This window comes from Burkholderia sp. Leaf177 (genome assembly GCF_001424345.1).
Taxonomy (GTDB): domain Bacteria; phylum Pseudomonadota; class Gammaproteobacteria; order Burkholderiales; family Burkholderiaceae; genus Caballeronia.
The window spans coordinates 113,910-229,252 of sequence record NZ_LMPF01000002.1; the positions used below are offsets into that span (position 1 = coordinate 113,910).

Annotated in this window: 95 protein-coding genes, 2 tRNA genes and 2 pseudogenes (2 of these 99 cut by a window edge); 63 read left to right on the top strand and 36 right to left on the bottom strand. The window is 60.1% G+C overall.

The features are described from left to right. Positions 1 to 1,137: the 5' portion of a glycerate kinase gene (locus ASG35_RS04315; RefSeq protein WP_056353177.1), read on the bottom strand. 21 nt of this gene lie to the left of the window's left edge; only the first 1,137 of its 1,158 coding nucleotides appear in the window; its start codon is at positions 1,135 to 1,137; the stop codon falls past the left edge of the window. A 496-nt stretch (positions 1,138 to 1,633) separates the two neighbouring features. Here ASG35_RS04315 and tig point away from each other — a divergent pair, with 496 nt between their 5' ends. The 6 genes from tig (at position 1,634) to ASG35_RS04350 (ending at position 8,632) form a co-directional block, all read left to right on the top strand. Then, on the top strand, positions 1,634 to 2,986 hold the full coding sequence (gene tig, locus ASG35_RS04325; protein ID WP_056353180.1) for a trigger factor: 1,353 nt from the start codon (positions 1,634 to 1,636) through the stop codon (positions 2,984 to 2,986). 177 nt (positions 2,987 to 3,163) lie between these two features. After that, positions 3,164 to 3,817, top strand: coding sequence for an ATP-dependent Clp endopeptidase proteolytic subunit ClpP (clpP, locus tag ASG35_RS04330; RefSeq protein ID WP_056353750.1), 654 nt, complete (start codon positions 3,164 to 3,166; stop codon positions 3,815 to 3,817). 255 nt (positions 3,818 to 4,072) lie between these two features. Continuing rightward, on the top strand, positions 4,073 to 5,344 hold the full coding sequence (gene clpX / locus ASG35_RS04335; RefSeq protein ID WP_056353183.1) for an ATP-dependent Clp protease ATP-binding subunit ClpX: 1,272 nt from the start codon (positions 4,073 to 4,075) through the stop codon (positions 5,342 to 5,344). Positions 5,345 to 5,549: 205 nt separating this feature from the next. Next, the gene (gene lon, locus ASG35_RS04340; protein ID WP_056353753.1) at positions 5,550 to 7,973 is read left to right on the top strand and encodes an endopeptidase La; all 2,424 of its coding nucleotides are present in this window, start codon (positions 5,550 to 5,552) and stop codon (positions 7,971 to 7,973) included. A 232-nt stretch (positions 7,974 to 8,205) separates the two neighbouring features. Beyond that, a complete protein-coding gene (locus tag ASG35_RS04345; protein WP_056353185.1) occupies positions 8,206 to 8,478 on the top strand; it encodes an HU family DNA-binding protein in 273 nt (90 codons plus the stop codon). A gap of 78 nt (positions 8,479 to 8,556) precedes the next feature. Next, a tRNA-Val gene (locus ASG35_RS04350) sits at positions 8,557 to 8,632 on the top strand. 115 nt (positions 8,633 to 8,747) lie between these two features. On the opposite strand, the gene ASG35_RS04355 is transcribed toward ASG35_RS04350, so the two are convergent. After that, on the bottom strand, positions 8,748 to 9,533 hold the full coding sequence (locus tag ASG35_RS04355; RefSeq protein WP_056353187.1) for an alpha/beta fold hydrolase: 786 nt from the start codon (positions 9,531 to 9,533) through the stop codon (positions 8,748 to 8,750). A gap of 124 nt (positions 9,534 to 9,657) precedes the next feature. Here ASG35_RS04355 and ASG35_RS04360 point away from each other — a divergent pair, with 124 nt between their 5' ends. Beyond that, positions 9,658 to 10,575, top strand: coding sequence for a LysR family transcriptional regulator (locus ASG35_RS04360; RefSeq protein ID WP_056353189.1), 918 nt, complete (start codon positions 9,658 to 9,660; stop codon positions 10,573 to 10,575). A gap of 39 nt (positions 10,576 to 10,614) precedes the next feature. Here the strand turns inward: ASG35_RS04360 and ASG35_RS04365 are convergent, their stop codons facing one another. Together ASG35_RS04365 and ASG35_RS04370 are read right to left on the bottom strand one after the other, a co-directional pair. Further along, complete coding sequence (locus tag ASG35_RS04365) at positions 10,615 to 11,577, bottom strand: hypothetical protein (RefSeq protein ID WP_056353192.1); 963 nt, start codon at positions 11,575 to 11,577, stop codon at positions 10,615 to 10,617. Positions 11,578 to 11,792: 215 nt separating this feature from the next. After that, positions 11,793 to 12,731 carry a glycosyltransferase family 9 protein gene (locus ASG35_RS04370; RefSeq protein WP_235527441.1) on the bottom strand — a complete coding sequence of 313 codons (939 nt, stop codon included), beginning with the start codon at positions 12,729 to 12,731 and terminating at the stop codon, positions 11,793 to 11,795. Between the two features lie 386 nt (positions 12,732 to 13,117). Between ASG35_RS04370 and ASG35_RS04375 the strand changes: the two genes are divergently transcribed. The 3 genes from ASG35_RS04375 to ASG35_RS04385 all read left to right on the top strand — a co-directional run bounded on the left by ASG35_RS04375 (position 13,118) and on the right by ASG35_RS04385 (position 15,944). Continuing rightward, positions 13,118 to 14,410, top strand: coding sequence for an MFS transporter (locus tag ASG35_RS04375; RefSeq protein ID WP_056353194.1), 1,293 nt, complete (start codon positions 13,118 to 13,120; stop codon positions 14,408 to 14,410). A 170-nt stretch (positions 14,411 to 14,580) separates the two neighbouring features. Further along, positions 14,581 to 14,657, top strand: a tRNA-Asp gene (locus ASG35_RS04380). Positions 14,658 to 14,843: 186 nt separating this feature from the next. Further along, a complete protein-coding gene (locus ASG35_RS04385; protein WP_442854805.1) occupies positions 14,844 to 15,944 on the top strand; it encodes a LacI family DNA-binding transcriptional regulator in 1,101 nt (366 codons plus the stop codon). A gap of 32 nt (positions 15,945 to 15,976) precedes the next feature. Here ASG35_RS04385 and ASG35_RS04390 read toward each other — a convergent pair whose 3' ends face one another. Both ASG35_RS04390 and ASG35_RS04395 read right to left on the bottom strand, forming a co-directional pair. Next, positions 15,977 to 17,770: an IlvD/Edd family dehydratase gene (locus ASG35_RS04390; RefSeq protein WP_056353197.1), complete on the bottom strand. Its 1,794-nt coding sequence runs from the start codon at positions 17,768 to 17,770 to the stop codon at positions 15,977 to 15,979. 50 nt (positions 17,771 to 17,820) lie between these two features. Continuing rightward, on the bottom strand, positions 17,821 to 18,768 hold the full coding sequence (locus ASG35_RS04395) for a 2-hydroxyacid dehydrogenase (RefSeq protein ID WP_056353199.1): 948 nt from the start codon (positions 18,766 to 18,768) through the stop codon (positions 17,821 to 17,823). Between the two features lie 98 nt (positions 18,769 to 18,866). Between ASG35_RS04395 and ASG35_RS04400 the strand changes: the two genes are divergently transcribed. The 3 genes from ASG35_RS04400 to ASG35_RS04410 all read left to right on the top strand — a co-directional run bounded on the left by ASG35_RS04400 (position 18,867) and on the right by ASG35_RS04410 (position 23,516). Beyond that, on the top strand, positions 18,867 to 19,751 hold the full coding sequence (locus ASG35_RS04400) for an NAD(P)-dependent oxidoreductase (protein WP_056353201.1): 885 nt from the start codon (positions 18,867 to 18,869) through the stop codon (positions 19,749 to 19,751). Positions 19,752 to 19,884: 133 nt separating this feature from the next. Beyond that, a complete protein-coding gene (locus ASG35_RS04405; RefSeq protein ID WP_082508229.1) occupies positions 19,885 to 21,258 on the top strand; it encodes an MFS transporter in 1,374 nt (457 codons plus the stop codon). A gap of 323 nt (positions 21,259 to 21,581) precedes the next feature. After that, positions 21,582 to 23,516 carry a SurA N-terminal domain-containing protein gene (locus tag ASG35_RS04410; RefSeq protein ID WP_056353202.1) on the top strand — a complete coding sequence of 645 codons (1,935 nt, stop codon included), beginning with the start codon at positions 21,582 to 21,584 and terminating at the stop codon, positions 23,514 to 23,516. 91 nt (positions 23,517 to 23,607) lie between these two features. On the opposite strand, the gene ASG35_RS04415 is transcribed toward ASG35_RS04410, so the two are convergent. Together ASG35_RS04415 and ASG35_RS04420 are read right to left on the bottom strand one after the other, a co-directional pair. Then, positions 23,608 to 23,949 (bottom strand): hypothetical protein, encoded by a 342-nt coding sequence (locus ASG35_RS04415; RefSeq protein ID WP_056353759.1) that lies wholly within the window; start codon positions 23,947 to 23,949, stop codon positions 23,608 to 23,610. A gap of 162 nt (positions 23,950 to 24,111) precedes the next feature. Next, complete coding sequence (locus ASG35_RS04420) at positions 24,112 to 24,834, bottom strand: arylesterase (protein ID WP_082508230.1); 723 nt, start codon at positions 24,832 to 24,834, stop codon at positions 24,112 to 24,114. Between ASG35_RS04420 and ASG35_RS04425 the strand changes: the two genes are divergently transcribed. After that, entirely contained in the window at positions 24,809 to 25,510 is a 702-nt protein-coding gene (locus ASG35_RS04425) for an ABC transporter ATP-binding protein (protein WP_056353204.1), read from the top strand. The genes ASG35_RS04420 and ASG35_RS04425 overlap by 26 nt on opposite strands. Positions 25,511 to 25,558: 48 nt before the next feature. Here ASG35_RS04425 and pgi read toward each other — a convergent pair whose 3' ends face one another. From pgi to ASG35_RS04440, 3 genes are all read right to left on the bottom strand, one after another. Further along, positions 25,559 to 27,184 (bottom strand): glucose-6-phosphate isomerase, encoded by a 1,626-nt coding sequence (gene pgi, locus ASG35_RS04430; protein ID WP_056353205.1) that lies wholly within the window; start codon positions 27,182 to 27,184, stop codon positions 25,559 to 25,561. A gap of 182 nt (positions 27,185 to 27,366) precedes the next feature. Beyond that, positions 27,367 to 28,929, bottom strand: a complete 1,563-nt coding sequence (locus ASG35_RS04435) for a bifunctional ADP-dependent NAD(P)H-hydrate dehydratase/NAD(P)H-hydrate epimerase (RefSeq protein WP_056353207.1) — start codon at positions 28,927 to 28,929, stop codon at positions 27,367 to 27,369. A 96-nt stretch (positions 28,930 to 29,025) separates the two neighbouring features. Beyond that, positions 29,026 to 30,327, bottom strand: a complete 1,302-nt coding sequence (locus ASG35_RS04440) for an FAD-dependent oxidoreductase (protein ID WP_056353761.1) — start codon at positions 30,325 to 30,327, stop codon at positions 29,026 to 29,028. A 512-nt stretch (positions 30,328 to 30,839) separates the two neighbouring features. Here ASG35_RS04440 and purL point away from each other — a divergent pair. Next, on the top strand, positions 30,840 to 34,898 hold the full coding sequence (gene purL / locus ASG35_RS04445; RefSeq protein ID WP_056353208.1) for a phosphoribosylformylglycinamidine synthase: 4,059 nt from the start codon (positions 30,840 to 30,842) through the stop codon (positions 34,896 to 34,898). An 81-nt stretch (positions 34,899 to 34,979) separates the two neighbouring features. Here the strand turns inward: purL and ASG35_RS04450 are convergent, their stop codons facing one another. The 5 genes from ASG35_RS04450 to ASG35_RS04470 form a co-directional block, all read right to left on the bottom strand. Then, positions 34,980 to 35,762, bottom strand: a complete 783-nt coding sequence (locus ASG35_RS04450) for a peptidylprolyl isomerase (protein WP_056353209.1) — start codon at positions 35,760 to 35,762, stop codon at positions 34,980 to 34,982. A gap of 86 nt (positions 35,763 to 35,848) precedes the next feature. Further along, entirely contained in the window at positions 35,849 to 36,184 is a 336-nt protein-coding gene (locus tag ASG35_RS04455; RefSeq protein ID WP_056353211.1) for a BolA family protein, read from the bottom strand. Next, positions 36,181 to 36,720: a septation protein A gene (locus ASG35_RS04460; RefSeq protein ID WP_056353215.1), complete on the bottom strand. Its 540-nt coding sequence runs from the start codon at positions 36,718 to 36,720 to the stop codon at positions 36,181 to 36,183. The genes ASG35_RS04455 and ASG35_RS04460 overlap by 4 nt, the downstream gene beginning before the upstream one ends. 199 nt (positions 36,721 to 36,919) lie before the next feature. Continuing rightward, positions 36,920 to 37,342 carry a peptide-methionine (R)-S-oxide reductase MsrB gene (gene msrB, locus ASG35_RS04465; protein ID WP_056353217.1) on the bottom strand — a complete coding sequence of 141 codons (423 nt, stop codon included), beginning with the start codon at positions 37,340 to 37,342 and terminating at the stop codon, positions 36,920 to 36,922. A gap of 59 nt (positions 37,343 to 37,401) precedes the next feature. Beyond that, a complete protein-coding gene (locus ASG35_RS04470; protein WP_056353218.1) occupies positions 37,402 to 38,988 on the bottom strand; it encodes a protein adenylyltransferase SelO in 1,587 nt (528 codons plus the stop codon). 155 nt (positions 38,989 to 39,143) lie between these two features. Here ASG35_RS04470 and ASG35_RS04475 point away from each other — a divergent pair, with 155 nt between their 5' ends. The 11 genes from ASG35_RS04475 to ASG35_RS04525 all read left to right on the top strand — a co-directional run bounded on the left by ASG35_RS04475 (position 39,144) and on the right by ASG35_RS04525 (position 50,011). Further along, positions 39,144 to 40,802: a 3-(methylthio)propionyl-CoA ligase gene (locus ASG35_RS04475; protein WP_056353220.1), complete on the top strand. Its 1,659-nt coding sequence runs from the start codon at positions 39,144 to 39,146 to the stop codon at positions 40,800 to 40,802. A gap of 244 nt (positions 40,803 to 41,046) precedes the next feature. Continuing rightward, entirely contained in the window at positions 41,047 to 43,131 is a 2,085-nt protein-coding gene (locus tag ASG35_RS04480) for a 3-hydroxyacyl-CoA dehydrogenase NAD-binding domain-containing protein (RefSeq protein WP_056353765.1), read from the top strand. Positions 43,132 to 43,152: 21 nt separating this feature from the next. Next, positions 43,153 to 43,779 (top strand): bifunctional nicotinamidase/pyrazinamidase, encoded by a 627-nt coding sequence (gene pncA / locus ASG35_RS04485; RefSeq protein WP_056353222.1) that lies wholly within the window; start codon positions 43,153 to 43,155, stop codon positions 43,777 to 43,779. A gap of 45 nt (positions 43,780 to 43,824) precedes the next feature. Further along, positions 43,825 to 45,003, top strand: coding sequence for an acetyl-CoA C-acyltransferase (locus ASG35_RS04490; protein WP_056353223.1), 1,179 nt, complete (start codon positions 43,825 to 43,827; stop codon positions 45,001 to 45,003). Positions 45,004 to 45,262: 259 nt separating this feature from the next. After that, on the top strand, positions 45,263 to 45,874 hold the full coding sequence (locus tag ASG35_RS04495) for a hypothetical protein (protein ID WP_056353224.1): 612 nt from the start codon (positions 45,263 to 45,265) through the stop codon (positions 45,872 to 45,874). An 8-nt stretch (positions 45,875 to 45,882) separates the two neighbouring features. Then, complete coding sequence (locus tag ASG35_RS04500) at positions 45,883 to 46,125, top strand: hypothetical protein (RefSeq protein ID WP_056353227.1); 243 nt, start codon at positions 45,883 to 45,885, stop codon at positions 46,123 to 46,125. A 160-nt stretch (positions 46,126 to 46,285) separates the two neighbouring features. Continuing rightward, entirely contained in the window at positions 46,286 to 46,588 is a 303-nt protein-coding gene (locus ASG35_RS04505) for a Dabb family protein (RefSeq protein WP_056353768.1), read from the top strand. Positions 46,589 to 46,592: 4 nt separating this feature from the next. After that, the gene (locus ASG35_RS04510; protein WP_056353232.1) at positions 46,593 to 47,057 is read left to right on the top strand and encodes a PaaI family thioesterase; all 465 of its coding nucleotides are present in this window, start codon (positions 46,593 to 46,595) and stop codon (positions 47,055 to 47,057) included. Between the two features lie 40 nt (positions 47,058 to 47,097). Continuing rightward, positions 47,098 to 48,105: an NADP-dependent oxidoreductase gene (locus ASG35_RS04515; RefSeq protein WP_056353233.1), complete on the top strand. Its 1,008-nt coding sequence runs from the start codon at positions 47,098 to 47,100 to the stop codon at positions 48,103 to 48,105. Between the two features lie 27 nt (positions 48,106 to 48,132). Then, the gene (locus ASG35_RS04520) at positions 48,133 to 49,002 is read left to right on the top strand and encodes an SDR family oxidoreductase (protein WP_056353235.1); all 870 of its coding nucleotides are present in this window, start codon (positions 48,133 to 48,135) and stop codon (positions 49,000 to 49,002) included. Between the two features lie 46 nt (positions 49,003 to 49,048). Continuing rightward, positions 49,049 to 50,011 carry an alpha/beta hydrolase gene (locus ASG35_RS04525; RefSeq protein WP_056353236.1) on the top strand — a complete coding sequence of 321 codons (963 nt, stop codon included), beginning with the start codon at positions 49,049 to 49,051 and terminating at the stop codon, positions 50,009 to 50,011. On the opposite strand, the gene ASG35_RS04530 is transcribed toward ASG35_RS04525, so the two are convergent. Then, positions 50,008 to 50,838 carry an NRDE family protein gene (locus tag ASG35_RS04530; RefSeq protein ID WP_056353237.1) on the bottom strand — a complete coding sequence of 277 codons (831 nt, stop codon included), beginning with the start codon at positions 50,836 to 50,838 and terminating at the stop codon, positions 50,008 to 50,010. The genes ASG35_RS04525 and ASG35_RS04530 overlap by 4 nt on opposite strands. Before the next feature lie 9 nt (positions 50,839 to 50,847). Continuing rightward, positions 50,848 to 51,822: a CAF17-like 4Fe-4S cluster assembly/insertion protein YgfZ gene (ygfZ, locus tag ASG35_RS04535; RefSeq protein ID WP_056353240.1), complete on the bottom strand. Its 975-nt coding sequence runs from the start codon at positions 51,820 to 51,822 to the stop codon at positions 50,848 to 50,850. 61 nt (positions 51,823 to 51,883) lie between these two features. On the opposite strand from ygfZ, the gene mltG reads away from it, so the two are divergent. The 10 genes from mltG (at position 51,884) to ASG35_RS04585 (ending at position 61,607) form a co-directional block, all read left to right on the top strand. After that, complete coding sequence (mltG, locus tag ASG35_RS04540) at positions 51,884 to 52,900, top strand: endolytic transglycosylase MltG (RefSeq protein ID WP_056353242.1); 1,017 nt, start codon at positions 51,884 to 51,886, stop codon at positions 52,898 to 52,900. Continuing rightward, entirely contained in the window at positions 52,900 to 53,520 is a 621-nt protein-coding gene (gene tmk, locus ASG35_RS04545) for a dTMP kinase (protein ID WP_056353771.1), read from the top strand. Before mltG ends, tmk begins: the two co-directional genes overlap by 1 nt. Positions 53,521 to 53,601: 81 nt before the next feature. After that, the gene (locus tag ASG35_RS04550; RefSeq protein ID WP_056353243.1) at positions 53,602 to 54,621 is read left to right on the top strand and encodes a DNA polymerase III subunit delta'; all 1,020 of its coding nucleotides are present in this window, start codon (positions 53,602 to 53,604) and stop codon (positions 54,619 to 54,621) included. 31 nt (positions 54,622 to 54,652) lie between these two features. Next, on the top strand, positions 54,653 to 55,165 hold the full coding sequence (locus tag ASG35_RS04555) for a GNAT family N-acetyltransferase (RefSeq protein ID WP_056353244.1): 513 nt from the start codon (positions 54,653 to 54,655) through the stop codon (positions 55,163 to 55,165). A gap of 34 nt (positions 55,166 to 55,199) precedes the next feature. Further along, entirely contained in the window at positions 55,200 to 55,991 is a 792-nt protein-coding gene (locus ASG35_RS04560; RefSeq protein WP_056353247.1) for a TatD family hydrolase, read from the top strand. Positions 55,992 to 56,054: 63 nt separating this feature from the next. After that, on the top strand, positions 56,055 to 56,816 hold the full coding sequence (locus ASG35_RS04565) for an ankyrin repeat domain-containing protein (protein ID WP_442854808.1): 762 nt from the start codon (positions 56,055 to 56,057) through the stop codon (positions 56,814 to 56,816). A 148-nt stretch (positions 56,817 to 56,964) separates the two neighbouring features. After that, a complete protein-coding gene (locus ASG35_RS04570) occupies positions 56,965 to 57,321 on the top strand; it encodes a Rap1a/Tai family immunity protein (protein WP_056353253.1) in 357 nt (118 codons plus the stop codon). A 143-nt stretch (positions 57,322 to 57,464) separates the two neighbouring features. Further along, positions 57,465 to 58,742, top strand: a complete 1,278-nt coding sequence (locus ASG35_RS04575) for a mechanosensitive ion channel family protein (protein WP_056353261.1) — start codon at positions 57,465 to 57,467, stop codon at positions 58,740 to 58,742. A gap of 145 nt (positions 58,743 to 58,887) precedes the next feature. Then, on the top strand, positions 58,888 to 60,294 hold the full coding sequence (gene otsA, locus ASG35_RS04580) for an alpha,alpha-trehalose-phosphate synthase (UDP-forming) (protein WP_056353267.1): 1,407 nt from the start codon (positions 58,888 to 58,890) through the stop codon (positions 60,292 to 60,294). Between the two features lie 245 nt (positions 60,295 to 60,539). Beyond that, a complete protein-coding gene (locus ASG35_RS04585) occupies positions 60,540 to 61,607 on the top strand; it encodes a glycosyltransferase family 4 protein (RefSeq protein ID WP_056353270.1) in 1,068 nt (355 codons plus the stop codon). A gap of 94 nt (positions 61,608 to 61,701) precedes the next feature. On the opposite strand, the gene ASG35_RS04590 is transcribed toward ASG35_RS04585, so the two are convergent. The 3 genes from ASG35_RS04590 to ASG35_RS04600 all read right to left on the bottom strand — a co-directional run bounded on the left by ASG35_RS04590 (position 61,702) and on the right by ASG35_RS04600 (position 63,766). Further along, the gene (locus tag ASG35_RS04590; RefSeq protein ID WP_056353774.1) at positions 61,702 to 62,292 is read right to left on the bottom strand and encodes a BPSL1445 family SYLF domain-containing lipoprotein; all 591 of its coding nucleotides are present in this window, start codon (positions 62,290 to 62,292) and stop codon (positions 61,702 to 61,704) included. Positions 62,293 to 62,668: 376 nt separating this feature from the next. Continuing rightward, positions 62,669 to 63,166, bottom strand: a complete 498-nt coding sequence (locus ASG35_RS04595) for a hypothetical protein (protein ID WP_056353271.1) — start codon at positions 63,164 to 63,166, stop codon at positions 62,669 to 62,671. 291 nt (positions 63,167 to 63,457) lie between these two features. Then, complete coding sequence (locus ASG35_RS04600) at positions 63,458 to 63,766, bottom strand: PsiF family protein (protein ID WP_056353272.1); 309 nt, start codon at positions 63,764 to 63,766, stop codon at positions 63,458 to 63,460. 449 nt (positions 63,767 to 64,215) lie between these two features. Here ASG35_RS04600 and ASG35_RS04610 point away from each other — a divergent pair, with 449 nt between their 5' ends. The 10 genes and pseudogenes from ASG35_RS04610 (at position 64,216) to ASG35_RS04655 (ending at position 78,008) form a co-directional block, all read left to right on the top strand. Next, positions 64,216 to 64,497 (top strand): hypothetical protein, encoded by a 282-nt coding sequence (locus ASG35_RS04610; RefSeq protein ID WP_056353277.1) that lies wholly within the window; start codon positions 64,216 to 64,218, stop codon positions 64,495 to 64,497. 213 nt (positions 64,498 to 64,710) lie between these two features. Next, positions 64,711 to 65,232: substrate-binding domain-containing protein (locus tag ASG35_RS32055; protein ID WP_442854806.1), on the top strand; the 522-nt coding region annotated here is incomplete at its 3' end. 1 nt (position 65,233) lies between these two features. Then, positions 65,234 to 65,808: pseudogene (locus tag ASG35_RS32060) on the top strand (substrate-binding domain-containing protein); the annotation flags it as partial. A 244-nt stretch (positions 65,809 to 66,052) separates the two neighbouring features. Further along, positions 66,053 to 67,663 carry a sugar ABC transporter ATP-binding protein gene (locus ASG35_RS04620; protein ID WP_056353777.1) on the top strand — a complete coding sequence of 537 codons (1,611 nt, stop codon included), beginning with the start codon at positions 66,053 to 66,055 and terminating at the stop codon, positions 67,661 to 67,663. A gap of 365 nt (positions 67,664 to 68,028) precedes the next feature. After that, on the top strand, positions 68,029 to 69,063 hold the full coding sequence (locus tag ASG35_RS04625) for a LacI family DNA-binding transcriptional regulator (RefSeq protein WP_056353287.1): 1,035 nt from the start codon (positions 68,029 to 68,031) through the stop codon (positions 69,061 to 69,063). Positions 69,064 to 69,402: 339 nt separating this feature from the next. Continuing rightward, positions 69,403 to 71,124, top strand: a complete 1,722-nt coding sequence (locus ASG35_RS04630; RefSeq protein WP_156393001.1) for a methyl-accepting chemotaxis protein — start codon at positions 69,403 to 69,405, stop codon at positions 71,122 to 71,124. 242 nt (positions 71,125 to 71,366) lie between these two features. Then, positions 71,367 to 72,128, top strand: coding sequence for a 2-keto-4-pentenoate hydratase (locus ASG35_RS04640; protein WP_056353291.1), 762 nt, complete (start codon positions 71,367 to 71,369; stop codon positions 72,126 to 72,128). 821 nt (positions 72,129 to 72,949) lie between these two features. Then, positions 72,950 to 74,872 (top strand): PrkA family serine protein kinase, encoded by a 1,923-nt coding sequence (locus tag ASG35_RS04645; protein WP_056353292.1) that lies wholly within the window; start codon positions 72,950 to 72,952, stop codon positions 74,870 to 74,872. Between the two features lie 221 nt (positions 74,873 to 75,093). Continuing rightward, the gene (locus tag ASG35_RS04650; RefSeq protein WP_056353293.1) at positions 75,094 to 76,359 is read left to right on the top strand and encodes a YeaH/YhbH family protein; all 1,266 of its coding nucleotides are present in this window, start codon (positions 75,094 to 75,096) and stop codon (positions 76,357 to 76,359) included. Next, positions 76,356 to 78,008 (top strand): SpoVR family protein, encoded by a 1,653-nt coding sequence (locus ASG35_RS04655; protein WP_056353296.1) that lies wholly within the window; start codon positions 76,356 to 76,358, stop codon positions 78,006 to 78,008. Before ASG35_RS04650 ends, ASG35_RS04655 begins: the two co-directional genes overlap by 4 nt. A gap of 71 nt (positions 78,009 to 78,079) precedes the next feature. Here ASG35_RS04655 and ASG35_RS04660 read toward each other — a convergent pair whose 3' ends face one another. Together ASG35_RS04660 and ASG35_RS04665 are read right to left on the bottom strand one after the other, a co-directional pair. Further along, entirely contained in the window at positions 78,080 to 79,162 is a 1,083-nt protein-coding gene (locus ASG35_RS04660; RefSeq protein WP_056353298.1) for an AI-2E family transporter, read from the bottom strand. Between the two features lie 193 nt (positions 79,163 to 79,355). Continuing rightward, entirely contained in the window at positions 79,356 to 80,978 is a 1,623-nt protein-coding gene (locus ASG35_RS04665; RefSeq protein WP_056353301.1) for a tetratricopeptide repeat protein, read from the bottom strand. Positions 80,979 to 81,190: 212 nt separating this feature from the next. Here ASG35_RS04665 and ASG35_RS04670 point away from each other — a divergent pair, with 212 nt between their 5' ends. The 3 genes from ASG35_RS04670 (at position 81,191) to ASG35_RS04680 (ending at position 83,490) form a co-directional block, all read left to right on the top strand. Then, positions 81,191 to 81,775, top strand: coding sequence for a TetR/AcrR family transcriptional regulator (locus ASG35_RS04670; RefSeq protein ID WP_056353302.1), 585 nt, complete (start codon positions 81,191 to 81,193; stop codon positions 81,773 to 81,775). Between the two features lie 81 nt (positions 81,776 to 81,856). Next, entirely contained in the window at positions 81,857 to 82,834 is a 978-nt protein-coding gene (locus tag ASG35_RS04675) for an SDR family oxidoreductase (protein WP_056353782.1), read from the top strand. Further along, the gene (locus tag ASG35_RS04680) at positions 82,831 to 83,490 is read left to right on the top strand and encodes an NAD-dependent epimerase/dehydratase family protein (RefSeq protein ID WP_056353303.1); all 660 of its coding nucleotides are present in this window, start codon (positions 82,831 to 82,833) and stop codon (positions 83,488 to 83,490) included. The genes ASG35_RS04675 and ASG35_RS04680 overlap by 4 nt, the downstream gene beginning before the upstream one ends. Before the next feature lie 36 nt (positions 83,491 to 83,526). On the opposite strand, the gene ASG35_RS04685 is transcribed toward ASG35_RS04680, so the two are convergent. Then, positions 83,527 to 84,531 carry an aldo/keto reductase gene (locus ASG35_RS04685; RefSeq protein WP_056353786.1) on the bottom strand — a complete coding sequence of 335 codons (1,005 nt, stop codon included), beginning with the start codon at positions 84,529 to 84,531 and terminating at the stop codon, positions 83,527 to 83,529. A gap of 78 nt (positions 84,532 to 84,609) precedes the next feature. After that, positions 84,610 to 86,034, bottom strand: coding sequence for a DHA2 family efflux MFS transporter permease subunit (locus ASG35_RS04690; RefSeq protein WP_268761111.1), 1,425 nt, complete (start codon positions 86,032 to 86,034; stop codon positions 84,610 to 84,612). Positions 86,035 to 86,118: 84 nt separating this feature from the next. Here ASG35_RS04690 and ASG35_RS04695 point away from each other — a divergent pair, with 84 nt between their 5' ends. Then, the gene (locus ASG35_RS04695; RefSeq protein WP_056353308.1) at positions 86,119 to 86,979 is read left to right on the top strand and encodes a LysR family transcriptional regulator; all 861 of its coding nucleotides are present in this window, start codon (positions 86,119 to 86,121) and stop codon (positions 86,977 to 86,979) included. A 250-nt stretch (positions 86,980 to 87,229) separates the two neighbouring features. Continuing rightward, positions 87,230 to 88,870 carry a tannase/feruloyl esterase family alpha/beta hydrolase gene (locus tag ASG35_RS04700; RefSeq protein ID WP_056353310.1) on the top strand — a complete coding sequence of 547 codons (1,641 nt, stop codon included), beginning with the start codon at positions 87,230 to 87,232 and terminating at the stop codon, positions 88,868 to 88,870. Between the two features lie 47 nt (positions 88,871 to 88,917). On the opposite strand, the gene ASG35_RS04705 is transcribed toward ASG35_RS04700, so the two are convergent. Continuing rightward, entirely contained in the window at positions 88,918 to 89,340 is a 423-nt protein-coding gene (locus ASG35_RS04705; protein WP_056353789.1) for a CHRD domain-containing protein, read from the bottom strand. Positions 89,341 to 89,573: 233 nt separating this feature from the next. Continuing rightward, complete coding sequence (locus ASG35_RS04710) at positions 89,574 to 90,089, bottom strand: Dps family protein (protein WP_056353314.1); 516 nt, start codon at positions 90,087 to 90,089, stop codon at positions 89,574 to 89,576. A 339-nt stretch (positions 90,090 to 90,428) separates the two neighbouring features. Between ASG35_RS04710 and ASG35_RS04715 the strand changes: the two genes are divergently transcribed. The 10 genes from ASG35_RS04715 to ASG35_RS04760 all read left to right on the top strand — a co-directional run bounded on the left by ASG35_RS04715 (position 90,429) and on the right by ASG35_RS04760 (position 101,777). Continuing rightward, positions 90,429 to 91,073: a GntR family transcriptional regulator gene (locus ASG35_RS04715; RefSeq protein WP_082508239.1), complete on the top strand. Its 645-nt coding sequence runs from the start codon at positions 90,429 to 90,431 to the stop codon at positions 91,071 to 91,073. 78 nt (positions 91,074 to 91,151) lie between these two features. Continuing rightward, a complete protein-coding gene (locus tag ASG35_RS04720; protein ID WP_056353319.1) occupies positions 91,152 to 91,958 on the top strand; it encodes an SDR family oxidoreductase in 807 nt (268 codons plus the stop codon). A gap of 34 nt (positions 91,959 to 91,992) precedes the next feature. Continuing rightward, positions 91,993 to 92,925: a 3-keto-5-aminohexanoate cleavage protein gene (locus ASG35_RS04725; protein ID WP_056353321.1), complete on the top strand. Its 933-nt coding sequence runs from the start codon at positions 91,993 to 91,995 to the stop codon at positions 92,923 to 92,925. 64 nt (positions 92,926 to 92,989) lie between these two features. Further along, the gene (locus ASG35_RS04730) at positions 92,990 to 93,736 is read left to right on the top strand and encodes an N-acyl homoserine lactonase family protein (protein WP_056353792.1); all 747 of its coding nucleotides are present in this window, start codon (positions 92,990 to 92,992) and stop codon (positions 93,734 to 93,736) included. Between the two features lie 42 nt (positions 93,737 to 93,778). Then, on the top strand, positions 93,779 to 94,906 hold the full coding sequence (locus ASG35_RS04735) for a sugar ABC transporter substrate-binding protein (protein ID WP_056353323.1): 1,128 nt from the start codon (positions 93,779 to 93,781) through the stop codon (positions 94,904 to 94,906). 10 nt (positions 94,907 to 94,916) lie between these two features. Further along, on the top strand, positions 94,917 to 96,446 hold the full coding sequence (locus tag ASG35_RS04740; RefSeq protein ID WP_056353326.1) for a sugar ABC transporter ATP-binding protein: 1,530 nt from the start codon (positions 94,917 to 94,919) through the stop codon (positions 96,444 to 96,446). 37 nt (positions 96,447 to 96,483) lie between these two features. Further along, positions 96,484 to 98,583 carry an ABC transporter permease gene (locus ASG35_RS04745; RefSeq protein ID WP_056353329.1) on the top strand — a complete coding sequence of 700 codons (2,100 nt, stop codon included), beginning with the start codon at positions 96,484 to 96,486 and terminating at the stop codon, positions 98,581 to 98,583. Between the two features lie 18 nt (positions 98,584 to 98,601). Next, the gene (locus tag ASG35_RS04750; RefSeq protein ID WP_056353796.1) at positions 98,602 to 99,546 is read left to right on the top strand and encodes a 3-hydroxyacyl-CoA dehydrogenase; all 945 of its coding nucleotides are present in this window, start codon (positions 98,602 to 98,604) and stop codon (positions 99,544 to 99,546) included. A 23-nt stretch (positions 99,547 to 99,569) separates the two neighbouring features. Next, positions 99,570 to 100,472 carry an SMP-30/gluconolactonase/LRE family protein gene (locus ASG35_RS04755; protein ID WP_056353333.1) on the top strand — a complete coding sequence of 301 codons (903 nt, stop codon included), beginning with the start codon at positions 99,570 to 99,572 and terminating at the stop codon, positions 100,470 to 100,472. Between the two features lie 165 nt (positions 100,473 to 100,637). Next, on the top strand, positions 100,638 to 101,777 hold the full coding sequence (locus tag ASG35_RS04760) for an iron-containing alcohol dehydrogenase (protein ID WP_056353335.1): 1,140 nt from the start codon (positions 100,638 to 100,640) through the stop codon (positions 101,775 to 101,777). 199 nt (positions 101,778 to 101,976) lie between these two features. Here ASG35_RS04760 and ASG35_RS31195 read toward each other — a convergent pair whose 3' ends face one another. Next, a complete protein-coding gene (locus tag ASG35_RS31195; RefSeq protein ID WP_156393002.1) occupies positions 101,977 to 102,270 on the bottom strand; it encodes a hypothetical protein in 294 nt (97 codons plus the stop codon). Between the two features lie 86 nt (positions 102,271 to 102,356). On the opposite strand from ASG35_RS31195, the pseudogene ASG35_RS04765 reads away from it, so the two are divergent. Beyond that, positions 102,357 to 103,325: pseudogene (locus ASG35_RS04765) on the top strand (thioredoxin family protein); the annotation flags it as partial. A 38-nt stretch (positions 103,326 to 103,363) separates the two neighbouring features. Here ASG35_RS04765 and ASG35_RS04770 read toward each other — a convergent pair. The 7 genes from ASG35_RS04770 to ASG35_RS04800 all read right to left on the bottom strand — a co-directional run bounded on the left by ASG35_RS04770 (position 103,364) and on the right by ASG35_RS04800 (position 113,270). Next, positions 103,364 to 104,530 (bottom strand): YbfB/YjiJ family MFS transporter, encoded by a 1,167-nt coding sequence (locus ASG35_RS04770; protein ID WP_056353341.1) that lies wholly within the window; start codon positions 104,528 to 104,530, stop codon positions 103,364 to 103,366. Next, entirely contained in the window at positions 104,527 to 105,435 is a 909-nt protein-coding gene (locus tag ASG35_RS04775; RefSeq protein WP_056353344.1) for a LysR family transcriptional regulator, read from the bottom strand. Before ASG35_RS04775 ends, ASG35_RS04770 begins: the two co-directional genes overlap by 4 nt. 257 nt (positions 105,436 to 105,692) lie before the next feature. Continuing rightward, the gene (locus ASG35_RS04780; RefSeq protein ID WP_056353346.1) at positions 105,693 to 106,511 is read right to left on the bottom strand and encodes an isocitrate lyase/PEP mutase family protein; all 819 of its coding nucleotides are present in this window, start codon (positions 106,509 to 106,511) and stop codon (positions 105,693 to 105,695) included. A 90-nt stretch (positions 106,512 to 106,601) separates the two neighbouring features. Then, positions 106,602 to 108,281, bottom strand: coding sequence for a ShlB/FhaC/HecB family hemolysin secretion/activation protein (locus tag ASG35_RS04785; protein WP_235527444.1), 1,680 nt, complete (start codon positions 108,279 to 108,281; stop codon positions 106,602 to 106,604). A gap of 70 nt (positions 108,282 to 108,351) precedes the next feature. Further along, complete coding sequence (locus tag ASG35_RS04790; RefSeq protein ID WP_082508231.1) at positions 108,352 to 110,853, bottom strand: two-partner secretion domain-containing protein; 2,502 nt, start codon at positions 110,851 to 110,853, stop codon at positions 108,352 to 108,354. A gap of 232 nt (positions 110,854 to 111,085) precedes the next feature. Next, positions 111,086 to 112,324, bottom strand: coding sequence for a dienelactone hydrolase family protein (locus tag ASG35_RS04795; RefSeq protein WP_056353806.1), 1,239 nt, complete (start codon positions 112,322 to 112,324; stop codon positions 111,086 to 111,088). A gap of 49 nt (positions 112,325 to 112,373) precedes the next feature. Beyond that, positions 112,374 to 113,270 (bottom strand): LysR substrate-binding domain-containing protein, encoded by an 897-nt coding sequence (locus tag ASG35_RS04800; protein WP_056353348.1) that lies wholly within the window; start codon positions 113,268 to 113,270, stop codon positions 112,374 to 112,376. A gap of 109 nt (positions 113,271 to 113,379) precedes the next feature. Here ASG35_RS04800 and ASG35_RS04805 point away from each other — a divergent pair, with 109 nt between their 5' ends. Further along, positions 113,380 to 114,648, top strand: a complete 1,269-nt coding sequence (locus ASG35_RS04805; protein WP_056353351.1) for an MFS transporter — start codon at positions 113,380 to 113,382, stop codon at positions 114,646 to 114,648. A 12-nt stretch (positions 114,649 to 114,660) separates the two neighbouring features. Here the strand turns inward: ASG35_RS04805 and ASG35_RS04810 are convergent, their stop codons facing one another. Further along, positions 114,661 to 115,343: the end of a UxaA family hydrolase gene (locus tag ASG35_RS04810; protein ID WP_056353354.1), read on the bottom strand. Its footprint extends 871 nt past the window's final position; 683 of the gene's 1,554 nt are visible here — the last part of the coding sequence; its start codon lies beyond the right edge, outside the window — the gene reads right to left on this strand; the stop codon is at positions 114,661 to 114,663.

Sequence of the window (115,343 nt, forward strand, 5' to 3'; positions counted from 1 at the left end):
TTTCAAGCGCGCGAGTTGCTCGGCTTCGTTGGCGAGCAACGTCGCGGCATCGCGGATGGCGACCTCGAGCGTGATCGGACCGGGCGCGGGCGAAAAGCAGCCGCTGAAGTGCTCCGATAAACGCGGCAAGGCCGCCGGATCGATTGCGCCCGACAGCAACGACGCCTCCACGCCATGCGCCCGCGCGTGCTGGCACGCGATGAACGGCGCCTTGCCGTGCAGCGTTTGCACGTCCGAGCGACCTTCGCCGGTGATCAGCCAATGGGCGCCGTCGAGCGCGGCATCTAGACCCACTTCGCGCGCGACCACTTCGGCGCCCGCCTCGAAACCCGCGCCCAGCATGTGCAGCGCGAAGCCGAGACCGCCAGCCGCGCCCGCGCCGGGTTTATTGCGTGCATCGATTTGAAGCGCGGGTTCCAGCACGTCGGCGAAGTGGGCGAGGGCGGCGTCGATAACCGGAATCTGATCGGGCGTCACGCCTTTTTGCGGGCCGAAAATCGCCGTGGCGCCGTGCTCGCCGGTGAGTGGATTGTTCACATCGGACATGCCTGTGAATTCGGCTTCACGCACACGCGGATCGAGCCCGGATACGTCGATGCGCGCAACTCGCGCAAGCTGCGACGGCACGGGATCGAGCGTGTTGCCGTCTGCATCGAAGAGCTTGAGACCAAGGCCCACGAGCAGCCCGGCGCCGCCGTCGTTCGTGCTGCTGCCGCCCAGCGCCACGTAGAACTTGCGCACGCCGAGATCCAGCAAGGCGCGGATTGCTTCGCCCATGCCGAGCGTGCTGCGTTCGGCAACCGGCACGGCCATGCCATCCGGGTCCGTGATGCCCACGACCTCCGCCGTTTCCACGATCGCGCTGCCGTCGGCAAGGAGTCCGGTCGCGGCATCGCGCCGTTTCGACGACGCTCCGCGCACGTTGATCATGCGGCGCTCGCCGCCAGCGGCCAGCATGGCGTCGAGCGTGCCTTCGCCGCCATCGGCCATGGGCACGATGCGAATGACAGCGTCAGCGCGGGCGCGGCGGATGCCGCTCGCGATTGCTTCGGCGACTTGTTCCGCGCTAAGCGATCCCTTAAATGAATCGGGCGCGATGACAATGACAGGGGACGTGGAGGAAAAGGAGAAGGGCATGTTGTCTCGTGTTATTGAATTTGCTTGAAATCTATCGGCATGGCCCGGATTAATCAAACCTTATGCCTCTGGCGCATGCTTTCGATGCGCGATGGAAATGGAACCATGGGGAAACTTAGGGAAGCGTCATTGCGCCGTTTCGATTCAAAACCTGCCCACCACGCCGCAACACAGCCGAAAAACACACTGAAAAAGCCCAAAAACGAGACCGATTCGACGGTATTTGTACGCGTCTACCCTCAACCGGCGTGGCGCTTGCAAATAGTTTGGTAAAATGTTTGGCTCTGTTGACTCAAACCGGCATAAGCGGATCCAAGCAAGCGGATGCATGCGCGGTTTCCTGTCCGGCTCGCTGAACGCTTCTGCGAGCCGCTGGCATTTAGGGAACCGTGCGGGAACCGCCAGTTGCCGAGCGCCTTGCGCGGCGCGAGATCGAACAAGAACTGACCGTATACACGAACCCGAATACTCGAATTACTCTAGGACGATAGAAGCCATGGCTAACGTTGTTGAAAACCTCGGCAAGCTCGAACGCCGTGTGACGATTTCCCTGCCGAAAGATACGGTGCAAAAGGAAGTGGATTCGCGTATCCGTCAGATGGCGAAGAACGTGCGCATGCCGGGCTTCCGGCCGGGCAAGGTTCCGCTCAAGATGGTCACGCAGCAGTACCAGGGCCAGGTCGAAGCCGAAGTGCTGAGCGACAAGGTCGGCAAGGAATTCTTCGACGTCACGCGCACTGAAAACCTGCGCGTTGCCGGCCAGCCCAGCTTCGCGCCGAAGGTCGCGGAAGGCGAAGTCGCTCAGGACTATGCGTTCGACGCAACGTTCGAGGTGTATCCGGAAGTGAAGATCGGCGACGTGGCAACGGCTGAAATCGAGCGCACGGTCACGAGCATCTCGGAAGCCGAGATCGACCGCACGCTGGAAATCCTGCGCAAGCAACGCGTCCATTTCCACGCACGCGGCGAAGGCGGCGAGCATGGCGACGGCGGCGCGGACACGGCAGCCAAGGACGGCGACCGCGTGACCATGGACTTCGTCGGCAAGCTCGACGGCGCGTTGTTCGAAGGCGGCAGCGCGGAAGACTTCACGTTCGTGCTGGGCGAAGGCCGCATGTTGCCGGAATTCGAAACCGCCGCGCTCGGCCTGAAAGTGGGCGAGTCGAAGGAATTCGATCTCAAGTTCCCGGACGACTATCACGGCAAGGACGTGGCCGGCAAGACGGCTCAGTTCACGATCACCATGAAGAAGATCGAATGGCCGCATCTGCCGGAAATCGACGCTGATTTCGCGAAGTCGCTCGGCGTGGAAGACGGCGACATCGGCAAGATGCGCGGCGAGATCAAGGACAACCTGGAGCGCGAAGCCAAGCGCCGCACGCAACAAATCGTGAAGAACCAGGTCATGGACGCGTTGCTCAAGATTTCCGAACTCGACGTGCCGAAGGCGCTGGTCGAGCAGGATCAGGAACGTCTGGTGGAAATGGCGCGCCAGGATCTGCAACAACGCGGCGTGCCGAACGCAGCCGACGCTCCCATTCCCGCAGAAATGTTCGCTGAACAAGCTGAACGCCGCGTCAAGCTGGGCCTGGTTCTGGCTGAACTGGTCAAGGCAAACGACCTGCAGGCGAAGCCGGAACAGATTCGCGCGGAAGTCGACGAATTTGCGAAAAGCTACGAGGACCCGAAGGAAGTCGTCCGCTGGTATTATTCGAACCAGCAGCGCCTCGCCGAGATGGAAGCGTACGTCGTGGAAAGCAACGTCGTCGAATTCGTGCTCGGCAAGGCACGAGTGAACGACAAGGAAGTAAGCTTCGAAGAATTGGCCAGCGCGACGGCGCAAGCGTAAGCAGCGTCGGAAAGGCGTGCAGGGCCGTCGGGGTGACGGGCCGGCACGCCTTTTTTGCGTTTATGCAGAATTGACGTTTTCGGCGCGGCTATTGCGAGTCATTGCAGTCACCGTGTTTGGCCCTATCTAAGGATGTTGCTTGTTGTTCAGTATCCCTATTCCGAACAAGGAAATTGCATGACCTATCGCGCTCAACTACTGGACTCGCTCGCGTCGAACGCGCCGCATGATTTTGAAACCAAGGCGCTGGGTCTGGTGCCGATGGTTGTTGAAACGAGCGGCCGCGGCGAACGTGCCTATGACATCTATTCGCGCCTGCTGAAAGAACGTGTCGTGTTTCTGGTCGGCGAAGTGAACGACCAGACGGCAAATCTGGTGGTTGCACAGTTGTTGTTCCTCGAAAGCGAAAATCCGGACAAGGACATCAGCCTGTATATCAACAGCCCGGGCGGTTCGGTATCGGCTGGCATGGCGATCTACGACACCATGCAATTCGTGAAGCCCGACGTCGCCACCCTGTGCATGGGGCTCGCTGCAAGCATGGGCGCGTTCCTGCTGGCGGCCGGCGCGAAGGGCAAGCGCGTAGCGCTCCCGAATGCACGTGTGATGATTCACCAGCCGCTGGGCGGCGCGCGCGGGCAGGCATCGGATATCGAGATCCAGGCACGCGAAATCCTGTACTTGAAGGAACGTCTCAATCAACTGTTGTCGCACCACACAGGTCAACCGGTCGAGCGTCTTGCACGCGATACCGACCGCGACAACTTCATGTCGGGCGACGACGCGCAGGCATATGGCCTCGTCGACCAGGTTCTTCACAAGCGTCCTTGAGCTGTGCCGCGCCGGGCTCGGGAATAACCGGTCCGGCCGTTTTGTTTTGATAAGGTAGGCGTCGCGGATCGGGACTGAAGCAGCCTGGTTCGCGACAAGGACGCAGCAAGGTAGCCCGGCACTATGCTGGAGCCGACGCGCGAAATGGCGTTAAAGCACACGCCACACACGCTTTCACCTAACGTACGTGCCGTTTCTGCGTAGGTGAATTGAGCGGCGTATTATGTAATCGAGTGTCCGGAGGCTCACACATCCATGGCGGACAAAAAAGGTTCAAACAGCGAAAAGCTGTTGTATTGCTCGTTCTGCGGCAAGAGCCAGCACGAGGTCAAGAAGCTGATTGCCGGTCCTTCTGTGTTCATCTGCGATGAATGCATCGACTTGTGCAACGAAATCATACGCGACGAAGCGGCGGGCGCGGCGGAAGAGGCTGGCCTGACGAAATCGGACCTGCCGAGTCCGCAGGAGATCAGCGAGATCCTGAACCAGTACGTGATTGGTCAGGACCGCGCGAAGCGCATTCTCGCCGTGGCGGTTTATAACCACTACAAGCGACTCAAGCATCTCGAGAAGAAAGACGACATCGAGTTGTCGAAGAGCAACATCTTGCTGATTGGACCCACGGGTTCGGGCAAGACCTTGCTCGCGCAAACCCTCGCACGCATGCTGAACGTTCCGTTCGTTATTGCAGACGCAACCACGCTTACTGAAGCAGGTTATGTTGGCGAAGACGTCGAAAACATTATTCAGAAGCTGCTGCAAAACTGTAACTACGAAGTCGACAAGGCGCAGCGCGGCATTGTTTATATCGATGAAATCGACAAGATCAGCCGCAAGTCGGATAACCCGTCCATCACGCGCGACGTGTCGGGCGAGGGCGTTCAACAAGCGCTGCTGAAGCTGGTGGAAGGCACGATGGCTTCAGTGCCGCCACAGGGCGGACGCAAGCATCCGAACCAGGATTTTATCCAAGTCGACACCACCAATATCCTGTTCATTTGCGGCGGCGCTTTTGATGGCCTCGAAAAAGTCATTATCGACCGGACGGAAAAGACAGGAATCGGCTTCGGTGCTAGCGTCAAGAGCAAGGTCGATCGCGACGCGGGCGAAGTGCTGCGCGAAGTGGAACCGGAAGACTTGATCAAGTTCGGTTTGATTCCTGAACTGATCGGCCGTCTGCCGGTGGTCGCTACGCTCGGCAAGCTGGACGAAGACGCACTGATCAAGATTCTGACCGAACCGAAGAACGCGCTGGTAAAGCAGTATCACAAGCTGTTCAACATGGAACGCGTGGATCTGGAGATTCGTCCTGCCGCGTTGCAGGCAATCGCTCTTAAGGCGATTCGCCGCAAGACGGGCGCGCGCGGTTTGCGCTCCATTCTGGAACAGGCGTTGCTGGACGTGATGTACGAGCTGCCGACCATGAAGGGCGTCAGCAAGGTCATCGTGGATGACAATACAATCGACGGTGACGGCAAGCCACTGTTGATTTATGAAGATACACCGAAGGTAGCAGGTTCTAACTGAGGTTGGGCTGTGTGTCGGCGAAAAGCCGTTCATGGCAACGTGAACGGCTTTTTGTTTATTTTTCGGATATCTTGTGGACGTTACTGACACGTTACTGAGGCGAATTTTTTCGATTCACTGATCTTTTCCCACACGCTTAAGGCTTGCAATCCATTTTCACGGCCTTATTTACGACTGAACTGATTCCACTACTGGGGAAATGAAAATGTCAGGAACCCAACTCCTCCCGCAGGAACGCATTACTCTCCCGCTGCTCCCGCTGCGTGACGTAGTCGTTTTCCCGCACATGGTGATTCCGCTCTTTGTTGGACGACCCAAATCGATCAAGGCCCTCGAAGCTGCGATGGAAGGCGGCAAGCACATCATGCTTGTTGCACAGAAAACCGCCGCGAAAGACGAGCCGACCGAAAAAGACATGTACGAAGTAGGATGTATCGCAAACATCCTGCAAATGCTGAAGCTTCCCGACGGTACCGTTAAGGTGCTCGTGGAAGGCTTGCAGCGCGCCAAGACGCTCACGATCGAAGAACAGGAAACGCAATTTTCCTGCGACGTGATGCCGCTCGAACCCGACCATGCCGACAGCGCCGAAACCGAAGCGTTGCGCCGCGCAATCGTGTCGCAGTTCGATCAGTACGTGAAGCTCAACAAGAAGATCCCTCCTGAGATCCTGACGTCGCTGTCGGGTATCGACGAAGCGGGTCGTCTGGCCGATACCATCGCGGCGCATCTGCCGTTGAAGCTCGACCAGAAGCAGCACATTCTGGAGATGCTTCCGGTTGTCGAGCGCCTCGAACATCTGCTTGCACAACTCGAAGCCGAGATCGACATTCTCCAGGTCGAAAAGCGCATCCGTGGACGCGTGAAGCGCCAGATGGAGAAGAGCCAGCGCGAGTACTACCTGAACGAACAGGTCAAGGCGATCCAGAAGGAATTGGGCGAAGGTGAGGAAGGCGCGGATCTCGAGGAACTCGAGAAGCGCATCACCAACGCGCGCATGCCGAAGGAAGCCAAGAAGAAGGCCGACGCCGAACTCAAGAAGCTCAAGCTGATGTCGCCGATGTCGGCTGAAGCGACTGTCGTGCGCAACTACATCGACACGTTGATTGGTCTGCCGTGGCGCAAGAAGAGCAAGGTCAACAATGACCTCTCGAACGCGGAACGCGTGCTCGACGAAGATCACTTTGGCCTCGAGAAGGTCAAGGAACGGATCCTCGAGTATCTTGCGGTCCAGCAGCGCGTAGAGAAGGTCAAGGCGCCTATCCTGTGTCTCGTCGGGCCTCCGGGCGTTGGCAAGACCTCGCTGGGTCAGTCGATCGCTCGTGCAACGAACCGCAAGTTCGTGCGCATGGCGCTTGGCGGCGTGCACGATGAGTCCGAGATTCGCGGCCACCGTCGCACGTACATTGGATCGATGCCTGGCAAGATCCTGCAAAGCCTCGCGAAAGTCGGCGTGCGCAATCCGCTTTTCCTGCTCGACGAAGTCGACAAGATGGGCATGGATTTCCGCGGCGATCCTGCTTCCGCGTTGCTCGAAGTGCTCGATCCGGAACAGAACCATACGTTCGCCGATCACTACATCGAGGTGGACTTCGACTTGTCGGACGTGATGTTCGTGGCGACGTCGAACTCGCTGAACATTCCGCCGCCGTTGCTCGACCGCATGGAAGTGATTCGCCTCTCGGGTTACACCGAAGACGAGAAGGTCAACATTGCGCAGAAATATCTGTTGCCGAAGCAAACGCGCAATAACGGCCTGAAGCCGGGCGAGATGGATCTCACGGAAGAAGCGATCCGCGACATCATTCGTTATTACACGCGTGAAGCCGGCGTTCGTTCGCTCGAACGCGAAATGTCGAAGATCTGCCGCAAGGTCGTGAAGATGCTTCTGCTGAAGAAGGCAGAAGGCGCGGTCAAGGTCGACGGCAGCAACCTCGACACGTTCCTCGGCGTGCGCAAGACCGATTTCGGTCTCGCCGCGAAGGAGAACCAGGTTGGTCAGGTCACGGGCCTCGCGTGGACGGAAGTGGGCGGCGATTTGCTGACCATTGAAGCTGCGGTCATGCCGGGTAAGGGCAACATCATCCGCACGGGTTCGCTCGGCGACGTGATGAAGGAATCGGTCGAAGCAGCACGCTCGGTGGTGCGTTCGCGTTCGCGTCGTCTGGGTGTATCGGATGAAGCGTTCGAGAAGAAGGACATACACATTCACGTGCCTGAAGGCGCGACGCCCAAGGACGGTCCGTCCGCCGGTATCGCGATGACGACGGCGCTCGTGTCCGTGCTGACCGGCATCCCGGTTCGCGCTGATGTTGCGATGACTGGTGAAATCACGCTGCGTGGCGAAGTGTTGCCGATTGGCGGATTGAAGGAGAAGTTGCTGGCGGCGCATCGCGGCGGCATCAAGCTCGTGTTGATCCCTGAGGAAAACACGAAGGATCTCGCCGAGATTCCGGACAACGTGAAGAACGCGATCGAAATCGTTCCGGTTCGCTGGATCGACAAGGTGCTCGAGCTTGCGCTCGAACGTGTTCCGGCCGCATTGCCCGAAGAAGAAGCAAAGCCCGCAACGCCTGCAGTTGCTGAAAAGAAGGAAGGCCCTGCAACGGGCGACTTCGTGAAGCATTGATGCATTGATGGTGGTTGTTGGTCGAAAGTAAAAACCCGCGGGTGCTCCCCGCGGGTTTTTTATTGCGCGCTCTATATGCAAATAATGCGGCGCGGATCAGGCTCAACCCCGGTTGACACGCATGTTTCGGCTACTTCTAATGACCGCCGCCTACAGGGCTCAAGCCCTGTGTCGAAAGCAAATAGCTTCTTGAAGCATCGCCCAACCAACAAACCATCATCGGGGGATCACAATGAACAAGACAGAATTGATCGACCATATTGCGCAGCAGGCGGATATATCGAAAGCGGCGGCCGGGCGAGCGCTCGAAGCCGTGATCGGCGGCGTGAAGACGACACTGGAGAAGGGCGGATCGGTGACGCTCGTGGGCTTCGGGACGTTTGCGGTCGGAAAGCGCACAGCGCGCACGGGGCGCAATCCTCGCACGGGCGATGCGATCAAGATCAAGGCGGCAAAGGTACCCAAATTTCGAGCTGGCAAAGCGCTAAAAGATGCGCTAAACTAGCGGACTCGCTGGATACGGAACGGTCTGAAAAGTTTCGAGTCCGGCAGGAACGCACAAGGTTCGGAAGTTTGCGAAGCGGGGTGCTTAGCTCAGTTGGTAGAGCGGCGCCCTTACAAGGCGTAGGTCGGGAGTTCGAGCCTCTCAGCACCCACCACCGTTTTGCAGACATCGAGTGCATTAAAAAACCCCCATGGCTGTTGGCTCTGTGGGTTTTTTGTTTTTCCAGGATCGTTTTTGGGTCAGCTAAAGCTGCTTCGAGTTACGCAGTCTCAAGCTACGTCTATCGCATTGGCGAATTGCCCAATGATCCGGGCCACTTCAACCGGCGCTTCCAGCGGCGAAAGATGTCCGACTCCGGGCAGGACATGCAGTGTCGCGTGCGGAATGCGAGGCAGGAGTTCCGTCTGCAGCGTGGCGACAGGATCCACCTTATCAAGCGCACCCGAGATGACGATCGTCGGCGCATTGATCGACGTAACCCGCGCGGTAATGTCCTCGCGCATCGTCACGTTCGGCCAGGCTGCCTTGGCTTGCGGCGCACCCTTCAGGCTGTCCTCGATGACTTGCTCACGCAGAGCGGCATCAAGCGTTCTTGCAGTCAGGACATGATCGATCACGAATTCGACCGATTCACGCGATTGATACGCGCCGGTTAGCACGGCGCGTTGCTCACCGGGAAGGATCGTTGGAGACGGAGGCGAAGGCGCCACGAGCACGAGTCCTTCAAGGCCACTTGGCCGGCGCGATGAAATCAGTTGAGCGACCTTTCCGCCCATCGAATGGCCGACCAGAACATAGCGCTGCAAACCCAGCGCATGGATGACACCTTCGGCATCGGCGGCAAGATCGGCAATGCGATAGCCATCGGATGGGGCATCGGAAGCACCCCAACCCCGAAAATCCATGGCGACGATTCTGTACTGGTCGCCTAACTCGCTCGCCACCTGGTCCCACGTACGCGACGAACCTCCGTAGTAATGCAGGAACACCAGCGCCAACTCGCCGTTTCCTTGCTGCGTGACGTGAATCTGCGTTCCGTTCGATTCGATTTTCATTTGCGTGCACCTTTTCCGTTAGCGGGTATTTGCATGTTAGATTCAAGTCTCCAGCTTGATAACTGCCGGATTAGTAGCCTCAGTCGATAATGCTGTTATCGAATGACCACGGGAATAAACGGATATGGATCGATTGACGAGCCTCGGCGTATTTGTCGCGGCGGTCGAAGATGGCAGTCTCGCGGCGGCGGCGCGCCGCTTCGGGTTATCGGCGGCAATGGCCGGCAAGCATGTGAGCGCAATCGAGGCTGAAATAAACGCGCGGTTGCTACAGCGCACGACCCGGCGCCTGAGCCTGACCGACGCCGGACAGACCTACTACGACCGCTGCAAGCGGATCCTCGTAGCGTTCGATGAAGCGAATCGCGAAGCGGGAGACACGCAAGCAACTGCGCGCGGGGTATTGCGCATTGCGGCGCCGGTCACGTTCGGCGCCATGCACCTGGGCGGAATCGTTGCGCGCTTTCTGGAGGACCATCCGCAAGTGAACGTGGAGGTGACGCTCGGCGATCGCTACGTCGATCTCATCGATGCCGGCGTGGACGTCGCCATTCGGATCGGACGGCTGGAGAACCCAGGACTCGTGACGCGCCGGCTTGCGCCGTGCCGGATGGTCATGTGTGCGTCACCTGCGTATCTCGAGCGTCATGGAACGCCTCATACGCCCTGCGACTTGCAAAACGCGCAGCGGCTTGCATTCAGCGAGGCCGTCTCGGCTGACGACTGGACCTTGCTCGATGCAGACAACCACGCGCACATCATCAACGGACCATGCCGGATGGCGGCCAACAGCACACAAATGCTGCTGGCGGCCGCGCTTGAAGGAGCGGGCATTGCGTATGGCCCGACGTTCGTGTTCGGCGAACATATCAGGCGAGGCGAGCTCGTGGCGCTGCTGCCGACCTATCGCGCGGCCGATCTCGCGATTCAGGCGGTCTATCCCAGCGCGCGACGCATACCGTTGAAAGTACGTCGGTTCGTCGATTATCTTGCAGAGACTTTCGGCGATGAACCTCCTTGGGATCGCAAGGAGGAACTCTAGGGAAATTAGCGTTGGTAAGCAGAAAAGCTAAGCCGTCCGCTAAGGTTTCGCGTAAATATCGTCGATATTCGCAAACGACTGGGTTTCACGGCGGAACGCGAGCCGCTCAGTGGCACGCCGATGCGCAATGTATCTCTGGGTTTCCGCACGCCTGCTTGCCGTAACGGTGACCCCTGCCGCAGGGACAATCGTCGCCGGTCCGTTGGTGGCAGGCGTGCCGGTTTGCGCGACCGCGCGCAGCAGCATGTCGCGCGCCTCGGAATCCGAGACATCGCTTGCCAAGGCGTCGCCGGCGGCTCGAAGTACGCAGGGTGTATCGCCGGCTTTCTCACATGCGCGCGCCAATCCAATTGCCGCGTCCCGGGCAAGTTCGCGCTGAATCAACTCGTTCGTGATCTGCCGGACATCGCCGCGTTTGCTTTCGCTCGCCGGCAACATGGAAAGGCGCGTGCGGGCGTCGCGCAGCTCGCCGCGTAACATCGCGAGCCGGGCGGCATCGATTGTCCCTGTCAGATCGAGCGATGCCGTTTTCGGGCCGAAAGGCACATCGATCAGCGGATCGGGCGCAAGCCGCGGAATGCTGTTTTGCGCGACAGGCTCAGCCGTCAAATCCGAGTCTGCGCGTCCGGATGTCGAGCCGAAGGCAAGGTACAGGCCGCCCGCAAGTAACGCGACGAGCGCCGCGCCGATTCCCGCGCGCCAGAGCTTGCGGCCGGATTCATCAGCGGTCGCACCGGCAGCGACTTCCTCATAGGGTTTGGATTCTTCCACGCTCGGATAAGCCGAGTCTATCGATGCGCGCTTTTGCGCGATGCGGTCACGCAGGGCGCCGTCGTCCGTCGCGGGTAACACGGCTATTCCCGTGGCGCCCGGAACAGAGGAATGCGGCTCCAGCGCGTCGCCGCTCGCGGACAAGGCGTCGCAGCGCGTACAGGCGGTATCGGGCGAGTGCAGCGCATTACCGCACGTCGGGCAGTAATCAGTCGGGTCGAGATTGGGCACGGTCGGGTCACATCAAGAGACAAAAGCAAATCGCTGGGACAGATATTAACGGTTTGCGGGAGACGGCGAACGTTCGCATGAAGCATGATCGATGCCGACTTGCGTTTGGCCGCGTACCCCTTTTGCACAAAGGTTCTCAGCCGAAGATCCGGCAAGCCGTAAGGGAACGACCTGTACAAAACGACCGCGCTTTTGAAATTATGTCGCGGCGCGAATTATCGAAGGGACTCGATTTCCAGCTGCGAAACGCTCCGAGGTTCATGCTTTGCAGAGTGATCCGCCTGATGAACCGCCAGCGTTTGCCGGCGCACGATCCTGTCGAATCCCGCAAGCACGCGTGCGCAAGTCAGTGTCTCGCGCCACCATTTATTCTTGAGGAACGCGCTCGGCACCCATTGCCACGGCAACACCACTTCGACATTGCCCCACGCAGGCCGCCATTTCTCCGATACATTCCTGCGCCGAAACACACTCACCGAAGGAATGCCGAGATTCGACGCAAGATGCCCGATGCCCGAATCGTTGCCGATAAACCAGCCCGATTCATACACGTATCCCGCAAGTTCGCTCAAGTCATGAATCCTCGGCGCAACGATGCCACGCTGGCGCAGGTCTCGCCAACGCTCCCGCTCGTGGGGCGCCAGAATGAAAACGACTTCAAGGCCGCGCGCTTTCAACTGCGTTGCAACCTTCATGAAACGGGCGGGTAACCAGCGCTTGTCGCCGGTGCTGGCTTCCGGATGAATGATGACGCGATTGGCATGGCGTCGATGCACGAGCCCCGCAAGCGCCGTCATGCCGTTGTGCGATGTTGCTTCGCGGATGCCGAGCTCGTCGCGGCAGTAATGCATGAAGCGCTCGGCCATCGATCCTTGTCTGTCTCCGTATTCAACGTCGTGCAGCGTGATGACGCGGTCGTGCATATCGGCGAGTCTTGGCAGCGGTTGCTGAGGCTGCATCTGGAACACGGCTTCGAACGGCGCGAACGTCTCCCTGATCTTGTCGCGGTGCGGAAGCGGCAAGATCCGCGCGTGCGGAAACCACGCGCGAAGTGCGTGCGCCGGAGCGCCGAACACGGTGACGTCGATGCCATTCCTGATCAGATTCTGCACGATCACCATGCAGACGAGCGAATCGCCGATCGCGTTCGACATCGAGAACGCCACTCGCCGAAAGGGCAGGAGGCCACGTAATGGCGTTAAAGCCATCGGGTTTTGCTTGGGGGAATGTTCACGCTGCCTGAGTGCCTGAATTCGTGGTTGGGCCGGGAGGGCGATTCGATTGCGTGGGTCGAAACGTTTTAGATCCTGGCGGGACCAACATGATAAGCGCCATTGAGAAAACGCTCACAAGTCGCCTCTCGCAAATAGGCGAGAACGGTTGGAGAAAGCCTGAGCGGTTGCAGCCTTTCGCGCTGTAAGGTGTGCATCGGTGAATACGCTTAGGCCTGCTGCCATCTGTGCAAACGACGGCGCTTAACGGTTAGCATGGTGCGCCTCATCGATAAAAAAATACCTGGCTTACAGGAGGAGACATAAGCATGCGCAAGATGCGTTGGATGGTCGTATTTCTTTGCTTCCTTGCTATCGCGATCAACTATATCGATCGTGCGAATCTCGCGGTCGCAGCGCCGCAGATCGAGAAGGCGCTCAATATCGGTCCCGCGCAAATGGGCCTCGTGCTGAGCGGCTTCTTCTGGACCTATGCGTTCATGCAGATGCCGTTCGGGTGGTTCGTCGACAAGATCGGCGGGCGCATTGCACTGCCGCTTGCTGTTGGATGGTGGTCCGTATTCACGGCGCTGACCGCTGCGGCCACGAGCGTGGCAGGCATGTTCGGCTGCCGTTTGATGCTCGGCGTTGGCGAGGCGGGCGCTTACCCCGCATGCGTGAAACTCGTGGCGCAATGGTTCAAGCCGGCGCAGCGCGCGTTTGCAACCAGCATCTTCGACAGTGGTTCGCGCGTCGGCTCGGCATTGTCCATTCCGGTGGTGGCGCTGATCATCAGCAGCTTTGGCTGGGAAGCGTCGTTCATCGCGACAGGCGCGCTCGGCCTCGTATGGGTGCTGGGCTGGTTCGTCATTTATCGCAATCCGTCGCGTGGTGATTTGACCGGCGCGGAAGGTGCAGAACCCGTCGCTCCGATAAAAACCGCTGGCAAGAAAATCACGTGGCTTTCGCTCTTCAGGCATCGCACGCTGTGGGGCATGATGCTCGGCTTCTTCTGCCTGAACTTCGTGATCTACTTTTTCATCACGTGGTTTCCGAGTTATCTCGTGCAGACCCGCGGCTTTTCGTTGAAGTCGCTCGGCACGCTCGGCATGATTCCCGCGCTGATTTCCATTCCTGGCGGCTGGCTCGGCGGCATTGTTTCCGACGCGCTCTACAAGCGCGGCTGGAGCCTCACCAAGGCGCGCAAGACCTGCATGGTTGGCGGCATGCTGTTGTCATCGGTGATCACGGTGTCGGCGTTCACAACGAGCACGGCGTTGATGCTGGCATCGTTCGGCGTGGCGTATGGAAGCCTTGCGTTCGCGGCGGCCAGCATCTGGTCGCTTCCCGGCGATGTCGCGCCAACGCCGGATCACGTTGCATCGATTGGCGGGATCCAGAACTTCGCTTCGAATCTTGCGGGCATTGTCATTACGACGTTCACGGGTTTCATGGTGCAACTCACGAAGGGTTCGTTCACGGTGCCGCTGGTCGTTGCGGGCGGCTTTTGCGTGCTCGGCGCGTTCAGTTATCTGGTGATCGTGGGGAAGGTCGAACCGCTGCATTTACCCGATGACCCATCGCGCGATCTCGCGGCATCGCAAGGCGTTGGCGGGCACTGAAAATGCATCGTCCCATCCCGATATAAAAACTTACGCGTCACCGGAAATTTCGTTATATACTTCGTCCCCGATTGATTGAAACGGTTGCGGAGCAAGGCTGACAAGGGTGTTGTACAACTCGTTGGCATATCGCTTTCCGGTTCGGATCATTCAGGTCAGCAGCACAAAATGGAGTGGTAGTTCAGTTGGTTAGAATACCGGCCTGTCACGCCGGGGGTCGCGGGTTCGAGTCCCGTCCGCTCCGCCAATATTTCGTTTGAAGCAAGTTTGAATCAAGCATCAAAGCAGATACAAAGCCCGCCACAAGCGGGCTTTTTGCTTTTTCGGCTTTCCCATTTCTTCCGCGATGTATTGAATACATCGTGAATGACCGCGAATGGTCATCCAGTATCATTGACGAACCCGGTTAATGACTTAAGCAGACTTCAGCGCAATGCCCGACGACCACAAACCTCCGGCTTCAGCGCCGCCTCGCATGGCCGACGTAGCGCGCGTTGCAGGAGTTTCCAAGATGACCGTTTCGCGCGTGCTCGCCGGCAGACCGGTCGGCGCTGCCACACGCGAACGTGTGCTGAGCGTGGTCAATGAACTGGGTTATGTGGCGGACGCGGCGGCTGGGGCTTTATCGTCGGGGAAATCGTCATTTGTCGCGGTGCTCGTGCCGTCGCTATCGAGCTCGAATTTCTCCGATACCGTGCGCGGCATCAACGACGTGATCGAACCGGCTGGCATGCGGTTGCTGCTCGCAAACACCGACTACGAATTGCCGCGCGAAGAAGACCTCGTGCGCGCAATGCTGCGTTACCAGCCGCGCTGCATCGTGTTGACGGGCAGCCATCACACGCCCGAGACGCATTCGCTGCTCGCTCGCGCCCGTATTCCGGTGATCGAAACGTGGGACATGCCGGTCAATCCTATCGACCGGGTTGTGGGGTTTTCGAACGTCGACGCGTCGCGTGCAATGGTGCGCCATCTCTACGAACGCGGATATAAGCGCATCGCGTTCGTGAGCAGCGCGTCGAAGCTGGATAGCCGCGGTATCGATCGTCGTCGGGGATATTTGAAGGAAGTAAGGGCTTCCGGCTGCGAACCGCGCGATATCACCAAAAGCGCGTGGACCACGACCATGGCGCACGGCGTTGCCATGGCGCACGGCGCAGCTGCGTTGCAGCAGTTGCTCGAGCGCTGGCCCGATACCGACGCCGTCATGTGCGCAAGCGACATCCACGCGTTCGGCGCCGTGATGGCGTGTCATCGGCTGGGGTTATCGGTTCCGAGCGATATCGCGATCGCGGGATTCGGCGACTTCGAAGTCTCGCGGCATTGTTATCCGACCATCACGACTGTTTCCGTCGATGCCTATGGCATTGGCCGCGCAACCGGCGAGTCCTTGCTCGCGGCGCTGGACGAAGCAGAAGGCGATGAAAAGCTCGACAAGACGCGCGGCGTAAAAACGACTCGGGCGACGAAGCGCAAGCCGTCGCCGCCCGTGATCGAGATTCACTACGAAGTCGTGCCGCGCGAGAGCACGTAGCGCCTCGCGCGGCGGCCAGGCAATCGAGCGCCTTAGTGGTTGTGCCGCGACTCGCCGCGTGTTTCGACAATGTTGAGATACAACGTCGCCGGTTCCAGGCAAGCGCCGCTGCCTTGCTGTCCGACCATGCTCCGGTAGATCTCTTCCCACGGCGTCATGTTCTTGAGCACCGGCGGTTTCCATGCCGCGCGACGTTGCGCCAGTTCCGCTTCGGGGATCATCAGATCGACCTTGCGCGTTTTCAGGTCGATGCGAATCCTGTCGCCCGATACAAGCAGCGCAAGCCCGCCGCCAACAGCCGCTTCCGGCGATACATTGAGAATCGAAGGACTCGCCGATGTCCCGCTTTGACGGCCGTCGCCGAGCGTTGGCAACGTGTCGACGCCGCGCTTGAGCAACGCCGCCGGCGGCTGCATGTTCACCACTTCGGCGCCGCCCGGAAATCCGACCGGGCCACAATTGCGAATGACGAGGATCGAGCGTTCATCCACGCCCGTTGCCGGGTCTTCAATGCGCGCGTGATAGTCCTCCGGTCCTTCGAACACGACGACCTTGCCCTCGAACACATCGGGGTGATCGGGGTCCGCGAGAAAGCGCTTGCGGAAGGCTTCATCGATCACGCTGACTTTCATCACGGCGCTGTCGAACAGGTTGCCCGAGAGCACCACATAACCCGCCGATTCCTTCAGCGGATTTGCATATGCACGGATCACTTCGCGATCAGGCGCCGGGACTCGGGCCAGATCGTCGGCCAGCGTCTTGCCGGTGACGGTGCGCACGCTTGCGTCGAGACGGCCGGCATCGAAGAGTTCTTTCATCACGGCCGGCACGCCGCCTGCACGATGAAACGCTTCGCCGAGGAACCGTCCGGCAGGCTGGCAATCGACGAGCAGCGGCACCTCCGGCCCGAGCCGTTGCCAGTCTTCCAGCGTATGGTCAATACCCATATGCCGCGCAATCGCGATCATGTGAATCGGACAATTCGATGAAGCACCGAGCGCCGCCGCAGCGACGACGGCGTTCTCGAATGCGCCCTTGGTCATGATGTCCGATGGCCGCAGGTTCTCGCCGACCATCTCCACGATGCGCTTGCCGGTCGCATACGCCATCCATCCACGTTCGCGATGCGGACCCGGAATCGCCGCGCATCCGGGCAACGACATGCCAAGCGCTTCGGCGAGCGAGTTCATGGAAAGCGCGGTGCCCATGGTGTTGCAATGCCCGACCGACGGCGCCGACGACGCCACCATATCCATGAATCCCGGATAGTCGATCTCACCCGCCGACAGCCGTTTGCGCGCGTCCCAGATTACGGTGCCGGAGCCGGCGAGCTTACCGTGATACCAGCCGTCGAGCATCGGACCGCCTGACAGGACGATCGCCGGAATGTTGACGGTGGCCGCGGCCATCAGGCATGCAGGCGTGGTTTTATCGCAGCCGGTAGTGAGCACGACGCCGTCGATGGGATAACCGTGCAAGATCTCCACGAGCCCGAGATACGCCAGGTTTCGATCGAGCGCGGCGGTCGGACGCTTGCCGGTTTCCTGGATCGGATGCACGGGGAATTCGAGCGGAATGCCGCCGGCGTCACGGATGCCATCGCGTACGCGCGTGGCGAGATCGAGATGATGGCGATTGCATGGCGCAAGGTCGGAGCCGGTCTGCGCAATGCCGATGATCGGCTTGCCCGATTGCAACTCTTCTCGCGTGATGCCGTAGTTCATGTAGCGCTCGAGATAGAGCGCGGTCATGCCGGGGTCCGAGGGATCGTCGAACCAGCGGCGGCTGCGAAGACGGTTTTGCGGGATGTTCGATTGATTCGACATGCTTGTCTGTCCGTTTTAATTGTATGGGGAGTCAGTGATCCGATCGATGCTCAACGCGCGCGAAACTCGGTCACGAGCGGCGCGCCATCGAAAAACGCTTTCAAATTCTCGCGCACCAGTTGCGCCATCGCGCCGCGCGTTTCGACGGTTGCGCTTGCGCGGTGCGGCTGCAGCACCACGTTGTCCAGCGTGAAAAAACGCGGATCGATCGACGGCTCGTTCCAGAATACATCCAGCGCGGCGCCGCGAATACGGTGCTCGCTCAAGTATTCGAGCAGCGCGGGTTCGTCGATAATGCTTCCGCGCGCGATGTTGACCAGGATGCCATCGGGGCCGAGTGCGTTGAACACGTCGCGGCTTATCGATCCCCGACTCTCGCGATCAGCCGCGGCGCAGATCACGAGAAAATCCGATTCGCGCGCAAGATCGGCCGCGCTCTCGCAATACGTATAGTCGACGTCGTCGAAACGAACGCGATCGTGATAGGCAATGGTCATGTCGAACGCCGCAGCGCGCCTGGCGAGTGCCCGTCCAACGCGCCCGAGTCCGAGGACGCCAAGCCGCTTGCCGAACATGCGCGTGGCGAGCGGAATCGCGGTTTTTCCCCATTGGCCGTCGCGCACGATGCGATCGTTTGCGGGAATCTGCCGCGCAATCGAAAGCATCAGGCCGATGCCCATGTCGGCGACATCGCCGGTCAGCACGTCAGGCGTATTCGTGACGCGAATGCCGCGCCTGGCTGCATGCGCAAGATCGATTGCATCGACGCCAACGCCATACGACACGATGATCTCGAGCGCTGGCAACGCATCGATCAGCTCGGCGTTCGCGCCCGCTTCGCCGTTGGTCGCGAGGGCGCGAATCTTCGGTCCCACTTCGGCGAGCAACGCGCCGCGATTGGCGCAATCCGACAAGACATGCAGCGTGTAATGACGCTCCAGCTCGGTCATGTCGCGCTCCGGATACCGGACGACTACCAGTAAATCCGTCTTGTGCATGCCATCTCCTCATGTTAGATTTGATTCATGGTTACCGGTAACCATACCGCACGATGAAACGCGTGTCCAGCAGTTGATAACTTCAGGGTAGCGAGACAATGGCGAATGCAAAGGACCGAGCGCAGACGATTGCCTTCCTTGGGATCGGCTTGATGGGAGAGCGGCAAGCGCGGGTGCTCCTCAAAGCCGGTTACCGGCTGACGGCATGGAACCGTACCCGCGACAAGGCGGATCGCTTGCAAGCCGACGGCGCGCGCATTGTGGGCTCGCCAGTCGATGCTGTTCGCGACGCCGACATCGTGATCACGATGCTTGCAAACGGCGAGACCGTGCACGACGTTCTGTTCGATCAGGGCGTGGCGCAGGCGTTGAACGCGCGAGCGGTTGTCATCGACATGAGCTCGATCCGCCCCGACCAGGCAGTGACGCACGCGCGACTGCTTGCAGAACGAGGTGTTCACCATATCGATGCTCCCGTGTCGGGCGGCACGAGCGGCGCGGAAAACGCGACGCTCGCGATCATGTGCGGCGGTGATGCACAGGTCTTCGAGCAAGTTTTGAATGTATTGCGCTGCATGGGGCGGCCCGTGCTGATGGGCGCGCATGGCGCCGGCCAACTCGCCAAGCTCGCAAACCAGATGATCGTGGGGACGACAATCGGCGTGGTGGCCGAGGCGTTGTCATTGGTTGCGAAGGGCGGCGCAAATCCAGCAATGCTGATCGAAGCGCTCGCGGGCGGTTATGCCGACAGCACCATCCTGCGCATTCACGGCCGCCGGATGGTCGATGAAAATTTCGAAGTCAGCGGCCGGTCGAGTTCGCAACTCAAGGATCTTCACAACGCATTGCGCGCGGCGCAGGACGCGGGCGCGTCAATGCCGTACACGGAACTCAGCGCGCAGCTTTTCACTTCGCTCATAGAACAGCACGGCGATATCGATCACAGCGGAATTGTGAAGATCATCGGCGCAAGTGTTGAATAAAAACCGCTGAATAAAAACCGCTGCATAAAACCGCTTCACCCCAAATGTCCGGGCGTTCCGACACGGACCACACAAATATAGAAAAAAGCCGGGATTCAATCAACCGGCAAACCGATTTGCAAAGGAGACGCAAATGGATTTGGAGCACCCCGCAATACCATCGACGCCGCTCGCCGATACCCCAGTCAAGGCGCCCGTTTCCCCGCAGCAATTGCGGCGCGCGATTCTGACGGGTGCGGTTGGAAGCGCCCTTGAATATTATGATTTTGCTATCTTCGGACTGGCATCGGCGCTCGTTTTCAGCCACATTTTCTTCCCGGCGCTGGGAGCAAAAGCAGGGCTTCTGGCGAGCTTCGGCACATACGGCGCCGGCTTTCTCGCGCGGCCTTTCGGTGGCTTGTTTTTTGGTTCCATCGGCGACAGGAAGGGGCGCAAGTTCGTCCTGCTCGTGACCATCGCGATCATGGGGACGTCGACCATGTTGATCGGTTTGCTGCCGAGCGGCACGATCGGCGCGATATCGCTGGTTCTTCTCAGGCTCGTGCAAGGCTTCGGTGCGGGCGCGGAACAGGCGGGGGCATCGACGTTGATGGCCGAAGTCGCGCCCGTCAAGCAGCGCGGTTTTTTCGCGGCGCTGCCGTTCGTCGGCATCTTCGCGGGGCTGGGTCTCGCGACGGGCACGTTCAGCATCATGCAACACGTGCTCGGCGAAGAAGCCATCCTGGCCTGGGCGTGGCGTATTCCGTTCGTATCGAGCGTAGCGTTGATCGGCGTTGCGGTCTGGATCCGCTTGCGCTTGCGTGAAAGCCCGGCGTTCCTGAGTCTCGAAGGCGCGCACGCCGTCATCAAGTCGCCGATGAAAACCGTCATCACCCACGCGCGCCGTCCCGTGCTCGCCGCCACGTTGATGCGCTTCGCCGAACAGGGCGGATCGACCGTCTACACCACCGTGGTCATCGCGTTCCTGGGCGGAACGGTCGCGGCGAAGATGGGGCTGAAACCCTCCGAACTGAGTTCGATCGGCACAACGGGCGCGCTGATCGCGAGCATGGCGAGCGTGATCACCACGCCGATGTTCGGCGCGTTGTCGGATCGCATCGGGCGCATTGCGGTGTATCGCGGCGGGGCGATCTTCATGCTGCTGTGGTCGGTGCCGTCGTGGTACATGGTGAGCACGGGCAAGCCGTTGTGGGTCGACATTGCGATGTTCGGCGGTCTCGCGCTCGGCGCGAACAGCATGCTCGGCGCGCAGTGCGCCCACTTCTCCGAACTCTTCGGCAACCGCTACCGGTATTCGGGCGTGGCGCTCGCGCGCGAACTCGGCGCGGTGCTGTCGGGCGGAATCGCGCCCTTGCTCGGCATCTACCTGATCGGGCTCTCCGATGGCGCGTTCTGGGTCATGGGCATCTACATGGCTGTGCTGTCGGCGATCACGCTGGTCGGCGTGTCTTTATCGACGGAAACCCGCGGGCGCGACCTGACCTTGCTCGACGACGCCGTGCACTGATTTCAGTGCGCAAAACGGACGCAAATCATTGTTGCAAATCCGGTTTTGGCGGGGCGTTTACACCAGGCAAAAGGAGAGGCCGGAAAGGCGCGGATGTTATACTTCGCGCGCTTTACAGAGTGCCCGTTCGTTGACCGAGCGTACTTTCGAGGTGCACCGCGGTTCGTCGAATCGTGCAACGCCTTGACTGATAAGGCTCACCGGCAGGAGGTCGTACCTCGTCCACACCGGCCGAATTCACGAGAAAGGCGAACTCCGGTTCGCCTTTTTTATTGCCCGCTGCTGTAACATCGGGCGTTTCGTATTAGGCAGAATCGTCACGCATGCTCGACTTTTTCCGTAACCACCAACGCCTGATGATGGCCCTTTTGATCCTGATCGTCGTGCCGGGATTGGGTATCGTGGGTGTCCAGGGTTTCAGCAGTTTCTTCGACGAAAACGCGAACGTCGCGAGCGTCAACGGCCACAAGATCACGCGTGCCGAATACGACGGCGCGATGCGTCAGCAAGTCGATCGCGCCCGCCAGATGCTCGGTGCGCAATTCGACCCGAAAATGTTCGAATCGCCGCAAATGCGCGCGTCGCTGATTGACAGCCTCGTCCAACAGCGTGTTCTCGCGGACGAAACCCAGCGCCTGCATCTGACCGCATCGGATCAAGCCGTGCGCCGCGCGTTGCTGGCCGACCCGACAATTGCTTCGTTGCGCAAGCCCGATGGTTCCATCGACCTGGATCAGTACAAGCAACTGCTCGCCATGCAGGGCATCACGCCCGAGCAATACGACGAGCGCGTACGTTACGGTCTCGCGACCGATCAGCTTCCTTCGAGCATTCAGTCGACCGCATTCACGTCGAAGACGCTCGCGCAGAGCCTGACCGAGATCGCCGAACAGCGTCGTGACGTGCAGGGCCTCGCGTTCCGCACAGCCGATTACACCGCGAAGATCCAGCCGACCGATGCGCAATTGAAGGCGTACTACGACGCCCACAGTGCCGAATTGAAGACGCCGGAATCGGCAAGCATCCAGTACCTGGTCATGTCCCCGGCGACGTTGGCGACGGCGATCAAACCCACGGACGCCGATCTCAAGAAGTATTACGACGACAACATCGCGCGCTTCAAGACGCAGGCCGAAGTGCGCGCGAGTCACATCCTGATCACGGCGCCGAAAGACGCAAGCGCGGCCGATAAAGCCAAGGCGAAGGCGCAAGCCGACGCGCTGCTCGCGCAAGTGAAGGCGCATCCGGACCAGTTCGCGCAGATTGCGCAAAAGGAATCGCAGGACCCGGGTTCGGCGTCGAAGGGCGGCGATCTGGGTTACTTCTCGCACGGCATGATTGCAGGCGGCAAGGCATTCGACGACGCCGCGTTCGGCTTGAAGAAGGGCGAGATCAGCGGCGTGGTGCAGACGGATTTCGGTTATCACATCATCCAGGCAACGGATGTGAAGCCGTCCGCCACCCAGTCGTTCGACGAAGTGAAGGACCAGATCACGCGTGACGTCACCGCAGCGCAAGCGGCGAAAAATCTGGCCGATGAAGCCGAAGGTTTCACGTCGCTCGTCTACGAAAAGTCGAAGACGCTGCAACCCGCCGCCGATAAATACAAGCTGCAGATTCAGACCGCGACGGTCGGACCGAAGCCTGATCCGAAGCTGCCGGCCGACAGCCCGCTGAACAATCCGAAGGTCCTGAACGCCATCTTCGCCGCGGATGCCGTGAAGGAACGCAACAATACGCAGGCTATCGATATCGGCAACAGCACGCTGGTTGCGGCACGTGTGACGGACTACAAGCCGTCCGCCGTGCCAGCGCTGGATACGATCAAGGACGCGGTGCGCACCAAGGTCATCGCAGAGCAGGCAGCCGAAATGGCGCGCAAGGACGGCGCGGCCAAACTCGCCGCTGTACAGAAATCGAATTCCACGGATGGTTTTTCATCGGTCGCGAAGGTGTCGCGTAACGACGCGCAAGGCGTTCCGCCCGCAGCGCTCGCGGCAATCTTCAAGGCGGATTCGTCGAAGCTGCCAACGTACGTGGGCGTTGATCTCGGCGCGGATGGTTACGCGATTTATCGTGTGAACGGGATCGAGAAGCCGGAGCCGGTTGCAGCGGACCGCCTGACGGGCGCACAGCAGCAAGTCGCGCAGGTTTATGCACAGGCCGAGATGGAGTCGTATCTCGATGCATTGAAGGCGCGCTCGAAAGTGAAGATCAATGCGCCGACTTCGAACGCACCGGCCGAGCAGCCGCAATAAGCTGAACGGAAGGCAGTAATGAAAAAGCCCCGCTGGCAAAACCAGCGGGGCTTTTTTTGCGACTAAACGCCGCTAAACGCTAATTGACGATTTACAGGCAGGCCTGGATATCGCCGGTGGCATCGCTGCCGCCCGCGCCTGCAGCGCGGAAGCCAACCCACGAGCCCGGGCCCGAATAGTTCGGACGCACGACGGCTGCGGCGCCGCTCGGCGGTTGCTGACCTGGAACGTAGACATCGGCTGCCATGTCGTTCGCGAGCGTGTCCTGCGACACGACTTGTTGCTGTGATTTATCGGCCCATTTCTGCGCGATACATTGTGCGACGACCTTGGGCGGCTGCTGGCTCGTACCGACCTGGCTAACGTTAGCGGGCGGTTGAGCGGCACAAGCCGAGATCGCGACGGTCATAGCGAGAATTGGTAAATATTTCACGTTACCTCCTTTCAATGCGCTCACATGCGGAGCCGGGGTTTTTCAGGGTTACGCGAAAGTTTGATGCTTAATCGTGGCCTTTCTTCGCGCATGGCTGAAAGCCGGCTGGACAACGCAATGACGGGGTTTAAACGTGAATCTCTTCAAACGGCTAAATCCCCATCACTTCGATGGCGCGCCCAGCAATGGTCTCAAAACTGGCCAGACGTTGTTCAATAGCAAAGGCTGGGCCTGAGGGGTCGGATGAATCTGGTCGGCCTGGAACATTTCCGGCTTGTTCTCTATGCCTGCAAGCAGAAAAGGCACGAGCGGCACGTGCTTTTCCTTCGACAATTTTTCGTACACGCCATGGAATTTTTGCGAGTAGTCCGGGCCATAGTTAGGCGGAACGTACATGCCGACGAGTAAAACCTTCGCATTCACGGCCTGCGACTTTTCGATGATCGTGCGGAGGTTGCTCTCCGTCGTGGCCAGCGGAACGCCTCGCAAGGCATCGTTGGCACCCAGTTCCACGATGACCACCTTCGGCTTGATCCGGTTGAGCGCGGCGGGCAGACGGGCCAGGCCGCCGCTCGTGGTGTCGCCGCTGATGCTCGAATTGGCGACGCTATAATCGAAGCGCTCTTGCGTCAGCTTCTTGCGCATCAGGTTGACCCATCCCGTATCGCGCGGCAGGCCGTATTCCGCGGAAAGGCTGTCGCCAAGAACCACAATGGCCGATGCCGATGCCGCCGCGGGCGCGGCCATTGCAGTATTAGCCAGGGCATCGGCCGCATGTGCCGGCGCCGTGGCCGCGAATCCGACCATCGCCAGGAGCGCCAGTGTGGCGCGTGGTGTCCAGTTCACCTTAAGTCTCTCCATGCCAAACAATATCGAACCAGTCATTGAAGTACGGGGTTTAAGCAAGCGGGTGAAGGACGCGACGGGTGAATTGATCATCCTCGATCAAATCGACCTGTCGATAGAAAAAGGCAGCAGCGTCGCAATCGTCGGCGCGTCGGGCTCGGGCAAGTCTACTTTGCTCGGGCTGCTTGCGGGTTTGGACAGCGCGAGCAGCGGGTCGGTTCGTTTGCTCGGGCGCGACCTCGGCGCGTTGAATGAAGACGAGCGGGCGGCCCTGCGCAGCGGATCGGTGGGATTCGTGTTCCAGTCATTCCAGCTGATGCCGCATCTGACCGCGCTGGAAAACGTCATGCTGCCACTGGAATTGCGTGGCGGCGTACCGCATAAAGAGATCACGTCGCGCGCGCGTGACCTGCTCGAACAAGTCGGGCTCGGTCAGCGGACCGCGCATTATCCGAAGCTTTTGTCGGGCGGCGAGCAGCAACGCGTGGCGCTCGCGCGTGCGTTTGTCACGCACCCGGCCATTCTTTTCGCCGATGAACCCACCGGCAGCCTGGACGCGGCAACGGGTTACGCGATCATCGACTTGATGTTCGAGATGAACCGGCGCAACGGCGCAACGCTGATCCTCGTCACGCACGACACCGAACTTGCCGAGCGTTGCGATGCGACGGTGACCATCGAGGCCGGGCGAATCGTGAATGGCTTGAGCGTATAAAAACCAAAAGGCGTCTCGTCGTGTACAAACGAGACGCCTTATACGGGCTTAAATGCTCTTCAATGCAGCCTGCGCACGCGCGATCAACGCTGACGTCGACGAGTCGTGCTTCGCAGGATCGGCCTTCGAGCTGGTGATATCGGCTTCAACGACCTTGCCGAGAATCTTGCCCAGCTCCACGCCCCACTGATCGAACGAGTTGATGTCCCAGACCGCGCCCTGGACCAGCACCTTGTGCTCGTACAACGCGATCACCGCGCCGAGCGTTTCCGGCGTGAGCGCATCGAGAATGATCGTGGTGGTCGGACGGTTGCCCGGGAAGCTCAGATGCGTCGCGAGTTCTTCCTTGCCTTCGCCCGCGACCTTCTTGGCTTCTTCGAGCGTGCGTCCGAGCATCAGCGCTTCACTTTGCGCAAAGCAGTTCGCAAGCAACTTGGCGTGATGATCGATAAGCGGATGTTCCGGCTTCAATACGGCGATGAAGTCCACCGGAATCAGCGTCGGCCCCTGATGCAGCATCTGATAAAACGCGTGCTGACCGTTTGTGCCCGGTTCGCCCCAGATCACGGCGGCGGTCGGGTAATCGACCATGGCGCCATCGAGCCGCGCCGACTTGCCGTTGCTTTCCATCTCGAGTTGCTGCAGATACGACGAGAGATACCGCATGGCTTGCGAGTATGGCGCGACCATCACGCTTTGCGATTCGAAGAAATCGCGATACCAGATGCCGATCATGCCCATCAGCACGGGCAAGTTGCGCTCGAACGGCGCGCTGCGGAAATGCTCGTCCATTGCATGCGCGCCGGCCAGCAGTTTCTCGAAGTTTTCCGGTCCGACCGAGATCACGATCGACAGGCCGACAGTCGACCAGAGCGAATAACGCCCGCCGACCCAGTCCCACATTTCGAAGACGTTTTCCTTCGCGATACCGAACTTGACCACTTCCTCAGGATTCGCCGATACCCCCACGAAGTGCTTCGACAACGCGTCTTCCGGGCAACCGCTCTTGACGAACCAATCGCGCATGGAACGCGCGTTTGTCATGGTTTCGAGCGTGGTGAACGTCTTCGATACCACAATGGCCAGCGTCTCTTCGGCGTTGATGTCCTTGAGCACGTTATAGATGTCGGCGCCATCCACGTTGGAGACAAAATGCGTCTTGATCTCCGGCAGCGCGAGGTGCTGCAACGCATGCACGACCATCTTCGGGCCGAGGTCCGAGCCGCCAATGCCGATGTTCACCACATGGCGAATGCGCTTGCCGGTATAACCGGTCCACGCGCCGTCGCGAACCTTGTTCGCGAACGCTGCCATCTTGGCTTTTTCGGCGCGGATTTCTTTCTGGAAGGGCGAATTGTCGTCGGTGGAACGCAGCGCCGTATGCAGCACCGCGCGATGTTCCGTGACGTTGACGATATCGCCGGCGAACACCGCGTCGCGTTTCGCGGCAACGTTGGCTTGCTGCGCGAGTTCGACCAGCAGCTTGAGCGTGGCTTCAGTAACGCGGTTCTTCGAGAAATCGACGGAAATGCCGCCGCCGTCGAAGGTCAGGCGCTCCGCGCGTGACGGCTTGGTGTCGTTTTCCGGCGCGAACCAGTCGCGCAGGCGCTCGTCACGAATGGCATCGTAATGCGCCTGGAGCGCTGGCCAGGCAGGAAGCGAATTGAGCGTCATAACGGTCCGTTTGTCAGAGGGTGGCGGGAAGTGTCAGTCATCGCGCGCGGCCGGAGTGTGTTCGGAACGAGTTCCGATCGGGTTCGCATCGGCCGGTCCACGCGAAACAACAAGTATAGCCACGATGCATGAACGAATGCTTGCACGAGCGCTAAGTGGTGGCCGCGGCGCGCTGTGTTTAGTTACGTGGCGTAGAACAAGCGGTTGAGAAGGTTGCGGACCTTGGGCGCGAGTTCTCCTGCAGTCAGTCCCGCGGGCCCTTCGCCTTCGTCGGTCAGTGCCTCGGCGGCGAGTCCATGCAGATAAACGCCCGCAAGCGCGGCTTCATATGCGGGCAAGCGCTGCGCGAGGAATGCGCCGATCAATCCGCCCAGCACGTCGCCGGTGCCGCCGGTTGCAAGCGCCGCGTTGCCCGTGGGATTCACCGATACACGCCCGTCCGGCGACGCGACGATCGTCCCCGTTCCCTTCAACACGGCGACCGCTGCAAACCGCGCGGCCAACTGGCGCGCTGCCGAGATCCGGTCGGCCTGGACCTTCTTTACGTCCGATCCCAGCAACCGCGCTGCTTCGAGCGGATGGGGCGTGAGCACGCACGGATCGCCACGCGTGCCGCGTTCGGCGACTTTCGACGCCAGGTTTTCATCCGATGAAATCAGGTTCAGCGCGTCGGCATCGAAGAGCTTGGGGACATCGAGCACGAGGACGTTTGCCAGCAACTTTTTTGCGCGCTCGCTTTGGCCCATGCCGCATCCGACCGCCAGCGCGTCCATCTTGTCGAGCAAAAACTGGTCGACGTGATGCAGCATCAGTTCCGGATGCGGCGGATCGTAAGGCGGCGAATCCGTACCGATGAACGCCACGTTCACCTTGCCCGCGCCGCCGTAAAGCGCCATGCGCGCGGCGAGAATGGGCGCGCCGCACATGCCGGTGTCTCCGCCAATGACGGCCAGCGTGCCGAACGTGCCCTTGTTGGTCGCGAAGTCGCGCGGCGGAAGATGCGGGCCGAACAGCGACGGTGCGTTCAGCACGACCGATGGCTGCGCGAAGGCATCGAGTCCGAGATCCGCGATATAAACCTTCCCCGACAAATCGCGTCCGTCGCCGGTGAAAAGTCCTGGCTTCCCGCCGATGAACGTGATCGTGTGCGTCGCGCGCACGGCTTGCGCGCGGCCGTCGTTGCTGCGGCTCACCGGCTCGCCGGTATCGCTCGACAGGCCGCTTGCAATATCGAGTGCGAGCACGTTTCCGGACGCCCTTGAACGTTTCGATAAACGCGCCGCGATGTCCGCGAACACGCCTTCGAGCGGCCGTCCGAGGCCAATGCCGAACATGCCGTCGACGAGCCAGCCGAAGTCATCGAAGGAAGCAGGAATGTCTGCCGTGATCTTCACGCCGGCCTGGCGCGCTTCGTTGAGCGCCCAGCGTGCGTCGTCGGGCTTGACCTCGACGGGCATGCACACTTCGACAGCCACGCCCGATTGTTTCAGGCGGGCTGCCATTACCAGTGCATCGCCGCCATTGTTTCCCGGGCCGGCGACGATCCACACAGGCCGCTGCGAGCCGCTATCGACGATGAACTGCGCCGCAGCCGCGCCCGCGCGCGCCATCAGCGTGTTTGCCGGCAGCGACGCTGCGGCGCGTTGTTCAAGCGTGCGGAGTTCATCGAGGGTAAGGAGGGCGATCGCGCGGTCGCGCGGTTCGGTGTAAAGCGGCGTCAGCGGAATGGAAGCGGAATCGGTCATGGCGGCAGCGTTGGATGAGTGCTCGAACCCGCCGCAATTATTGCGCCAAATGGGGCATCGAGTGCTTTCGATCCTCGCCCCGGCCCGGCGCGCTCACTAGAAACGGTCGAATCTCAACGCCCGGAGTGTCCGTTCAGGCACATCGGGTTCTTCGTGGGAGATAAGCGCGCTTATCACCTTCGCGGCTCCGCAAGCGATACCCCAGCCAGCCGGGCCATGAGCCGTGTTGATGAAGATCCGCCCGTTCGACGTTGCGCTCACAACGGGCAATCCATCGGGCGACACCAGCCGGACTCCGTCCCAGGCCCGCGCCGCGGAGACCTTCGCGGCACCCGGAATCCAGTCGTGCGTTGCTTGCCCGAGCAACGCAAGCGCCCGATGCGTCAGGCTTTCGCTCATCGGCTTGCTGGCTTTGGCAATACTCTGCAGCACTGCGCCGCCGGTCACGCGCATGCGCTGATTGATGCGCGTCATCGCGATGCGTTTCACGGAATCCACGATAGTCAGATGCGGCGCGCGTTCTTCGTAAGCGATCGGCGCGGTCAGCGTATGCAGCCGCAGCGGATGCAAGGGCAGCGAAATGCCGAGCGTCGCCAGCAACGCCGGCGTTCCTGTGCCAGCGGCCAGCACGATGGCATCCGCGCTGATCAACTCGACTTCGCGCGACTTGCTGCCTTTATCCTCAGCGTTATGGAGCGGCGCAAGCTCGACCGCGGCACGCTGCGACTCGCCGCGAATGGCGGTGACTTCGCGGCCCAGCCGGAACTGAACGCCGCCGTCTTCCAGCACTTGCTTGAGCAGTTTGGTGAACAACGGGCAATTGGCCGTTCGGGCATCGGGCAGCAATACGCCGCCCGCGAGCGGCGGATCTTCCGGAATGGACGGCTCGGCGGCAACACATTCCTGTGCGCTGAGAATGCGGTGCGGCGTTTCAAACGTCTGCAGCAACTTGATCGCCGCATCCGACAATTCCAGGTCGCGCTCGTGGCGAAATACGTGCAGCACGCCGGTGCGCTGCTCGAAGTCGAGCGGGAATTCGGCTTCGATTTCCGCGATGACATCGCGGGAGAGATCCACGAGCGGCCGCAACGCGCCGTACTGCGTGGCGAACCGATGCGGATCGTGAAATTCCATGAGCTTCTTGGCGAATTCACGTGTTTGCGAATCGAAGCCCGGTTTGAACACAACGCCGGTTTTCGATGCACGGCGCGTCTGCATGAAGGTCGGCCCGAACCAGACGTCGAGCGGCGAAGGCAGGACAGCGCCGCCGTGACCATAGGTCGCGCCCTGGGCGACCGTGGCGTGACGTTCGACCACGCAGACGCGGTGCCCGGCCGCACGCAACTGATACGCGGTGGCGATGCCGCCAATTCCGCCGCCGATGACAATGACATCCATGATTCGTTTTTCGCCCGAAGGCGCAAGACCTTGACTGGTTTGCGAGCCGGTGCCTGCAAGAAGTGCGGGCGACGGAACCATCGGTCCGGGTTATCGTCCGGACCGCCTGGAATTCTCGCGGAAGAGGCGAGCCGGCGCATCGATACTGCTTTGGTACATGAGGGACCGGTGCGCCGGTTGGGGAAAGCGCGCCATGATAGCGCCAAACGCCCACGGCCGGGACGCCGCGGGGCGGCCCAAAGCGGCACGGCGAGCCTGTTGATGCCACGGGAACCCAGGCTCGGCGAGGTTTGTGGCCTGCAAGACGGGACCAGTCAAAAACTATCCCGCGTTTATTCAGAGATTGCGGCTCGCCGTCCCGGCGTTTCACGCATGGCCGCCAGGCCGTTTTCGAGACACTTCCGGGTTATAATCCGGGTCTTCCCATCGCCAAATGCGCTTATCCCGCAAGCGGCTCCGACGTCTTTCGTCCCGACGTCTTCTCAGCACTCAGCACCCTCAGCACCGTGACAATGGCAAACTTCTCGTGTTTCCCCGGCGCTTCGGCCCTCTCTGATTTCCGTCAAACCCGCCTGCTCGAAACACTGACGCGCATCGACCCGAATATTGTCGGCGTGTGCGGCCAGTATCTGCATTTCGTGAACTCGGCCGAACCGCTCTCCGACGAAGACAGCAACCGCGTCCACGCGCTGATGCATTACGGCACGCCGTTCGATGCCGGCAGCGAGCGCGGCGCGCACGAAACCTTCATGGTCGTGCCGCGGTTTGGCACGGTGTCGCCGTGGGCGAGCAAGGCGACTGACATTGCGCATCATTGCGGTCTCACGCAGATTCGCCGGATCGAGCGCGGCATCGAATACACGGTTCTGCTGAAAAGCGGCCTGCTCGGAACGGGCATCGGCGGCAAGAAGGCGTTGTCGGAACAAGCGCGCGCCGAAGTGGCCGCCGCGTTGCACGACCGCATGACGGAAAGCGTGGCGCCATCGCGTGATCACGCCTTGCATCTGTTCGATGAACTCCCGGCGCAGCCTTTGCAAGCCGTCGATATCCTCGGCCACGGCCGCAGCGCTCTGGAAACGGCGAACGTGGAGTTGGGTCTCGCGCTCGCCGACGATGAAATCGACTATCTGGTCGATTCATTCAAGCATTTGCAGCGCAATCCCACCGACGTCGAACTGATGATGTTCGCGCAAGCCAACAGCGAACATTGCCGCCACAAGATTTTCAACGGGCAATGGACCATCGACGGCGAGCCGCAGGACATCTCGCTTTTCAACATGATCCGCAACACCGAGAAGCTGAATCACGCCGGCACGATCGTCGCGTATTCGGACAATTCGGCGATCATGGAAGGCGGCACGGCCGAGCGCTGGTTCCCGCGCGGATCGAACGAGCATTACGGGCGTCACACCGAGCTCACGCATACGCTGATGAAGGTCGAGACGCACAACCATCCGACCGCCATTTCGCCGTTTGCAGGCGCGGCAACGGGCTCGGGCGGCGAGATCCGCGACGAAGGCGCGACCGGCCGCGGCGCGCGTCCGAAAGCCGGGCTGGCGGGTTTCACGGTCTCGAATCTCGATTTGCCCGATGCACGCCAGCCGTGGGAAAACGCCCGCGACAGCGCCGTGCCGGTGCCGCAGCGCAACCCGTCGGACAAGAACGAGCCGTATGGACGGCCGGAGCGCATTGCATCGCCGTTGCAGATCATGATCGATGGTCCCATTGGCGCGGCCGCGTTCAACAACGAATTCGGCCGGCCCAATCTGGGCGGCTATTTCCGCGCGTACGAGCAGAACGCTGCGGGCCGCGTGCGCGGTTATCACAAGCCGATCATGATCGCGGGTGGTATCGGCAATATCTCGGACCAGCACACGCACAAGATGGATCTGCCGGCGGGATCGTTGCTGATCCAGATCGGCGGTCCGGGCATGCGGATCGGCATGGGCGGCGGCGCTGCCAGCTCCATGGCGACCGGCGCGAACACCGCGCAACTCGACTTCGATTCCGTGCAGCGCGGCAATCCGGAAATCCAGCGGCGCGCGCAGGAAGTCATCAATGCGTGCTGGCAACTGGGCGCGGAGAACCCGATCCTGAGCATCCACGATGTGGGCGCGGGCGGCTTATCGAATGCGTTCCCCGAACTGGTCGATGGCGCCGATAAAGGCGCGCGTTTCGAATTGCGTCGCGTGCAACTGGAAGAATCCGGTTTGTCGCCGCGCGAGATCTGGTCGAACGAAGCGCAGGAGCGATACGTCCTGGCGATCGCGCCGGACAGCCTTCCGGCATTCGAGGCGATTTGCACGCGCGAGCGTTGCCCCGTTGCCGTGGTCGGCGTTGCGACCGAAGAGCGTCAACTCAAGCTTATCGATGAAAAAAAGAACGCCGACCAGGCGCTCGAACCCGTCGATATGCCCATGGAAGTCCTGCTCGGCAAGACGCCGAAGATGCATCGCGATGTGAAGCGCGAAGTGCTCGCGTTCGAACCCGTGGATGTCACCGGACTCGTGTTGTCGGAAATCGCGGTAAGCGTGTTGAAACACCCGACAGTCGCCAGCAAATCGTTCTTGATCACTATTGGCGACCGGTCGGTGGGCGGCACGACCGCGCGCGACCAGATGGTCGGGCCGTGGCAAGTGCCCGTTGCGGATTGCGCGATCACCACCATGGATTACGCCGGTTTCCGCGGCGAAGCCATGACCATCGCCGAGCGCACGCCTCTTGCCGTAATCGATGCGCCCGCGTCGGGCCGCATGGCCGTGGGCGAAGCCGTGACGAATATTGCTTCGGCGCCTATCGAATCGTTGAACAAGCTGAAGCTCTCCGCCAACTGGATGGCCGCATGCGGCAGTCCCGGCGAAGATGCGGCGTTGTTCGATACCGTCAAGGCCATCGGCATGGAATTGTGCCCGGCGCTTGGAATCAGCATTCCGGTCGGCAAGGATTCGCTGTCGATGCGCACCAAGTGGCAGGACGCGACGGGCGTGGCGAAGGAAGTCGTGTCGCCGGTATCGCTGATCATTTCCGCGTTCGCGCCGGTGGAAGACGTGCGCCGTCAGCTCACGCCGCAATTGCAACGTGGCGCGGATACGGTGCTGATTTCCATCGATCTCGGTCGTGGCAAGAACCGTCTCGGCGGCAGCATCCTCGCGCAGGTCACGCAGCAGATCGGTGACACGGTTCCGGACGTCGATGATGCCGAGGACCTCAAGCGTTTCTTCAACGCCATCCAGTCGCTGAATGCCGCGGATAAGTTGCTCGCGTATCACGATCGTTCCGATGGCGGCCTTTGGGCGACCGTTTGCGAAATGGCGTTTGCGGGTCGCGTGGGTGTGTCGCTGAACGTGGACATGCTGATCCTCGATCCGAACCACGAATCCGATTACGGCGATGCCAAGGACTGGGCGAAGCAGACCAGCGGGCGCCGTGAGGACCGCACCATTCGCGCGTTGTTCTCCGAGGAACTCGGCGGCGTGATCCAGGTGCGTCTTGCCGATCGCGATGCCGTGCTGGCATCGTTGCGCGAACATGGGTTGTCGGCGTGTTCGGAAGTCATCGGCAAGCCGAATGATCGCGATGTGATCGAGATTTATCGTGACGCGAAGAAGGTCTACGACGCGCCGCGCAGCGAGCTGCAGCGCGCCTGGAGCGAAGTGAGCTGGCGTATCGCCCGTTTGCGCGATAACCCCGCGTGTGCCGATGCCGAATACGACGCATTGCTCGACGCCGCCGATCCGGGCATTTCGCCAGTCTTGACGTTCGATCCCGCGCAGGACGTATCGGCGCCGTTCGTCGGCAAGGGTGCGCGTCCGCGCGTCGCGATCCTGCGTGAACAGGGCGTGAATTCGCATCTCGAAACGGCTTACGCGTTCGACCGTTCGGGCTTCGATACCCACGACGTCCACATGAGCGATCTGCTGGAAGGCCGCGTGACGCTGGCCGACTTCGCGGGCGCGGTTGCCTGCGGCGGTTTCTCGTACGGCGACGTGCTGGGCGCCGGCGAAGGCTGGGCCAAGACGATCCGCTTCAATCCGCGTCTTGCCGATATGTTCGCCGAATTCTTCGGCCGCACGGATACCTTTGCCCTGGGTATCTGCAACGGTTGCCAGATGATGAGCAGCCTTGCATCGATGATCCCTGGCGCCGACGCATGGCCCAAGTTCACGCGCAACAAATCGGAGCAGTTCGAGGCGCGGTTTTCATCGGTCGAAGTGCAGGGTTCGCCGTCGATCTTCTTCGCCGGCATGGAAGGTTCGCGTTTGCCAGTCGCTGTTGCACATGGCGAAGGCTTTGCAGATTTCTCGCAGCAAGGCGACAAGTCGAACGCTTTGGTTGCAATGCGTTTCATCGATAACCAAGGTGCGGCGACCGAGCGTTATCCGTTCAATCCGAACGGATCGCCGGAGGGGATTACGTCGGTGACCACGCCGGACGGACGCTTCACCGTTCTGATGCCGCACATGGAGCGCGTGCACAGGAATGTGCAGATGAGCTGGACGCCGAACGACTGGATCGCCGATGCCAGCCCGTGGTTGCGCGTGTTCCAGAACGCGCGGCGCTGGGTGGGTTAAGCAGGCTGACGCTGAGTCAAAGCGCACAAAAAAGCCGCTCGAAATATCGAGCGGCTTTTTTACATCTGCATTAAACCGAGATCACTTGATCGTCGCTTTCTTGCGCAGGTCTTCTTCGAACTTGGCGAGCTTTTCCTGCTGAATCTGTTGCGCGATCTGCGCCTTGACCTGCTCCAGCGGCGGCGGGGCAACATCGCGTACGTCGTCCAGACGAATGATGTGCCAGCCGAATTGCGTCTTCACCGGCGTATCCGTCATCTCGCCTTTCTTCAGCTTCTCAGCCGCTGCGCCAAACTCCGGCACATAGGCCTGCGGGCTCGACCAGTCGAGATCGCCGCCGTTCTTGCCCGATCCCGGGTCCTTCGAATACTGCTTCGCCAGGTCTTCAAAGCTCGCGCCGCCCTTGATCTTCGCGATCAAATCCTTGGCCTGCGCTTCGTCCTCGACCAGGATGTGATGCAAGTGATATTCCTTGCCGCCGCCCGCCTGCTTGACCATCTCGTCGTAACGCGCCTTGATCTCGGCATCGGTCGGCGCATTCGCCTTCACGTAATCCTCGATCAACGCACGCAACACCACCGTCTGCTGCGCCACCGCGATCTGCGCCTTCACGTCGGGACGCGTGGCAATACCGCGTCGCGCTGCTTCCTGCATCAGGATTTCGCGATTGACCAGTTCCTGGCGAACGGCGGCCTGCAATTGCGGCGTGTCCTGCTGGCCTTGCTGGACCAGTTGCGCCACGAGGGCGTCGACGCGGGACTTCGGAATTGGCGTGCCGTTGACTACGGCAATGTTCTGAGCGAAAGCAGGCGCTGCCGCGAACGCGGCCAGCAAGACCCAAATACGGGGGTTTTTTAGAATCATCGAGGGTTCCTGATCAGGACGAGGGCAGAAATTACTGGAATGAATTGACGGTGTCTCGAAACGTGAGTGCGTAGCGGCGCGGAGGCTTATTCGAACTGGTCTGCAAATTCTTCAGGCGTATAAGCCTTGATGGCAAGGGCATGAATGCCTCGCCGCATCTCGTCGGCCAGCGCATCATACACTAGCCGATGCCGCGCCACGCGTGGCTTCCCGGCGAATCCGGCGGCCACGATGGTCACCGTATAGTGGCTTCCCGCCGACGCCCCGGCGTGCCCGGCGTGAGCCGCGCTGTCGTCGTCGATATGAACGGATTGCGCGTTTAAAGCCGCATTCAGCCGCGCTTCGAGATGCGCGATCTTGCCTTCGGCGGACGCGTTGACGAAGTTATCGGTGGGAACGGGATCAAAACCGGGATCGCTCATTTGCCTTCGTCCTCTTTCATGTACTTCGCGAGCCACAAACTCTGCGCGACGATAAACACCAGCAAGCATCCGGTCGCGCCGAACAACTTGAAGTTGACCCATTGATCGGTCGTGTAGTTGTAGGCCACGAACAGGTTCACCACGCCGAGAATGGCGAAGAACACGGCCCACGCGAGATTCAACTGGCCCCACACACGATGCGGCAACACAATCTGCTTGCCCATCATCGCTTCGATGAGGTTCTTGTTGAAGATGCCCTGCGACACGATCAGCGCCCCGGCGAAGAGCCAGTACAGCGCGGTGGGTTTCCACTTGATGAACGTATCGTTGTGAAGCACGAGCGTTGCGCCGCCGAACACGACCACTACGCCCAGGCTCACCCACAACATGGGATCGACCTTGCGATGCCGGAACGCGACCCACGCAATCTGCACGAGCGTGGCGACAATCGCGACCGCGGTGGCGGTGTAGATGCCCCAGATCTTGAATGCAACGAAGAAGAGGAGGATCGGGAACAGATCGAACAGAAATTTCATGTCGTTGGGACGGGGAGGGGCATCGAGGTGAAAGCGCACGTGCGACGGACTTGGCCGGGATCGAATCGTGTTCGGAGCCGGCCGTGACGACGCGCGCGTTTAAGGTGGTCGTTAGTAAGTGACCGCTAAATAATCGCTGGTCGGGCCGTAACGCGAAAGCCGGAAAAAAGGCGGCTTACCGAAGCAAGCCGCCCTGTACTTACTTAGGTTCGAATTGTAGCGCAGCCGAGTTGATGCAGTAGCGCAGGCCGGTCGGCGCCGGGCCGTCTTCGAAAACGTGGCCCAAGTGCGCGCCGCAGTTGTTGCACTGGACTTCAATGCGCAGCATGCCATGCGTGCGGTCCGTTTTTTCCTTGACGACTTCGCCGTTGATCGGCTTGAAGTAGCTCGGCCAGCCGCAACCGGCATCGAACTTCGTATCCGATTCGAACAGCGGCGTGCCGCAGCACACGCAGTCGTAAATACCGCGTTCCGTGTGATCCCAGTATTCGCCCGTGAACGGCCGCTCGGTGGCGGCGTGCCGCGTGACCTGATACTGGATATCGGTCAGTTCCTTCTTGTACGTGGCGTCGTCTTTTTGCAGCGGAGCAGCGGGTTCCTTCGTGAGGTCGTCTCGGTTCATACATTATCTCCAGAGCAGTAGAGCGGCTTGATATCCGGCTCAGGTATTTGGGGGCAATTTCAGGAAGAACAACTGACTTCCGGGTCGCTTGCCCAGTCGGGCGGCAGGCCGGCGTAGGCTTCGAATTCAGGCTGTTCGCTGAATGGATGGCGCAGCACGCGTGCCAGACGTTCGACTTCCGAAAAATCCTTTTCCTTCGCCAGGCGGATGGCGTTTTCGGCCAGATGATTGCGCAGGACAAACTTTGGGTTGCCGGCGTTCATGGCTGCAGCGCGATCTTCGTCGCTGCGTGTTTCCTCCGACAAACGCTGGCGATACTCGTTCGCCCATGCATCGAAAGCGGCGCGGTCGAGAAACAGATCGCGTACGGGTGCGTCCCCGGAAGCATCCGCCTTGCGCAGTTTGGCGAGATTGCGGAACGTCAGCGTGAAATCCGCGCGGTTCGCGTTCATGACTTCAAAAAGACGGTTGGCGAGTGTGTCGTCGCCTTCGCGGATTTCCGCGAGACCGAGTTTTGCACGCATACGTTGTTCGAGCGCCGGCGCAAACCGCTCGCGAAAACCTTCAAGAACGCGCTGCGCGTCCTCGATGATCTTATCGTTGCGAACGGTTTCGTCGTATTGCGGACCGAGCAGCGGCACGAGCGCCTGGGCGAGACAAAACAGGTTCCAGTAGCCAATTTGCGGCTGCATTTTGTACGCGTACCGGCCTTGCGAGTCCGAGTGATTGCAGATGTGATTCGCGTTGAATCCATCGATAAACCCAAACGGCCCGTAGTCGATGGTCAGTCCCAGGATCGACATGTTGTCGGTGTTCATCACGCCGTGACAGAAACCGACGGCTTGCCAGTCCGCCATGAGATCGGCCGTGCGCAGAGTGACTTCGCCGAGAAGCGCGAGGTACGGGTCATCGGCTTCGCGGCATTGCGGATAAAACCGGTCGATCACGTGATCGGCGAGCTTGCGCAATTCGTCTTCGCGATCATTCGTGTAGAAATGTTCGAAGTGGCCGAAGCGCACGAAACTCGGCGCAACGCGCGTCACGACGGCCGCGGTTTCCATTGTCTCGCGGCGTATCGGCTGGTCCGATCCCGTCACGCACAACGCGCGCGTGGTCGGAATGCCAAGATGGTGCATGGCCTCCGAGCACAGGTATTCGCGTATGGACGAACGCAGCACCGCGCGGCCATCGCCCATGCGCGAGTAGGGCGTGCGTCCCGCGCCTTTCAGCTGCAACTCGAGCCGTTTGCCATCGTGTTCAACTTCACCGAGACCGATCGCGCGTCCGTCGCCGAGCTGACCGGCCCAGACGCCGAACTGATGCCCCGAATACACCGATGCATACGGCAATTCGTTCGCCGGAAGATCGCGCGTGGTGTTCCCCGTGAAATAGTCGATAAACGCGGGATCCTGGGCGTTTGCTGCATTGAAGCCGAGTTGGGCGGCGGTATCGGCGGAAATGCCGACCAGATACGGCGCGGGCAAAGGCGAGGCAGGCAGGCGGGTGAGGAACGCGGAACCGAGCGCCACAAACGAATCGCGACGATCGGTCTCGACGGAATCAATCAGTTCGTCCACAGCGACCGAGCTGGCCGGTTCGGCTTCTGCCGCGGCACCGGAAGCCGTACCGCTTGGGGAAAACGACATATTGAGCACCTCATGGTTAACCGATATTGTAAATCCGCGCCCGCGCCGCTGCTGGCGCGCGCTCTTAGCCTTATCGGCATTGGCTTTGAGACAAAAATCAGATATCGCCTAATCAAGAAAGACCCCGTGCATCCGGACTTGTGAGGAACTCGCCCATGACGTCGCCGCTTTTCGGCCAGATGATGGATGTACCGCTGCTCGCTTCATCGCTGATTTCCCACGCATCGCGCCATTTTGGCGATACCGAGATCGTCTCGCGCCGCATTGAAGGCGATCTTCATCGATACACCTGGCGCGATTGCGAAAAGCGCGCGAAACAGCTCGCGCAGGCGCTGATCGGGCTGGATGTGCAGCCGGGCGAACGCATTGGCACGCTGGCGTGGAACGGATATCGGCATCTGGAACTTTATTACGGCGTGACCGGCATGGGCGCCGTGTGTCACACCATCAACCCGCGGCTTTTCCCGGATCAGATCGCGTTCATCATCAATCATGCCGACGACGAATACGTCGCCTTCGACATGACATTCACCGCGCTCGTGGACATCATCGCGCCGCAATGCCCGAACGTGAAAGGCTGGATCGCACTCGGCGATGAAGCGTGCATCGGCACCCATCTCGGCGATATGGCCACGCCCGTCACCAGCTACGAAACGATGCTCGCGAAATACGATGGCGACTACGAATGGCCCGTGCTCGATGAACGCGCGGCATCGTTTCTTTGCTACACGTCGGGCACGACGGGCAATCCGAAGGGCGCGCTGTACACCCATCGCTCGACCGTGCTGCACGCGTTCGGCGCGGCGCTTCCCGACGCTATGGCGTGTTCATCGCGCGACGCGATCCTTCCGGTCGTGCCCATGTTCCACGTCAACGCCTGGGGCATTCCGCACGCGGCGGCGCTCGTTGGCGCAAAGCTCGTGATGCCCGGCAATTGTCTCGATGGCAAATCGCTCTACGAGCTGATGGAAGCCGAGGGCGTGACGTATTCGGCCGGCGTGCCGACCGTCTGGCTCGGTTTGCTGAACTACGTGAAACAGGCGGGCGTGCGCTTCAATACGCTGCAACGCACGGTCATTGGCGGATCGGCGTGCCCGCCCGCAATGCTGCGCACGTTCGAGGACGACTACGGCATCGAGGTCATTCACGCATGGGGCATGACAGAAATGTCGCCGCTCGGGACGCTCGCCAAGCTGAGCTGGAAACAGCGCCAGCGTTCGCCGGAAGAGCAGCGGCATCTGCGTGAAAAGCAGGGACACGTGATGTTCGGCGTGGATATGAAAGTCGTCGGCGATGACGGCGCGGAACTTCCGTGGGACGGCAAATCGTTCGGCGACTTGTATGTGCGCGGACCGTGGGTGATCGACCGGTATTTCCGGAAGGACGATTCGCCGCTCGTCGATGGCTGGTTTCCGACGGGCGATGTCGCGACTATCGATGCCGATGGTTTCATGCACATCACCGATCGCAGCAAGGACGTGATCAAGTCGGGCGGCGAATGGATCAGTTCGATCGATCTCGAGAACGTGATGATGTCGCATCCGCAGGTCGCGGAGGCCGCGTGCATCGCGTGTTCGCATCCGAAGTGGACGGAGCGGCCGTTGATCGTGGTCGTGCTGCGGCCGGACGCAACCGTGACGCGCGAGGAATTGCTCGCGTTCTACGACGGCAAGGTGGCGAAATGGTGGCGTCCGGACGACGTCGTTTTCGCCGATGAACTGCCGCATACGGCCACCGGCAAGCTGCAGAAGCTGAGGTTGCGCGAGTTGTATCGTGAGCATGTGTTGCCGACGGTTGGTGAAAGCGTCGGTTGAGTTTTGATCTATCGGGCTGCCGTCGCGCAGCCCTTTTTTCTCTCCTGTCTCCTCAGTCCGCAATAACAAAATTGAACGAGCGTTCGTTTTTGTGTATTCTTGCCGGATCGCTCGAATCAAAGCGTCGTATTCCGCATCAACCCCAACGCACCAACCCAACGCATCACAATCGCGGCAACGCACGATCAGCGCCTTCCGGCTTTTTGCCGGAAGATAGATGGCGCACTGAATGGAGGAAGACGAAATGGCAGTGGATTACACGACCCGCGACGGCATCGCCGTCATCACGCTGAACAACCCGCCGGTGAATGGCCTCGGGTTCTCCACGCGGCTTGGCATTGTTGAAGGCATCGAGAAAGCGCAGGCCGATGCATCGGTCAAGGCCATCGTTCTGACGGGCGCCAGCAGGGCATTTTCCGGGGGCGCCGATATCACCGAATTCAACACGCCTAAAGCGACGCAAGAACCCACGCTGCATACGGTCATCAAGGTCGTGGAAGGCAGTACGAAACCCGTCGTGGCGGCGATCCACAGCGTGGCGATGGGCGGCGGCCTCGAGCTTGCGCTTGGCGCGCATTATCGAATTGCTTCAGCGGGAGCGCAGATCGCGTTACCCGAAGTCAAGCTCGGTCTCCTGCCAGGTGCCGGCGGCACGCAGCGTTTGCCGCGCGCCGTGGGTCTGGAAACGGCATTGAACATGATCGTTTCAGGCGCGCCGGTGATGTCGGAGAAACTCGCTACGTCGGGCTTGTTCGATCAGATGGCCGAAGGCGATTTGCTGGATGAGGCCATCGCGTTTGCGCAGAAAGTCGGCGCGCAAACCGGACCGCATCCGAAGGTGCGTGACCGCAAGATCGAGCATCCGAATGCTGAAGGTTTCATCCAGTTCGCGCGCAACATGGTCACGCCGATGGCAAAAAATTTCCCGGCGCCGCTCAAATGTATCGATGCAGTCGCGGCCGGCGTCAAGCTCGGCTTCGATAAAGGCCTGGCCGCCGAGCGAGAATGTTTCGTGGCGCTCGTGCAGACGCCCGAAAGCCGCGCATTGCGTCACGCGTTCTTCGGCGAACGCGCGGCGAGCAAGATTCCCGATGTCCCTTCGAACACGCCGATGCGCAAGATCGAACGCGTTGGCGTGATCGGCGCGGGGACAATGGGCGGCGGTATCGCAATGAACTTCATCAACGCCGGCTTGCCGGTGACGCTGCTTGAAACGAAACAGGAAGCGCTCGATCGCGGCCTCGCGACGATTCGCAAGAATTACGAAAGCGCGGTGAAGAAAGGCCGTTTAACGGCCGAAAAGCTCGAAGAAAGGCTCGCGCTGATCACGCCCACGTTGGCGTACGAAGATCTGAAGGACGCCGATCTCATTGTCGAAGCTGTGTTCGAGGAACTCGGCGTGAAGGAGCAAGTGTTCTCGAAACTCAATCAGGTGGCGAAGAAGGGCGCGATTCTGGCATCGAATACATCCACGCTCGATGTCGACAAGATCGCTGCATTTACGAAGCGTCCCGAGGACGTCGTCGGCATGCATTTCTTTAGTCCGGCCAACGTCATGAAGCTGCTCGAAGTCGTGCGCGGCGCGAAGACATCGAAGGACGTGCTCGCCACCGTCATGCAGCTTGCCAAGAAGATCAAGAAGACGGCCGTGGTGTCGGGCGTGTGCGACGGGTTTATCGGCAACCGCATGGTCGAGCAGTATTTGCGTCAGGCGCTGTTCATGCTCGAAGAGGGCGCGCTGCCGGCGCAGGTGGATCGCGCGATCGAAAAATTCGGCTTTGCAATGGGACCGTTTCGCATGAGCGATCTCGCGGGCAATGACATTGGCTGGGCGATTCGCAAGCGTCGCTATCAGGAGAAGCCAGACCTGAAGTATTCGAAGATCGCGGATCGTTTGTGCGAGACCGGGCGCTTCGGGCAGAAGACCGGCGCGGGCTGGTACGACTACAAGGCAGGTGACCGGACGGCGCATCCATCGAAGAACGTGGACGAGATGATCGTCGCGTATTCGAAGGAACTCGGCGTCGAGCGCCGCAAGATTTCGGACGACGAAATCGTCGAGCGCCTCGTGCTCGCGCTCGTCAACGAAGGCGCGTTGATTCTGGAAGAAGGGATTGCATCGAAGGCATCGGACATCGACATGGTCTATCTGACCGGTTACGGTTTTCCGCTGCATCGCGGTGGCCCGATGTTGTACGCGGACACGCTCGGCCTTTACAACGTCGAGCGCGCGATGCGCAAATACGCGGCGCAGCCCAATGGCGATGCATGGAAACCCGCCGCGCGCGTGACCGAACTCGCGGCAGAAGGCCGTGGTTTCACCAACTGAGAACCGCAAAGCGAGGCATCAATGAAAGGCGCAGATGAAGTCCTGCTCGTGATCGATGTACAAAACGATTTCATGCCCGGAGGCGCGCTGGCCGTGTCTCATGGCGATGAAGTCGTGCCCGTGATCAATCGACTTGCGCGGAATTTTTCGCATGTCGTCGTGACGCAGGACTGGCATCCGGCGGCGCATGTTTCGTTCGCCGAGCATCACGCCGGACGCGCGCCTTTCGAGATGACCACGCTTCACTACGGCGAGCAGGTTCTGTGGCCAACGCATTGCGTGCAGGACACGGAAGGCGCGGCGTTGCATCGCGATCTTCATGTGCCGCACGCACGGCTCGTGATCCGCAAAGGGCATCACGCGGGCGTGGACAGCTACTCGGCCTTCATGGAAGCCGATCGCGTCACGCCGACGGGCCTCACGGGTTATCTGCGCGACGTTGGCGCGAAACGCGTCTATTGCTGCGGACTCGCAACGGATTATTGCGTCGCGTGGTCCGCGCTCGATGCGCGTAGCGCGGGTTTCGAGGCCACTGTCATCGACGATGCCTGCCGCGCCATCGATCTCAGCGGATCGCTCGAACGCGCGTGGACGCAGATGGCGGCAGCGGGTGTATCGCGGATTGGTTCGGCTGAACTGTTGCGCTGAACATCATCAACATTATTCGTACTCGAATTCGAAGTGGAGACAGGAATGACTGACGCGGTAATCGTATCGACGGCACGCACGGGCCTCGCCAAATCCTGGCGCGGCGCATTCAACATGACGCACGGCGCGACGCTCGGCGGCCACGTGACGCAAGCGGCGGTGGCGCGAGCGGGCATCGATCCGGCGCGCGTGGAAGACGTGATTATGGGCTGCGCGAATCCGGAAGGCGCGACGGGCATGAACATCGCGCGGCAGATCGCGTTGCGCGCGGGGTTGCCGGTGAGCACGCCTGGCATGACCGTGAACCGATTCTGTTCGTCGGGGCTGCAGACCATCGCGCTCGCGGCGCAACGCGTGATTGCCGGCGAAGGCGATGTGTACGTGGCAGGCGGCGTGGAGTCCATCTCGTGCGTGCAGAACGAAATGAACCAGCACATGCTCTTCGATGGCTGGCTGAAGGAACATAAACCGAGCATCTACTGGTCGATGTTGCAGACCGCGGAGAACGTCGCTAAACGCTACGAGATCTCGAAGGAACGTCAGGATGAATATGGCGTGCAATCGCAGTTGCGCGCGGCTGCTGCCCAGGCTGCGGGAAAATTCAACGACGAAATCGTGCCGATCACCGTGCTCGCCGGCATCGCGGACAAAGCCACGGGGCGTGTCTCGACAAAAGAAGTGACGCTTTCCGCCGATGAAGGCATTCGCGCCGATACCACGCTCGAAGGGGTGTCGAAGATCCGCACCGCAATGCCCGGCGGCGTCATCACGGCGGGCAACGCGAGCCAGTTTTCCGATGGCGCATCGGCTTGCGTGGTGATGAATGCATCGGTGGCTGAAAAAGAAGGGCTGACGCCGCTCGGGATTTTCCGAGGCTTCGCGGTCGCCGGTTGCGAGCCGGATGAAATGGGTATCGGACCGGTGTTCGCTGTACCGAAATTGCTGAAGAAGGCGGGGCTGAAAGTCAGCGACATCGACTTGTGGGAATTGAATGAGGCGTTTGCTGTGCAAGTGCTGTATTGCCGCGATACGTTGGGCATTCCGGCGGCCCGTTTGAACGTGAACGGTGGCGCGATTGCCGTGGGGCATCCGTATGGCGTATCGGGTGCAAGACTGACGGGACATGCGTTGATCGAAGGGAAAAGGCGCGGCGCGAAGTTTGTCGTGGTGACGATGTGTATTGGCGGCGGACAGGGCGCGGCGGGATTGTTCGAAGTGGTGTGATCGGGCGAGCGGCTGGGGGTATTCAACCTTGGCCGATCGGCATATTGCCGGGCGGGAGCTTTCGCCCGACAATCGACCATCGGATTCATTGGATGGTTGCAACGTGATTGAGTAGAGGCAACTGGCGCAACCGGATGCAAACAATGAATCCGGCCGATCACCGCGCAAGCGGTCCGCACCTAGCCAGGAACCGTCTCGATCTCATGACTTTACGTTGTCCAAAGCATTTTCCCTCGACGTTTAGAGCGCAAGCGTGCTCATGATCGTAGACGACGCAATTGCCAGAGACCTGTGTATAGCAACATCGCGCTGCACAGGGCTCGAATATGTAGTCGTCTTTGATATGTTCACGGGCGAGGTGATCGGCCAGCGTTCTGGAAAGCCCGATAGCGCGGGTTTTTCTCTCGCAGTACGGGAGGCAGCACTTGATTCGCAGCGTAAGCTAAAGGTCGTTCACAGCCACCCGCAAGACAAGGCGCTCTCGCTGAGCCCGGTTGATTTGATCGTGCTGTGGGATTACGAGGGAATCTACGAACTCGAGGCGGTTACACCCGATGGCAGCTGGTTTCTTGCGCGCGCAGGCGCACATTCGCGCGAACTATCGAAGGCTTATGTGGGCCGCGCCTTTAACGATCTTTACAAGATCTGTTTGAACGTGAAGGGGCACGATCCGCTTTCTTCAGCGGAGGCCCGGTATCTGGATGAAGCAAGTACCGATTTGTACTGCAGAGCATTAGCGAAACGTGGGACAATTACCTATGAGTGCGGTTTGAGCAGGCGATTAGAAATCGCCTGGAACCCGCACAGCAGGTTGCGCGACGAACTGGTTAGACTGACTGTCGCGCGATCAAGAATCCCACAACGGTATTGAGGTGCTATATGGCAATCAATCTTCCCAGCGCGCCCTCCATGTTCGAGAGCGTACGAGAGTGGGAACTTTACGTGTCACGGCTGGAAAGCATCGGTGCGTCCAACGATCAAACGCGCGCGGCCGTTGACTTTGCGCTCAGAATGGCGCGTGAGCTCATCGAGACCAAGAAAAGCCTAGCGCCTGCCCGTCTGCGTCAATATGACGAGGGTAAAGATTCGAGCGCGCGGATGGTGTCGCATCGCTTCGCGTGAGTTGCGAAGTTGGATAAGGACATCAGAAGAAGCCACCCACGGGTGGCTTTTTTATTGCTGGGTTGGCCACGGGTTTTATCTTCGAGTAAGGCGCATCGGAATCTGTTAATTTTATGGGTCGAGCAAGACCCTCGAACGCTAACAAATCAAGGTGATCAAGTTGCTAAGACACATCGTCATGTGGAAGTTGAAGGAAAGCGCCGAGGACGGCACGCGCGCTGAGAACATCGTCAAGCTTAAAGCCAAACTCGAAAGCTGTCGCAGCATTGTTCCAGGCCAGGGGCATTTCGAAGTCGGCGTGGCGCAGGATGGCTACGAAGCCACGTGCGACGTGATCCTCGTCTCGGATTTCGATAACAAGGAAGCGCTCCACGCGTATCAGGTCCATCCGAAGCACGCAGCAATCAAGGACTTCGTGGCTGCGGTGCGTGAATCGCGCCAATGCATCGATTACGAAGTCTGAGCCCATGACCGATTCCTCCATGCTTCCTGAAAGCCCGTTCATCGATTCACTCGGGGTTCAACTGATTTCAGCCGCGGATGGCGCGAGCGAAGTGGTATTGCCGCTGACGCCCACGCATATGAACACGTGGGGCATTGCGCACGGCGGCGTCACCATGACACTCGCCGACGTCGCTCTTGCCATGGCTGCGCGTAGCCTCGCGGGCACGGGCATCGGCGTTGTGACAGTCGAAATGAAAGTCAACTTCATGGAGCCCGGCCGCGGCGAGCTTCGTGCCTTCGCGCGCGTGCTGCACCGGTCGACGACCATGGCGTATTGCGAAGGCGAGATCCGCGACAGCGAAGGGCATTTCGTCGCGAAGGCCTTGGGAACGTTCAAATACATGCGCCGGCTTGCTGTGGGCCGCGATATCGCGCAACAACGCCTTCGAACCGATCCATCGGCAAAACCGGGTCCTAGCGACGCCTGAAATTTCAAGGTCGTTACGAAGACCGCACAGGAGCATCACGATGTCCGAAAACAGAACCATCAATCGTCAGATTCTCCTTGTCTCACGTCCGGAAGGCGCGGCGAGCGCCGATAACTTCAAGCTCATCGAAACTCCTCTTGCATCACTCGCCGACGGTCAGGTGCGCGTGCGAAACCACTATCTCTCGCTTGATCCGTACATGCGCGGCCGTATGGACGATTCGAAATCGTACGCCGCGTCGCAGCCGCTCAACGAGGTAATGATCGGCGGCACGGTGGGCGAAGTGGTGGAAACGAACAATCCGAAATTCGCGGTTGGCGATAAAGTAGTCGGGACCTACGGCTGGCAGGAATTCGGTACGTCCGATGGCAAGGGCTTGAGCAAGGTCGACGACACGCATATTCCGCTTTCGGCCTTTCTCGGTGCGGTCGGCATGCCCGGTGTTACTGCGTGGCTCGGTTTGAACAAGATCATCGAACCGAAGGCGGGCGAGACGGTGCTCGTCAGCGCGGCGAGCGGCGCGGTGGGAAGCGTGGTCGGCCAGTTAGCCAAAGCGGCGGGCTGCCGGGCGGTGGGCATCGCGGGCGGTGCGGACAAGTGCCGGTATGTGAAGGAAACGCTCGGATTCGATGCGTGCATCGACTATAAAGCGGGCAATCTTTACGACGACCTGAAGGCGGCATTGCCCAACGGTGTAGATGGCTATTTTGAAAACGTGGGCGGTGAAGTGCTCGATGCCGCGTTGCCGCGCATGAACGCGTTTGGCCGCATTGCCTTGTGCGGAATGGTTGCCACCTACGACGGCTCGCCGATGCCGCTCAAGAAACCCTCGCTGTTGCTCACGCAACGGTTGAAGGTTCAGGGGTTCATCGTCAGTGAATCGCCGGAAGTGTGGCCCGAGGCGCTCGCTCAACTCGGCGGTCTCGTGGCGCAGAAAAAGCTGCAGTATCGCGAAAGCATCGCGCAAGGACTCGAAAATGCGCCCGAAGCGTTTCTCGGCTTGCTCAAGGGCAAGAACTTCGGCAAGCAACTGGTCAAGCTGATCTGAGTCCGGCGTGCATCGGGAGGAGACGCAATGGATCAATTCGATGGCAAAGTGGCGGTGATCACGGGCGCGGGCAGCGGCTTCGGCCGTGAGTTCGCGTTGAAAGGCGCGGCGCTCGGCATGAAGCTGGTGCTTGCCGACATCGATGTAAAAGGGCTCGCGGATACGGTCGAAATGGCGCGTTCGTTGGGCGCAGAAGCGCTGGGCGTACCGACCGATGTATCCGATGCAAACCAGGTCGATGCCCTGGCGCGCGCGACAATGGACACGTATGGCGCCGTGCATCTGCTGTTCAATAACGCAGGCGTCGGCGCGGGCGGTTTCGTGTGGGAAAACAGCGCGAACGACTGGGCGTGGGTGTTCGGCGTCAACGTAATGGGTGTGGCGAACGGCGTGCGCGCGTTCACGCCGTTGATGCTCGCGCAGAACGAGCCTGCGCATATCGTGAACACGGCGTCCGTTGCGGGCTTGCTGTCCGCGCCTGCAATGGGCGTGTACAACGCGTCGAAGCATGCGGTCGTCGCGCTGACCGAAACGCTTTATCACGACCTGAAGATCGCTGGCGCTCCAGTGGATTGTTCGTTGTTGTGCCCGGCGTTCGTGCCTACCGGCATTGCTCAGGCGGAGCGCGCGCGGCCCGACGAGTTGCGTAACGAAGCGCCCATGACGACATCGCAACAGATGGCGGTCAAGCAGCTTACGAAAGCGGTGGAAGGCGGCAAGCTGAGCGCGAAAGACGTGGCGGAAATCACGTTCGATGCGGTGCGCGAACGTCGGTTCTACGTGCTGACGCATCCGAAGATTCTGGCGTCGGTACAGCTGCGTTTCGATGACGTCGCCCAAATGCGCAATCCGACCGATCCGCTGTCATTGAAGCCCGAGGTGAGGGGACGGACTTGAGCGCAGGTGTGTCATCATCGCGCGCTTTCAACGTGATCCATTTTCCATGCCGCTGAATCCCGCCATTGCCCAGGTCCTCGAACTTATCGCGAAGGCAAAGCGGCCGCCGTTTCATACGCTGACTGCCGCCGCTGCGCGCGCATCGTACGAACGCAGCGCGCTGATCATCGACATCGCGCCCGCGCCCATGTTCGATATCCAGGATCTCGATATTCCCGTGCGCGACGGCGCGTCCATCCGCGCGCGGATTTTCCATCCGGTCGAACCTGCCTGGACGTCGCCGGCGCCGACGCTCGTGTACTTTCATGGCGGCGGTTTCGTGGTGGGCAGCATCGATACCCATGCCGCGCTGTGCCGTCGCCTCGCGGCGGATTCGGGATGCGCGGTGGTATCGGTGGATTACCGGCTCGCGCCCGAGCACAAGTTCCCGACTGCCGTCCACGATGCCTTCGACGCCCTCACGTACCTCCATGCGCAAGCGTCTTCATTGGGACTCGACAGCGCGCGTTTCGCGATTGGCGGCGACAGCGCGGGCGGCACGCTTGCCACGGTCTGCGCGGTGCTCGCGCGCGATGCGGGTATTGCGTTGCGTCTGCAGTTGCTGATCTATCCGGGCGTCAGCGCGCGCCAGGACACGCGCTCGTACGCGCAGTTCGCGGAAGGCCATGTGCTGACGGCGAAAACGGTTCAATGGTTCTTCGACCATTATCTGCGCAATGAAAACGATCGCGACGACTGGCGTTTCGCGCCGCTCGACGCGCGCGGGGAAATGCCGTCGTTCGAAGGAATCGCGCCTGCATGGATTGCGGCCGCCGATCACGACCCGCTCTTCGATGAAAACATCGCCTACGCGGCGAAACTCGAACGCGAGCATGTGGCGGTCGAGCTGGTGCGCTACGAAGGCATGACGCACGAGTTCTTCAAGATGGGCGGTCTGGTGCCGGATGTGGCGAAAGCCCACGCGGACGCGGCGAGTGCGTTGCGTCGATATCTGGGCGTCGACGATTAGCGCGTAATCACAAACGCATGATCTTGTACAAAGTTCCCGGGGCGGACGATTGTGTGAGAGCCGTCGTCGTCGCTAAGTTCTTTGATTTGCAGTTCGAGCTGTCCTTGAACGCATGCAACGCGCAACGCCGTCGTGCTACGTGTTCCATAACCATCGGCTTCTATAAACGCCGCCGACAACACACGCTCACGTTCAATCGAAACTCCGGTGGAGGGCAGAAGGGCGTCGGCGGCAATATGCGGGTTTCGCATTGTCGCGATCAGCACATCGAGCGACGGCTGAACCCGATCTTCGGCATGGACAAGATCGCGCAGGGCGTCGCGTTGCGCAACGAGCTTCGGCCACGGCGTATTGAGCAAGCTGTTCGATAACCCGTGAATGCCGGCATCGAGCAGCGCGGGCGGTGCATCGGCGCGATTGCCGTACCACGCCAGCTCGCGTCGCGTGAAATCTCCGACGATCACGTTGAAGCCGTTATACAGATGCCCGTCGCGGGCAACTTGCCCAAGATAATCGAGTGGTTTTACGCGCTCGCCCGAGAGGAAATTGCTCACCAGCGTGCCGCGAGTCGGCGCACCGGGCCGCACTTCGGATGGCGCCCGATAGTTCGTCAAGGCGGCGAATCGGCCGTCGCGCGTCACGCCCAGCCACGTTCCGCCGCCTGTGAGATCGCGTCCGGCGAGCATATCCGGCGCGTCCTTCCACCAGTGCATCGGCTCGGTTTCGCGGCTGTAGAACTCATCGCGATTGGCGGCGAGCGTCAGCATCGGAGAATTCGGCACGCGGGAGTTCGCATCCGGCTGCCAGTCGAAAACGATCAGGCACATGGAAGCGCCTCAAACTTCGGTAGGCAAGGCGTACGGCAGCGGCGAAAACTTCAGCACGGGGCCATCAGCCGCGCCGACATGCACCGATCCCTGTTCCAGCGCCGCGAGCTTGATTTCCACCAGCGCGTCAACGCCGCCATCGGGTGCGGCGGCCACGTTCACGACCAGGCCGCACGGCTGGCCGGGGTCATCGGAATGGAAAAGTTCGTCGCCGGGTTTCGCCGATTCCACGTGCGCGAGCGATGTCCGCCGCTTGATCGTGCCGCGATACTGACTGCGGGCAACCACTTCCTGTCCCGGATAGCAGCCTTTCTTGAAGTTCACGCCGCCGAGTACATCGAAGTTGACCATTTGCGGCACGAATTGCTCGCTAACCGGCTGCGTAATACGCGGTTCGCCCGCATGGATGTCGAGCCAGTCCCAAACCTCGGCGTTTGCGCGCGTCAGCTTCTTTTCCAGATCGGCGAGATGCGCATCGACTTCGACTTTCGGTCCGACCCATAGAAAACGCGGGCGGCCGGCGGCGTCGGGCACACGGATCAGCGAACCGAGCGGACCGTCCACTTTCACGTGCACGCCGTCGGGCATGGCATCGAAAAGATGGGACAACGCATGGCGCACATCGCCGGCAAATCCCACAGCGGTGAGCGACGGCGTGACGTCCACCAGCTTGGCTTTTGCGCGCATCACGAACATGGACAGGCGCTTCTGCACGCTGGCCTGCAAGTCGGCGGCGATCATCAGGCGCACCGAATCGGCCGCGCGCCACATCAGGAACGACGCCATCAAGCGGCCTTTCGGCGAGCAGAAACCCGCCAGGCGCGCCGTCGATGCATCCAGATGCTGGACGTCGTTCGTCAATTGCGTGTGAAGAAACGCGGCGGCGTCGTCGCCGGTTGTATCGATGAAACCGAACTGCGTGAGCGGCGCGAAAATGCCGCCGGTAAGCACAGCTTGAAAAGGGGAAGCGGTCGAGGAATTCATGGACCTGACTTGGGCGTGAGCGAACAAGTATTATATGGGTCTTACCTAGAGCGTGTTTCGCATGTCCCTTTTGAAGAAATGTCTGGTCGCGGCGGTCGTCGCGGTCGTGGTTGCCGGTGTGCTCGTCGCGGGCATGTTCAAGTGGGCGAACAGCCCGGTCGACCTGGCCTCGCCCGAACTCGATATCACCATCAAGTCTCACAGCACGCTGAAAAGCGTGAGCATCCAGCTCGATCGCGGCGGCGCGCACATGCGGCCCGAGCTGTTCGTGCTGATGACGCGCGTGCTGGGTTTGTCGTCGCAGCTGAAGTCCGGCAATTACGCGTTCAAGGAGGGCATCACGCCCTACGAGATGCTGCAGAAGATCGCGCGCGGCGACGTGAACGAGTACGTGGCGACGATCATCGAAGGATGGACGTTCCAGAAAATGCGCAACGAGCTGGACGGCAATCCGGCGCTCCAGCACGACACCGCAGGCATGACGGACACCGATTTGCTGAAAGCCATCGGCGCGCCGGACGACCTGATCGCGAAGGCGAGCGCAGAAGGCCTGTTTTTCCCGGACACCTATCTCTTCGATAAAGGCACGAGCGATATCGCCGTCTATAAGCGCGCATACAAGCTGATGCAGATGCGCCTGACCGAAGCCTGGAACACGCGTGCGCAGAACCTGCCTTACAAGACGCCGTACGACGCGCTGATCATGGCGTCGATCGTGGAGAAGGAAACCGGGCGCGCCGCCGACCGGCCACTGGTTGCGGCCGTGTTTGCAAACCGGTTGCGCATCGGCATGCCGTTGCAGACCGATCCTTCGGTGATCTACGGTTTGGGCTCGGCTTACGGCGGCCGGCTCAAGAAGAAAGATTTACAAACCGACACTCCGTACAATACCTACACGCGCATGGGCCTGCCTCCCGGTCCTATCGCCTTGCCCGGCGTCGCGGCGCTGGCGGCAACGGTCAATCCTGCGTCGAGCAGCGCGCTTTATTTCGTGTCGCGCGGCGACGGCAGCAGCTTCTTTTCAGACAATCTCGGCGACCACAACAAGGCCGTCGACAAGTACATCCGGGGACAATGATGGTGCGCGGCAAATTCATCACGTTTGAAGGCATCGACGGGGCGGGCAAGACAACACACCTCGGTTGGTTCCGCGAGCGTCTGGAAGCGAAGATCGCATCAACTGGCCATTCGGTCGTGATGACGCGCGAGCCCGGCGGCACGGCGCTCGGCGAGAGCCTGCGCGAATTGTTGCTGAACCAGCCGATGGACCTGGAAACCGAGGCGCTGCTGATGTTCGCCGCGCGCTGCGAGCATCTTGCGCAGGTGATCGAACCGGCGTTGGCGCGCGGCGAGTGGGTGCTGTCGGATCGGTTTTCCGATGCCACGTTCGCCTATCAAGGTGGCGGCCGCGGTTTGCCACGTGACAAACTTGAAGCGCTCGAGCGATGGGTCCAGGGTGGTTTTCAACCGGATCTGACCATATTGTTCGACGTCCCTACGAACGTTGCCAGCGAGCGCCGGGGCGCGGCGCGGGCGCCGGACAAGTTCGAGAGCGAGTCCGATTCCTTTTTCGGGCGCACGCGAGCGGAATACTTGCGGCGGGCGGCGGAATCGCCGGAACGGTTTGTAGTCATCGACGCAACTCAGTCGGTTTTAGAAATTCAGAAAAAACTTGAAGAAGTTGTTTCAAGTATCTGAATTTTATGAATTTAATAGATTTAGTTAAAGTTAATTAAAACTCTTAGCATCGTGTCGTAAATACCGGATATATAAGAATTCATGATCTACCCGTGGCAAACCGATGACTGGGCACATCTCGATCAACTCCGCGCAAGCTGGCCGCATGCGCTGTTGTTGCACGGGCGCGCGGGCATCGGCAAATTGCAGTTCGCGCAACACCTTGCGCAAAGCCTTCTATGCGAATCGCCAACCGCAACGCGCGAGCCCTGCGGTCATTGCGTCGCTTGCCTGTGGTTTAGCCAGGGCAATCACCCCGACTATCGCGCGGTGCTTCCCGAGGTGCTCGCAGGCGAACTCATCGGCGACGACAAGCCGGACGCCGATGAAGGCAAGAAAACCAAGGTTCCGAGCAAGGAAATCAAGATCGATCAGGTTTTAGGCCTGATGAACTTCTTCAGCCTCGGTTCGCACCGGGGCGGCGCGCGGGTCGTGCTGATTTATCCTGCCGAATCCATCAACGTGTTCGCTGCCAACGCTTTGCTCAAAACGCTGGAAGAACCGCCCGCGGGCGTGGTGTTCATTTTGGTGACGGCGCGTATCGACCGGTTGTTGCCGACCATCATCAGCCGATGCCGCCAATGGCCGATGACCCTCCCAGCCGCCGAACCGTCCGTGGCATGGCTCGCGCAACAAGGTGTGCAGCAGCCGGCGACGCTGCTTGCCGAGGCGGGTGGTGCGCCGCTGACGGCGCTTGCGCTCGCCAACGACGAAAACCGTGCGCTCCGTGATTTCGCGCTGGCGCAACTGGCGGCAGGTCCCGGTTGCGACGCGTTTGCGTGTGGCGAAAACCTGCAGAAACTGCCCGTTCCAATGGTTCTCGGTTGGCTGCAGCGCTGGCTTTACGATTTGCTGGCGCAGAAAACGGCCGGGCGGCCGCGCTATTTTCCGGCGGCATCGAAGGCGCTTGAACGCTGCGCTGCCCAAATCGATGCAGATCGATTTTCCCGTTATCAAAAGCTGGTGACACGGCAGCGCGCGGTCGAAAATCATCCGCTCAACGCGCGGCTGGTTTTCGAAGAGCTGTTTCTAGGTTATCGCGACGTCTTCAACGCCGCCTGATCACTCCACTTTCAATCGTTAAACGCACACCATGACTCTCAGCTTTCGCGACGCCGTTCTCGATGATCTTCCGGGCATCGTGGCCATCTACAACTCCACGGTGCCTTCCCGGCTCGTGACCGCCGATCTGGAGCCGGTGACGGTCGAAAGCCGCCTCGCCTGGTTTCACGCGCATGGGCCGAAGGCGCGCCCGTTATGGGTTGTGGAGGAAAACGGCGCGGTTGTGGCGTGGCTGAGCTTTTCCGACTTTTATGGCCGTCCGGCCTATCTGCGCACAGCCGAAGTCAGCATCTATCTCCACGAGAACACGCGCGGACGTGGTTTGGGTACGCAACTGCTGGAAGCTGCGATGCAACGCGCGCCCGAACTCGGTATCGATACCTTGCTCGGCTTCGTGTTCGGCCATAACGATCCGAGCCTTCGCCTCTTCCGCCGATTCCAGTTCGACGTCTGGGGCACGCTGCCGCGCGTCGCGGTGCTGGACGCCGTCGAGCGCGATCTCGTGATCCTCGGCCGCCGGCTTAGCGCGCCGTCCGCGAGCTAAATCAAAGCCTTTATCGGATCAACACGGAACCACCATGTTCGTCGATTCACATTGCCACATCAATTTCGAAGGTCTCGCCGACCGCCTGCCCGAAGTCCTCGGCAAGATGCGCGAACTGAAAGTCACGCACGCGCTGTGTGTATCGGTGGATCTGGAAACGTTGCCGTCCGTGCTCAAGATCGCGGAAGAAAACAAGCATATCTACGCATCGGTGGGCGTGCATCCGGATCACGAGGACGCACGGGAACCGAGCGTCCAGGATCTCGTCGAACTGGCGCGGCATCCGAAAGTGGTCGCAATCGGCGAAACGGGGCTGGATTATTACCGTCTGGAAGGGCGCAGCATCGCCGATATGGAATGGCAGCGCGAACGGTTTCGCACGCATATTCGCGCCGCGCACGAGACGGGCAAACCGATGATCATCCACACGCGATCGTCGTGGGAAGACACGCTGCGGATCATGGCCGAGGAGCGCGCGAGCGTTCCCGGCGGCGTGATGCATTGCTTTACCGAGCCGTGGCATGTTGCACAAGCCGCGCTTGAGCAAGACTTTTACATTTCACTGTCGGGCATTGTCACGTTCAAAAGCGCAAAGGACGTGCAGGACGTCGCGCAGCGCGTGCCGCTCGAGCGTTTGTTGATCGAGACAGACTCGCCGTATCTGGCGCCGGTGCCGTATCGTGGAAAGTCGAATGAACCTGCGTACGTAAGTTATGTCGGACGTTTCATCGCGCAATTGCGAGAAATGCCGGAAGACGCGCTGGCAGCGGCCACGACCCGCAATTTCTTCAAGCTCTTCAAGATTCCCGAGCCTGTGGAACAGTAGGCCGGACGTCCAAGTTGCATCAATTATAAGATTCAGTCAGTAATCCCCAAGGAACACATGCTTATATTTTCGACGGTTTCATCTTCGACAGCTTTCAATCGCCATACAGAAGCGCGCAGCAAGACGTGGCGTTCGCTGGTCACCGGCGTGGTTTTGACGGCCGCCGCCATCGCGCAACCGGTGTTTGCAGCGCCCGCTGATTCCATGATCAAGGCAGTGAAGTTCGACGATGTCTCGGCCGTCCAGAAGTTGCTGTCTCAGGGCGTGGACCCCAATCTCGTCGATAACACCGGCGCACCGCTGCTCGTGATCGCCGCGCGCGAGAAGTCGGACAAGGTTGGCAAGTTGCTCGCCGAAAACCCGAAGACCGACCTCGAAAAGCTCGATCCCGCCGGCGAAAACGCAATGATGCTGGCCGCGCTCAACGACGACCTCGACTTCGTGAACATGCTGATTTCGAAGGACGCGGAAGTGAACAAGAAGGGCTGGACGCCGCTGCATTACGCCGCGACCAACGGACATGACGACGTGGTCAAGGTGCTGCTCGACCATTCGGCGTATATCGATTCCGGTTCGCCCAATGGGACCACACCGCTGATGATGGCAGCGCGCGGTGGGCATTTGTCCACAGTCAAACTGCTGCTCGACGAAGGCGCCGACTTGCGCGTGAAAAATCAGATCGGCATGACCGCGGTGGACTTCGCGAAGCAATATCACGAGAAGGACGTAGCGGAAGGGCTGGCGGCGCGTCTTGCATCGATGCAGGCGACCGGCGCTGCGGGCGCATCCGGAGCCCCGCAAACCGGTACAAACAGTGCAAAATGACGCACTTGCAGGACGGGGACCGGAAAGATGAACCGGTCGTCTTCTGCAATACGAGGAATAGCCTAAACAAGCCGGGACCAAGCCGAAGGCGCTGCAAGGCGCGGGGAGGGCCACACCCGGCAACCGCCAAACATAAGAAAGGATCATCATGCTGCGGGTTTTAGTCATGGCCGGGGTGCTTGCGTTTCCGCTCAGCGCGGCCGCGTTCACCGGCAACGATCTGAACATGCTTTGCACCAAGACGGACACCGCTTCGCGCAGCGCATGCGCGGCCTACATAGAAGGCGCCGCCGACGGGATTTACAACACCATTGAAGCCATTGGCGGCACGTCCGGCCCGCAGGTCGGACAGTATTTTTGCCTTCCGGTCGATGTAAAACCGCAAGAGCTGACTGACGCGGTGCGCAAGTTCATCGCGGAAAATCCGGCGCAGGGCAACTTCAACGCGACCACCATGGTTTCGCTCGGACTCGGCAAAGCCTATCCGTGCAAGGCAGAGAAGTAAGCAGATTCCGTTTCATGCTGCTTGCACGCTCGTCGTTCGATTAGCGGGCATAGTGTTTGCTGCACTGCAATATGCCGCGTAGGTAGGCGGCTTCCCGCAAATCCCGTCGTATCCACCTTTTCAAGGCTGATTCCACGACGACGATGATCAATTTCGATTCCTTCGAGCGCATCGCTTCGGCGCCGCTCAACTCCTGGCCCGGCGCAATTGTCGTAGCAACGCTTGCCGTGCTGTTTGCTATCGGCGTTCACTGGGCAGGCGCGCGGATTCTCGTGCGCATTGCGCGGCCGTATCCGTTGATGAGCGTGGTGCTACGTTTCATCGATAAACCCGCGCTCGCGCTCCTCATCATCCTCGCACTCGGCTTCGTGCTGGTCGAAGCGCCGGATTCGCTGCCTTTTGCCACGGTTTTGCGCGACCTGTTGACCCTTTCGTTGATCGTCGGGCTGACGTGGCTCGCCGTGCGCTCGGTCGGCGCCGTTGCCGAGGCGCTGGTTCAGGCGCATCCGCTCGACTCCCAAGACAATCTCCAGGCGCGCCGCATTCATACGCAGGCGCGCGTTCTGGCGCGTTCCGTGATGGTGGTGATCGTGATCATCGGATTCGGCGGGGCGTTGATGACGTTTCCGGCCGTGCGGCAGATCGGCGCGAGTTTGCTGGCGTCGGCGGGCGTGGCGGGACTGGTTGCCGGTATCGCCGCGCGGCCGGTTCTTGGGAATTTGATTGCCGGGCTGCAAATTGCGTTGTCGCAGCCCATCCGGCTCGACGACGTCGTCGTGATCCAGGGCGAATGGGGCCGCGTCGAGGAAATCACCGGAACGTATGTATCGATCCGGATCTGGGACCAGCGGCGCATGATCGTGCCGTTGCAATGGTTCATCGAAAATCCGTTCACCAACTGGACGCGCAATAGCTCGCAGATTATCGGGACGGTATTTTTCTACGTCGATTACCGCATGCCGATGGCGCCGTTGCGCGAGGAACTCGAACGCATCCTGGAACACGCGCCTGAGTGGGATGGCCGCGTGCAAGTGCTGCAAGTCACCGATGCCACCGAAAAGTCGATGCAAATTCGCGTGCTCGTCAGTTCCTTCGATTCCGGCCTGAACTTCGATCTTCGATGCCGCGTACGCGAAGGTTTGCTGAATTTCGCGCAAGCCGAGTTTCCACAATTCCTGCCGCGAACGCGGGCGGATCTTGCGCCGGAAGGCGAGCACGTCGATTTCGTGGCGCCGCTGGACCGGACGCAGGCAAGCAGCGCGATCCGGCCGCCGGTTCGCGGCACGGCCAACACGGAAGCCGATCCGGTGGCGAGCCGCGGAGAACGGCACGGGCCGGACCCGTCGGCGCATTCGGCGGCATCGACGGCCAAACCGGCGACGGAACCAGCCGAGCCCGTCGGCAGCGGCGAGCGGCGCTGACCGTCATTCGCCGGCCTTCATTTTGGCCCTTGGGAAACGCGGACAAAGTTTGAACTGACGCCGCCGCCCACGGCCAAACTCATTAATATTTCGAGATCGATCCTGAACATCCGGACGTCGCGAACCAAAATAAGGGACGACAAGAATGAGCCGCCTAGTGGTTGTATCAAACCGAGTTGCATCACCAACGGAAACCAAAGGATCCGCCGGCGGCCTGGCCGTCGGCGTGTTCGGCGCGCTGAAGGACAGCGGCGGCGTGTGGTTCGGATGGAGTGGCGACGTGGTCAGCGACACCGTGGCCAACCAGGGTCCGAAACTCGAACAGGACGGCGCCGTTACCTTCGCGACCGTCGGGCTGCCGAAAAAGGACTACGACCAGTATTACCGCGGTTTTTCGAACGCGACGCTCTGGCCGGTTTTTCATTATCGAAATGATCTGGCGGTGTATGACCGCGATGAATACGCGGGATATCGCAGGGTCAATTCGTGGCTCGCGCATCGTGCAATCAAGCTGTTGCAGCCCGATGATGTCATCTGGGTTCACGACTATCACTTGATCCCGTTCGGCGAGGCGCTGCGCTCGGAAGGCGTGACGAACCGGATGGGCTTTTTCCTGCACATTCCGTTTCCATCGCCGCAAATCCTGCTCAACATTCCGCCGCACGAGGAGTTGGTCAAGTCGCTGTGCTGCTACGACGTCGTGGGTTTCCAGACGCCCGGCGATCAGGCTGCGTTTCATGATTACATCGTGCGGCACGCGCACGGCTCGGCAACCGCCGACGGACACGTGGAAGCGTTCGGCCGCAAGCTGAAAACGGGCGTGTACCGGATCGGCATCTTCCCCGATGAAATCGCCGAGCAAGCCAAGCGTGGCGAAGCCCGACAAGACGTGATGGACCTGAAGCAGAGCCTTGAAGGACGCAAGCTGATCATGAGCGTGGATCGGCTGGATTACTCGAAAGGACTGGTCGAGCGCTTCAAGGCTTTCGAGCATTTCTTGGAGAAATCCCCCGAATGGCGCGGCAACGTCACGCTCGTGCAGATCGCACCGCCAACGCGTTCGGACGTCGATACTTACCAGCAGATCCGCCATAACCTCGAATACGAAGCAGGGCGCATCAACGGCCGGTATTCGGGTCTCGACTACACGCCGATCCGCTATATGAACCAGCGCTACGACCGGTGGAAACTGATGTCGCTGTTCCGCGAATCGCAGATCGGCCTGGTCACGCCGTTGCGCGACGGCATGAACCTCGTCGCGAAGGAATACGTCGCGGCGCAAAATCCCGACGATCCCGGCGTTCTCGTCCTGTCCCAGTTCGCCGGCGCTGCCGATGAAATGACCGGCGCGGTGATGGTGAATCCTCACGATATCGTGGGAATGAGCGAAGCGATTGGCCGGGCGTTATCGATGCCGCTGGCCGAGCGTCGCGAGCGCTACGAAACCAACATGAAAATGCTGCGCAAGTACGATCTCGGCATATGGCGCGACTCGTTTCTCGCCGATTTGCGTGGCGTTGAAAAGACCAAGCAGACTTCGAAGAAAAAATAACGCCGCGTCTCGACCACTCGGGAAACAGGCCGGGAATGCCGAAGTAACGTTGCAAAACGAGTGTTTCGTGACTGTAACAGCGTCATGAAAGTGAAAGTTTTGCCAACGTTGAGGCATTCACGGCCAATAATGCGGGTGTCGTCACTGCGCATGGAATTTTGCGCGCGACGACCGGCGACCGTTCTTATCCGGCACTGCACCGGTTAAAGATCACGGCGACGTAAGACCGAGTGGAGACGAGAACAATGAGAATTGCACAAATAGCACCCCTGACCGAGTCGGTGCCGCCAAAGCTTTACGGGGGAACAGAGCGCGTCGTGTCGTACATCACCGAGGCACTGGTGGAACTCGGGCACGACGTCACGCTGTTTGCATCGGGTGACTCCCAGACCAAAGCCAAGCTTGAAGCCGTCTGGCCGCGCGCGTTGCGCCTCGACCCGGCTATTCGCGACCGGATCGCACCGCACATGCTGCTGATGGAAATGGTCCGACGCCGCGCCGATGACTTCGATGTGCTGCATTTCCACATGGACTACTACTCGTTCTCGCTCTTCAAGCGCCAGGACACGCCGTTCGTGACCACGTTGCACGGCCGGCTCGATCTGCCCGAGCAGCAGCCTATATTCAACACCTTCAACACCGCGCCGGTCATCTCCATTTCCGACTCGCAACGCCATCCGTTGCCGCAGGCCAAATGGCTGACGACCGTGTATCACGGGCTGCCGGAAAAGCGCTACATGCCGCAGCCGGTCGGGCAGACGTATCTGGCGTTTCTCGGGCGGATATCGCCGGAAAAACGCGTCGATACCGCCATTCGCATTGCCGGGCGGTGTGGCATGAAGATCAGGATTGCCGCGAAGGTCGACTCGGCCGACCGCGAGTATTTCGAACGCGAAATCGCGCCGCTGATGGCGCTCCCGTATGTGGAGTTCATCGGCGAGATCGACGATCACCAGAAGGCCGAGTTTCTCTCCGGCGCGCATGCGCTGCTTTTTCCCATCGACTGGCCCGAGCCATTCGGCCTCGTGATGATCGAAGCCATGGCGTGCGGCACGCCGGTTATCGCGTTCAATCGCGGAGCAGTGCCGGAAGTGGTGGACGAGGGCGTGTCGGGGTTTATCGTGGAGGACGAGATTGGCGCGGTTGCCGCCGTGAACCGGCTGCACACCATTTCGCGCGCGGGCGTGCGCAAGTGCTTTGAAGAGCGCTTCACGTCACACCGGATGGCGCAGCAATACGTGGATGCGTACCAAGCTGTCGTTCGGGCGCAAAAGCGTGCGCGCTTCAAGCTTATCGACAGCGCCACGAACTAAAGCCGCCATAAAGAAAACCGCCGCGCAGTACGACTTTTATGTCGTTCTGCGCGGCGGTTTTTTGCTGCCCCGGTGCTTTAAGCCAGCTTGAAACTTAGATGGCCAGGCGCGAAACCTTCGTGCCTTCCAGCGACAGGTTAGCCATCAGGCCGGCGTTCGTGAGCACGAACACTTCGACCGGCGCGGTTGCCGTCGTGGAATCGATGTTGCCGTTCGCGCCCATCTTGACCAGTGCCACCGATGCATCGCCGCCGACCGACCAGCCGTCCGTATTTCGGAATTTATCGAGTGCGTCCTGCGTCATGAACAGGAAGATGATCGACTTGGATTGCGCGCCAGCCTGCAGGCCGATGGAACCCGAAGTCGTGCTGTAGTAGCCGACCGAGCTGCCGCCCACTCGCAGCGCGCCCTTGCCGTACTGCGCGCCCACGATAAAGCCGGCCTGGATCACCGACGGGAACACGAGCACGCCGCGCGCCTTGCCCACGAGTTCGCGGGAGCCCTTGGCGGTGACATACAGGCGCTGCATGGTCGCATCGATATCCGCGTCGATTGAACGGCGTGCGTCCGAATCGCCGGCAGTCTTTTGTGCGCCCTGGTTCGACGTCGTCGTGCAACCGGCCAGCGCGAGGCCGCCCATTGCAAGTGCGGCGGTCGATTTGATCATGAAGTTTCGTCTTTGCATCGTTTTCTCCATCGTGGTTTTTTGGGAAACCCCATCTACGAGTGTTCCAGCAGGGCGATTTATAACACAGCAGGTCGTTTAGCAACACCTTCGTGGATCGCGCAAAGCCTTGCCCCGCTTGGACTTGGGCACGATAGCACAAATCAGTGAGGTAAATTTGACCTGGACCGGCCTGCATCGTGGCCGAGCGAGAACCCGCTTGTTTGTGCAAAACATTTAGCGTTCCCGTGCGGTAATCCTGCACGGCGCAAAATCCGCGCCACCTCCGGCAAATGCGGACAAATACGGTCAAACTTACCCGCGAAAATAACTATAAAAGCTTGTTCGATTCGTCGGAAAAACCACTGAAGTGTTGTCGCATTGCAAATCTGCAGGCTCATGGCTTGGCCGCGCCTGCCGGCTTGCGTGCCGGATCGTGCGAGGTGTCATGCGTGGTTCTGGCATCCGTTTTCTTTAGCGGATGTTTTAGCGACCGGCGAATGATGCCAATGATCGCGCCTAGCACGAAGAGCGTGATTGCCGGCACGACCCAGTATCCGATGAAAGCCGTCCAGAGATAGCCGAACAAAACGTGCTTGCGTGTCGCGTACTGCGCATTGGCTTGCTGGTCCGCCGCTGCCTTCGCGGCCAGCACGTCTTGCGGACATCCGGCGATGCGCGCTTCATCGATCGAACCGTGACAGCGCTTGATGGCGGGCAGGGTGCGCTGGGCGTCGGTGAACGTCCATGTAGAGAGCGTGTTGGAAAGGTCCGCTGAGTCGTAAGCAAGTTGCTCGCGGATTTCATTGGCGGCCACGATCATCACCGGGACCGCCCAGAAAACGATCAGGACCAGCCACCGCCTGAACCAGCGGTTTTTATATCGCCACACCATCCTCGGGCCTCCGTCCGTTGCAGTGCTGCAAACCGGCAAGACTGGCGGACCGATGGCGCTTGACTGTCGTATTTGTGTTGTAGGGCGGGCCGCCTTCGCGTCATCTTATGAGATAAAACGCGCGGCGCGTAGCAGGACCGTAGGTGCACCGCAATATGCGCGGCTGAGGGTTTTCCCGTTTTCAGGGCTTCGGGTTGAACACGGTTTTCATCGAATGAAAAAAGCCGCGTGCCCGAAGGGCCGCGGCTTATGCTTCATCGACTTGCGTCACCTCGTTGCCAGGCTTTGTGCTTAGCCCTTGTTGCTCAGGCAGTCTTTCATGAACGCCTTGCGTTCATCGCCTTTCTTGCCCGTGGCCGTCTTGTTGCAAGCCGTCATTTTTTGCTGCTGTGTCATGGGTGCGGCTGCAGCAACTGGCGCCGACGAAAGACAGTCTTTCATGTACGCCTTGCGTTCGTCGCCTTTCTTGCCCGCGGCCTGCGTGTTGCACGTACTCATTTTCGATTGCTGGCTGTTCTGCGCGAACGCCGGCGTTGCGGCGAAGCTCACGCTTAACGCGGCGCCCAGTGCCAACGCTGTCATGGTTGCCCGGATCTTCATGGCGATGCTCCCTTGTTAGATGGATGACGTGCTTCAAGGTGACGCCGGTCAGGAAACTGAACTGGCGCGTGCCGGACGGCTTTTTCCGTATTTCGGCGCTTCATTATGGCAAAAAGCCCTACAAATGCCGTACGGTTTCGTACCAATACCGCATGAAAAGCCACGCACGCGCATGGCCCATGCGGCGCTTGATCCATGTCGCGGTCAGGACGCCATCGAGGTTGTAAGCTTGTGCTTCATGTTCACGGCAATCGACCGAAGCAGGCTTACAATTTTGCGATGCATGTGACGCGCCATGCAGAGACGAACCCGCGTTGCAGCGTCGCCACATCGGCTTCCGGCGTGTTGGCGGCGTGATTCAAATCGTCGCATACGCGCTTTAGCCTGAGGCCGTGCGATGCTCCAAATGTCGCCCATCCGCTTGTCCAAACCGTTCCAAGGAGTCGTGTATGTCCAGTCCCTTGTCAGATCACTACAAAGGTTTCGAGATCGGCGTCCAGGCCTTGCGCCGCGCTAAAGAACGCGATGAGCCCGATGACGGCCCGCGCCATTTTGATATTGTCGTGACCATTTCGCGAAGCTCGGCCGGCGAGAGCGGCAGATCCGAAATGTTCGGCGTGCCGGACCAGGAACCGTTCGACAGTCCGATCGATGCAACCCGGGCCGGGATCGACTATGCGCGCAAGATTATCGACAAGCAGGTGGAAGGCCAGTCCGTCGAGGACCTTTGAAGAACACGTCATGTGAGTGTTTTTGTACCCTGGCGCGCTGAAATCAGGGGCATCAGCAATTGCGGCGTATCGGGGAAACGTCCACGCTTCGGGCAATTATCGTCGGCCAAACGGCTGGCCATATGTCGCAGACGCGCTCCAGAGCGTTCCAGACGTTCTATGCCGTTTTTTCCAACAACTCGAACAACTCGAACAATCCAGGAGATTCGTTGCATGAACTCACATGACAAGAACTTGAAACCCGCGCTGCGCCGCCGCTTTCTTGGCGTTGCGCTTTCGCTCGGCGCATGTGCCGCGCTGCCTTTGTCCATGTACTCGGGCGATGCCGCCGCGCAAGCCGCGCACAAGCCGAAGGTCGCGCTCGTGATGAAGTCGCTTGCGAACGAGTTTTTCCTGACAATGGAAACCGGCGCCAAGGACTATCAGAAACACAATCCGAACCAGTTCGACCTGATCACGAACGGCATCAAGGACGAAACCGATACCGCCAACCAGATCCGCATCGTGGAACAGATGATCGTATCGAAAGTCGATGCGCTCGTGATCGCCCCGGCCGATTCCAAGGCGCTGGTTCCGGTGATCAAGAAGGCCGTGGACGCCGGGATCATCGTGGTGAATATCGACAACAAGCTCGACRCCGACGTGCTCAAGTCGAAGAACCTGAACGTGCCGTTCGTCGGTCCGGACAACGCCAAGGGCGCGCGTCAGGTCGGCGATTATCTTGCCAAGCAAAAGNCCGACGTGCTCAAGTCGAAGAACCTGAACGTGCCGTTCGTCGGTCCGGACAACGCCAAGGGCGCGCGTCAGGTCGGCGATTATCTTGCCAAGCAAAAGCTCAAATCCGGCGATGAAGTCGGCATTATCGAAGGCGTTTCGACGACTACGAATGCGCAGCAGCGCACGGCCGGTTTCAAGCAAGCCATGCAAACTGCAGGCGTGAAGGTGGTTGCGTTGCAATCGGGCGATTGGGAAATCGATAAAGGCAACGCGGTTGCATCGCAGATCCTGAATGCAAATCCGAACGTCAAGGCGCTGCTTTGCGGCAACGACAACATGGCAATCGGCGCCGTGTCCGCCGTGCGTGCTTCGGGCAAGGCCGGCAAGGTGCAGGTCGTGGGTTACGACAACATCAACGCCATCAAGCCGATGCTCGCCGATGGCCGCGTGCTCGCCACCGCCGATCAATACGCTGCAAAACAAGCTGTRTTCGGTATCGATACCGCTTTGAAAGCGATTGCCGAGCACAAGAAACAATCGGAATTGTCGGGCGTGGTTGAAACGCCGGTGGATCTCGTTATCAAAAAGAAGTAAGTGGCTACATGGGAAAAAAGATTCGTCAGTCTAATTCTGTCTAAAATCTCAAGTACTGAGCATCGCTGCCGATAAGTGAAGGAACGGCCAGGTCACCAACGCGGCTTTCACTGAACGGTCGGACGATGCTCAGCGTGTTTTTACTGGCGCGAAAGACCGAAAACGCCGGCCGGAGGAGCCTGCTTGCAAACGATTGCGGCACGCTTTGTCCAACCGGGCGCCGGTCGGCAGCAGCGGGAAAGCGATGGACAAAATCGTGGGAAATGATCCGGTCTTGACGGTCAGCGGTGTCGGCAAGACCTACGTGGAGCCCGTGCTGACGGGCGTCACGCTGGATCTGCGCGCGGGCGAAGTGCTGGCGTTGACAGGCGAAAACGGTGCGGGCAAGAGCACGTTGTCCAAGATCATCGGTGGACTGGTCGATCCAACCACTGGTTCTATGATGCTCGGCGGCGCGCTGTACGCACCGGCGAGCCGCAAGGAAGCCGAGGCGCTCGGCGTGCGCATGGTGATGCAGGAACTGAATCTTCTGCCCACTCTATCGGTCGCGGAGAATTTGTTCCTCAACCGTTTGCCGCAGCGCAAGGGCCTGAAGTTCGGCTGGATAGACCGTGCGGCGCTGCGCGAGGACGCACACCACGCCATGCAGCAAGTAGGACTGGATGCAATCGATCCCGGCACTTTGGTCGGCGAATTAGGGATCGGGCATCAGCAGATGGTGGAGATCGCGCGCAATTTGATTGGCGATTGCCGCGTGCTGATCCTCGATGAACCCACCGCCATGCTGACGGCGCGCGAGGTCGATCTGCTGTTCGAACAGGTCGAACGGCTGAAGGTGCGGGGCGTGGCGCTGGTGTATATCTCGCACCGGCTGGAAGAGTTGCGGCGGATTGCGGGGCGCGCGGCCGTGCTGCGCGACGGCAAGCTCGTTCACATCGACGCCATGGCGAATCTGACGAGCGACCGGCTCGTCACGCTGATGGTCGGGCGTGACATCGGCGAACGGATCGATCTGGGCGAACGAAAGATTCGGAATGTGGCGCTGAAAGTCGATGGCATGCGCCGCGCCGACGTGGTTCGCGACGTGTCGTTCGAAGTGAAAGCGGGGGAAATTTTCGGCATCAGCGGGCTGATCGGCGCGGGACGTACCGAGCTGATGCGGCTGATCTACGGCGCGGACAAGGCCGATGGCGGCGAGGTATCGGTGGCGCATAAAGGCGCGGCGCTCGTGCCGGTGAAGATCGCATCGCCCGCCGACGCGGTCAGGAACGGCATTGCGCTGATCACCGAGGATCGCAAGGGCGAAGGCCTGCTGTTGCCGCAGCCGATCGCCGCGAACATTTCGCTGGGGAACATCGGGGCGGTATCGAGCAAGGGTTTTGTCGATGGACAGCGCGAAGCCGCGCTCGCTCAGACGCAGATCGACGCCATGCATATTCGCGCAGCCGGTCCGTCGCAGCCGGTGTCGGAGTTGTCGGGCGGTAATCAGCAAAAGGTCGTGATCGGGCGCTGGCTTGCACGCGATTCGACGGTTCTGCTCTTCGATGAACCCACGCGCGGCATCGACGTCGGCGCCAAGTTCGACATTTATGCGCTGATGGGCGCGCTGGCGCTGGAGGGACGCGCGCTGGTGGTGGTATCGAGCGATCTGCGCGAATTGATGCTCATTTGCGACCGGATCGGCGTGATGTCGGCGGGGCGGATGACCGGAATCTTCGATCGCGATAACTGGACGCAGGATACGCTGCTCGCGGCGGCCTTCGCGGGCTACGCGAAACGCGATGAGATTCTGCAGGAACCCACAGTGCCGGATGCAAAAGCGCCGCCGGCCGAGACGGGCGAAGTTGAACGATGAACCGGGTCCCGCGCAACCTGGCATAGCGGGTGCTTTATTTAAACGTTGCGGGCGGAGTGGGGAACCGCGCAGTGCTTCAAGGATCGGAAGGTACCGGACGTTACGTTACGCGTCGCCTGTTTGCGGCGTAGCGCGGTAACAAACGGGACGCGCGCAGTTCAGGCTGCGCGTTAAGCCAAGCGTAATAACCAGAGAAGCCGGCACGGGGATTCACGTCGGCGGACGGCCCACGAGGGTCGCCAAAACAGAAGGGAACGGGCGCCATCGGGTGGCGGGCTGTGGCGGGCTATAAAAGGCCCAAGCGCGTTGCGGGTGCCAATTAAAAGAGCAAGAGCAAGACCAAAAGTCAGAGAGAAGGACCAAGTATGGCGACAATCAAAGATGTAGCGGCCATTGCGGGCGTTTCGTTCACTACCGTGTCTCATGTGGTGAACAACTCGCGGCCTGTATCGGCTGAAGTGCGGGTCAAAGTTGAGCGTGCAATCCGGGAGCTGGATTACGTACCGTCGGCGGTGGCGCGTTCCCTCAAGGCGCGCAACACGCTCACCATCGGCTTGCTGGTGCCGAACGCGACCAATCCCTATTTCGCGGAACTGGCGCGCGGCGTGGAAGACGGATGCGCGAAGAACGGCTATTGCATGTTCTTTTGCAATTCCGACGACGATCCCGCCAAGCAGCGCAGCTATCTTCGCGTGCTGCAGGAAAAGCGCATCGACGGGCTCGTGATTGCATCGGCGGGAGAAGATGCGGTGCTCGCGCAAAGTCTGGCAGGCGCACGCGAACCCCTGGTGATCCTGGACAGGAACATCGAGGGGGTATCGGCGGATCTGGTGCAGATCGACCACGAGAAAGGCGGATATCTCGCTACGCGCCACTTGCTGCAACTCGGGCATTCGCGCGTTGCGTGCATTACCGGGCCGATCGCCACGGCGGTCAGCGCGATGCGCGTCCACGGCTTCATTCGCGCGATGGCCGAGCGCGGTATCGAGATCGAGCCGAATGCGATTCAGCAAAGCGCGTTTTCAGCGACGGGCGGTTATGAAGCCGCTTCGCAACTCTTCGATACGCTGAAGCCCACCGGCATTTTCGCCTGCAACGACATGATGGGCGTCGGCGCATTGCGGGCGGCAGCGGAGCGCGGGATCAACGTGCCGAAGGATTGCTCGATCATCGGATTCGACGACATCGAGTTGAGCCGATACACCTATCCGGCTTTGTCGACCGTGGGGCAATCGGTACGTGAACTGGGAGAGCTCGCCGCGCAGACGCTGATCGACCGGATCGCCGGAAATGTGCCGGCGAGCACGCGCAGGCGCGTTGTCACGCCGCATATGATCTTGCGGGAATCGACGGGCGTCGTGCCGCAAGCTGAAGTGAGCGAAACCGCGCGCGGGCATTGATCGAAACACGCAGAACGAAAACGAGCCGGCCTTGTGCCGGCTCGATGCATTTGGGCCTCTGTTAAAAGCAACCTGCCCGAAGCGCCCGACTGTAAGCATTACGTGTTCACCCTATCCAGATAAACACTTACTTCGTTCGAATTTCTGCTTCATTTTGCCGCGAATTAAAGTCCAAAACTGCACGATCGATTCATCTGATGAAACATCATTTCAAGATTTTCCTAAAGTGCGTGGCTTACAGGCCGTAAAACCTGTGCAAGCAGGCGCATTTGGTTTGTCGCCGAAAACGCGATGCCAAAAATCGCCGCCGATCATTTCAACGCGGCTTCAAGGAAAATCATGAACATCAGTCTTACGATCAAGGCCCGTCTCGGCCTCACGATGGCCTTCCTCGGCCTTCTGCTCGTAGCTATCGGCGGCCTGGGTCTATACGGCATGACGCAAGCGAACCGGGCTTATCGCGATACGTTCGAAAATCAGATGCCCAGCGCCAACGCCGTGAGCAACGCGGAACTCTATTCCGCGCGCGAGCGCCTCGTGTTCGATCGCGCAGCCTTTCTTGCCGGCACGCCGGAAGCGGCATCGACCATAGAACGGGGCGCGATGATGCGCTCCAAGGCCGATGGCTTCTGGAAAAAGTACTCCGAGCTTCCCGTTGCGGACGCCCACGAAAAGCAACTCGCCGATACGTCGAACGCGAAGCGCCTCGCGCTGCAAAAGCTGATCGATGGCGGTTATGAAGCGGTGAGAGCCAACGATCAGGCGCGCATCGTGGAATCGGCCAAGGCCATGCAGGCAACCTACAACGAACTCTCGGGCGCCAACGACGCGCTGCGCAAGTTCCAGTTCGATGCCGCCCGCCAGGGTTACGACGCGGCGCAAGGCGCGGCATCCACGTTCGAGACGCTCAGCCTGACCGCGATCGTGATCGGGCTTGCCGCCGCTGCGTTCTCGTGGTTCGCGCTGCGCCGTGCAATCGGCCGGCCGCTCGATGAGGCGCTCGAACATTTCGATGCCATCGCAGCCGGCGACCTGCGCCGTCAGGTCAACATTACGTCGCGCGATGAAATGGGCCTGCTCATGCAGGGCCTGGCGCGCATGCAGACGAGCTTGGTCGCCACGGTGCGCAGCGTGCGCTCGGGCAGCGAATCCATTGCGTCGGCGACCAAACAGATTGCGGCGGGCAATATCGATTTGTCGTCGCGTACCGAAGAACAGGCGTCCGCGTTGCAGGAAACGGCGTCGAGCATGGACGAATTGACCGGCACCGTGAAGCAGAACGCCGATAACGCCCGCCAGGCCAGCTCGCTCGCGGCGAACGCGTCGGAGATTGCGAACAAGGGCAGCCGCGTGGTCGCGCAAGTCGTCGGCACGATGGGCGATATCAACCAAAGCTCGGCGAAGATCGCGGACATCATCACGATCATCGAAGGAATCGCGTTCCAGACGAACATTCTTGCGCTCAACGCCGCAGTTGAAGCGGCGCGTGCCGGCGAGGAAGGACGTGGTTTTGCCGTCGTGGCGGGCGAGGTGCGCAGCTTGGCGCAGCGTTCATCGGCGGCGGCGAAGGAGATCAAGGGTCTTATCGATACATCGGTGGAACGCGTGCAGTCGGGCACGTCTCTCGTCGATGAAGCCGGCCGCACGATGGCCGAGATCATCGGCGCGGTGCAGCGCGTGACGGACATCATGGGCGAGATTGCGGCGGCATCGGAGGAACAAAGCAGCGGGATTGAACAGGTTGCGCGCGCGGTCACGCAAATGGACGAAGTCACGCAGCAGAACGCGGCGCTCGTGGAGGAAGCCGCCGCAGCGGCGCAATCGCTCGAAGATCAGGCGGCGAAACTGCGCGAAGCCGTGGCCGTGTTTCATCTCAACGACGACGGTTCCGCGGTCGTTGGCGCGGCCCGGACGGCGCCGCGCAATGTCTCGACAGCTGGCGCGGCAAAATTCCGGCCGTCTGCAACGTTCAAGGGCAAACGCACAACGCCGGCCAAGCCTGCGGCTGCAGCAGCAGCGCGGCCGTTGGCCGCCGCGGGTGGCGACTGGGAAACATTCTGAAGCTGAATTGACCGCGTGTTTTAAGAAGCGCCGCGAGTTTTGCGGCGCTTTTTCGTTTGCGGCGCGTCTACGGCGCGTTCGGCGCGCGGCATCAGCCCCGGAAAACCTGGCGGCAACGTTTTAAACGTCCGTGTGAAATCGGTGTATCGACGGTGTCTTGAAGTGCGCGCATCCGTTTCGCGGCCCTTGCCAACTTCCCCGTACACTGTGCGCTGCATCCGATAACCATTTCAGGACATGCCATGACCGAATCCACTCTTGCTGCGCAACTCGTGCAGGCCCGCCGGCAGCGAACGCTGATCGAGGACCTCGAATCGGCCGATATTCCAGCCGATGCCAACGCAGCCTACGCCATCCAGCACGAAGTCCTGTCGCTGACCGGCGCCCGGATCGGCGCGTGGAAAGTCGGCGCCCGATCGCCCGGCGCGCAGGCGAACACGGCGCCTATCGATGCAGAACTCGTTCACACGTCGCCCGCGCGGATTGCGCACGCCTCGTTTTTTCGCGTACTGATCGAGATGGAAATCGCGTTTCGTTTTACGCACGCGTTGCCACCGCGCGATGAAGCTTACAGCCGCAGCGAAGTGCTTGCGGCGCTAGGCAGCATGGCGGTCGCGCTTGAAATCGTCGATAGCCGTTTTGCACAGTGGCCCAATCTTGCGCCGCTCGCGCAACTGGCCGATTCGCAGAATAACGGCGCACTGATCGTGGGCAAGATGGAACCGTACGACGTGATCTCGCCCGGGTTTGATTTCTTGACGCCGCGACTTGATTTAAGCGTTGATGGCGTCTCCATCGTGCCGCCGAGCGCGGGTAATCCAGCGGGCGACCCGCGTGAATTGCTGGTGTGGTTCGTCAATCATTGCAGCGCTCACGGTCATACAGTTCAGCCTTTCTGGACGATCACCACGGGGTCTTATACGGGTGCGCGCCGCATTGAGGGGCCGGGTGTGGTGAGTGGACGTATCGATCGTATTGGCGATATTGAACTGACGCTCGAGTAAGCATCCCACGAGCGCCAGACGTACATGAACGAAGCTTCAGCAAATTTGTAACGCTGAATGTGTCGGCTAACGCAACGTAGAAAATGCACTATACAAAGGCACTCGATGAGTGCCTTTTTTTATTGTTTAAATCCCTTTGCACGTATCGGGTATTGCGTGAATGAATAACGTAAATGACGCGCGAAGCTGGGGTTACGGCGGTCAACCAACACGATTGCGAGTCGTTGTGTAAGAAAGAGGCCGCATCGTAATGTATGGATGAGAGCGTTACTAAATGACGGCGCGCACCATGTTGGAAAAAGGGCATAAGGTCTGCATCGTTTAGGCTTTGATGCGCGTATATACGCATGTAGTCAGCCGTTCACCCCGCCGATACAGAAGCTAATACCGGTGGATAACATGTGGATGAGTCTGTGGATGAACGGTAGATAAGCTCGGCCTAAGGCAATGGATAAGCGGACGTTAAGTGAACGATGGGCGAACACTAAGCGACCACTAAGCGAACGATTAGCAAGAAGTACAAACGCGGCGCGCAACTCGTCCGCGGCAGCAGCAGCCCGGTTGTTTGGCTGCTAACGTGTCGCATGGGTCCAGGGCTTGTACAGCAAGGCTGTGCAGCTATTGCCGAAGACGTTTCGCGAGTCGGGATGATGATTGTAGGTGAACGAAAATATTCCACCAAGCTAGGAATACTTCGAAGCAAATCAGCAACGCATTTGCATGAAAAAAAATTCGAATAGGTTTAGGATGAACTGAAGCGATGTTGTTCTGATTAGGCGCGCCGCGCACACATTGCTTTCTGACTTCGGCGAGGAGGTAGCATGGATATCTACAGCAGTTTCGCGACCCGCTTCGAAAAAACCCGCGAGGAGGAATTCTCGCTCGAAGAGTATCTCGCGCTCTGCAAAGACGATCCTGCAACGTATGCAACAGCGGGCGAACGGATGTTGGCGGCTATTGGGGAACCGGAGTCAGTCGACACGCGCACGGACCCGCGTTTATCGCGTGTGTTTGCAAACAAGGTGATCAAGGTGTATCCGGCATTCCGTGAGTTCTACGGAATGGAGGAAGTGATCGAGCAGGTGGTGTCGTACTTCCGGCATGCAGCTCAAGGGCTGGAAGAGAAGAAGCAGATTCTGTATTTGCTGGGTCCGGTAGGCGGCGGCAAGTCATCCATTGCCGAACGTCTGAAGCAACTGGCCGAGCGTGTTCCTTTCTATGCAATCAAGGGCTCGCCCGTCAACGAGTCGCCGCTGGGCTTGTTCGACTACGACGAAGACGGTCCCATTCTCGAAGAGCAATACGGCATCCCGCGCCGTTACCTCAAGAACATCCTGAGTCCGTGGGCTGTTAAACGCCTGCACGAATTCAATGGCGACATCCGCAAGTTCCGCATCGTTCGCCGTTATCCTTCCATCCTTCGTCAGATCGGTATTGCCAAGACCGAACCGGGCGATGAAAACAATCAGGACATCTCGTCGCTCGTCGGCAAGGTCGACATCCGCAAGCTCGAAACCTATTCGCAGGACGACGCCGACGCCTACAGCTATTCGGGTGGTCTGTGTCTCGCGAACCAGGGTTTGCTCGAGTTCGTAGAAATGTTCAAGGCGCCAATCAAGGTCTTGCATCCGCTGCTGACAGCAACCCAGGAAGGCAACTTCAAGGGCACGGAAGGCTTCGGCGCAATCCCGTTTGACGGCGTGGTGCTGGCTCACTCGAACGAGTCCGAATGGAAGACGTTCCGCAACAACAAGAATAACGAAGCACTGCTCGATCGTATCTTCGTGGTGAAGGTGCCGTATTGCCTGCGCTATGGCGAAGAGATGAAGATCTACGAGAAACTGCTGCGTAATTCTTCGCTGACCAACGCCGTGTGCGCGCCTGGCACGTTGAAGATGATGGCGCAAATGGCGGTGTTGACGCGCCTTCATGAACCGGAAAACTCCAGCCTCTTTTCGAAGATGCAGGTCTATGACGGCGAGAACCTGAAGGACACGGATCCGAAGGCGAAATCGTTTCAGGAGTATCGGGATTTTGCTGGTGTCGACGAAGGCATGAACGGGGTGTCGACCCGCTTTGCGTTCAAGATTCTCTCGCGCGTGTTCAACTTCGATTCCACGGAAGTTGCCGCCAATCCGGTGCACTTGATGTATGTGCTCGAACAGCAGATCGAGCGCGAACAATTTCCGCCGGAGACTGAACAGAAATACCTGTCGTTCATCAAGGATGTGCTGGCGTCGCGTTATGCCGAATTTATCGGCAAGGAGATTCAGACGGCGTATCTGGAATCGTATTCCGAGTATGGTCAGAACATCTTCGATCGCTACGTGACCTATGCCGATTTCTGGATTCAGGACCAGGAATTCCGCGACCACGACACAGGCGAAAGTTTCGACCGTGCTTCGCTGAATGCGGAACTGGAAAAGATCGAGAAGCCTGCCGGCATCAGCAATCCGAAGGACTTCCGCAACGAGATCGTGAATTTCGTGCTGCGGGCGCGGGCGGCGAATGGCGGCAAGAACCCGGCGTGGATCAGCTACGAGAAGCTGCGGGTCGTGATCGAGAAGAAGATGTTCTCGAATACCGAAGAGCTTTTGCCGGTGATCTCGTTCAACGCCAAGGGATCGGCGGAAGAACAGCGCAAGCACGAGGACTTCGTTAACCGCATGGTCGCGAAGGGCTACACGCCGAAGCAAGTGCGTCTTTTGTGCGACTGGTATCTGCGGGTTCGCAAGTCGTCGTGATGCGTGGCACTGCGTTCAGTCTTGAGCCAAGGAGGAAATCTGTTCCCAAGCGAAATCAGGCAAAACGTGATTGAATCAGTAGTGTGTTGCTAGTTCCATAGTCATACGTTCGCGTGACGCCGGCACCCAGCCGGTGAAACGCGAGCACCTTGGCGAGTGCTGGTGGTTCGCATCGGACCACGGACGCTTCGCTTCCTCGCCAATTACGCGGGAGACTGGATGTGCTGCATCAAATCATCGACCGCAGGTTAGCCGGTAAGAACAAGAGCATTGCCAACCGCGAACGCTTTTTGCGTCGTGTCAAAAACTACATTCGCCGCGCGGTGTCGGACGCCGTTCGAGACCGTAGCATCAAGGACATTCAAAGTACGCAGAGCATCACGATTCCGAAAAAGGACATCGCCGAACCGTCGTTCCGGCATGGACCTGGCGGAAAGCGCGAGCTCGTGCATCCGGGTAACGCCGAATACATTCGTGGCGACAAGATTGCTCGTCCGAACGGCGGCGGAGGCGGTGGCGGCAAGACCGCGAGCAACGAAGGCGAAGGGCAGGACGACTTCGTGTTCGAGCTTTCGCGGGAAGAGTTCATGCAGTATTTTTTCGATGACCTCGAACTGCCGCGTCTCGTGAAAACCCAGTTGGCCGCAGTGCCGACATGGAAGAACGTGCGTGCGGGTTTTTCGGCGGAAGGTACGCCGAACAACATCGACGTCGTCCGGTCGCTGCGCAGCGCGCTTGGGCGCAGGATTGCGCTGGGTTCGCCCTTGTCGCGCCAGTTGCACGAAATGGAGCGCCAGCTCGAAGTACTTCTCGACGAGAAAGGCGACCCCGAAGTAATAGCGCGGCTCGAAGCCGAGATCGTGATCATGAAAGGGCGCATCACGCGGATTCCGTTTATCGACCCGTTTGATTTGCGTTACGTGAACCGCGCCAAGCAGCCAACACCTTCCAGCAAGGCGGTGATGTTCTGCCTCATGGACGTGTCCGGCTCCATGGACGAACAACGCAAGGACTTGTCCAAGCGCTTCTTCATTCTTCTGTACCTGTTCCTGAACCGCAATTACGAGAAGATCGAAGTGGTCTTCATCCGCCACCACACGCGTGCGGAAGAAGTGGACGAAGAGACTTTTTTCCATTCGACCGAAAGCGGCGGCACGGTGGTATCGAGCGCGCTGGAGCTGATGAAGAAGATCATGGACGAGCGTTATTCGCCATCGGAATGGAACATCTACGGCGCGCAGGCATCGGACGGCGATAACTGGACCGACGATTCACCCAAGTGCCGCAAGCTTCTTTCGGAAGACATCCTGCATAAGGTGCGATATTTTGCGTACATTCAGGTGGCGCCCGAAGAACAGAACCTCTGGGTCGAATACGCTCATCTGGCCCAAAGCGCGCCGGAACTCGCGATGAAAAAGGTCGAATCGGCTGCGGATATTTATCCGGTCTTTCGCGAACTGTTCGAAAAACAACAGGCGGCTGCATGACGACAAGGCATTTGGACAACGAAGCACGTGGGTATCATCTGAAACCTGGCGAAGAATTGACTGCACAAGACAGCGCGCCGCAAAAGGCCAGGAAGCCGCGCGCGAGCGCGACGCCGGAAGGAGACACCATGAACGTGGCGGAAAAGAGGCCGTTGCCGTGTCCGTCGGACTGGACCTTCGAGCTTATCGAGGAGTACGACACCGAGATTTCGCGCGTCGCGCAACGTTATGGGCTCGACGTCTATCCCATTCAACTCGAACTGATCAGCGCCGAGCAGATGATGGACGCGTACGCGTCGGTGGGAATGCCGGTGAATTATCGGCACTGGTCGTTCGGCAAGCATTTTCTCTCGACCGAAAAGAGTTACAGGCGCGGACAGATGGGTCTCGCGTACGAGATCGTCATCAACTCGAATCCGTGTATTGCGTACTTGATGGAAGAGAACACGATGACGATGCAAGCGCTCGTCATCGCGCACGCGGCTTACGGGCATAACTCGTTCTTCAAGGGCAACTATCTGTTCAAGCTGTGGACGGATGCGCACGCGATCATCGATTACCTGGTTTATGCGAAGAATTACATTGCGGAATGCGAGGAGCGGCACGGGATCGATCGCGTCGAGGAATTGCTCGATTCATGCCACGCGCTGATGAACTACGGCGTCGACCGCTATAAGCGGCCGCAGAAGTTATCGCTGGCAAAGGAAGCCGCCGCGCGGCGCGAACGCGAAGCCTATTTGCAGTCGCAAGTGAATGAGCTTTGGCGCACGTTGCCGAACAAGAAGGCGACGACAACCGAAGAAATCGAAAGCCGATATCCGCCGGAACCGCAGGAAAACCTGCTGTATTTCGCGGAGAAAAACGCGCCTTTGCTCGAACCTTGGGAACGCGAGGTGATTCGCATTGTGCGCAAGGTCGGGCAATATTTTTATCCGCAGCGGCAGACGCAGGTCATGAACGAAGGCTGGGCCACGTTCTGGCATTACACGTTGCTCAACACGCTGTACGCGGAAGGCCGGCTCGAGGACGGCTTCATGATGGAGTTTCTCCATTCGCACAGCAACGTGGTGTATCAGCCGCCCGTGACCAAGCAGTATTACAGCGGGATCAATCCGTATGCGCTCGGCTTTTCGATGATGAGCGATATTCGCCGCATCTGCGAAAACCCGACGGATGAAGACCGCGAATGGTTTCCGGAGCTCGCGGGCAGCGATTGGCTAGAAGCGCTGCATTACGCCATGCGCAATTTCAAGGACGAGAGTTTTATCGCGCAGTATTTGTCGCCGCATTTGATCCGCGAGATGCGTCTGTTCTCCATTCTCGATGACGACATGCGCGACTCGCTGGAGGTATCGGCAATTCACGATGAAAGCGGTTACAGGTACGTGCGGCAGGCGTTATCGCGTCAGTACGACATGCATCATCGGGAGCCGAATATCCAGGTGTATTCGGTGAATACGCGCGGCGATCGTAGCCTCACGCTGCGCCATTTCATGACCGATAACCGTCATCTCACCAACGACAGCGAAGAAGTCCTGAAGCACATGGCGCGGCTGTGGCAGTTCGATGTGTACCTCGAAAGCGTCGATGAAAATGGCACGGTCAGGAAACGCTTCGATTGCAAATACACGGGCGCGGAACGGCGCTGAATCTAGTTGAGCTTTATAAAAAAACGGCTCGCTGATCCAATCAGCGAGCCGTTTTCATTCAGCAGGCAAACTCAGACCTTATCGATGGTCCGCGTTCCTTCAGCCTGACCTTCTTCGTTTTGCGTGAACAGATCCCAAGCCGCCATGAACAACGCGGCGATCAACGGTCCGATCACAAACCCGTTGATACCGAACAGGCCCATTCCGCCCAAAGTCGAAATCAGTACGACCCAGTCCGGCATCTTCGTGTCCTTGCCAACGAGAATGGGGCGCAGGATGTTATCGACCAGACCGATGATGATCACGCAGAACGCGATCAGGATCACGCCCCGCCAGATATCGCCGGTGAGCAGGAAATACGCTGCTGCCGGCGCCCAGACCAGCGCTGCGCCGATGGCCGGAAGCAGCGACAGGAACGCCATCAGCACGCCCCAAAGCAACGAGCCCTGGATGCCGAGGAACATGAAGATCATCCCGCCGAGAAAACCCTGAGCGGCGGCAACGGCGATATTGCCCTTCACGGTTGCACGCACGACTGTCGTGAACTTGGCGATCAAGTGCTGTTTCGGCGCTTCATCGAGCGGCAGCGCGCGGCGAATGCGCCGGCCGATTTCGCCGCCGTCTCGCAGCAGGAAAAACACGAGGTAGAGCATCACGCCGAAGCTGATCACGAACTGGAACGTGTTCTGGCCGATGCTGAACGCTTGTGTCGCAACGAACTGGCTGATCGCGGCGGCGCCGTCGGTAAGCCGTTTCTGGATGCTCGGAATATCCGTCAACCCGAAGCGGCCGAGCAGCGTCTGCACAGATTTCGGCAGCGCATGAATGGCTTCCTGGAAGTACGTGGTGAAATTGGGCTGGCCCGACTTGATCTGCGTATAGGCGAGGCCGATCTCCTGAACCAGCGTGGCCGCGACGAAGCTCAGCGGCAAGATCACGATCACGATGGTCAGCCCAAGCGTTGCGAACGCAGCCAGATTGCGGCGCTTGCCGAATTTGGCGGCGAGGTAACGCTGCATCGGCTGGAACAGGATGGCGAGAATCGTGCCCCAGAATATCGCGCCGAAGAACGGTGTCAGGATCCAGCAGAGGGCGACCGTGACTACAAACAGCAGGATGTGGAAGAACTTCTGGTGAACCGAGTGGTTATTCATAAGTGCCTTGATATGAGGCGAACTGAGCGAGGGAGTGGGCTTCAACGCCTGGCTCCGATAGAAGCAATCGCCGGACGGGAAGCATTAGCAAATTTTGATCCACCCGGCGTTTTGCGCAGATCTGAAGCTAGAAAAAGCCGGCTAGAAACCTATTGTTAGCGAGCTAAGGTTCCGAAACGAATTGCCGTGCCGCTCAAACGGGAGGACTTGTAAGCGCGGTCAGATCATGCGCAACTCGATCGAGTACTTCGTCCCACTGTCCAAACTGCGCCTGCCGGTACAGTGTGGCTGTCGAGTACCAAGGGCTGTCATGCCGCTCTAGCTGCCATGGCCAGTAAGGATTGACGTCGAGCAGTACCCACGTGCGCTGGCCGAGCGCGCCGCTTAAATGAGCGACCGACGTACATACGGTAATGACCAGATCCAATGCGCTGACGAATGCCGCCGTGTCGTCGAAAGTGGAGAACTCCGCAGTCCAATCAGTGATAGCGAGACCCGCTGCCTGCGCAGCGGCAAGGTCTTGGATCGCGCCGGGTTGCAGCGAATAAAAAGCCACGCCTTCGAGTTCACGGAACCGGGAGGCGCAGCGTTCCCAGCCGATGCTCCGAAGGTGATTGCGGCCGTGATCGAGGCTTCCGGTCCATGCAAGTCCGACTTTGATCCGTTTTTCTCCTGCAAGGCGCGCGCGCCATGCCGCTAGTGCCGCTGCATCAGGCGTTAGATAGGCGTGCGCATGTGGAATGACGGCTGCATGGGTGCCGAGCCGAAGTGGCAGGCTCAGCAAAGGGACTTCGTAATCAAAGTGTGGCAGGGCGTCGACGCGGGCTTCAGCTCTGTATTCGTCCACGTGTTCTCCCAGGCTGCGCAACAGCAATTCGCCCATCTGCGGAAAAGAGTTCCAAATTATGCGCCCACCTTCCTTGTGGACACGTGCGGCCATATGGGGGATGTATCGGCAGAACTGCAGCACGTCGCCCATACCTTGCTCGCCCCACACCAACAACGTTTTACCTCTAAGTAGCTCGCCCTGCCAACGCGGGACATTGAACAAAGGGCGCGCGTCGAGCTTCATCAATAATGGTGTCTGCCAGCGCGCTTCGTGCCCAGACCAGCCTTCGGCGTAATTGCCGCGCAACAGGCGCATTACTGATAGGCCCACGCGAAGTGAAGCATCATCGGGAGCCAGACTCGATGCGACAGACAGATGGTGTTCTGCTTCCTCCCACCTCTGCGCTTCCTTGAGTGCCAATGCAAAATTGTTCCGCGCGCCCGTGCTGCGAGAGTCGAGCTTCACTGCTTGCTCGCCGGCAGCCAGCGCTCCATCGAGGTCCTGACACGCTAGCCGGGTGAGCGCGAGATTGCTCCAGGTATCGCTATTCGCCGCACCTGTATGGACGGCGGCGTCGAGAATTTTTAATTCCTCGACACGGTCGCCGCCCGACATCCTGAGTGCTATTGCAAAGTTATTTCGCAGGTTGGGGAAGTCGGGCTCAATAGTCATCGCGCGGCGATATGGGTGCAGTGCGTCGTGATGCCGTTGCGCCGATTGCAGCGCGTACCCGAGCCGAAAATTTGCCGCGACGCTGTCCGGGTCCAGATGAACGACAGCTTCAGTGAGTGCGGCCGCTACTTCGTACTGCTCTTGTTGAATCAGCTCAACTATCAATCCATCAAGTGAGCGATCATCCATATTTTGGAGATGTGACGCTGCCTGCAACCAAATCGTTCGGGCTTCGAGTCGTCCATCGTCCTGCGCGTCTGCCGCGTGGCGCAGAAAGGTAAGGAGTGGCTGCAAGACAGAATGTGCAAAAGCCATAAAAGATTTAGAGATTGGGCAGCTCGTATGATGGAAAAAAAGAAAGAGTTAACACTGCCGATGCACCTCATAAATGAGTGCCTCCGGCATTAGACCAATCGCCATCGTCATACCTGCGAGGACTAAGTAAATTTTACCATCGCTGGTTGTGAGCCAACTCTCATAAAAAGGTTATAATTGAGTATTCACTCATTTAACCTGCAAGACCTTTAATGGCCCGACCCAAAAGCGACGACAAACGCAATGCGCTACTTCTCGCCGCAGAGCAGGTGTTCGCCGAGCGTGGCCTGGCCGCAGCGCCTACCTCGGTTATCTCGAAGCAGGCGGGCGTCGCCGAAGGGACGCTGTTCACGTATTTCCGCACCAAGGACGATCTGGTCAACGCGTTGTATCGGTCCATCAAGCTTGAACTCGCTGATGCCCTGATGGCGCATTTCCCACGACAAGGCCCGGTGCGTGATCGGCTCGAGTATGTGTGGAACGCGTTCGTGGATTGGGGCGTTGCCAATCCGCAGCGGCTGAATGTGCTCGACCAGTTATCGGTGGCCGACATTGTCACCGACGAGTCGAAGGCGGTTGGCTACGAGCCGTTTGCCGAGATCGAAGCGCTCGCGCAGCACAGCATCAGGACGGAAATATTGCAGGCGTATCCGTGCGAATTCATTGCGGCGAGCATGAAAGCGCTAGCCGAAACCACAATGGGATTCATGAACGCTTATCCCAATGAAGCAGGGTTGTATCGAAAGATTGGCTTCGATGTGTTTTGGCGGGGCGTTGCACGCGAAGCGGCTGATTGATGCGGTTGCCTGAATACCCGGTGTTTTTATCGCCGATTTAATGACTGATTACTCACGCAATTAATTCGAGATGCTATGCAGATGAGCACATGGACTACCGCCGATATCCCGCCGCAAACTGGCAAGCGCGTTGTCGTCACGGGCGCGACGGGCGGATTGGGATACGAAACATCGCTGGAATTGGCACGTGCAGGCGCCGAGGTGATTCTCACAGGTCGCAATGACGCTAAAGGCCGTAGCGCGCTCGAGCACATCCGCCGCGAAGTTCCTCATGCGCGCGTCAGCTTCGAGATGATCGATCTGGCAAGTTTGAAATCGATCTCGCGCGCCTCGGAACATCTGCTCGCTGAAGGCAAACCAATCGATATCCTCGTGAACAATGCCGGCGTCATGATGTTGCCGCAGCACGAGAAAACCATCGATGGCTTCGAACGCCAGTTCGGCACCAATTATCTCGGGCACTTCGCGCTGACCGCGCAGTTGCTGTCGCTGCTGCAAAAAAGCGCTGCGCCGCGCGTGGTGAATTTGAGCAGCATCGCGCACAGGCGAGGGAAGATCGCCTTCGATAACCTGCAGGGCGAGCGTGTGTACAAAGCCTGGCCCGCCTACGAGCAATCGAAGCTCGCCATGCTCATGTTCGCGCTCGAGCTGCAGCGGCGCAGCGACGCAAACGGCTGGGGCATCAAGAGCCTCGCCGCCCATCCGGGATTCGCACGGACGGATTTGATCGCGAACGGACCGGGAACATCGGGCGTGCTTGCCATCGCAAGCCGGCTACTGTCGCGGTTCGTGAGCCACAGCGCGGCTGAAGGCGCGTTGCCCACGCTCCTCGCCGCCACCGCGCCGGAAGCACGCGGCGCCGCGTACTATGGACCGAAGGGTTTTCAGGAACTGACCGGGGCGCCATCGGAAGCGCGGATTTCGCACCAAGCCACTGACGTGGGAGTCGCCGCAAGGCTCTGGGATGTATCGGTGAAACTCACAGGTGTGGAGTGGGGCGCGAAGAACGGAGAAACGCCGGGTGAAAAGCGTGGCGTTCAAACGCCGGAGAACATATGAAAGTCATCATCTTTGGCGCGACAGGCATGGTCGGGCAGGGCGTGTTGCGCGAGTGTCTGCTCGACGCTGACGTCGAACGGGTTGTCGCTGTAGGGCGTAGTTCCACGCGGCAACTAGATCCGAAGTTCGCGGAAATCATGCATGGAGATCTCTTCGATCTCACCGCAATCGAGGACCAGCTGACCGGTTTCGATGCCTGCTTTTTTTGCCTCGGCGTGTCGTCGTTCAGAATGAAAGAGGCCGACTACGCGCATCTGACTTACGACCTGACGTTTGGCATCGCGCGGGTTTTGTCGCGGCTCAATCCGGGAATGACGTTCTCGTATGTCTCGGGCTCGGGCACGGATTCAACCGAGCGCGGCAATTCCATGTGGGCGCGAGTGAAAGGGCGCACCGAGAACGCGCTCCTGCGCATGCCGTTCAAGGCGGCGTATATGTTCCGCCCCGGAGCGATCCAGCCGATGGACGGCATCCGCTCGAAGACGCCCCTGTATCAGGCAGCCATATCGTTGATGAGCCCGTTGTTTCCGCTGCTGCGACGCTCGTTTCCGAACGCTATAACCACGACGCAGCAACTCGGCCGCGCGATGGTCGTCACGGCGAAAGAGCGTGGCCCGTCGAGAAAATTCGAGCCGCGCGACATCACGAAGTATTAGGTTCGCACGTGCCGCGCGGTCCGGCATTTTCGTGGATTAACGCGCGGCGTCGCCCCAGCGATATTCCTTCGTTGCATCGTCGAGTTTCGCTTTCAGCGCGTCGTCGAGCTTGAGGTCGACAGCGGCAAGGCTATCGGTCAATTGCTCGGGCTTGCTCGCCCCGATGATCGCCGATGTGATCGCCGGATTCGACAGCACCCAGGCCACCGATGTCTTCGTCAGCGACTCGCCGGTTTCATCGACGATCTTCTGCAGCTTCGCGATAGTCTCAAACTCGCGCTCGTGCCAATAGCGCTGCGAATACATCTCGCCAGCCTTGCCGACCGTGCCGGTGAAACGGCCATCGGATGGTTTGGCATCGTGTTTATGCTTGCCGGTCAGCAAGCCGCCCGCGAGCGGGTTATAGGGAATCACGGCGAGATTTTCGTCGGCGGCGAGCGGCAGGAGTTCGCGCTCGATCTGACGGAACAGCAGGTTGTATCGCGGCTGGACGGAGATGAAACGTGCCACGCGCAGGAAGTCGGAGCGCCCGAGCGCGGTTGCAAGCCGATAAGCCAGGAAATTCGATACGCCTATATATCGCGCCTTGCCGTGGCGCACGATGATATCGAGCGCTTCGAGGGTTTCATCGAGCGGCGTTTCGCGATCGTCGCTATGCAACTGGTACAAGTCCACGTAATCGGTGTCGAGCCGCTTCAGCGATGCATTGATGGCGTCCAGCAAATGCTTGCGCGACGCGCCCTGATCCCACGCCATCGGGCCCATCTTGCCAACGGCTTTGGTTGCAAGGATGAACTCGCTGCGGCGCGACGGCGTGTCCTTCAGCCATCGGCCGACGATTTCTTCCGTGCGGCCCGAACGCGTTTCGTCAGCGCCGAGTGGATAGACGTCGGCGGTATCGATGAAATTCACGCCCGCTTCCGCGGCGCGATCCATGATGCTGCGCGACACGTTTTCTTCAGTCTGCAAGCCGAACGTCATGGTGCCGAGGCACAGGCGCGAAACGGTCAGGCCGGTCTTCCCAAACTTACGATATTCCAAGGCGAACTCCTCGAGCGATTGACCAGGTTGAAGATTCAACAAGCTTAAACGCTACCGCCGATGCTTGCAGACGAAGGCTCAGGAAGTCGCGGGGCGAGCAGCGGGTCGCGGGACGGCATCGAGGAAGCGGAACACGATGGCGGACGCCAAAGTGACCACGCCCACGCACACGAACGCAATGCGAAAGGCCAGCGCCGCGGAGCCGAGGCTCGTGGAAAAGACCGACACGAGGCCGCCGCCAATCGATACACCCAGTCCGATTGCGAGCATCTGCACCATCGAGAAAAGGCTGTTGCCGCTGCCGGCGTCCTTGATCGACAGTCCCTTGAGCGTGACGCTGTTCATGGCTGCGAACTGCATGGAATTGCACGCGCCGAACACGGCGAGAATCGCGATTTCGATGACAAGCGGCGTGCTCACCGAGAACGAAGCGAAGCCGACTATCGACGCCCCGACGAGAATGGTGTTCCACAGCAGGAAATTGTCGTAGCCGTAGCGCTTGACGAGCGGCGTGATCCAGCCCTTCGCGACCGTTCCGGCGAATGCGGCGGGCAGCATCATCAAGCCGGAATGCAGCGGTGTGTAGCCGAGCTGCAATTGCATCAAAAGCGGCAAGAGAAACGGCACGGCGCTCGATCCAACCCGGCACAGCAAGTTGCCGATTAGCCCGACGCTGAAGTTCGGCTCGCTGAACAAGGACAGCTTGAAGAGCGGATTGGCCCGGCGCCTTGCATATGGAATGTACGAGAGCGCGGCAATTGCGGAAACCGCGAACAAGCTACCCGATACCAGCACCTTGTGGGTCTGCGCGGGGCTATCGAGCGCCATGGAAAACGCGACCATGCAGAGCGACAACAGCGCGCCGCCAATGAAATCGAAAGGCGGGGCATCGGCGATGGCGTCATCGGGCAGAAAACGCTGCACGGCGAGCAAACCGACTGCGCCGATCGGCACGTTGATCAGGAAGATCCAGTGCCACGAAAACGATTCGACGAACCAGCCGCCGAGCGTCGGGCCGAGAATGGGGCCGACCTGCCCGGCAATGGAAATCACCGCGAGCGCAGATACATAAGCCTCGCCGGTCACGCTGCGAAGCACGGCAAGCCGTCCGATAGGCAGCAGCATTGAACCGCCGATGCCCTGGATCACGCGCGCCACGATCAGTTGATTGAGCGTTTGTGCGTTCGCGCAGCAAAGCGATCCGATCACGAACAACAGGATTGCGACGAAGTACACGCGCCGCGTGCCAAAACGATCCGCGAGCCAGCCCGAGGCGGGCGTCAGAAGCGCCATGGTCAGCGTGTACGCGACCACGATGGGCTGCATGGCGAGTGGCTGCGCGTGAAGGCTCCGCGCAATGGAAGGCAGGGCGGTATTGACGATGGTCGTGTCGAGCGCCTGCATGAAAAAGCCGACGGCCACGATCCAGAGAAGCGCCGTATGTGAATTTTTTGGGGTCATTCGTGTGTTGCTGGGCTGTTGTAGCGCGGAATCCCGTGCAATGTGAAGATTTTAAGACGATGCGTGGTTATCGGGAACCCCGTTGGCAACATTGACTGTGATCGGTATATCCGATAACAATGCCGAATGCTCAATCCTGTCTGGCTGAACACGTTCGCGACGGTGGCCGCGTCGCATAGTTTTACCGACGCCGGCCGTCAGCTCAGCCTGACGCAATCGAGCGTCAGCGAACACATCCGGCGCCTGGAGGATCACGTAGGCCGCCGCCTGCTTGTCCGCGATACCCATTCGCTTGCACTTACCGCCGACGGCGAAGCCATGCTCGTCCACGCCCGCGTGATCCTCGAAGCCATGTCGCATGCGGAATCGCAATTTCGTTCGCCAAGATTACGTGGCCGCGTGCGCTTGGGTTCATCGGACGATATGGCGCTCGGGCCGCTGCCTAGCGTGCTCGCCGCGTTCCGGCGCACGCATCCCGATGTCGAGCTTGAAATCACCATCGGCATGACGGGACGGCTTTATGAACGACTGGATGCGGGCGCTATCGATTTGTTGATCGGAAAAAGGCGGCTGGGCGACCGGCGCGGCATTCCACTCTTTTCCGGCAAACTCGAATGGCTTGCGCGGACCGGGACCGAAGTGGATCTCGCGCAGCCGCTGCCGCTGATTCTCGTCGCCGAGCCGAGCGTCACGCGCGCCGTGGTGCTCGATGCGCTTGCGGCCGTCGGCGCCCGATGGCAAATGGTTTGCACGAGCAGTTCGTATGCGGGGTGCATTGCAGCGGCGCGTGGCGGGCTGGGGCTCACGGTGCGCTCGAATTTTTTGTCGGGCAGGGGATTGGCGCCGCCGGCCAATCGCGATGAATTGCCTGAATTGCCGGAAGTCGAGTTCATCGCGCTGGCAGCGAAGCATCTGAGCCGACCGGCGCAAACGCTGCTGGAACTCCTGCAAGACAGCGACCTGCGCGGCGAATGGGCCGGTGAATGAGCGGGTGAATGAGCGGTGAATGAGCGCAGGTCAACGTCAGGCATGCGGCGTGCGAAAGCGCTGGCGCGGCTTGGCGCATTTATCCGTGGGATTAATCGGCTTGTAAGCACAAGGTTGTGCAAACACAACGCGCGGCGGATTGGATTCCTTTCAATAAGAAGCTTCTTATATATTGTGCGGCGTCGGCCTAAAACGGTCTCAGGCTTCAGGCGACAGTCCCATACCGTCCGCGGTAATCAACCTGTAATCGATGCCCCAAGCCACACTTCGTCTCCTGCGTTCCCTCTCGATGACCGCCTTGTTCGCGTGCTGCGCCCATGCGAGCGCAGCCTCGTACGTGGTCAAGCATTGCGCTGAGCTGGAAGGCAAGGACGTACCGGCGTCGGTGATCGGATTGCCCACGCGCGGGGCGATCATTACGGATGCATCGTTCGTGGCCGCGGCCGCTCCGCGCAATCGCAACGGCGATTATTGCCGGCTGGTCGGCGTGATCAAGGCGCAACTCGATACCACGCCCGACATCCGCTTCGAGGTGAACCTTCCGGCGCGCTGGAACGGCCGCGCGCTGCAGATGGGCGGCGGTGGTTATAACGGCGTGATCGTGAGCGGTACGGAACCGACCGCGTTCGCGCCGGCGGCGTCGCCATTGTCGATCGGCTATGCGACATTCGGCTCGGATTCCGGTCACGTCGGCAATTCGGGCCGCGCCGATTTCGCGATGAACGACGAAGCCGTGATCAACTTCGGCTACGGGCATCTCAAGAAAACCCACGACGTGGCGCTCGCGCTGATCATCATGGGTTATGGGCGCAAACCCGAGCAGACCTATTTCGCCGGCGGCTCCACGGGCGGGCGCGAAGCGTTCACCGTGATCGAGCGTTATCCCGATGACTACGACGGCGTGATCGCGAACGCGCCGGCCATCAACTTTTCGGGCGTGCGGCTGATCGGCGTGAAAGTCGGGCGTGCTGCTTATGGGACGCCGGGCGGCTTCGTTGGCCCCGTGCAGCAAAAGCGTGTGGTCGAGACCGTGCTGCAAGAATGCGATGGACTCGATGGCGCGCTCGACGGGATCGTGGCGAACGTCGAAGCGTGCCGTGAACGCGAGCCGAAGATCATCGCGCAGTTGCGTTGCGCGGGCGGGCAACGGCCTTCGCAGCGGGACAGCTGTTTGTCGGAAGCGCAACTGGCGACGCTCGAAACCCTGCGCGACGGCTTCACGCTTCCGTACGAACTCGCGCATGGCGTGACGCGTTATTACGGATACAACGTTTTCCAGGGCGTGGATTTTACGAGCGGACTGGGACTCGGCAATTCCGGCGTGCTTCTGCAACCGCCGCGTTTCGATGCCAACGGTTATCTGTTCACGCAAGGCGACAGCTACATGAAGTATTTCGTCACGCATGACCTGCGCTTTAATACGCTCGACTTCGACATAGATCATCCGGGCGATTACAAAGGCCGCCTGGTGGATTTATCGTCGACGGTCGGCGCGATGAACCCGGACATGTCCGCGTTCATTGCCCACGGCGGCAAGCTGATCACCATGCACGGTCTCGCCGATGAAGTCATCAGCCCGAACCAGACCATCGCTTTTTATCATTCGCTCGTTGCGAAGTACGGGCAGGCTATCGTGGATTCGTTCATGCGGCTTTACATGGTGCCGGGATTCCAGCATGGCAACGGCGTGTTCATTCCGGCCTGGGATGAACTCGGCGCGCTCGACAAATGGGTAACGGGGAACATTGCTCCGGAGACGCTGGTCGGCTTCGACATAGCAAGCGCCACGAATGGACGCAGCCGGCCGCTGTGCCGCTATCCCGGATATCCGCGATACGTCGGAAAGGGCAGCATCAACAACGCGGCGAGCTTTCGCTGCGAGAATCCGTAGCTCGCCGCTTGTCATGCTTGATTGCGCCTGGCGCCTTCGTGGTCTACTTACTTGGCCGCTTCCACCTGACCGCGAATCTCGCCGCCGGGATTCTTCGCCGTATGCACGTTGAAATACCAGTTGCCCGCGAGCAGGTCTTTCGCCTGCGCGTCGGTGAGCGTCGCGCTGCCTTCGATCGGGCTCGGCAACTTGCTTGCATCGATAGGAATCACCACGCCGGCATTCTTTCCCGCAGGCGCCGGGCCATGAAAATGCGCCATGCTGGCCGGGCCCGTCAGGTCGGCGTAAGTCACCTTCCAGCTCAACAGTTTGGATGACGTGTCATACGTGCCATCCAGGTTGCCATGACCCTGGCTGTCCTTTGGCGGGACTTCGGACGACGCCTTGAGGTCGGCCTTGAGGTTGACGGTATCGGCGAAGGCGAGCGCAGGTACGGCCAGCGTCAGCGAGAGGGCGGCAGCGGTCAGCATACGATTGAGTTTCATGAGCGGTTTTCCTGATTTTTATGGACCAATGGAACTTCACGACGTTTCGACCCAGGCTGTCCTTGGATCCCGGCCGAGTGCTTGAATACTACGCGTTGCGTCGTCAGCTGCTTTGGGAAACGCCTATGCTCGAGGGTTTATTCCATCGGCTCGACGCGGAATTCGCAGCGCGTAAAAAAGGCGCCATCGGCGCCTTTTCTTCAACTGCATTCACGCTCTTACGAACGTGTTGCTTCGAACAGAAACCAGACACGTTCTTCCGTCTGGTCGATCCAGTTCTCGATAAGACTGGCCGTCGCCACGTCTTCCATTTCGTCGCACAGGTCGTGTAATTCGCGCATGTATTTCACGAGCGACTCATTGTCGTTACGCAGCTCGTTGAGCATGTCGATAGGCGGCACGAAATCCGCGTCGTTATCGGCGAGACGCTTCAACGTGCTGATTTGTCCGACCGATCGCAACGTCGTGCCGCCGAGCTTGCGCGCGCGTTCGGCGATGGGATCGATCATGTCGTAGACGAATTGCGCCTGGTCATCGAGCAGCAAGTGATAGTCGCGAAAGTGCGGCCCGCTCACGTGCCAGTGGAAGTTCTTCGTTTTGACGAAGAGGGAAAAGACGTCGGCCAGCAATTTTGTCAGGCCTTCGGCAACTTGCTTGCGCGCGTCGTTGCCCAGGTCGGTCGGGGTGGTCAGAGCGGCGGAAGCGGCGCTCGGTTTCTTGGTCGTTGTAGCCATGAATGCTCCAGGGTTGCTGAAATTGGCGGGAAAGTACTTGTCACCAAGGCTGGCTATTGCACGTCTCATGCCTAAGCGCAGAGGTACGGCGACAACGCTTTTTAGTTTCTCGCGCGCGCATGACAGGCTTTCGTGCCTGCCAATTTCACCGACCCGCGTTTTCCCCTATGCGCTGCTTCTTGACGCAAAACCAAACGGGCACCACACTTCGTATCAAGGTGTGATCACAGGTCACAGATCGCGTAAGGAGTTGTTTAATTCATGGCACAAGGCACAACACGAGCCGGCGCGCGCGAAGCAAGCGACCCATTGCCGCTCGAACTCGTGGCGCGCGAAACCATGGCGGGGCGGGTCTACGCCCAGTTACGCGAAGCAATCATGACCGGGCGCTTTGCGCCGGGCCAGGCGTTGAGCCTGCGCGGCGTCGCGGAGGCAGTGGGTTCATCGACCATGCCGGTGCGAGCCGCGCTGACACGGCTGCAAGCCGAAGGCGCGTTAATCGACGGTCCCGGCCGCGCGCTCATGGTGCCGCCCATGACGCTCGATTTGCTCGATGAGTTGCGGGATGTACGGATATCGCTGGAAGGATGCGTCGCGAAACGCGCTGCATCGCGGATGACGAAGGAGCATTTGAGCGCGCTGCAAGATGTATTCGATGCAATGCACGCGCACGTAGAAGCTGGTGATGTCCCGGGGTATTTACGCAGCAACTTCGAGTTTCATATCGCCATTTACACGCACGGCGCAAGCGACCTGACGCTCGCGACGATCCAGAATTTGTGGATGCGCATCGGGCCGTTCCTGAACCTCGTGGCGCCGGATATTCCGCACATGAGGTTATCGATGGCTGCGCACAAGAAGATTGTCGATGCGCTCTGGAAGGGCGATGGCGAAGGCGCGCGAGCGGGTATTGAGGAAGACATCGGCGGCGCAGCGGCGGACTTGCAGGAGCGCCTGCAAAGCAGGGAGGCGGTACGCGCGTAGCAGACGCGCGTAGCAGACGCGCGTAGCAGACGCGCGTAATCAACAAAGCTTTAGAAAAAAACATCAACGGAGACGAGCATGACGGTTCTGCAAATGTTGAAACCGCACGCGGGGTTGCGCGTGCTGGTGACGGGTGGTGCATCGGGTATCGGGCTTGTGATCGCGCGTGCTTTCGTCGATGCCGGCTCGCGCGTCCATGTCTGCGACGCGAGCCAGGATGCCATTACGACGCTTCTCAAAGCCGAAGAAAGCACCGAGCTGAACGCGATCACCGCGACGCTTGCAGATGTTGCGGATCTCGCGGCAGTGGACCGTGTTTTCGATGACGTCGCGACGCAACTAGGCGGCCTCGATGTGCTGATCAACAACGCGGGCATTGCGGGTCCGACGGGTGGTATCGACGAGATGGATGTGGGCGAGTGGGAGCAGACCATCAACGTCAATCTCAACGCGCAATTCTATTTCGCGCGGCGCGCCGTGCCGTTGCTGAAAGAGGCGCGCGACGGCGGATCGATCATCGCGTTGTCGTCGGTGGCGGGACGCCTGGGTTACGCGTTTCGCACGCCATATTCAGCGACGAAGTGGGCGGTGGTCGGGCTGACGAAAAGCCTTGCCATCGAACTCGGACCCGACAACATTCGCGTCAACGCCATTCAGCCGGGCATCGTGAAAGGGCCTCGCATTGAGCGTGTGATATCCGCGCGCGCCCAGCAACTCGGCCTCTCCTACGAAGACATGGAGAAGGACTACCTCGCAAAAATCTCGCTGCGCCGCATGACTACGCCGGAGGAGGTCGCCGCGACCGCGTTGTTCCTGTGCTCGCCGGGCGGCAGCGGTATTTCGGGGCAGGCCATCTCGGTGTGCGGCAACGTCGAAGTGCTCTGAACACGTCTCTCAATTGACAAGAGGTCTGAACGCAATGGCTACCAAGCGCAAGGTCATCATCACGTGCGCGCCCACGGGCGCGATTCATACTCCGTCGATGTCGCCATACCTGCCCGTCACGCCGCAAGAAATAGGCGATGCCGCGCTGGCCGCAGCGAAAGAAGGCGCGGCCATTTTGCACCTTCATGCACGAGATCCCGTCGACGGACGGCCGACGCAAGACCCCGCCGTATTCCAGCAGTTCCTGCCGCGCATCAAGGCCGAAACGGACGCGGTGATCAACATCACGAGCGGCGGCAGTCCGCACATGACGGTGGAAGAACGCCTGAAGCCGGCACATCATTTCAAGCCGGAGGTTGCATCGCTGAACATGGGTTCGATGAACTTCGGTCTCTACCCCATGCTCGATCGCTTCAAGGAATTCAAGCACGACTGGGAGCGTCAGCATCTGGCCAACAGCCGCGACCTGATCTTCAAGAACACGTTCAAGGACATTGAATACATCCTGACGTCTTGCGGCGCGAACGGCACCCGCTTCGAATACGAGTGCTACGACATTTCGCATCTCTACAACCTTGCGCATTTCGTCGATCGCGGTCTCGCGAAACCACCGTTCTTCGTGCAGAGCGTGTTCGGCCTGCTAGGCGGTATCGGGCCGCATCCGGAAGACCTGATGCACATGCGACGTACCGCCGATCGTCTCTTCGGCAACGATTACGTATGGTCGATTCTCGGGGCGGGACGTCATCAGATTCCGCTTGCGACACTAGGTGTTGCGCAAGGATCGAACGTGCGTGTGGGACTCGAGGATTCGCTGTGGATCGAGGCCGGAAAATTGGCCGAGTCGAGCGCCGCGCAAGTCGTGAAAATCCGCCAGGTGATAGAAGGCCTCTCGCTCGATATTGCAACGCCCGATGAAGCGCGCGCCATGCTCGGACTCAAGGGCGCGGACAACACCAACTTCTGACACATCCCTTCAACCTTTGACGGCGGAGATCACTGTGACTGTGCCGAAACTCAAAGTGGTGGCCATGCCGACAGGCTGGCTGACCGTCGATCGGTCATCGCAGATTTACGGGCGGTATTACGGACAGCAGATCAAGGTGCCAGTCTGGTCGACGGCGATCGTGGGCGGCGACAAAAAGATCGTCGTCGATACCGGCATCCACGATCCCGGCTGGGTATCGAGCTTCGTGTGTCCGTGCGAACAAGCGCCGGAAGAACGGCTTGAACGCGCGTTAAAAGAGTACGTGGGCTGGAGCGCGGACGACGTCGATATTGTCATCAACACGCATTTGCATTACGACCATTCCGGCGGCAATACGCTCTTCAAGAATGCCCGCTTCATTGTGCAGGCAAGTGAGTGGGAATACGCGGGCCGGCCGTTGCCCACGCAAGCCACGTTCTATCAGGAGTTCCTGATAGGCCGCGAGCCGCTCGCCTATTTCAGATGGCAGTTCGTGCATGGCATCACGGACATTGCTCCGGGCGTACGCGTTATCCCGACGCCGGGACACACGCCGGGGCATCAGTCCGTTGCCGTCGATACCGCCGACGGCGTTGTGCTGATCGCAGGCGATTGCGCCAGTTGCATGGAAAACATCGTCGATCTCGTGCCGGTCGGGATCGTTCATGAGACCGCGGCCGAACTCGCATCGCTCAGGCGAATCAGGCAGATCGCGGACTTCGTCATCCCCGGCCACGATCCGAATGTCGTGGCGGGATCTGCAGGCATCGAACTACCGGCAAGTGCACGTCTGAAGCACGTAGAAAGTTAGTAGTACAGGCATAAATAACCATACGTTGGATCGGAGGAAGACATGAACACGCTGACGAACACCATCCGTCGGGCGGCACGCCTTGCGCTCGGGGCCGCGTTGCTCGCGACGCTGGCGGTATCGCAACAAGCCTCGGCCGCGGAGAAATACAAGGTATTTCTATCGATGAGCTATGTGGGCAACGACTGGCAAACCGAAGCCGCGAACATGGTCAAGGCCATGGCCGCGACGCCGGGCCTGAAAGACAAGGTCGATCTCGAAGTGCAGGTTGCAGGCACGGACGCACAAAAGCAGATCCAGCAGATCAACTCGATGGTTCAGGCAGGCGCCAAGGCCATCGTGATCTATCCAATCTCGCCGACCGCGCTGAACCGTGCGATCAAGAATGCATGTTCGAAAGGCGTGATCGTGGCCGCGTACGACGGCGAAGTGACCGAGCCGTGCGCGCATAACGTGACGATCGATCAGAAGCAGGCCGGGACTGTCACGGCGGAGTGGCTCGCGAAGTCGATCAACGGCAAGGGCAATATCGTGCTGATCAACGGCGTGCCGGGCACGTCCGTGGATCGTGCGCGCACTGAAGCGGCGAAGGCGGTATTCGCGAAGTATCCAGGGATCAAGATCGTGGCCGAAGGCACGGGCATGTGGAGCCAGGCGACGGCGAAAACGGAGTTGTCGAAGATCCTTGCAACGAACAGCTGGGACAAGATCGACGGCTTGTGGATGCAGGTCGGATGCTTCACGGCCGCATCGATGCAACTCGAAGCCGGCATAGCCGACGACAAGGTGAAGCCGTGCGCGGGTGAATCGTCGAACGGGCATCGCGTGCAGATGTTGCCGCCGGGAACCGTGAAGGGCGATGGTTCGTATCGCTCGATCGGGTATCGTTCGATCTCCTACGGTTCGCCGCCGTACTCCGGCGCGCTGGCACTGAAGATGGCGGTCGGCAAGCTCGAAGGCAAGGATTTTCCGCCGCATGTGACGCTCAAGCTGCCGCTGGTCTTGACCGCGGAATCCAAGCTGTGCAAGACGGGTTCCATCGATGAACTGAAGGCAGGCTGTACCGCGTTCATGCCGGACAAGGTGCCGCCGGGCTGGTTCGCCGACATCTATTCGGCAGAGACGAGCGAGGTTGGTTTCAACGCGGCGCTGACCGGCAAGCCGGACTAAGGAGCGTTCCATGCAGAGCCACTCACAGGCAGCGGATGGCGGCTGGGCGATCGACCTGTCGAACGTGACCAAGCGCTTCGGTGCGACCGTTGCGCTGGACAATGCGTCCTTCCGCGTTAGACGCGGCGCCGTTCACGCGCTGCTTGGCGAGAACGGCGCGGGCAAATCGACGACCGTCAAGCTGCTCTCGGGATTGATGCAGCCGGACGAAGGCAGCATCTCCATCCTCGGCCAGAGCGTGAACATGCGCGGTCCGAAGGACGCGCAACGTGCGGGCGTGCAGACGGCGTTCCAGGAGATGACGCTCGTGCGCGATCTGACGGTCGCGCAGAACCTGCTGATGTCGTACGAGCCGACCGGCTGGTTCGGCCGCATTCGTCAGCGCGAAGCGCAACGGCAGGCCGCGGAATGGCTCGACAAGCTCGAACTGGGCGATGTACGTCCAGGAGCGTATATCCGCGACCTGGCGTTGCCTGTGCGCCAGAAGATCGAGATTGCGAAGGCGGTAGTGCGCAAGCCGGAAGTTCTCTTGCTCGATGAACCTACGTCGGCGTTATCGGGCCGCGATGTATCGTGGCTCGCTCGCCGTATTGAAGAAATGAAGGCGCGGGGCGTGACGTTCGTATTCATCACGCACCGCATGCAGGAAGTGCGCGAGTTCTGCGACAGCCTGACGGTGTACAGGAATGGCCACGACGTAGGCGCGTTCGATACCTCCGCCATCTCCGACGACGAGGTCATCCGCCTCGTGATCGGACGCTCGATGGAAGCCAAATATCCGCCCAAGGTTCCGTCTCCCGCCGTGCTCGAAACGCCTGCAATGGAAGCGCGCGGCATCAAGGTGGACGCCGTGGTGAACGATTTCGATCTCACGTTGAAGGCGGGCGAAGTGCATGGCATTGCAGCGCTTCAGGGCATGGGGCAACGCGAGATTTTCGAGGCCTTGTTCGGTGCGCAGTTTATCGATGCAGGCCAGATTCTCGTCGATGGAAAACCGGTCACGCTGACATCGACCGCGGATTCGTTGAAGGCGGGAATATCCACGAGTTTCCTGCCTGAAGACCGCAAGACCGAGGGCCTTTTCTTGCGTCTTCCCGGCGGAGAAAACGTCTCGTTGCCCGTCATCAAACGCTATACGCGCTTCGGACTGATTGACCGCAAGCGCGAACAGGCGGCCATCAAGCGTGCGCTCGCGCAAATGGAAGTGAACCCGCGCGCGGTCTACAAACCGTGCCTCTCGTTTTCGGGTGGCAACCAGCAGAAGATCGCGATGGCGAAATGGTTGCTCACGCAAAGCCGCGTGTGGCTGATGTTCGATCCGACGCGCGGTATCGACGTGGGCACGAAGCATCAGATCTTCGTGCTGATGCGCGCGTTTGCGGCCGCTGGCGGCGCCGTGCTGTTCTATTCCACCGATGTACCCGAGCTCGTGAACGTGTGCGACCGCGTGACGGTGGTGTATCGCGGACGCAATGTGGCGGAGCTCGACGGTGAATCGCTCACCGAAGAAAACGTGATGCGCAAGATGCTTTCAAGTTGAAACGTAGCGACTCGGATCAAGCAACCAGAGGTCGATCATGAAAATTGCAATTGCGTCACCCGATAGCGAGATCGTGCGTCCAGGCGCGCACGTCGGTTTGCGGGCGCGCATCGATCATTATCGCGGGCTGATCATCGCCATTGGCGCGCTCCTCGCCATGCTGATCGCGTGGGTGTCGTTGTCGGCCACGCCGGTTGGCATGTACGACGTCGGCTCCGTGATCTCCAGCAGCACAACGCTCGCGCTCGCGGCAATCGGGCAGACCATCGTGGTGCTGAGCGGCGGGTTCGATCTGTCGGCGTCGGCGGTGGTGTCGTTGTCCAACGTGCTCGCCGTGCATTTCGTGCAAGGCACGCCGGTTCAGCAATGGGGCGGCGTTGCGCTGATTCTCGCGATAGGCGGCGGTATAGGGCTGATCAACGGCGCGTTGATCGCGTGGTTCCGGCTGCAGTCGATCGTGGTCACGCTTGCCACCATGTTCATGGTGCAGGGCCTCACGCTGCTGATTCAAAACAAACCGGGCGGGAGTATCGGCGAGCAGTTTGGCGGCTTGATCACATCCGACCTGATTCAAGACAAGGTGCCGATTTCCGCCGCCGTGCTGGTCATCGCGCTGCTGGTGTGGACCTTCGTGAAGCGCACGCGGTTTGGCGTTGGTCTTTACGCACTCGGCAGCGATCCCGATGGCGCGTATTCGAACGGCATGCCCGTGCGCGGCTACCGGATCGCAACGTATGCGCTCGCCGGCATGTTCTACGCGGCGGCCGGGCTTTATGTATCGGCGCAGACGGGTTCCGCCGATCCGCTCGTTGGCCGGCCCTTGTTGCTTTCCATGTTCACCGCGGTCGTGCTCGGCGGAACGTGGCTGGGCGGCGGACGCGGTGGCTGCGTTGGCACGGTGTTCGCCGCCATGACGCTGATGATCACGGTGAACATCCTGCTCGTCTTGAACGTCTCTGCATTTTTTACGACGATCGCCGAAGCGGTGATCCTTATTCTGGCCGTGCTGGGATCGTCTATCGGCAAACAATCGGCCGCGCATCACTGCGCGCAATACGCAAGCCGATGGCTCACCGCCTGGCGAACCGGAACCCGTGCCAAGGATGACCCGCGCGCGCGACGCGTGAAATTCGAAGTCGAGCATTTCCGTCCGATAGACAACACCGAACTCAAAGGCCGCGCTGTATCGGACTGGATAGAACGCAATCGCGAATGGGTGAAGTACGTGGTGCCCGCTTATTTGCTGTTCTTCGCGGTCATCGTGATCACCGGCGTGGTGTACGGACCGGGCGTGCTTGCGAGCGCGAACTTCTACACGAGCTTGCTGACGCTGACGCTGTTCCTCGCAATCCTGGGCTTGGGGCAAGGAGCCGTGATTCTCACTGGCGGTCTCGATCTTTCCGTGCCGTGGCTCATCACCATGTCAGGCGTGCTGCTCACGGGCCTTACGCACGGTCTCAACGATGCCGCCATCTGGGCCGTACCGCTCGTGCTCGGCGCAGGCTTGTTGGTGGGCATTTTCAACGGCGTTGGCGTGGTTGTGCTCGGCTTGCCGCCGATCGTCGTGACGCTTGCCGCCAACGGCTTGCTGCAGGGCATCACACTCATTTATTGCAATGGTTCGCCGCAAGGCTGGGCGCCATCGGCTGTCAGTAATTTCACGAATGGTCGCTTCGGGCCGTTATCGCTGGCCGCGTGGTGCGTGCCGTTGTTCCTCGCGTTTGCGTTGCTGCTGCTGCATCGCACGGCTTTTGGACGACGGGTCTATGCAGTCGGCAATTCGCCCATTGCAGCCAAGCTCTCCGGCGTGCGAGTGGGCGCGACGCTCATCGCCGTGTATTGCCTCTCGGGTTTGTGTTCCGCCGCGGTCGGCCTGTTGCTCGCCGGCTTCAGCAGCCAGGCATTCCTCGGCATGGGCGACCCGTACCTGTTGCCATCGATTGCGGTCGTGGTCGTTGGCGGCGCCTTGATTACCGGTGGACGCGGCCATTATCTCGGCGTATTCGGCGGGGCGTTGCTGCTGACCGCGCTCGGCACATTGCTCGCGGGAACGACCGTGCCGCCGGCTGTGCGCGACATCATCAACGGGCTCGTCGTGCTGGCTGCGGTGATCACGTTGCGCGACAAGAAAGCTTGAGACTAAATGGAGCCTGCTATGAGCAGCAAACGCGTTGCGGTGATTGGATCGGGGCGCATAGGGCGCGCGTGGGCTATCGTGTTTGCGCGTGCGGGGTTCGAAGTTCGTCTTCACGATGCCGACAGCGCAATGCTCGACGGCGCGATTCCATCCATACGCGAGAGCATTGCCGATCTGCAGGAATATGGCCTGATCGATGAACCCATAGCGCAGATCGTTGCCCGTGTGAGCGCATGCAAAGAGCTTGCCGATGCCGTGCAGGACGTGGATCTCGTGCAGGAGAACATCGCGGAAATAGTGGAGGTGAAACGCACGTTGTTCGCCGCGCTCGACAAGCTGACGCGTCCCGATACATTGCTCGCAAGTTCGACTTCAGGTTTGCCCGCTTCGACCTTCACCGAAGACCTGGCCGGCCGCGCGCGATGCCTCGTGGCGCATCCCGTGAACCCGCCATCGCTCGTGCCGCTCGTGGAGTTGTGCGGTGCGCCGTGGACCACGCCCGAGACGATTTCCCGCGCTCGCGTTATCTACGAAGAAGCCGGTCAGCAACCCGTCATCGTCACGCGTGAGATACCGGGTTTTCTGTTGAACCGGCTGCAGGGCGTCTTGCTCGATGAAGCGTTGAGCCTCTACGCGCGTGGATACGCCAGCGCCGCCGACCTCGATACGGTGATGCGCGACGGCCTCGGACTGCGCTGGTCGTTCATGGGTCCGTTCGAGACCATCGACCTCAACGCGCCCGGTGGCGTCACGGATTACGCGGCACGCTACGGCGCGATGTACCAATCGTTCGCGAAAGACAGCGTGCCGTTCGACTGGTCGCCTGAAAGCGTCGCGCGGCTCGACGCCGAACGCCGCGAAGTCCTTGCACGTGACGAAATAGAAAACCGTAGCCGATGGCGCGACCGGCGGCTGATGGCGTTGCTCGCGCATCGCCGGGCGATAGCCAAGTCCGGCAAGTAGTCCGATAAATACAGGAGACAACCATGATCGAAACGCGCCTGATCGTCGATGCGAACAATCATCTTGGTGAAGGACCGCTGTGGGACGTAAAGGAACAGCGCTTGTACTGGATCGACAGCACCGCCGCCGAGATCAGCAGTTGCCGCGCCGATGGCAGCGACATCAAACGGTATTTCGTGCCGCGCCATATTGGTTCAATGGCGTTGCGCGAGCAGGGCGGCGCCGTGGTTGCGCTCGCCAACGGCCTGCATTTCTACGACTTCGATGCGCAGACGGTCAAGCTCATCGCGGACCCTGAAAGCGACGACACCGAAACGCGTTTCAACGATGGCAAGGTCGACCGGCGCGGAAGGTTTATTGCAGGGACCATGGCTTACGACTTCGACCGTTACGATGCCGATCGCGGTCAGCGTTCGAGCCGCAGCGGGGCGTTGTATCGGCTCGACACCAACGGTCAGGTCACGCGGCTCGACGGCGGCATTAGTTGCTCGAATGGTCCGTGCTGGAGCCCTGACAATCGAACCTTTTATTTCACCGACACCTACGATCGCCAGATGTACGCGTACGACTACGACATCGAAACGGGAGCGGTCGCGAACCGGCGCGTGTTTGCATCGGCGAGAGATATGGCGGGCACGTTCGATGGCGCGACCGTCGACGCCGAGGGTTACGTCTGGTCGGCGCTCGTGTTCGGCGGACGCATCCTGCGTTTCGCGCCGGACGGGACGCTCGACCGCGTGGTGCCATTTCCTGTTCGAAACCTGACGAGCGTGATGTTTGGTGGTCCGGATCTGGACATCCTTTTCGTCACGACCATGGGCCGCCCGATGTGGGGCATTCCGCAAAAAGAGCGCGACAAGGGCGGCTTGTTTGCGATCACCGGCCTTGGCGTGAAAGGCTTGCCTGAGCCGCGATTCGCGGGTTGAAGGCGTGCGGGCAGACTTGAGCAAAAGCGATAGCGACATGAAATCTTGTCAATATCCACTGTAGGGTGCCGCGCCTATACTGCGTGGCCAGAACAGCGATCGATGCAACGGCTGTCGATCTGCCAAGTATCTGGTTAACCCTTTGGATAACGCTCGCTCATTGCCATGTCGCTCATCAACTACATCACGCAAATCCAGTTCGACTTCGGCGCCGTCAAGCTCATCAAAAGCGAGTGCGAGCGCATTGGCATCCGCCGTCCGTTGATCGTCACGGACCGGGGCGTGAAGGCTGCGGGTCTGGTCGATACAGTCCTCGATGCTCTCGGTCACGGCGCGTCCGTGCCCGTCTATGACCGTACGCCACCCAACCCGAACGAAGGCGCCGTGCGCGATGCCGTCGCGTTGTACAAGCAATCGGAATGCGACGGGATCATCGCGATTGGCGGCGGTTCATCAATCGATCTTGCAAAGGGCGTGGCGGTTTGCGCCACGCACGAAGGACCGCTGCAGAGCTTTGCCGTGATAGAAGGCGGCGCCGCGCGCATCACATCAGCTACCGCGCCGTTGATCGCGATCCCGACCACGGCCGGCACCGGCAGCGAAGTAGGGCGCGGCGCAATCCTGATTCTCGACGATGGCCGCAAGGTCGGCGTGATCTCGCCCTACGTCGTGCCGAGATCGGCAATCTGCGATCCCGATCTGACAATGAAGCTGCCCGCCGCGTTGACAGCGGCGACCGGCATGGACGCTATCGCGCATTGCATCGAAACCTTCCTTGCGCCGGCGTTCAATCCGCCTGCCGACGGGATCGCGCTCGACGGTTTGTGGCGTGCGTGGCGACATATCGAACGTGCAACGCGTCAGCCCGATGACCGCGTCGCACGCCTAAACATGATGAGTGCGTCGATGCAAGGAGCGCTCGCGTTTCAAAAGGGACTTGGCTGCGTGCACAGCCTGAGCCATTCGCTTGGCGGCATCAATCCGCGGCTGCATCATGGCACGCTCAACGCCATCTTCCTGCCTGCTGTGATTGCGTTCAATAGCGAAACGGCGAGTGTGAAGGACGAGGGCAAGCTCGGCCGTCTGGCGCAGGCAATGCAACTCGATTCGGGCGATCAGGTCGGCCCGGCGATCCGCGAGATGAGCCGAACGCTCGGCATGCCTTCGGGACTTGCAGAACTCGGTGTCACGCACGACATGTTCGAGCGGATCATTGGCGGGGCGTTGAAGGATCACAGCCACAAGACGAATCCGCGTGAGGCATCGGCGGAAGATTATCGAGAGATGCTCGAACGTTCGATGTAGTCGAGTCTTTGCCTTGGAATCTCGTAGTTTGCCGGGCGGTTAGTAGTCACGTTCCGGCAGCTTTTATAATTTGACATAACATAAATTATCCATTTTTTGTATGTAGCCAGCTAAATACAAATGTCTGCTTTCGGCTTCCAGCGCAGACCGGCTAAGCACTATCACGCCTGAACATAGACCCATGCCCGAACGCCTGACCTCAACTCAACGCCCACGCGCTGTAGTCGGAAGCCTCGTAAGCCTCGGCGACAACTAGTTCTTGCCCGGTGATCTCAAAGTGCGGCGGATTCTCCCTCAACAGGCCGGCTTTGTATCGCAATGTATTTGCACGCGGCTTCGATACATAGGATTGCAAAACCATGCCGCCAAGAAACAAGCGAGATACATCCGCGCCGTTTAATAAGCCCATGCCAAGTGCACCTGGCTTTTTCGACAATCCGCTAACCGTTGATCCGCGAAATCTCAAATCAGGAAAACGCCATGAAAAAGGCATTGATCATTGCAGCCTTGATTTTCACCAGCATTGCTGGACTCACGCAAACGCCGGCAATGGCCGCGACCCCGAACAAGTCAGAAACGCTTCCAGTCGAAGGAATCGTTCCGCCGCTGACAGGCGCGGCCGACTGGCTCAACTCCCCGCCATTGAGCGTGGAGCAATTGCGCGGCAAGGTTGTTATCGTCAATTTCTGGACCTACTCTTGCATCAATTGTCTACGAACCCTGCCCTATCTGAAGACATGGTCGAAGAAATATAGCGATCAGGGGCTCGTGATCATCGGCGTGCATACGCCCGAGTTCCCGTTCGAACGTAGCCTCGCGAACGTCAAGCGCGCGACGCGCGATCTGGGCGTCGACTATCCTGTTGCCATCGATAATAAATATGCAGTCTGGCGAGCTTTCGGGAATCAATATTGGCCGGCGTTTTACGTCGTCGATGCAACCGGCCATATCCGATACCACCAGTTCGGCGAAGGCAACTACGACAAGTCCGAGCGCGTCGTGCGTCAACTGCTGGCGGAATCCGGGCACACAAGCTTGCCCACGCCGGCAGGCGTTCCACAGGCCGCCGGGACGCAGGTTGCATCGGACGAAAAAGATGTGCTGTCGACCGAAACGTATCTTGGCTACAAGCAGGCGAATGGATTCGCATCGCCGGAAAAAGTCGCGCCCGACGCGCTCAGAAATTACACCACCCCTGCCCGCTTATCGCTGAACACGTGGAGCCTGCAGGGGCCGTGGACCGTGAGCGCCGATCAGGCGCAAGCCGGCGCGGCGTCCGGGAAAATCTCCTACCGGTTTCACGCCCGCGATCTTCACCTGGTCCTCGCGCCTGCCGCCGATGGCAAGCCGGTGCGATTTCGCGTGACTATCGATGGCGCGGCGCCAGGCGCATCGCATGGAACCGATGTCGCCGCGGACGGCAGCGGCATGATCGATAGCGTGCGCCTGTATCAACTGATCCGGCAAGCTGGCAAGGTCGATGACCACACGTTCACCATCGAATTTCTCGATGCCGGCGCGAAAGCCTATGCGTTCACGTTCGGGTAAAAAAACGGCGCCGCTTGCCTAGCAATTCGACGTTTCGGCTAGCGGATTTTTCCCACACGCACGCATAACAGAGCGCCTAAAGCGAGCGCGGCGGCAGCGGTTTCGAGCGACGTCGAAAATGAATGATGCGATGCGTACATGGTATTCGCGACCAGCGGTCCGACGATCTGCCCGATCCCGAAGCACGCGGTCATCATCGCCAGAATGCTGATGCGCATGGTGTGCGCGACGCGGCGTGCGGCGAGCATGGCGATGGTTGCCGTGCCCATGAACGTACCGCCTACGATCAGCGCGCTGCCGAGATAACCAACGGGATTTGCGAACAGCACAGGCAACACAACACCGATCGCTTGCAACGCGAGGTTCAGGAACAACGCGCGCCGTGTACCCAGCCGCATGTGGATGGCGTGCCAGATAAAGCACGACGGGATTGCGCCGAGACCAAACAACGCCCAGACCTGGATTGGGTCGATAGAACCAATCGCGTCCCTGACGAACAGCGGCAAATAGGTCGCTGTAATGATGTAGCCGAAGCCGGCAAGTCCATAAAGCGCGATCAGCGGTCTGGCGCCGAGCGCTGGATAGAACTCGTGTCCGTGCCGCTCCGCACGTGTGCCGGAATCGTGGACCGGGCGTGCATCGAGAGCCGGCAGCGCAATCGCGCCGAGCACCAGCGCGCCGGCCGCGAGCACCCACCACAGTCCTGCGCTATGCAGTCCGGAACCGCGTCCGGCGACCAGTAATTCGGACGACAAAACAATCCCGATGCCAACGCCCGCGTAGAGCATCGGCGCACCGCGAGTGTGGCCACGATGCTGCAAGAGCCACAGGGATGCGGCAACCATGGTGACCGCGCTGACGGCGCCCGTGATCCCGCGCATTGCGATGATCAGCCACGGCGCATCCAGCAACGCCGTCACTGCCAGACAGATCGCGATACCGCAAAGCGCCGCCATGCAAAGCCTGCGCGAATGTCGCGGATGCATCGCCGCGGTCAGCAGCGCACCAATCAGGTATCCTGCATAATTGGCCGATGCAGCGAGTGTTCCCTGATGCACGGTCAGCACGGCGTCACTGACCATGACGGGATAGATGCCGGTGAACGCAAAGCGTCCGAACCCCATGCCCACCGCCATGACGAGCGCGGCGACCATCGCGGCCATGCCTTGATTCGCAGTCGATGAAACCTGCCGTATGGTGCTCATGATGATTTCCCCTTCAGTGTCTGCTGCTTCGACATGAATGGCGTGAGCGTTTCGCGCAGTGCGTTGAACGCCGCCGTCCGATAACCATTGCGATGAATCAGCCACGTATCGACTTTGGCCACTACATGAGTGCGTAGCGTCGGCGGTTCGCGCAGCAACTCCAGCACGCTGCGCGGCACGAGCGACACGCAGCCGCCTGCCGCAACACACGCGAGCATGCTGTGATACGAACCGACCTCCTGAACGTCGAGCGCTGATGCGCCCTGCCCGAGCCATTCTTCGGCAAGCAGGCGATAGCTGCAGCCCTGCGCAAACGCAGCGAGCGAACGCACTGCGATGTCCTCGCCCTTTCGGACGGCGCCATGCCCGGGCGGCAGCACGAGCAAAATTTCCTCGCGAAAAACCGGTTCGCCATGCAGGCCCGCTGCTTCGAGATCCGCTGCCGATGCCATCTCGCCACACGGTGGCAACGCGGCAAACGCGCAGTCGATCAGACCGCGCTCGACCTGTTCGATTAATTGCCTGGACGGCGCCGTGGAAATCCTGAGCCGCACGTCCGGATACTGGACATGCAATGCCGCAAGCGGTCCGGGCAGACGAGCGGCGGCCGTGCTTTCCATGGTGCCGATCCTGAGCGTGCCCGACGGCGATTGCGGCGTAAGCACCTGGCGCGCTTCGTCGGCGAGTGCAAGCATGCGGTTCGCGTAGCCCAGGAAGCGTTCGCCTTCGGCACTCAGCGTCAGACGATTGCCGTCACGCCGGAACAGCGCGACACCCAGTTCTTCCTCAAGTTGCTGGATTCGCGTAGTGACGTTCGACTGCACGCGGCCGAGCCGTTTCGCGGCACGGGTCACGCTCAATTCAGCAGCGACGACGCAAAAAATTTCCAGAGTCGTATGATCCACGTAAATCTCTAAATGAGAACGATGTTAGCATCTTATTCCCAAATAGAGATAATATGCAAGTCATGTATTTGTTTCGCCCGCGAGCGGCGTACGTCTTGCAGTCCGCGCAGTTAAGCGGGCAAGTGATCGGCCGTTGATTGGCGGAGAGATCCGCACGCATGTCGGCTTGCGCGCGGTGTTTTCGTGACCGCATCCTCGCTGCGTTGGGCGCAAGGCGCGGTTTAAGCTGTGTTTTTAACGCGCTACGTGGAGCAAGCTCAGCCGCCGAATTGCGCGTTCAGCACCTTGCCCGGCGCCGCGTTTTCGAAGCCATCGAAACGTCCATCCACAAGAGCCTCCGCCGCGCGCATGAAACCGCCCCACGCCGCGCGAGCTAATGCCCCGCCCACGCTCACGCGCCTCACACCGAGCGCGGCAATGTCCTGCATGGTCAGGTCGCTGACCGAACCGACCAGCAGATTCACCGGCTTCGGCGCAACCGCCTTGACCACAGCCGCGATCTGTTCGCGCGTGCTGATTCCCGGCGCGTACAGGCAGTCCGCCCCTGCGTCCGAATAAGCCTTAAGCCTCGCGATGGCGTCATCCAGATCGGGCCGCCCTGCAACGAAATTTTCCGCGCGGCCGATGAGCAAAGTGTCGCCGCCGGTTGCATCGATAGCGCTTCGTGCCGCGCGCATCCGCTCGACCGCGACATCGATGCTGAAAAGCGGCGCGTCTGCGTTGCCAGTCGAATCTTCAATCGATAACCCCGCGACTCCGGTCGCAATCGCGAGCCGCACGCTCTCGGCAACGCCGTTGGCGTCGCTTGCATAGCCGCTTTCGAAGTCCGCATTGACCGGCAAATCCGTCGCTTCAACCATGTCCCGCAGATGCGCGAGGATCGCATCCCGCGCGACGGTGTTGTCGGCATGCCCTTGCGACCACGCAAAACCGGAGCTGGTTGTGGCGAGCGCCTTGAATCCCAGGCTTTGCAGATAGCGGGCGCTGCCCGTATCCCAGGGATTCGGAATGAGGAAACACCCTTGTTCATGAAGGGCACGGAACGCAGCACGTTTTTCGGCGATAGAGCGGCTCATTTGAGGTCTCACTGTTAGCGCGTGAAGAAGTCGGGCGGAAGCCCTGAGCGAAATATTATGCCTCGTGCGCGCAGTGCTGGATCGAACCCGCTAAGTCCCTATCGATACGAACAACTGCACCATCGGCGCCTTCGATCCGCCCGGCACCGGCGCGCGCAGCGGCACGCCATACGTGCCGCGTAAATCGACGTAGCGCGACCACTGCACGCGCAAGCCTGCACCAAGGCTTACCAGCGAGCCATTGCTTGCTTCGGCCGGCTGGTCGATGCGGTTCCACGCGTGACCGGCATCGAAAAAAACGAAGGGCTGCATTGCGATGCTCGATGTCCCTATCGGTATGCCCGGCGAGCGCACTTCAGTCTGCACATTCCAGCCGCGGTCGCCGAGCACCACGTAGGGGTCGTAACCGCGCACACTCGTCTCGCCGCCGAGGCCGAGTTCCTCGCTTGGCAGCAAGGTATTCGGCGTCCACTGAAATGCGCCGCGCGCGCTCAATGCAAAACCTGCGCCTAACGTAAAGTTGTGTTGTCCGCCGAGTTGCACGTATGTGTATCGGGCAGTCGCGCCTTGCCGCGCGGTGGTGAACGCTGCGTTGCTGTTGTCGCCGTCGAGGCCGCCCGGACTTGCTACAAGCGTGATGTTCGCGCGCGCCAGGCCGAAATCGTCAGGCTTGCTAATCGAGTATGAAGCCAGGAACTGATGCACATGCACGTTCGAATTGAATACCTGAAAACCGCCGAACTCGAGATCGTTGTTGGTGCGTTTGAAGTCGTAGCCGAACTGCAACTGCGGGTTCCAGTCGCCAGCCGATGGGAGCAGCCAGTCGTATCGAATACTGGCTTGAGCCGAGATGCCGGTCTGGCCGTAACTATCGGGCAGCCTCGGCGTGCTCTGCGCGTAGACACCAAATAATTCGATGCGGTCATGCCACGGCAGCGGCGCCGAATAGTTCAGCGAATGCGCCATGAAACGGGCGCGATCCGGGCGCCCTTCTATGTCCGGATTGCCGCCAAAAATATCGTTGCTCGCAGTGAATTGATACGCGATCTGTTGATCGAGCCCAAACAGATTCCCATAGTCGATTCCCGCAAAAAAACGATCGCGGCCAAGTTGCGGAACGCCGGCGTTGTCGTAGCCGGCGTTGACGCGCAATGGCAGACGGTCATCGGTCTGGAGCAGAACGTCCGTGGAATTCGCGGCTGTGCCCGGCGCATAGACCACATCCACACGCCTGTACGGATTCGCGTTGAGCAACGCAAGCCCCGACGAAATCTGCGATTGCAGGATCGGCTGGCCGGGTTGCGACGGCATTTCGCTCGTCAACAGGGCATCGGAGAAATAGCGGTTGCCGCTTGCACGCACTTGCCCCAGCCGGAACTCCGCGATGGCAATCCTCACCACGCCATCGGTTACGTCCTGCTCGGGCACGAAGACATCGACGAGCGGTTTTCCCGCTGCCCGATAACGCGCGACAACCGCACGACGGATCTGCGCAAGCCGCTCGAAAGTCAGTGGCTTGCCGAGGTCGGGCTGGAAGGTCTGCAGGAAGGCGGTATCGAGAACGGGAAGATCGTCGGCGCTGATCTTTTTCTGCGGCGCTGATGTATCTGCCGATCCCGCAGGCACGAAGATCAACGCGGCGAGCGACGGCACCGCAACCTGTGTTGCCTGCGGCGAATCGACGGCCTTGGGCGGCGCCGTCTCACGCTTGATGATGGAAGGCGGCGTCTGCGGCGCAACATCGCGATACGACTGCGCATGAGCAGACACGGATAGCGCAGCCGCAACTCCCCACGACGCCTTCAGCAAGCGCCTCGCGCTACGCGATTCAACGCCGCGCTCAGTTCGCAATCTGCCAGCGCAACACGGGATGCGTGGCCCCGGCGGGCAACGCCCATACGCCGGTGGAACTGAAATCGTAGGTCGGGCCGAAGCTCGCCGGCGTGCTCATCTGCGCGGTGGTGAGCCCGGTCGCCGCCGATGTACCCGTTCCGCTGTAGACGCCGAGCGTGGCGTGCGTGGTATCGACATTCCAGAAAACATCCTTGCCGATGGTGCCGTCATTGTTACTGGCAATGCCGAGCGCCGGCGGTCCGAAGCCTGGCAAGACGGAAGTCGTGACCGCGCCCGTCGCAAAGGATTGTTCGATCGTGCCTGAGTTGCGCTGGACGAGCGCGGCGCTGCCGGCATCGCAAGGTCGGCCACTGAAGCCGCATGTGTTTGGCACGAAGGTGACGGGAGCGGTTGTGTACGACTGCGTGATCAGGCCTTCGTTGTTACCGACCAGGCCGCCGCCGCCCGATCCATGACCGAAAGCGTTGACTGAACCCGCCTGATATGGCGGCCGGACCACGCCGTTATCCGATGAATACGATTGCCGTACGATCCCTGTCGGACCATTGAGTCCGACCAGTCCGCCGACGTGGCCTTCCGTTGAGATGATCACGTCGCTGGATGAACGCGTGACCGTGCCGAAATTCTCGCCGACGAGACCACCCGTCGTCCGGTTGATGTCGCCTAGCGAACTGATGCTGCCGCTTGCGTGCGCGTTCGCTATCGTGCCGTAGTTGTAGCCGGCCAGAATAGCGAAGCCGCCATATTCTCCATTGGCGAGCGACCCGTTGCCGTCCACGTTGATATTTCGCACGACGCCCGTCTTGCCGATAACCCCGAACAGGCCGCTGGCGTCTTCTTCGGGCACCGGCCCATTGCGAGGTGCGACTAGCGTGCTCGTGGTCAGTTGAAGTTTGGAGACCGTGTGTCCCATGCCTTCGAACTGCCCGGTAAAGGGCGTGGCGGCCGAGCCTATCGGCACATACGTGCCGGGGCCGAAAGGCGGCGTGGTGGCGTCGATGTCCTTGCCGAGCGCGTAATTGCCCGCGAGATCCGACGATACCTTGACCAGCCCATCGAGCGAGTTGATCAGCTTGTAGCCTGTGACCTGGGTCACGAGCCCGCTTTCGGCAGCCGCTGTCCACGCGGCGTTACGGGTGATCACGCCCGGCGTATAAGTGCCGTTCATGTCGTAGAACGAGCGGACAAAACCCGTGCTGCCCGACCAGTCGATGACGCCCTGATTCGCAACGCTGCCGTTGTTATCGATACCCGCTGCGTCGGCTCGCAGGCTCAGATTTCCCGCGCCGGTGTTCTTGAGCGTCGTGCCGGGCGCGACCGTCACGTTATGAAACGCGACAAGCGATAACGCCGCAGGCCCCTGCCAGGTCATGTTCGATACAACGTTCAGATCGCCCGTTGCGCCGTTCGTGCCGGTCGCCGTTGCGTCCACCGACGTCCCCGCGTTGAGGCTGCGCACGAATGCGCCGGCCGTGGTGTTATCGACGGTGACGCTCGGAGTCGAAACGTTCCAGAGACCCGCCTGAACCGTGGCATCGGCCGCGAGCGTGAGGGTGTTCGCGAGCGTGTCGACAGTGCCGCCGCTGCCATCGGCGTTCGTTGCCGTCAGGGTGCCTTGTTGCGTGACGTGGCCGTTATCGGCGACGAGCCAGATGTGTCCATCGCGTGTGGCGGTGCCGGTCGCACGGACCCGCGTGCCTGCGCCCGCGAGCGCATAGATGTTGCCGTCCGCGGCTTCCAGATTGATCTGCGCGGCCTGCGTGACGCCGCGATCGACCACGGTCCCTTTGCTACCCGCCAGCACGAAGACCTGCCTGCTGCTCGACGATTCAAACAGCACCACTTGTTGCCCCGCGGCATACTCCGCGGTTCCGTTCGGCGCGCTTACCGTACCGGCATTCACCACGGCATCGCGCGCAATCAGGAAGACATCGCCGCCGCTCGAACTGATTTTGCCGAGGTTCACGACCTTCGCGCTCGTGCTGCCGGCAAGCGTGAGCGTGCCGCCATTCATGAACGCGGAATTGGGCAAGTCGAGCGTGGACGCGACAAAGCGGCCACCCGTGCTGACCACGCCATTGGCGCCCACCAGAACGCCTTGCGGATTGATCAGGTAAAGGCTGCCGGTTGCACTTAGGCTGCCGAGAACGGCCGAGGGCGAGCCGCCGGTCACGCGGTTGAGCGTTGCGCCCGAGCCGTTGTCGATGGTAACGCTATTGCCCTGCCCGATGGAAAAGCTGTGCCAGTCGATCACACCGCGCGTTGAACCGGGTTGAGTGATGACAATTCCGTTACCACTCCCGTTCCCGGCGATAGACCCCTGCCCGCTCACGAACTGGCCGCCTTGAGGCAACGGTCCGGCGGCGCATGCAAAAGGCACGAACATGATCGATGCAAGCGGAACGGCAAACAGCGCCGCGAGCCCCGCGTGCTTATGGCGCGGGAATCGCGGTGTCGCGATCATTCGGCATACTAATGGAGACAGCATGGTGATCTCCGTTGCACGAATGCGGGCGCGCCGTGGCGCGGTGCACCATCACATTCGATTAGCCGGTACGCCGGAATGTCGCGCGGGCGGCCAAAGGAGAATAGCAGATGAGATGAAAAATCAAAGCGCGTTTATCGGCCAATTACTGTGCGAAATGGGACGCGAACGCGCCATGCCCATAAGGGAAATGACCTATGTCAGCAGCGCATCGGATGTTCTTGCCGCTGGACGATCAGATCGGCTTGCCTTCGCTCGATGTCCAATTCGGCATGAGCGTGTTGGTCGGCAGGGTTTCATCGACCATTTTCTTTGCGGTCTGAATGCCTGCGACCGGCAGACCCGTTGGATCGAGCACGCCGATCTGCACCAGGACCGAAGCCTGATCCCAATAGATGTGCTCGTTATAAAGCTTGTCGCCGCGAAAACGGATCACGGCCAACATGGGGACTTCGAAGTACTTGCCGGTAGGTTTGAGCCCAGGCAGCAACCAGTCGATCTCGCGATCATGCGTGGCGCAAAACACGAATTCATCGACAACACGGTCCGAGCCGATGGTCCGCGACACTGGAATCAGCCGGGTATCGGCGGGATTGGAATCGACGAAATGGTACTTGTAGAAGCGCTTCAACTGGTCGTGACCCACACCGCCCGTCATGGTGGGAACGTGGTTCACATAGGGCTCGGCGACCATGGTCGGCATGACGGCATTCACGTCGCGCGTGCCGAACTCGTAGTAGCAATGCATTTCCCACAAACGGTTTAGATCGTACACGGGGCCCAGCACTTTGCGCAGCAACGACAAGGTCCGCGAATACGCCATCAACGCCGCGGGTTTGTCGTAGTGATCGCGTTCGGGTGTGGCGAATGCGTGATCGCAACCCGCGTACACATAGTGTTCGATCAACGGCTTGCCAACGAACGCGGCTTCGATTTTCGCGCGCGTTTCGGGTGGGGTGAATGCGTCATTGTCGGCGAAGTGAAAAACCATGGGGCATCGGATGGTGGCGATCTCGTCAAGGAAAGCATCGAGATTCACGCCGTAATAACTCACCGCACAATCCACGTCCATGCTTGCCGCGGTGCGCATGGAAAGACGGCCGCCGAGGCAATAGCCGACCACACCGAGCTTGCCCGCCTGCTCGGGAAGCGCGCGCAATGTCGCAAGCGTTGCGGCGATATCGTCGAGCGCTTTCGATTCGTCGAATCTCGCGTTGTAGTCGAGCGCAGTGACGAGATCCGCATCGCCATATCCGAGCACGATGCCCGGTTCCATGCGCCAGAAAAGATCCGGCACGAGCACGACATAACCCTCTTCGGCGAAGCGATCGGCCATCGACTTCATGTAGTCGTTGATGCCGAAAATTTCCTGCAGCAGGACGATGCCCGGACCCGAACCCTGCGCGGGTTTCGCGAGATAAGCCGAAAAGCGGCCGCCGTCCTGCGCCGTGATTTCAATCGTCTGACTGCTCATGTCGTCCTCTTTGTTCGTTTGATCGATGATGAGTACAGGCTGCATATTCTCAAGCGGCTCTGGCTTCCCGCGAGCGCAATGGACGTTCTTCGGGCGTGTCGAGAACCAGGCGCCCGAACTCCTTTGCGGCCAGCGTTTTTTCGCCCTTGCCCCACAGCAGCCTGAACTCGGCCTCGGGCAACGGGGGCAAACCGTATTTTCCATCGACCACGGCAATGCCCGGCTCCAGGTCGTCACGGGTCAACACGGTGATTCCGAGTCCGGCCATCACGGCGGCTCGAATTCCCGACTGACTTGACGATGTAAACGCCACATGCCAGTCCACCGGCAAGGTATCGAGTGTTTCGACTGCCACGCGCCGATTCACGCACGGCGCAGGAAAAAACGCCAGCGGCAATGACGCGCCCTCGCGCAACTCGAACGATTCCGCCGCCGCCCATACGAAGCGCGTGCGCCGCAATACGATGCCTTCGTCACCGCTTCCGTGCTTGTGACTTTGCACGCACAACACGACCGCGAGATCCAGTTCTTGCGCGGCGACCATCGCTTCGGAATCGATACTCATGCCAACGCTGACATCGAGCCGAACATTCGGAAACGCCCGCGAAAACTGCGTGAGCAACACAGGCAAGCGTTCGCCCATGAAGATATCGGGCGCGCCGAACCGCACCACACCGGATGCCGGCGATGAATGAAAACGGCGCGTGACAGCCTGCATTGCATCGAGGATCTGTATGGCATAGCGCAGGAAATCCTCGCCGTCCTCGGTCAGCGTCAGCGTGCGTGTCGTGCGAAAAAGCAGCGGTCTGCCTACTTCTTCTTCGAGCCGCCTGATTTGATGACTGATGGCCGATTGCGTCAGGTTCAGCCGGCGGGCGGCTTTGGTGAAACCGCCTGCTTCGGTGACGGCGATAAACGCGCGCAGCAAGCCTGGATCGAGATTCATGGTTGCTCGAATGATGAAGTGATTTACTGGATCATAGTAAATTAAATCATTTCCGTCATGGCAACGGATTGCCGAGAATGGGTATTACACCTTCTTCCGGTAACCCGTCATGGATGTCTCGCCTCGCGTCACCGCATCGAAACAGCTCGCACTTACCTTGTTGCTTGCAGCCGTTATTGCCGCAACCTACGGCTTTGGCGTGTACTTGTTTCCGGTGGTCCTGCCTGCCATGAAGCACGATCTCGGTTTCGGCTACGCGCAAGCCGGCTACATGACGGCGGCACGGCAACTCGCCAATGTGGCGGTGGCCTTGCTGTCCGGTTTCGCCGCATCGCGTTTCGGCGCCGCGAGGGTCATGCTGATCGCGACCGCGTTATCGGCGGCAGGACTTGCGTGCCTTGCTTTCGTCCACGGCCCCTGGCTGCTGGGTGTGGTGCTTGTTGCACTCAACGCGAGCGCGGCGGCAACCTGGGTTCCCATGATGGCGCTCGTCGCGCCGTTGATCGATGAACATCATCAGGCGAAAGCAATCGGCGTGATCGGCAGCGGCACGAACTACGGCGTGCTGCTCAACGGGCTTTTGGTGCCGGCATTGATGCCCTTGTGGGGATGGCGTTCCGTGTGGCTCGCAAGCGCGGTGCTAACTGCGTTGCTAAGCGTTGTGATCGTGCTGATGTTTGCGCGGCTTGGGCGACCGGAAACGCGCGTGAAGGCGCAGCCACGAGTCGAGCGTACGCGTTTCGAAGTCCGAACGATGTTCTCGCGGCGCTGGACGCTCGTGTATGCAATCGCGTTGCTGTCGGGCTTTGCCGGCGTTCCCTTCATCACCTACTTTTCAGCCTATGCACACGACGACCTGCATCTCGGACTCGATGTCACCGGGCACGCCTGGGCGCTCGTCGGTTTTGTCGGTGCGGTAAGCGGCCTGACGCTTGGCATGATCGGCGATGCGCGATCTCCTGCAGGACAACCGCAACGTGACGGCATGCGCACGGCGCTCATAAGCGCAGGGGTATTGCTGCTGTGCGCGTCGGTCATAGCGGCATCGCGTCCCGGCATGTACGCGTTGATGATCGCAGCCGTCGCATTCGGCTTCTCGTTCTTCCCGCTGTTCGGCTTGCTGCACGCTTATGTCGGCAAGACGAGCGAACCGGCGCTCGCGGCTATTGTGTGCGGTATTTGCGAAGCATCGTTCGGGGTTGGCGGCGCACTGGGCAACGTGCTGGGCGGCTTATGCAAGAGCGTGGCCGGATCGTTTCAGCCCGTGTATGTGGTGACGGCCGCGGCGTCGGTTGTAGCGGTTGGATTGAGCTGCCTCGTGCCGGGCGTGCGGCGAGCGCCAACGGCTAACCGATGCGCACTCGCCGACTTTCCCTGATGATCCGAGGTTTCAGGTGATCGCGCCGATCTGCCACGGCACGAATTCGTTTTGCCCGTACCCGTGTACTTCGCTCTTCGATAACGTGCCCGAAGCCGTCGCCAGCATCAGCTCGAAAATCTCCTGACCGAGTTCATCGATGCTCTTCTCGCCGTCGAGAATCGAACCGCAGTTCAGGTCGATATCCTCTTCCTGACGCTTCCACAAAGCGGTATTCGTGCTGAACTTGAGCGATGGCGACGGTGCGCATCCATATGCCGAACCACGTCCCGTAGTAAAGCAGATAAGGTTTGCGCCGCCCGCGACCTGTCCCGTTGCCGACACCGGGTCGTAACCCGGCGTGTCCATGAAAACAAGTCCGCGCGCGTCGACATGCTCGGCGTATTTGTAGACATCGACCAGATTCGTGGTGCCGCCCTTCGCCACCGCGCCAAGCGATTTTTCGAGGATCGTGGTGAGGCCGCCTGCCTTGTTGCCCGCCGACGGATTGTTGTTCAGATCCGCGTTCATCCGCGCGCAATATTCTTCCCACCAATGAATACGGTCGACAAGCTTGTTGCCCACTTCCTTCGACACCGCCCTTCGCGTCAGCAAATGTTCGGCGCCGTAAATTTCGGGCGTCTCCGACAATATCGCCGTGCCGCCATGCGCGACGAGAAGATCGACCGCCGCGCCCAAAGCCGGGTTCGCCGTGA

What these genes read in the sequence shown, in the direction of transcription:
- tig (WP_056353180.1), top strand. Translation starts at nt 1,634, where the DNA reads ATGGCTAACGTTGTTGAAAACCTCGGCAAGCTCGAACGCCGTGTGACG.
- clpP (WP_056353750.1), top strand. Translation starts at nt 3,164, where the DNA reads ATGACCTATCGCGCTCAACTACTGGACTCGCTCGCGTCGAACGCGCCG.
- clpX (WP_056353183.1), top strand. Translation starts at nt 4,073, where the DNA reads ATGGCGGACAAAAAAGGTTCAAACAGCGAAAAGCTGTTGTATTGCTCG.
- lon (WP_056353753.1), top strand. Translation starts at nt 5,550, where the DNA reads ATGTCAGGAACCCAACTCCTCCCGCAGGAACGCATTACTCTCCCGCTG.
- ASG35_RS04345 (WP_056353185.1), top strand. Translation starts at nt 8,206, where the DNA reads ATGAACAAGACAGAATTGATCGACCATATTGCGCAGCAGGCGGATATA.
- ASG35_RS04355 (WP_056353187.1), bottom strand. Translation starts at nt 9,533, where the DNA reads ATGAAAATCGAATCGAACGGAACGCAGATTCACGTCACGCAGCAAGGA.
- ASG35_RS04360 (WP_056353189.1), top strand. Translation starts at nt 9,658, where the DNA reads ATGGATCGATTGACGAGCCTCGGCGTATTTGTCGCGGCGGTCGAAGAT.
- ASG35_RS04370 (WP_235527441.1), bottom strand. Translation starts at nt 12,731, where the DNA reads ATGTCGAACGCGATCGGCGATTCGCTCGTCTGCATGGTGATCGTGCAG.
- ASG35_RS04375 (WP_056353194.1), top strand. Translation starts at nt 13,118, where the DNA reads ATGCGCAAGATGCGTTGGATGGTCGTATTTCTTTGCTTCCTTGCTATC.
- ASG35_RS04385 (WP_442854805.1), top strand. Translation starts at nt 14,844, where the DNA reads ATGCCCGACGACCACAAACCTCCGGCTTCAGCGCCGCCTCGCATGGCC.
- ASG35_RS04390 (WP_056353197.1), bottom strand. Translation starts at nt 17,770, where the DNA reads ATGTCGAATCAATCGAACATCCCGCAAAACCGTCTTCGCAGCCGCCGC.
- ASG35_RS04395 (WP_056353199.1), bottom strand. Translation starts at nt 18,768, where the DNA reads ATGCACAAGACGGATTTACTGGTAGTCGTCCGGTATCCGGAGCGCGAC.
- ASG35_RS04400 (WP_056353201.1), top strand. Translation starts at nt 18,867, where the DNA reads ATGGCGAATGCAAAGGACCGAGCGCAGACGATTGCCTTCCTTGGGATC.
- ASG35_RS04405 (WP_082508229.1), top strand. Translation starts at nt 19,885, where the DNA reads ATGGATTTGGAGCACCCCGCAATACCATCGACGCCGCTCGCCGATACC.
- ASG35_RS04410 (WP_056353202.1), top strand. Translation starts at nt 21,582, where the DNA reads ATGCTCGACTTTTTCCGTAACCACCAACGCCTGATGATGGCCCTTTTG.
- ASG35_RS04425 (WP_056353204.1), top strand. Translation starts at nt 24,809, where the DNA reads ATGCCAAACAATATCGAACCAGTCATTGAAGTACGGGGTTTAAGCAAG.
- ASG35_RS04420 (WP_082508230.1), bottom strand. Translation starts at nt 24,834, where the DNA reads ATGACTGGTTCGATATTGTTTGGCATGGAGAGACTTAAGGTGAACTGG.
- pgi (WP_056353205.1), bottom strand. Translation starts at nt 27,184, where the DNA reads ATGACGCTCAATTCGCTTCCTGCCTGGCCAGCGCTCCAGGCGCATTAC.
- ASG35_RS04435 (WP_056353207.1), bottom strand. Translation starts at nt 28,929, where the DNA reads ATGACCGATTCCGCTTCCATTCCGCTGACGCCGCTTTACACCGAACCG.
- ASG35_RS04440 (WP_056353761.1), bottom strand. Translation starts at nt 30,327, where the DNA reads ATGGATGTCATTGTCATCGGCGGCGGAATTGGCGGCATCGCCACCGCG.
- purL (WP_056353208.1), top strand. Translation starts at nt 30,840, where the DNA reads ATGGCAAACTTCTCGTGTTTCCCCGGCGCTTCGGCCCTCTCTGATTTC.
- ASG35_RS04450 (WP_056353209.1), bottom strand. Translation starts at nt 35,762, where the DNA reads ATGATTCTAAAAAACCCCCGTATTTGGGTCTTGCTGGCCGCGTTCGCG.
- ASG35_RS04455 (WP_056353211.1), bottom strand. Translation starts at nt 36,184, where the DNA reads ATGAGCGATCCCGGTTTTGATCCCGTTCCCACCGATAACTTCGTCAAC.
- ASG35_RS04460 (WP_056353215.1), bottom strand. Translation starts at nt 36,720, where the DNA reads ATGAAATTTCTGTTCGATCTGTTCCCGATCCTCCTCTTCTTCGTTGCA.
- msrB (WP_056353217.1), bottom strand. Translation starts at nt 37,342, where the DNA reads ATGAACCGAGACGACCTCACGAAGGAACCCGCTGCTCCGCTGCAAAAA.
- ASG35_RS04470 (WP_056353218.1), bottom strand. Translation starts at nt 38,988, where the DNA reads ATGTCGTTTTCCCCAAGCGGTACGGCTTCCGGTGCCGCGGCAGAAGCC.
- ASG35_RS04475 (WP_056353220.1), top strand. Translation starts at nt 39,144, where the DNA reads ATGACGTCGCCGCTTTTCGGCCAGATGATGGATGTACCGCTGCTCGCT.
- ASG35_RS04480 (WP_056353765.1), top strand. Translation starts at nt 41,047, where the DNA reads ATGGCAGTGGATTACACGACCCGCGACGGCATCGCCGTCATCACGCTG.
- pncA (WP_056353222.1), top strand. Translation starts at nt 43,153, where the DNA reads ATGAAAGGCGCAGATGAAGTCCTGCTCGTGATCGATGTACAAAACGAT.
- ASG35_RS04490 (WP_056353223.1), top strand. Translation starts at nt 43,825, where the DNA reads ATGACTGACGCGGTAATCGTATCGACGGCACGCACGGGCCTCGCCAAA.
- ASG35_RS04495 (WP_056353224.1), top strand. Translation starts at nt 45,263, where the DNA reads ATGATCGTAGACGACGCAATTGCCAGAGACCTGTGTATAGCAACATCG.
- ASG35_RS04500 (WP_056353227.1), top strand. Translation starts at nt 45,883, where the DNA reads ATGGCAATCAATCTTCCCAGCGCGCCCTCCATGTTCGAGAGCGTACGA.
- ASG35_RS04510 (WP_056353232.1), top strand. Translation starts at nt 46,593, where the DNA reads ATGACCGATTCCTCCATGCTTCCTGAAAGCCCGTTCATCGATTCACTC.
- ASG35_RS04515 (WP_056353233.1), top strand. Translation starts at nt 47,098, where the DNA reads ATGTCCGAAAACAGAACCATCAATCGTCAGATTCTCCTTGTCTCACGT.
- ASG35_RS04520 (WP_056353235.1), top strand. Translation starts at nt 48,133, where the DNA reads ATGGATCAATTCGATGGCAAAGTGGCGGTGATCACGGGCGCGGGCAGC.
- ASG35_RS04525 (WP_056353236.1), top strand. Translation starts at nt 49,049, where the DNA reads ATGCCGCTGAATCCCGCCATTGCCCAGGTCCTCGAACTTATCGCGAAG.
- ASG35_RS04530 (WP_056353237.1), bottom strand. Translation starts at nt 50,838, where the DNA reads ATGTGCCTGATCGTTTTCGACTGGCAGCCGGATGCGAACTCCCGCGTG.
- ygfZ (WP_056353240.1), bottom strand. Translation starts at nt 51,822, where the DNA reads ATGAATTCCTCGACCGCTTCCCCTTTTCAAGCTGTGCTTACCGGCGGC.
- mltG (WP_056353242.1), top strand. Translation starts at nt 51,884, where the DNA reads ATGTCCCTTTTGAAGAAATGTCTGGTCGCGGCGGTCGTCGCGGTCGTG.
- tmk (WP_056353771.1), top strand. Translation starts at nt 52,900, where the DNA reads ATGGTGCGCGGCAAATTCATCACGTTTGAAGGCATCGACGGGGCGGGC.
- ASG35_RS04550 (WP_056353243.1), top strand. Translation starts at nt 53,602, where the DNA reads ATGATCTACCCGTGGCAAACCGATGACTGGGCACATCTCGATCAACTC.
- ASG35_RS04555 (WP_056353244.1), top strand. Translation starts at nt 54,653, where the DNA reads ATGACTCTCAGCTTTCGCGACGCCGTTCTCGATGATCTTCCGGGCATC.
- ASG35_RS04560 (WP_056353247.1), top strand. Translation starts at nt 55,200, where the DNA reads ATGTTCGTCGATTCACATTGCCACATCAATTTCGAAGGTCTCGCCGAC.
- ASG35_RS04570 (WP_056353253.1), top strand. Translation starts at nt 56,965, where the DNA reads ATGCTGCGGGTTTTAGTCATGGCCGGGGTGCTTGCGTTTCCGCTCAGC.
- ASG35_RS04575 (WP_056353261.1), top strand. Translation starts at nt 57,465, where the DNA reads ATGATCAATTTCGATTCCTTCGAGCGCATCGCTTCGGCGCCGCTCAAC.
- otsA (WP_056353267.1), top strand. Translation starts at nt 58,888, where the DNA reads ATGAGCCGCCTAGTGGTTGTATCAAACCGAGTTGCATCACCAACGGAA.
- ASG35_RS04585 (WP_056353270.1), top strand. Translation starts at nt 60,540, where the DNA reads ATGAGAATTGCACAAATAGCACCCCTGACCGAGTCGGTGCCGCCAAAG.
- ASG35_RS04590 (WP_056353774.1), bottom strand. Translation starts at nt 62,292, where the DNA reads ATGCAAAGACGAAACTTCATGATCAAATCGACCGCCGCACTTGCAATG.
- ASG35_RS04595 (WP_056353271.1), bottom strand. Translation starts at nt 63,166, where the DNA reads ATGGTGTGGCGATATAAAAACCGCTGGTTCAGGCGGTGGCTGGTCCTG.
- ASG35_RS04600 (WP_056353272.1), bottom strand. Translation starts at nt 63,766, where the DNA reads ATGAAGATCCGGGCAACCATGACAGCGTTGGCACTGGGCGCCGCGTTA.
- ASG35_RS04610 (WP_056353277.1), top strand. Translation starts at nt 64,216, where the DNA reads ATGTCCAGTCCCTTGTCAGATCACTACAAAGGTTTCGAGATCGGCGTC.
- ASG35_RS04620 (WP_056353777.1), top strand. Translation starts at nt 66,053, where the DNA reads ATGGACAAAATCGTGGGAAATGATCCGGTCTTGACGGTCAGCGGTGTC.
- ASG35_RS04625 (WP_056353287.1), top strand. Translation starts at nt 68,029, where the DNA reads ATGGCGACAATCAAAGATGTAGCGGCCATTGCGGGCGTTTCGTTCACT.
- ASG35_RS04630 (WP_156393001.1), top strand. Translation starts at nt 69,403, where the DNA reads ATGAACATCAGTCTTACGATCAAGGCCCGTCTCGGCCTCACGATGGCC.
- ASG35_RS04640 (WP_056353291.1), top strand. Translation starts at nt 71,367, where the DNA reads ATGACCGAATCCACTCTTGCTGCGCAACTCGTGCAGGCCCGCCGGCAG.
- ASG35_RS04645 (WP_056353292.1), top strand. Translation starts at nt 72,950, where the DNA reads ATGGATATCTACAGCAGTTTCGCGACCCGCTTCGAAAAAACCCGCGAG.
- ASG35_RS04655 (WP_056353296.1), top strand. Translation starts at nt 76,356, where the DNA reads ATGACGACAAGGCATTTGGACAACGAAGCACGTGGGTATCATCTGAAA.
- ASG35_RS04660 (WP_056353298.1), bottom strand. Translation starts at nt 79,162, where the DNA reads ATGAATAACCACTCGGTTCACCAGAAGTTCTTCCACATCCTGCTGTTT.
- ASG35_RS04665 (WP_056353301.1), bottom strand. Translation starts at nt 80,978, where the DNA reads ATGGCTTTTGCACATTCTGTCTTGCAGCCACTCCTTACCTTTCTGCGC.
- ASG35_RS04670 (WP_056353302.1), top strand. Translation starts at nt 81,191, where the DNA reads ATGGCCCGACCCAAAAGCGACGACAAACGCAATGCGCTACTTCTCGCC.
- ASG35_RS04675 (WP_056353782.1), top strand. Translation starts at nt 81,857, where the DNA reads ATGAGCACATGGACTACCGCCGATATCCCGCCGCAAACTGGCAAGCGC.
- ASG35_RS04680 (WP_056353303.1), top strand. Translation starts at nt 82,831, where the DNA reads ATGAAAGTCATCATCTTTGGCGCGACAGGCATGGTCGGGCAGGGCGTG.
- ASG35_RS04695 (WP_056353308.1), top strand. Translation starts at nt 86,119, where the DNA reads ATGCTCAATCCTGTCTGGCTGAACACGTTCGCGACGGTGGCCGCGTCG.
- ASG35_RS04700 (WP_056353310.1), top strand. Translation starts at nt 87,230, where the DNA reads ATGCCCCAAGCCACACTTCGTCTCCTGCGTTCCCTCTCGATGACCGCC.
- ASG35_RS04705 (WP_056353789.1), bottom strand. Translation starts at nt 89,340, where the DNA reads ATGCTGACCGCTGCCGCCCTCTCGCTGACGCTGGCCGTACCTGCGCTC.
- ASG35_RS04710 (WP_056353314.1), bottom strand. Translation starts at nt 90,089, where the DNA reads ATGGCTACAACGACCAAGAAACCGAGCGCCGCTTCCGCCGCTCTGACC.
- ASG35_RS04715 (WP_082508239.1), top strand. Translation starts at nt 90,429, where the DNA reads ATGGCGGGGCGGGTCTACGCCCAGTTACGCGAAGCAATCATGACCGGG.
- ASG35_RS04720 (WP_056353319.1), top strand. Translation starts at nt 91,152, where the DNA reads ATGACGGTTCTGCAAATGTTGAAACCGCACGCGGGGTTGCGCGTGCTG.
- ASG35_RS04725 (WP_056353321.1), top strand. Translation starts at nt 91,993, where the DNA reads ATGGCTACCAAGCGCAAGGTCATCATCACGTGCGCGCCCACGGGCGCG.
- ASG35_RS04730 (WP_056353792.1), top strand. Translation starts at nt 92,990, where the DNA reads ATGCCGACAGGCTGGCTGACCGTCGATCGGTCATCGCAGATTTACGGG.
- ASG35_RS04735 (WP_056353323.1), top strand. Translation starts at nt 93,779, where the DNA reads ATGAACACGCTGACGAACACCATCCGTCGGGCGGCACGCCTTGCGCTC.
- ASG35_RS04740 (WP_056353326.1), top strand. Translation starts at nt 94,917, where the DNA reads ATGCAGAGCCACTCACAGGCAGCGGATGGCGGCTGGGCGATCGACCTG.
- ASG35_RS04745 (WP_056353329.1), top strand. Translation starts at nt 96,484, where the DNA reads ATGAAAATTGCAATTGCGTCACCCGATAGCGAGATCGTGCGTCCAGGC.
- ASG35_RS04750 (WP_056353796.1), top strand. Translation starts at nt 98,602, where the DNA reads ATGAGCAGCAAACGCGTTGCGGTGATTGGATCGGGGCGCATAGGGCGC.
- ASG35_RS04755 (WP_056353333.1), top strand. Translation starts at nt 99,570, where the DNA reads ATGATCGAAACGCGCCTGATCGTCGATGCGAACAATCATCTTGGTGAA.
- ASG35_RS04760 (WP_056353335.1), top strand. Translation starts at nt 100,638, where the DNA reads ATGTCGCTCATCAACTACATCACGCAAATCCAGTTCGACTTCGGCGCC.
- ASG35_RS31195 (WP_156393002.1), bottom strand. Translation starts at nt 102,270, where the DNA reads ATGCCTTTTTCATGGCGTTTTCCTGATTTGAGATTTCGCGGATCAACG.
- ASG35_RS04770 (WP_056353341.1), bottom strand. Translation starts at nt 104,530, where the DNA reads ATGAGCACCATACGGCAGGTTTCATCGACTGCGAATCAAGGCATGGCC.
- ASG35_RS04780 (WP_056353346.1), bottom strand. Translation starts at nt 106,511, where the DNA reads ATGAGCCGCTCTATCGCCGAAAAACGTGCTGCGTTCCGTGCCCTTCAT.
- ASG35_RS04790 (WP_082508231.1), bottom strand. Translation starts at nt 110,853, where the DNA reads ATGCTGTCTCCATTAGTATGCCGAATGATCGCGACACCGCGATTCCCG.
- ASG35_RS04795 (WP_056353806.1), bottom strand. Translation starts at nt 112,324, where the DNA reads ATGAGCAGTCAGACGATTGAAATCACGGCGCAGGACGGCGGCCGCTTT.
- ASG35_RS04800 (WP_056353348.1), bottom strand. Translation starts at nt 113,270, where the DNA reads ATGAATCTCGATCCAGGCTTGCTGCGCGCGTTTATCGCCGTCACCGAA.
- ASG35_RS04805 (WP_056353351.1), top strand. Translation starts at nt 113,380, where the DNA reads ATGGATGTCTCGCCTCGCGTCACCGCATCGAAACAGCTCGCACTTACC.